The 111,022-nt window shown below is 69.4% G+C and carries 115 protein-coding genes (2 of these 115 only partly in view); 68 read left to right on the forward strand and 47 right to left on the reverse strand.

Going from position 1 to position 111,022, the window contains the following annotated elements:
- The 3 genes from ACLJPX_RS04570 to ACLJPX_RS04580 form a co-directional block, all read right to left on the reverse strand.
- Positions 1–129: the beginning of a nuclear transport factor 2 family protein gene (locus tag ACLJPX_RS04570; protein ID WP_410598863.1), read on the reverse strand. 276 nt of this gene lie to the left of the window's left edge; 129 of the gene's 405 nt are visible here — the first part of the coding sequence; the start codon lies at positions 127–129; its stop codon lies beyond the left edge, outside the window.
- A gap of 9 nt (positions 130–138) precedes the next feature.
- On the reverse strand, positions 139–1,335 hold the full coding sequence (locus tag ACLJPX_RS04575) for a Cmx/CmrA family chloramphenicol efflux MFS transporter (protein WP_410598864.1): 1,197 nt from the start codon (positions 1,333–1,335) through the stop codon (positions 139–141).
- Positions 1,336–1,406: 71 nt separating this feature from the next.
- A complete protein-coding gene (locus ACLJPX_RS04580; protein ID WP_410598865.1) occupies positions 1,407–1,991 on the reverse strand; it encodes a TetR/AcrR family transcriptional regulator in 585 nt (194 codons plus the stop codon).
- Positions 1,992–2,076: 85 nt separating this feature from the next.
- On the opposite strand from ACLJPX_RS04580, the gene ACLJPX_RS04585 reads away from it, so the two are divergent.
- Positions 2,077–3,123, forward strand: coding sequence for a ferrochelatase (locus ACLJPX_RS04585; protein ID WP_410598866.1), 1,047 nt, complete (start codon positions 2,077–2,079; stop codon positions 3,121–3,123).
- 60 nt (positions 3,124–3,183) lie between these two features.
- Here the strand turns inward: ACLJPX_RS04585 and ACLJPX_RS04590 are convergent, their stop codons facing one another.
- Together ACLJPX_RS04590 and ACLJPX_RS04595 are read right to left on the reverse strand one after the other, a co-directional pair.
- Complete coding sequence (locus ACLJPX_RS04590) at positions 3,184–3,795, reverse strand: hypothetical protein (protein WP_410598867.1); 612 nt, start codon at positions 3,793–3,795, stop codon at positions 3,184–3,186.
- Positions 3,792–4,379, reverse strand: coding sequence for a TetR/AcrR family transcriptional regulator (locus ACLJPX_RS04595; RefSeq protein WP_410598868.1), 588 nt, complete (start codon positions 4,377–4,379; stop codon positions 3,792–3,794). The genes ACLJPX_RS04590 and ACLJPX_RS04595 overlap by 4 nt, the downstream gene beginning before the upstream one ends.
- Positions 4,380–4,465: 86 nt before the next feature.
- Between ACLJPX_RS04595 and ACLJPX_RS04600 the strand changes: the two genes are divergently transcribed.
- Positions 4,466–5,362 (forward strand): alpha/beta fold hydrolase, encoded by an 897-nt coding sequence (locus ACLJPX_RS04600; protein WP_410598869.1) that lies wholly within the window; start codon positions 4,466–4,468, stop codon positions 5,360–5,362.
- Positions 5,359–6,009, forward strand: coding sequence for a VC0807 family protein (locus ACLJPX_RS04605; protein ID WP_410598870.1), 651 nt, complete (start codon positions 5,359–5,361; stop codon positions 6,007–6,009). Before ACLJPX_RS04600 ends, ACLJPX_RS04605 begins: the two co-directional genes overlap by 4 nt.
- Here the strand turns inward: ACLJPX_RS04605 and ACLJPX_RS04610 are convergent.
- The 3 genes from ACLJPX_RS04610 to ACLJPX_RS04620 form a co-directional block, all read right to left on the reverse strand.
- On the reverse strand, positions 5,960–6,757 hold the full coding sequence (locus ACLJPX_RS04610; protein ID WP_101607648.1) for a hypothetical protein: 798 nt from the start codon (positions 6,755–6,757) through the stop codon (positions 5,960–5,962). The genes ACLJPX_RS04605 and ACLJPX_RS04610 overlap by 50 nt on opposite strands.
- A gap of 292 nt (positions 6,758–7,049) precedes the next feature.
- On the reverse strand, positions 7,050–7,694 hold the full coding sequence (locus ACLJPX_RS04615; protein WP_410598871.1) for a response regulator: 645 nt from the start codon (positions 7,692–7,694) through the stop codon (positions 7,050–7,052).
- Positions 7,687–8,901: a sensor histidine kinase gene (locus ACLJPX_RS04620; protein WP_410598872.1), complete on the reverse strand. Its 1,215-nt coding sequence runs from the start codon at positions 8,899–8,901 to the stop codon at positions 7,687–7,689. The genes ACLJPX_RS04615 and ACLJPX_RS04620 overlap by 8 nt, the downstream gene beginning before the upstream one ends.
- 176 nt (positions 8,902–9,077) lie before the next feature.
- Between ACLJPX_RS04620 and ACLJPX_RS04625 the strand changes: the two genes are divergently transcribed.
- Both ACLJPX_RS04625 and ACLJPX_RS04630 read left to right on the forward strand, forming a co-directional pair.
- Positions 9,078–10,475, forward strand: a complete 1,398-nt coding sequence (locus tag ACLJPX_RS04625) for a sigma 54-interacting transcriptional regulator (protein WP_410598873.1) — start codon at positions 9,078–9,080, stop codon at positions 10,473–10,475.
- Entirely contained in the window at positions 10,472–12,430 is a 1,959-nt protein-coding gene (locus tag ACLJPX_RS04630; RefSeq protein WP_410598874.1) for a vWA domain-containing protein, read from the forward strand. Before ACLJPX_RS04625 ends, ACLJPX_RS04630 begins: the two co-directional genes overlap by 4 nt.
- A gap of 1 nt (position 12,431) precedes the next feature.
- Here ACLJPX_RS04630 and ACLJPX_RS04635 read toward each other — a convergent pair whose 3' ends face one another.
- A complete protein-coding gene (locus ACLJPX_RS04635) occupies positions 12,432–13,745 on the reverse strand; it encodes a cytochrome P450 (protein WP_410598875.1) in 1,314 nt (437 codons plus the stop codon).
- A gap of 49 nt (positions 13,746–13,794) precedes the next feature.
- Here ACLJPX_RS04635 and ACLJPX_RS04640 point away from each other — a divergent pair, with 49 nt between their 5' ends.
- Both ACLJPX_RS04640 and mshC read left to right on the forward strand, forming a co-directional pair.
- Positions 13,795–14,553, forward strand: a complete 759-nt coding sequence (locus ACLJPX_RS04640) for a MerR family transcriptional regulator (RefSeq protein ID WP_410598876.1) — start codon at positions 13,795–13,797, stop codon at positions 14,551–14,553.
- Between the two features lie 80 nt (positions 14,554–14,633).
- Positions 14,634–15,872, forward strand: coding sequence for a cysteine--1-D-myo-inosityl 2-amino-2-deoxy-alpha-D-glucopyranoside ligase (gene mshC, locus ACLJPX_RS04645; protein ID WP_101607655.1), 1,239 nt, complete (start codon positions 14,634–14,636; stop codon positions 15,870–15,872).
- A 72-nt stretch (positions 15,873–15,944) separates the two neighbouring features.
- Here mshC and ACLJPX_RS04650 read toward each other — a convergent pair whose 3' ends face one another.
- Together ACLJPX_RS04650 and ACLJPX_RS04655 are read right to left on the reverse strand one after the other, a co-directional pair.
- Complete coding sequence (locus ACLJPX_RS04650) at positions 15,945–17,552, reverse strand: ABC-F family ATP-binding cassette domain-containing protein (RefSeq protein ID WP_410598877.1); 1,608 nt, start codon at positions 17,550–17,552, stop codon at positions 15,945–15,947.
- A gap of 153 nt (positions 17,553–17,705) precedes the next feature.
- A complete protein-coding gene (locus tag ACLJPX_RS04655; RefSeq protein WP_410598878.1) occupies positions 17,706–18,182 on the reverse strand; it encodes a MarR family winged helix-turn-helix transcriptional regulator in 477 nt (158 codons plus the stop codon).
- Positions 18,183–18,335: 153 nt separating this feature from the next.
- On the opposite strand from ACLJPX_RS04655, the gene ACLJPX_RS04660 reads away from it, so the two are divergent.
- Genes ACLJPX_RS04660 through ACLJPX_RS04670 form a run of 3 tightly spaced genes read left to right on the forward strand, consistent with a single transcriptional unit; the run spans position 18,336 to position 20,989 of the window.
- The gene (locus ACLJPX_RS04660) at positions 18,336–18,914 is read left to right on the forward strand and encodes an ArsR/SmtB family transcription factor (RefSeq protein ID WP_410598879.1); all 579 of its coding nucleotides are present in this window, start codon (positions 18,336–18,338) and stop codon (positions 18,912–18,914) included.
- A complete protein-coding gene (locus ACLJPX_RS04665; protein ID WP_410598880.1) occupies positions 18,911–20,149 on the forward strand; it encodes an MFS transporter in 1,239 nt (412 codons plus the stop codon). The genes ACLJPX_RS04660 and ACLJPX_RS04665 overlap by 4 nt, the downstream gene beginning before the upstream one ends.
- A gap of 15 nt (positions 20,150–20,164) precedes the next feature.
- The gene (locus ACLJPX_RS04670) at positions 20,165–20,989 is read left to right on the forward strand and encodes a metallophosphoesterase family protein (protein WP_410598881.1); all 825 of its coding nucleotides are present in this window, start codon (positions 20,165–20,167) and stop codon (positions 20,987–20,989) included.
- A 102-nt stretch (positions 20,990–21,091) separates the two neighbouring features.
- On the opposite strand, the gene ACLJPX_RS04675 is transcribed toward ACLJPX_RS04670, so the two are convergent.
- Positions 21,092–21,991, reverse strand: coding sequence for a PAC2 family protein (locus tag ACLJPX_RS04675; RefSeq protein WP_101607661.1), 900 nt, complete (start codon positions 21,989–21,991; stop codon positions 21,092–21,094).
- 191 nt (positions 21,992–22,182) lie between these two features.
- Here ACLJPX_RS04675 and ACLJPX_RS04680 point away from each other — a divergent pair, with 191 nt between their 5' ends.
- The 5 genes from ACLJPX_RS04680 (at position 22,183) to hisG (ending at position 26,098) form a co-directional block, all read left to right on the forward strand.
- Positions 22,183–22,863: an HAD family hydrolase gene (locus ACLJPX_RS04680; RefSeq protein WP_101607662.1), complete on the forward strand. Its 681-nt coding sequence runs from the start codon at positions 22,183–22,185 to the stop codon at positions 22,861–22,863.
- 55 nt (positions 22,864–22,918) lie between these two features.
- Positions 22,919–24,382: a DNA-3-methyladenine glycosylase 2 family protein gene (locus tag ACLJPX_RS04685; protein ID WP_410598882.1), complete on the forward strand. Its 1,464-nt coding sequence runs from the start codon at positions 22,919–22,921 to the stop codon at positions 24,380–24,382.
- A gap of 10 nt (positions 24,383–24,392) precedes the next feature.
- Positions 24,393–24,884: a methylated-DNA--[protein]-cysteine S-methyltransferase gene (locus tag ACLJPX_RS04690; RefSeq protein WP_410598883.1), complete on the forward strand. Its 492-nt coding sequence runs from the start codon at positions 24,393–24,395 to the stop codon at positions 24,882–24,884.
- Positions 24,885–24,956: 72 nt separating this feature from the next.
- A complete protein-coding gene (locus ACLJPX_RS04695) occupies positions 24,957–25,220 on the forward strand; it encodes a phosphoribosyl-ATP diphosphatase (RefSeq protein WP_101607665.1) in 264 nt (87 codons plus the stop codon).
- A 32-nt stretch (positions 25,221–25,252) separates the two neighbouring features.
- Positions 25,253–26,098, forward strand: a complete 846-nt coding sequence (gene hisG / locus ACLJPX_RS04700; protein WP_101607666.1) for an ATP phosphoribosyltransferase — start codon at positions 25,253–25,255, stop codon at positions 26,096–26,098.
- A gap of 74 nt (positions 26,099–26,172) precedes the next feature.
- On the opposite strand, the gene ACLJPX_RS04705 is transcribed toward hisG, so the two are convergent.
- The 3 genes from ACLJPX_RS04705 to ACLJPX_RS04715 all read right to left on the reverse strand — a co-directional run bounded on the left by ACLJPX_RS04705 (position 26,173) and on the right by ACLJPX_RS04715 (position 28,865).
- Positions 26,173–27,108, reverse strand: a complete 936-nt coding sequence (locus tag ACLJPX_RS04705) for a ParA family protein (protein WP_410598884.1) — start codon at positions 27,106–27,108, stop codon at positions 26,173–26,175.
- A 67-nt stretch (positions 27,109–27,175) separates the two neighbouring features.
- Positions 27,176–27,961, reverse strand: coding sequence for a thioesterase family protein (locus ACLJPX_RS04710; protein WP_410598885.1), 786 nt, complete (start codon positions 27,959–27,961; stop codon positions 27,176–27,178).
- A 10-nt stretch (positions 27,962–27,971) separates the two neighbouring features.
- Positions 27,972–28,865: a RecB family exonuclease gene (locus ACLJPX_RS04715; RefSeq protein WP_101607668.1), complete on the reverse strand. Its 894-nt coding sequence runs from the start codon at positions 28,863–28,865 to the stop codon at positions 27,972–27,974.
- A 128-nt stretch (positions 28,866–28,993) separates the two neighbouring features.
- Between ACLJPX_RS04715 and ACLJPX_RS04720 the strand changes: the two genes are divergently transcribed.
- Both ACLJPX_RS04720 and ACLJPX_RS04725 read left to right on the forward strand, forming a co-directional pair.
- Positions 28,994–30,145: a M50 family metallopeptidase gene (locus ACLJPX_RS04720; protein WP_101607669.1), complete on the forward strand. Its 1,152-nt coding sequence runs from the start codon at positions 28,994–28,996 to the stop codon at positions 30,143–30,145.
- 58 nt (positions 30,146–30,203) lie between these two features.
- Entirely contained in the window at positions 30,204–31,028 is an 825-nt protein-coding gene (locus ACLJPX_RS04725; RefSeq protein WP_101607670.1) for a tRNA (adenine-N1)-methyltransferase, read from the forward strand.
- A gap of 202 nt (positions 31,029–31,230) precedes the next feature.
- On the opposite strand, the gene ACLJPX_RS04730 is transcribed toward ACLJPX_RS04725, so the two are convergent.
- Positions 31,231–31,680, reverse strand: a complete 450-nt coding sequence (locus tag ACLJPX_RS04730; RefSeq protein WP_410598886.1) for a hypothetical protein — start codon at positions 31,678–31,680, stop codon at positions 31,231–31,233.
- Positions 31,681–31,690: 10 nt separating this feature from the next.
- Entirely contained in the window at positions 31,691–32,575 is an 885-nt protein-coding gene (locus ACLJPX_RS04735) for a hypothetical protein (protein WP_410598887.1), read from the reverse strand.
- Positions 32,576–32,938: 363 nt separating this feature from the next.
- Between ACLJPX_RS04735 and arc the strand changes: the two genes are divergently transcribed.
- Positions 32,939–34,741, forward strand: coding sequence for a proteasome ATPase (gene arc / locus ACLJPX_RS04740; protein WP_101607673.1), 1,803 nt, complete (start codon positions 32,939–32,941; stop codon positions 34,739–34,741).
- Between the two features lie 60 nt (positions 34,742–34,801).
- Here arc and ACLJPX_RS04745 read toward each other — a convergent pair whose 3' ends face one another.
- Positions 34,802–35,713: a DMT family transporter gene (locus ACLJPX_RS04745; RefSeq protein WP_410598888.1), complete on the reverse strand. Its 912-nt coding sequence runs from the start codon at positions 35,711–35,713 to the stop codon at positions 34,802–34,804.
- A gap of 107 nt (positions 35,714–35,820) precedes the next feature.
- Here ACLJPX_RS04745 and ACLJPX_RS04750 point away from each other — a divergent pair, with 107 nt between their 5' ends.
- Genes ACLJPX_RS04750 through ACLJPX_RS04765 form a run of 4 tightly spaced genes read left to right on the forward strand, consistent with a single transcriptional unit; the run spans position 35,821 to position 38,576 of the window.
- Positions 35,821–36,624 (forward strand): hypothetical protein, encoded by an 804-nt coding sequence (locus ACLJPX_RS04750; protein ID WP_410598889.1) that lies wholly within the window; start codon positions 35,821–35,823, stop codon positions 36,622–36,624.
- The gene (locus tag ACLJPX_RS04755) at positions 36,621–36,965 is read left to right on the forward strand and encodes a hypothetical protein (protein WP_410598890.1); all 345 of its coding nucleotides are present in this window, start codon (positions 36,621–36,623) and stop codon (positions 36,963–36,965) included. Before ACLJPX_RS04750 ends, ACLJPX_RS04755 begins: the two co-directional genes overlap by 4 nt.
- Positions 36,962–37,915, forward strand: coding sequence for an aldo/keto reductase (locus tag ACLJPX_RS04760; RefSeq protein ID WP_410598891.1), 954 nt, complete (start codon positions 36,962–36,964; stop codon positions 37,913–37,915). The genes ACLJPX_RS04755 and ACLJPX_RS04760 overlap by 4 nt, the downstream gene beginning before the upstream one ends.
- 55 nt (positions 37,916–37,970) lie before the next feature.
- The gene (locus ACLJPX_RS04765) at positions 37,971–38,576 is read left to right on the forward strand and encodes a hypothetical protein (protein ID WP_410598892.1); all 606 of its coding nucleotides are present in this window, start codon (positions 37,971–37,973) and stop codon (positions 38,574–38,576) included.
- On the opposite strand, the gene ACLJPX_RS04770 is transcribed toward ACLJPX_RS04765, so the two are convergent.
- Positions 38,573–39,091 (reverse strand): NUDIX hydrolase, encoded by a 519-nt coding sequence (locus tag ACLJPX_RS04770; RefSeq protein WP_410598893.1) that lies wholly within the window; start codon positions 39,089–39,091, stop codon positions 38,573–38,575. The genes ACLJPX_RS04765 and ACLJPX_RS04770 overlap by 4 nt on opposite strands.
- Positions 39,092–39,134: 43 nt before the next feature.
- Between ACLJPX_RS04770 and dop the strand changes: the two genes are divergently transcribed.
- The 4 genes from dop to prcA all read left to right on the forward strand — a co-directional run bounded on the left by dop (position 39,135) and on the right by prcA (position 42,644).
- Positions 39,135–40,637 (forward strand): depupylase/deamidase Dop, encoded by a 1,503-nt coding sequence (gene dop, locus ACLJPX_RS04775; RefSeq protein WP_410598894.1) that lies wholly within the window; start codon positions 39,135–39,137, stop codon positions 40,635–40,637.
- Between the two features lie 97 nt (positions 40,638–40,734).
- Positions 40,735–40,929 (forward strand): ubiquitin-like protein Pup, encoded by a 195-nt coding sequence (locus tag ACLJPX_RS04780; RefSeq protein WP_005150863.1) that lies wholly within the window; start codon positions 40,735–40,737, stop codon positions 40,927–40,929.
- A 73-nt stretch (positions 40,930–41,002) separates the two neighbouring features.
- A complete protein-coding gene (gene prcB, locus ACLJPX_RS04785; RefSeq protein WP_410598895.1) occupies positions 41,003–41,839 on the forward strand; it encodes a proteasome subunit beta in 837 nt (278 codons plus the stop codon).
- A gap of 52 nt (positions 41,840–41,891) precedes the next feature.
- Entirely contained in the window at positions 41,892–42,644 is a 753-nt protein-coding gene (prcA, locus tag ACLJPX_RS04790; RefSeq protein WP_101607682.1) for a proteasome subunit alpha, read from the forward strand.
- 426 nt (positions 42,645–43,070) lie between these two features.
- Here the strand turns inward: prcA and ACLJPX_RS04795 are convergent, their stop codons facing one another.
- The gene (locus tag ACLJPX_RS04795) at positions 43,071–43,709 is read right to left on the reverse strand and encodes an RICIN domain-containing protein (RefSeq protein WP_410598896.1); all 639 of its coding nucleotides are present in this window, start codon (positions 43,707–43,709) and stop codon (positions 43,071–43,073) included.
- 282 nt (positions 43,710–43,991) lie between these two features.
- Here ACLJPX_RS04795 and ACLJPX_RS04800 point away from each other — a divergent pair, with 282 nt between their 5' ends.
- Positions 43,992–44,966, forward strand: a complete 975-nt coding sequence (locus ACLJPX_RS04800; protein WP_410598897.1) for an ArsR/SmtB family transcription factor — start codon at positions 43,992–43,994, stop codon at positions 44,964–44,966.
- On the opposite strand, the gene ACLJPX_RS04805 is transcribed toward ACLJPX_RS04800, so the two are convergent.
- Positions 44,963–46,384 (reverse strand): bifunctional phosphatase PAP2/diacylglycerol kinase family protein, encoded by a 1,422-nt coding sequence (locus ACLJPX_RS04805; RefSeq protein ID WP_410598898.1) that lies wholly within the window; start codon positions 46,382–46,384, stop codon positions 44,963–44,965. The two genes, ACLJPX_RS04800 and ACLJPX_RS04805, sit on opposite strands and share 4 nt — an antisense overlap.
- A 204-nt stretch (positions 46,385–46,588) precedes the next feature.
- On the opposite strand from ACLJPX_RS04805, the gene pafA reads away from it, so the two are divergent.
- The 6 genes from pafA to ACLJPX_RS04835 all read left to right on the forward strand — a co-directional run bounded on the left by pafA (position 46,589) and on the right by ACLJPX_RS04835 (position 51,385).
- Positions 46,589–47,947: a Pup--protein ligase gene (gene pafA / locus ACLJPX_RS04810; protein WP_101607686.1), complete on the forward strand. Its 1,359-nt coding sequence runs from the start codon at positions 46,589–46,591 to the stop codon at positions 47,945–47,947.
- Positions 47,948–48,036: 89 nt separating this feature from the next.
- A complete protein-coding gene (locus tag ACLJPX_RS04815) occupies positions 48,037–48,342 on the forward strand; it encodes a YbaB/EbfC family nucleoid-associated protein (RefSeq protein WP_410598899.1) in 306 nt (101 codons plus the stop codon).
- Positions 48,343–48,469: 127 nt separating this feature from the next.
- Entirely contained in the window at positions 48,470–48,976 is a 507-nt protein-coding gene (locus ACLJPX_RS04820; RefSeq protein WP_410598900.1) for a hypothetical protein, read from the forward strand.
- Positions 48,977–49,052: 76 nt separating this feature from the next.
- Entirely contained in the window at positions 49,053–50,096 is a 1,044-nt protein-coding gene (locus ACLJPX_RS04825; protein ID WP_410598901.1) for a WD40/YVTN/BNR-like repeat-containing protein, read from the forward strand.
- Positions 50,097–50,108: 12 nt separating this feature from the next.
- Positions 50,109–50,450, forward strand: a complete 342-nt coding sequence (locus ACLJPX_RS04830; protein WP_410598902.1) for an ArsR/SmtB family transcription factor — start codon at positions 50,109–50,111, stop codon at positions 50,448–50,450.
- Positions 50,451–50,521: 71 nt separating this feature from the next.
- Complete coding sequence (locus ACLJPX_RS04835) at positions 50,522–51,385, forward strand: TIGR03620 family F420-dependent LLM class oxidoreductase (protein ID WP_410598903.1); 864 nt, start codon at positions 50,522–50,524, stop codon at positions 51,383–51,385.
- On the opposite strand, the gene ACLJPX_RS04840 is transcribed toward ACLJPX_RS04835, so the two are convergent.
- Genes ACLJPX_RS04840 through ACLJPX_RS04850 form a run of 3 tightly spaced genes read right to left on the reverse strand, consistent with a single transcriptional unit; the run spans position 51,382 to position 53,505 of the window.
- Positions 51,382–52,080: an SDR family oxidoreductase gene (locus ACLJPX_RS04840; RefSeq protein WP_101607690.1), complete on the reverse strand. Its 699-nt coding sequence runs from the start codon at positions 52,078–52,080 to the stop codon at positions 51,382–51,384. The two genes, ACLJPX_RS04835 and ACLJPX_RS04840, sit on opposite strands and share 4 nt — an antisense overlap.
- Complete coding sequence (locus tag ACLJPX_RS04845) at positions 52,077–52,529, reverse strand: SRPBCC family protein (RefSeq protein WP_410598904.1); 453 nt, start codon at positions 52,527–52,529, stop codon at positions 52,077–52,079. Before ACLJPX_RS04845 ends, ACLJPX_RS04840 begins: the two co-directional genes overlap by 4 nt.
- 37 nt (positions 52,530–52,566) lie before the next feature.
- Positions 52,567–53,505: an NADP-dependent oxidoreductase gene (locus tag ACLJPX_RS04850; RefSeq protein WP_410598905.1), complete on the reverse strand. Its 939-nt coding sequence runs from the start codon at positions 53,503–53,505 to the stop codon at positions 52,567–52,569.
- Between the two features lie 103 nt (positions 53,506–53,608).
- On the opposite strand from ACLJPX_RS04850, the gene ACLJPX_RS04855 reads away from it, so the two are divergent.
- The 7 genes from ACLJPX_RS04855 (at position 53,609) to ACLJPX_RS04885 (ending at position 58,559) form a co-directional block, all read left to right on the forward strand.
- The gene (locus ACLJPX_RS04855; protein ID WP_410599091.1) at positions 53,609–54,040 is read left to right on the forward strand and encodes a winged helix-turn-helix transcriptional regulator; all 432 of its coding nucleotides are present in this window, start codon (positions 53,609–53,611) and stop codon (positions 54,038–54,040) included.
- 9 nt (positions 54,041–54,049) lie between these two features.
- Positions 54,050–55,030, forward strand: coding sequence for a helix-turn-helix transcriptional regulator (locus ACLJPX_RS04860; protein WP_410598906.1), 981 nt, complete (start codon positions 54,050–54,052; stop codon positions 55,028–55,030).
- Positions 55,027–56,004, forward strand: coding sequence for a helix-turn-helix transcriptional regulator (locus ACLJPX_RS04865; RefSeq protein WP_184904702.1), 978 nt, complete (start codon positions 55,027–55,029; stop codon positions 56,002–56,004). Before ACLJPX_RS04860 ends, ACLJPX_RS04865 begins: the two co-directional genes overlap by 4 nt.
- Before the next feature lie 9 nt (positions 56,005–56,013).
- Positions 56,014–56,223, forward strand: a complete 210-nt coding sequence (locus tag ACLJPX_RS04870) for a bacteriophage holin (RefSeq protein ID WP_101607696.1) — start codon at positions 56,014–56,016, stop codon at positions 56,221–56,223.
- A 37-nt stretch (positions 56,224–56,260) separates the two neighbouring features.
- Positions 56,261–56,596 (forward strand): Sec-independent protein translocase subunit TatA, encoded by a 336-nt coding sequence (gene tatA, locus ACLJPX_RS04875; RefSeq protein ID WP_410598907.1) that lies wholly within the window; start codon positions 56,261–56,263, stop codon positions 56,594–56,596.
- A gap of 108 nt (positions 56,597–56,704) precedes the next feature.
- Entirely contained in the window at positions 56,705–57,676 is a 972-nt protein-coding gene (gene tatC, locus ACLJPX_RS04880) for a twin-arginine translocase subunit TatC (RefSeq protein ID WP_410598908.1), read from the forward strand.
- A gap of 7 nt (positions 57,677–57,683) precedes the next feature.
- Entirely contained in the window at positions 57,684–58,559 is an 876-nt protein-coding gene (locus ACLJPX_RS04885) for a diacylglycerol/lipid kinase family protein (protein ID WP_101607699.1), read from the forward strand.
- Here the strand turns inward: ACLJPX_RS04885 and ACLJPX_RS04890 are convergent.
- Positions 58,543–59,130, reverse strand: coding sequence for a hypothetical protein (locus tag ACLJPX_RS04890; RefSeq protein WP_410598909.1), 588 nt, complete (start codon positions 59,128–59,130; stop codon positions 58,543–58,545). The two genes, ACLJPX_RS04885 and ACLJPX_RS04890, sit on opposite strands and share 17 nt — an antisense overlap.
- 112 nt (positions 59,131–59,242) lie before the next feature.
- Here ACLJPX_RS04890 and ACLJPX_RS04895 point away from each other — a divergent pair, with 112 nt between their 5' ends.
- The 5 genes from ACLJPX_RS04895 to ACLJPX_RS04915 all read left to right on the forward strand — a co-directional run bounded on the left by ACLJPX_RS04895 (position 59,243) and on the right by ACLJPX_RS04915 (position 66,084).
- Positions 59,243–62,020 (forward strand): DEAD/DEAH box helicase, encoded by a 2,778-nt coding sequence (locus ACLJPX_RS04895; protein ID WP_410598910.1) that lies wholly within the window; start codon positions 59,243–59,245, stop codon positions 62,018–62,020.
- A gap of 292 nt (positions 62,021–62,312) precedes the next feature.
- Positions 62,313–63,140 carry a DUF4333 domain-containing protein gene (locus ACLJPX_RS04900; protein ID WP_410598911.1) on the forward strand — a complete coding sequence of 276 codons (828 nt, stop codon included), beginning with the start codon at positions 62,313–62,315 and terminating at the stop codon, positions 63,138–63,140.
- Between the two features lie 41 nt (positions 63,141–63,181).
- Positions 63,182–64,381, forward strand: a complete 1,200-nt coding sequence (locus ACLJPX_RS04905) for a GNAT family N-acetyltransferase (protein WP_410598912.1) — start codon at positions 63,182–63,184, stop codon at positions 64,379–64,381.
- 33 nt (positions 64,382–64,414) lie between these two features.
- Positions 64,415–64,819: a DUF4333 domain-containing protein gene (locus ACLJPX_RS04910; protein WP_410598913.1), complete on the forward strand. Its 405-nt coding sequence runs from the start codon at positions 64,415–64,417 to the stop codon at positions 64,817–64,819.
- A 44-nt stretch (positions 64,820–64,863) separates the two neighbouring features.
- Positions 64,864–66,084 (forward strand): GNAT family N-acetyltransferase, encoded by a 1,221-nt coding sequence (locus ACLJPX_RS04915; protein WP_410598914.1) that lies wholly within the window; start codon positions 64,864–64,866, stop codon positions 66,082–66,084.
- Here ACLJPX_RS04915 and ACLJPX_RS04920 read toward each other — a convergent pair.
- The 3 genes from ACLJPX_RS04920 to ACLJPX_RS04930 all read right to left on the reverse strand — a co-directional run bounded on the left by ACLJPX_RS04920 (position 66,081) and on the right by ACLJPX_RS04930 (position 68,621).
- Positions 66,081–67,067 carry a pirin family protein gene (locus ACLJPX_RS04920; RefSeq protein ID WP_410598915.1) on the reverse strand — a complete coding sequence of 329 codons (987 nt, stop codon included), beginning with the start codon at positions 67,065–67,067 and terminating at the stop codon, positions 66,081–66,083. The two genes, ACLJPX_RS04915 and ACLJPX_RS04920, sit on opposite strands and share 4 nt — an antisense overlap.
- Entirely contained in the window at positions 67,064–68,008 is a 945-nt protein-coding gene (locus ACLJPX_RS04925) for a 5'-3' exonuclease H3TH domain-containing protein (protein WP_410598916.1), read from the reverse strand. The genes ACLJPX_RS04920 and ACLJPX_RS04925 overlap by 4 nt, the downstream gene beginning before the upstream one ends.
- A gap of 76 nt (positions 68,009–68,084) precedes the next feature.
- Entirely contained in the window at positions 68,085–68,621 is a 537-nt protein-coding gene (locus ACLJPX_RS04930; RefSeq protein ID WP_410598917.1) for an NADPH-dependent FMN reductase, read from the reverse strand.
- A gap of 118 nt (positions 68,622–68,739) precedes the next feature.
- Between ACLJPX_RS04930 and ACLJPX_RS04935 the strand changes: the two genes are divergently transcribed.
- Genes ACLJPX_RS04935 through ACLJPX_RS04960 form a run of 6 tightly spaced genes read left to right on the forward strand, consistent with a single transcriptional unit; the run spans position 68,740 to position 72,736 of the window.
- Complete coding sequence (locus ACLJPX_RS04935; RefSeq protein ID WP_410598918.1) at positions 68,740–69,318, forward strand: ArsR/SmtB family transcription factor; 579 nt, start codon at positions 68,740–68,742, stop codon at positions 69,316–69,318.
- Positions 69,315–70,565, forward strand: coding sequence for an MFS transporter (locus tag ACLJPX_RS04940; RefSeq protein WP_410598919.1), 1,251 nt, complete (start codon positions 69,315–69,317; stop codon positions 70,563–70,565). The genes ACLJPX_RS04935 and ACLJPX_RS04940 overlap by 4 nt, the downstream gene beginning before the upstream one ends.
- Positions 70,566–70,575: 10 nt before the next feature.
- Positions 70,576–71,718: a M24 family metallopeptidase gene (locus ACLJPX_RS04945; RefSeq protein WP_101607710.1), complete on the forward strand. Its 1,143-nt coding sequence runs from the start codon at positions 70,576–70,578 to the stop codon at positions 71,716–71,718.
- On the forward strand, positions 71,715–72,185 hold the full coding sequence (locus ACLJPX_RS04950; protein WP_101607711.1) for an Lrp/AsnC family transcriptional regulator: 471 nt from the start codon (positions 71,715–71,717) through the stop codon (positions 72,183–72,185). Before ACLJPX_RS04945 ends, ACLJPX_RS04950 begins: the two co-directional genes overlap by 4 nt.
- A 37-nt stretch (positions 72,186–72,222) precedes the next feature.
- A complete protein-coding gene (locus ACLJPX_RS04955; RefSeq protein WP_076166772.1) occupies positions 72,223–72,450 on the forward strand; it encodes a hypothetical protein in 228 nt (75 codons plus the stop codon).
- Positions 72,437–72,736: a hypothetical protein gene (locus ACLJPX_RS04960; RefSeq protein ID WP_005150941.1), complete on the forward strand. Its 300-nt coding sequence runs from the start codon at positions 72,437–72,439 to the stop codon at positions 72,734–72,736. The genes ACLJPX_RS04955 and ACLJPX_RS04960 overlap by 14 nt, the downstream gene beginning before the upstream one ends.
- A 7-nt stretch (positions 72,737–72,743) precedes the next feature.
- Here ACLJPX_RS04960 and ACLJPX_RS04965 read toward each other — a convergent pair whose 3' ends face one another.
- Positions 72,744–73,574 (reverse strand): helix-turn-helix transcriptional regulator, encoded by an 831-nt coding sequence (locus tag ACLJPX_RS04965; RefSeq protein ID WP_410599092.1) that lies wholly within the window; start codon positions 73,572–73,574, stop codon positions 72,744–72,746.
- 116 nt (positions 73,575–73,690) lie between these two features.
- Here ACLJPX_RS04965 and ACLJPX_RS04970 point away from each other — a divergent pair, with 116 nt between their 5' ends.
- Positions 73,691–74,752 (forward strand): aldo/keto reductase, encoded by a 1,062-nt coding sequence (locus ACLJPX_RS04970; RefSeq protein WP_410598920.1) that lies wholly within the window; start codon positions 73,691–73,693, stop codon positions 74,750–74,752.
- Between the two features lie 30 nt (positions 74,753–74,782).
- Here ACLJPX_RS04970 and ACLJPX_RS04975 read toward each other — a convergent pair whose 3' ends face one another.
- The gene (locus tag ACLJPX_RS04975; RefSeq protein WP_410598921.1) at positions 74,783–75,856 is read right to left on the reverse strand and encodes a GDSL-type esterase/lipase family protein; all 1,074 of its coding nucleotides are present in this window, start codon (positions 75,854–75,856) and stop codon (positions 74,783–74,785) included.
- 119 nt (positions 75,857–75,975) lie between these two features.
- On the reverse strand, positions 75,976–77,544 hold the full coding sequence (locus ACLJPX_RS04980) for an FAD-dependent oxidoreductase (RefSeq protein ID WP_410598922.1): 1,569 nt from the start codon (positions 77,542–77,544) through the stop codon (positions 75,976–75,978).
- A 68-nt stretch (positions 77,545–77,612) separates the two neighbouring features.
- Between ACLJPX_RS04980 and ACLJPX_RS04985 the strand changes: the two genes are divergently transcribed.
- Positions 77,613–78,221 carry a TetR family transcriptional regulator gene (locus ACLJPX_RS04985; protein WP_101607715.1) on the forward strand — a complete coding sequence of 203 codons (609 nt, stop codon included), beginning with the start codon at positions 77,613–77,615 and terminating at the stop codon, positions 78,219–78,221.
- A 73-nt stretch (positions 78,222–78,294) separates the two neighbouring features.
- Here the strand turns inward: ACLJPX_RS04985 and ovoA are convergent, their stop codons facing one another.
- Positions 78,295–80,565, reverse strand: a complete 2,271-nt coding sequence (gene ovoA, locus ACLJPX_RS04990) for a 5-histidylcysteine sulfoxide synthase (protein ID WP_410598923.1) — start codon at positions 80,563–80,565, stop codon at positions 78,295–78,297.
- 200 nt (positions 80,566–80,765) lie between these two features.
- On the opposite strand from ovoA, the gene ACLJPX_RS04995 reads away from it, so the two are divergent.
- Together ACLJPX_RS04995 and ACLJPX_RS05000 are read left to right on the forward strand one after the other, a co-directional pair.
- Positions 80,766–82,043 carry an ATP-grasp domain-containing protein gene (locus ACLJPX_RS04995; RefSeq protein ID WP_410598924.1) on the forward strand — a complete coding sequence of 426 codons (1,278 nt, stop codon included), beginning with the start codon at positions 80,766–80,768 and terminating at the stop codon, positions 82,041–82,043.
- Complete coding sequence (locus ACLJPX_RS05000) at positions 82,040–83,248, forward strand: MDR family MFS transporter (protein ID WP_410598925.1); 1,209 nt, start codon at positions 82,040–82,042, stop codon at positions 83,246–83,248. The genes ACLJPX_RS04995 and ACLJPX_RS05000 overlap by 4 nt, the downstream gene beginning before the upstream one ends.
- 48 nt (positions 83,249–83,296) lie before the next feature.
- Here the strand turns inward: ACLJPX_RS05000 and ACLJPX_RS05005 are convergent, their stop codons facing one another.
- The 4 genes from ACLJPX_RS05005 to ACLJPX_RS05020 all read right to left on the reverse strand — a co-directional run bounded on the left by ACLJPX_RS05005 (position 83,297) and on the right by ACLJPX_RS05020 (position 87,229).
- Positions 83,297–83,821: a hypothetical protein gene (locus ACLJPX_RS05005; protein ID WP_410598926.1), complete on the reverse strand. Its 525-nt coding sequence runs from the start codon at positions 83,819–83,821 to the stop codon at positions 83,297–83,299.
- Positions 83,822–84,306: 485 nt separating this feature from the next.
- Positions 84,307–85,770 (reverse strand): M20/M25/M40 family metallo-hydrolase, encoded by a 1,464-nt coding sequence (locus ACLJPX_RS05010; protein WP_410598927.1) that lies wholly within the window; start codon positions 85,768–85,770, stop codon positions 84,307–84,309.
- Positions 85,763–86,590 (reverse strand): M55 family metallopeptidase, encoded by an 828-nt coding sequence (locus tag ACLJPX_RS05015; RefSeq protein ID WP_410598928.1) that lies wholly within the window; start codon positions 86,588–86,590, stop codon positions 85,763–85,765. Before ACLJPX_RS05015 ends, ACLJPX_RS05010 begins: the two co-directional genes overlap by 8 nt.
- 42 nt (positions 86,591–86,632) lie before the next feature.
- Positions 86,633–87,229: a hypothetical protein gene (locus ACLJPX_RS05020; protein WP_410598929.1), complete on the reverse strand. Its 597-nt coding sequence runs from the start codon at positions 87,227–87,229 to the stop codon at positions 86,633–86,635.
- Between the two features lie 282 nt (positions 87,230–87,511).
- Here ACLJPX_RS05020 and abc-f point away from each other — a divergent pair, with 282 nt between their 5' ends.
- Entirely contained in the window at positions 87,512–89,140 is a 1,629-nt protein-coding gene (abc-f, locus tag ACLJPX_RS05025; RefSeq protein ID WP_410598930.1) for a ribosomal protection-like ABC-F family protein, read from the forward strand.
- A gap of 9 nt (positions 89,141–89,149) precedes the next feature.
- Here abc-f and ACLJPX_RS05030 read toward each other — a convergent pair whose 3' ends face one another.
- The gene (locus tag ACLJPX_RS05030) at positions 89,150–90,415 is read right to left on the reverse strand and encodes a family 1 glycosylhydrolase (RefSeq protein ID WP_410598931.1); all 1,266 of its coding nucleotides are present in this window, start codon (positions 90,413–90,415) and stop codon (positions 89,150–89,152) included.
- 181 nt (positions 90,416–90,596) lie between these two features.
- Here ACLJPX_RS05030 and ACLJPX_RS05035 point away from each other — a divergent pair, with 181 nt between their 5' ends.
- Together ACLJPX_RS05035 and ACLJPX_RS05040 are read left to right on the forward strand one after the other, a co-directional pair.
- Positions 90,597–91,442, forward strand: coding sequence for an LLM class flavin-dependent oxidoreductase (locus ACLJPX_RS05035; protein ID WP_101607720.1), 846 nt, complete (start codon positions 90,597–90,599; stop codon positions 91,440–91,442).
- Positions 91,443–91,636: 194 nt separating this feature from the next.
- On the forward strand, positions 91,637–92,239 hold the full coding sequence (locus ACLJPX_RS05040; protein WP_410598932.1) for a CGNR zinc finger domain-containing protein: 603 nt from the start codon (positions 91,637–91,639) through the stop codon (positions 92,237–92,239).
- Here ACLJPX_RS05040 and ACLJPX_RS05045 read toward each other — a convergent pair.
- The gene (locus tag ACLJPX_RS05045) at positions 92,182–92,433 is read right to left on the reverse strand and encodes a hypothetical protein (protein WP_410598933.1); all 252 of its coding nucleotides are present in this window, start codon (positions 92,431–92,433) and stop codon (positions 92,182–92,184) included. The two genes, ACLJPX_RS05040 and ACLJPX_RS05045, sit on opposite strands and share 58 nt — an antisense overlap.
- A gap of 273 nt (positions 92,434–92,706) precedes the next feature.
- On the opposite strand from ACLJPX_RS05045, the gene ACLJPX_RS05050 reads away from it, so the two are divergent.
- Positions 92,707–93,786, forward strand: coding sequence for a glycoside hydrolase family 5 protein (locus ACLJPX_RS05050; RefSeq protein WP_101607723.1), 1,080 nt, complete (start codon positions 92,707–92,709; stop codon positions 93,784–93,786).
- Positions 93,787–93,856: 70 nt separating this feature from the next.
- Here ACLJPX_RS05050 and ACLJPX_RS05055 read toward each other — a convergent pair whose 3' ends face one another.
- The 4 genes from ACLJPX_RS05055 to ACLJPX_RS05070 all read right to left on the reverse strand — a co-directional run bounded on the left by ACLJPX_RS05055 (position 93,857) and on the right by ACLJPX_RS05070 (position 98,466).
- Positions 93,857–94,744 (reverse strand): sigma-70 family RNA polymerase sigma factor, encoded by an 888-nt coding sequence (locus ACLJPX_RS05055; protein ID WP_410598934.1) that lies wholly within the window; start codon positions 94,742–94,744, stop codon positions 93,857–93,859.
- Between the two features lie 69 nt (positions 94,745–94,813).
- Positions 94,814–96,160: an FtsX-like permease family protein gene (locus ACLJPX_RS05060; RefSeq protein ID WP_410598935.1), complete on the reverse strand. Its 1,347-nt coding sequence runs from the start codon at positions 96,158–96,160 to the stop codon at positions 94,814–94,816.
- Between the two features lie 93 nt (positions 96,161–96,253).
- Complete coding sequence (locus ACLJPX_RS05065) at positions 96,254–97,288, reverse strand: 4Fe-4S binding protein (RefSeq protein ID WP_410598936.1); 1,035 nt, start codon at positions 97,286–97,288, stop codon at positions 96,254–96,256.
- Positions 97,285–98,466: a thiolase family protein gene (locus ACLJPX_RS05070; protein WP_410598937.1), complete on the reverse strand. Its 1,182-nt coding sequence runs from the start codon at positions 98,464–98,466 to the stop codon at positions 97,285–97,287. The genes ACLJPX_RS05065 and ACLJPX_RS05070 overlap by 4 nt, the downstream gene beginning before the upstream one ends.
- 89 nt (positions 98,467–98,555) lie before the next feature.
- Between ACLJPX_RS05070 and ACLJPX_RS05075 the strand changes: the two genes are divergently transcribed.
- Positions 98,556–99,002: a winged helix-turn-helix transcriptional regulator gene (locus ACLJPX_RS05075; protein WP_410598938.1), complete on the forward strand. Its 447-nt coding sequence runs from the start codon at positions 98,556–98,558 to the stop codon at positions 99,000–99,002.
- 43 nt (positions 99,003–99,045) lie between these two features.
- Here ACLJPX_RS05075 and ACLJPX_RS05080 read toward each other — a convergent pair whose 3' ends face one another.
- Both ACLJPX_RS05080 and ACLJPX_RS05085 read right to left on the reverse strand, forming a co-directional pair.
- Positions 99,046–99,621, reverse strand: a complete 576-nt coding sequence (locus ACLJPX_RS05080; RefSeq protein ID WP_410598939.1) for a DUF2867 domain-containing protein — start codon at positions 99,619–99,621, stop codon at positions 99,046–99,048.
- Positions 99,618–99,902 carry an antibiotic biosynthesis monooxygenase family protein gene (locus tag ACLJPX_RS05085; RefSeq protein WP_410598940.1) on the reverse strand — a complete coding sequence of 95 codons (285 nt, stop codon included), beginning with the start codon at positions 99,900–99,902 and terminating at the stop codon, positions 99,618–99,620. Before ACLJPX_RS05085 ends, ACLJPX_RS05080 begins: the two co-directional genes overlap by 4 nt.
- A 92-nt stretch (positions 99,903–99,994) precedes the next feature.
- Here ACLJPX_RS05085 and ACLJPX_RS05090 point away from each other — a divergent pair, with 92 nt between their 5' ends.
- Both ACLJPX_RS05090 and ACLJPX_RS05095 read left to right on the forward strand, forming a co-directional pair.
- On the forward strand, positions 99,995–100,558 hold the full coding sequence (locus tag ACLJPX_RS05090; protein WP_410598941.1) for a TetR/AcrR family transcriptional regulator: 564 nt from the start codon (positions 99,995–99,997) through the stop codon (positions 100,556–100,558).
- 43 nt (positions 100,559–100,601) lie between these two features.
- On the forward strand, positions 100,602–100,997 hold the full coding sequence (locus ACLJPX_RS05095; protein ID WP_410598942.1) for a hypothetical protein: 396 nt from the start codon (positions 100,602–100,604) through the stop codon (positions 100,995–100,997).
- A 4-nt stretch (positions 100,998–101,001) separates the two neighbouring features.
- On the opposite strand, the gene ACLJPX_RS05100 is transcribed toward ACLJPX_RS05095, so the two are convergent.
- The 3 genes from ACLJPX_RS05100 to ACLJPX_RS05110 are packed head-to-tail and all read right to left on the reverse strand — an operon-like array spanning position 101,002 to position 102,730.
- On the reverse strand, positions 101,002–101,148 hold the full coding sequence (locus ACLJPX_RS05100; protein WP_168214319.1) for a hypothetical protein: 147 nt from the start codon (positions 101,146–101,148) through the stop codon (positions 101,002–101,004).
- A complete protein-coding gene (locus ACLJPX_RS05105) occupies positions 101,145–102,368 on the reverse strand; it encodes a hypothetical protein (RefSeq protein ID WP_410598943.1) in 1,224 nt (407 codons plus the stop codon). Before ACLJPX_RS05105 ends, ACLJPX_RS05100 begins: the two co-directional genes overlap by 4 nt.
- Entirely contained in the window at positions 102,365–102,730 is a 366-nt protein-coding gene (locus ACLJPX_RS05110; RefSeq protein ID WP_410598944.1) for a hypothetical protein, read from the reverse strand. The genes ACLJPX_RS05105 and ACLJPX_RS05110 overlap by 4 nt, the downstream gene beginning before the upstream one ends.
- Before the next feature lie 106 nt (positions 102,731–102,836).
- Here ACLJPX_RS05110 and ACLJPX_RS05115 point away from each other — a divergent pair, with 106 nt between their 5' ends.
- From ACLJPX_RS05115 to mptB, 6 genes are all read left to right on the forward strand, one after another.
- Complete coding sequence (locus ACLJPX_RS05115; protein WP_410598945.1) at positions 102,837–104,633, forward strand: hypothetical protein; 1,797 nt, start codon at positions 102,837–102,839, stop codon at positions 104,631–104,633.
- A 309-nt stretch (positions 104,634–104,942) separates the two neighbouring features.
- Positions 104,943–106,781 (forward strand): ABC transporter substrate-binding protein, encoded by a 1,839-nt coding sequence (locus tag ACLJPX_RS05120; protein WP_410598946.1) that lies wholly within the window; start codon positions 104,943–104,945, stop codon positions 106,779–106,781.
- A gap of 9 nt (positions 106,782–106,790) precedes the next feature.
- The gene (locus ACLJPX_RS05125) at positions 106,791–107,822 is read left to right on the forward strand and encodes an ABC transporter permease (RefSeq protein ID WP_410598947.1); all 1,032 of its coding nucleotides are present in this window, start codon (positions 106,791–106,793) and stop codon (positions 107,820–107,822) included.
- Entirely contained in the window at positions 107,819–108,724 is a 906-nt protein-coding gene (locus ACLJPX_RS05130) for an ABC transporter permease (protein ID WP_410598948.1), read from the forward strand. The genes ACLJPX_RS05125 and ACLJPX_RS05130 overlap by 4 nt, the downstream gene beginning before the upstream one ends.
- The gene (nikE, locus tag ACLJPX_RS05135) at positions 108,721–110,370 is read left to right on the forward strand and encodes a nickel ABC transporter ATP-binding protein NikE (protein WP_410598949.1); all 1,650 of its coding nucleotides are present in this window, start codon (positions 108,721–108,723) and stop codon (positions 110,368–110,370) included. Before ACLJPX_RS05130 ends, nikE begins: the two co-directional genes overlap by 4 nt.
- Positions 110,371–110,453: 83 nt before the next feature.
- Positions 110,454–111,022, forward strand: partial view of a polyprenol phosphomannose-dependent alpha 1,6 mannosyltransferase MptB gene (mptB, locus tag ACLJPX_RS05140; RefSeq protein ID WP_410598950.1) — the start only. It continues 991 nt past the right edge of the window; only the first 569 of its 1,560 coding nucleotides appear in the window; it begins with the start codon at positions 110,454–110,456; its stop codon lies off the right edge, out of view.

The raw sequence follows: 111,022 nt of genomic DNA on the forward strand, positions 1-111,022 counted from the left end.
GACCAGCTCGGTCGCGCCGGGGATGTCCCACTCGACGGTGTCGGCGAAGAGGTCCGCCGCGCCATCGGTGTCCCCTGTGGACATCCGGCGGAAGAATTCGTCCAAAGTGGATCGTGTTCGGTCGGTCATGATTTCTCCTTACTGGGTAACGGGTTCGCGGAGCAGTCGGGTGTCGTCGGTACGCTGGACACCGGCGGCGAAGGTGAGCGTGAGCACTGTGGCGACCCCGAGCCCGACGCTCACCCACGCGACGCTGGGATAGCCGAGTCCGGCGTCGATCGACTCGCCGCCGAGCCACGGGCCGACGGTGTTGCCGACGTTGAACGCGGCTGTCGTGCTCGCGCCGACGAGGGTGGGCGCGTTGCCCGCCACGGCGAAGGCGCGGACGTTCAAAGCGGGGTTGACCCCGAAGCCCGCGACGCCGAACAGGAAGACGGCGAAGATCGCGACCGGGGTCGCCGGGCCGGAGAGCGCGAGCAGGACCAGGGCGAGCAGGGCGAGGGCGAGCAGGGCGAGGGCGAGGCCTCCGTAGAGGGTGGCGAAAGGCCTCGCGTCGGCGAGCCGCCCGCCGACGGTGATGCCGATCAGCGCGCCGAGCCCGAACAGGGAGAGCACTCCCGGCACCCAGCTCTCCGGCAGTCCGGCGACTTCGGTCAGCAGGGGAGCGAGGTAGCTGAAGGTCGCGAAGATCATCGCCTGGGCGAAGGCGATCACGCCGAGTGCCAGCCAGAACCGGCCGCCGCGGTACAGGCGGAGCTCGGTCGCGACGTCGGTTTTGTCGTCGCCGTTCTGGGTTTCCGGGACGAGGGCGAAGACGCCGATCAACGCGACGACGGTCAGCGCCGTGACCGCCCAGAACGCCGCCCGCCAGCCCGCGTGCTGGCCGAGGAAGGTCCCGGCGGGCACGCCGGCGATGTTCGCGATGGTGAGCCCGCCGACCAGGATGGCCAGCGCGCGGCCACGGCGTTCCACCGGGACCAGCGCGACCGCGGTGGCCGCCGCGACCGCCCAGAAACCGGCGCAGGCGACGGCGCTGACGACGCGGGTCGCGAAGAGCAGCGCGTATCCCGTGCCCAGCGCGCCGACGACGTGCGAGAGCCCGAAGACGACGAGCAGGGTCATCAGGGTGGCGCGCCTCGGCACCCTCAACGTCGCGATCGCCAGCAGGGGAGCACCGACGACCATGCCGATCGCGAAGGCGGAGATGAGCAGCCCGGCCTCCGGGATGCCGACGTTCAGATCGGCCGCCATCCCCGGCAGCAGACCGGTGATCATGAACTCGGACGTGCCGAGCGCGAACACGCTCAGTCCGAGTACGCAGACTGCCAAAGGCACGGGTCTTCCCTCCAGTTTTGTATTGATCAGTCCAAAATTTGGGCAGCGTTGCGCACAGGGGCTTGTTTCGGTTACTTCGCGGCGATCGCGTCCAGTGCGATGCCCGCGACCGCTTCCATCGCAGTCCGGTCGGCGCCGCGCCGGGACATCAGGCGGAGTCCGGCCACGGTGCTGTGCGCGAACTCGGCGAGGTCTTCCGGCTTGCGGGAGCCGTCGACGGTCCCGTCGATCTGTCCTTCTCTGGCGCAGGCCGAGAGAAGGACGAGGTGTCGTTTGGTGTCGGCGTCGATCCGCGCTTTGATCTTGGGATCACGGTCACCGAACTCGGCCACGGTGTTGACGACGAGGCAGCCCCGGCCTTGGTGGGCGACTTCCTCGTCGATCGTGTACGAGAACAGCGACCGGAACCGCTCGACGCCGGTCACGGCGTCCTCCAGCAGTGCCGTCCTGGCCGCGATCCCGCGCTCCGCGTAGTGATCGAGCGCGCGCATGAACAGTTCGTGCTTGCTGCTGAAGGTGTTGTAGATGCTGCTGCGGCCCAGGCCGGTGGCTTCGCAGAGGGCCTGGGTCGACGTGCCCTCGTAGCCGCGAACCCAGAACGCGTCCATGGCGCGCCCGACCGCGGCGCGCTCGTCGAATTCCTTCGGCCTGGCCATGGGAACGACCGTACCAGGTTTTGGATCGCTCAGTTCAAAACGGGCCGGGTCAGCGTGCGGGGCGCCACAGCGGCAAGATGGCAGGGTGGGTTATGACGCGCTGCTTTGGCTTTCGTTCGGTGGTCCCGAGGGGCCCGACGAAGTGATGCCGTTCCTGGAGAACGTCACGCGGGGCCGGGGGGTCCCGAGGGAACGGCTGCTCGAGGTCTCCGAGCACTATCAGCACTTCGGCGGGGTTTCGCCGATCAACCGCCTGAACCGGGACGCGATCTCCGCGGTGGAGAAGCAACTCGCCGCGGCGGGGATCGACCTGCCCGTCCACTTCGGCAACCGCAACTGGCGGCCGATGGTCGAGGAGACGCTGGCGGAGATCACCAAAGCGGGCGCTCAGCGTGTCCTGGTGTTCCCCACGAGCGCGTACGGCGGCTACTCCGCCTGCCGTCAGTACGACGAGGACATCGAGCGCGCCCGCGCGTCGGTCGGCGACGGTGCGCCGGAACTGGTGAAGCTGCGGCAGTTCTTCGACCACCCGCTGTTCATCGCCGCCTTCGCCGACGCCGTTCGCGCCGCGCACGCGAAACTGGGGAACCTGCCCGGAACCAGGACGGTCTTCTGCGCCCACTCGGTGCCGGACTCGGCCGACGCCGCGTCCGGGCCGCCCTCCGAAGGCGGCCACCGCTACTCGCGCCAGATCGCCGAGGCCGCCCGTCTCGTCGCGGCCGAGGCGGGCATCGAGACCTACGACGTCGTCTGGCAGTCGCGCTCCGGCCCGCCGCAGGTGCCGTGGCTGGAGCCGGACATCGTCGACCACATCGACGCGTTGCACGCGGACGGCGTCACTTCGGTGGTGGTCTGCCCGGTGGGCTTCGTGTCCGACCACCTCGAAGTGATTTGGGACCTCGACAACGAGGCCGCCGAGCGGGCCGCCGAACACGGCATGGGGTTCGCGCGGGCAGCGACTCCGGACACCGATCCGCGCTTCGCGGAGCTGGTCGTCGAGCTGATCCGTGAGCACACGGAGGGGGTTCCGGCGCGGAAGTTGTCGCCGTTCCCGGCCGCCGGGTGCACGGTGAACGGCGCGCCCTGCGCTGTGGGCTGCTGCGAGCCTGCGAAGCGCCCCGCGCGTCCGTAGTCGGTCGCCCCTCGTGAGTGGTACGGACGGTTAGAACCGTCCGTACCACTCACGAGGCGATCAGTGGTAGAAGCCTATGCTCCGCGAGCTGACCTTCAGCTGCTTCGTCGTGGTCAGCGTCCCGCCGTAGTGGTAACAGCGGATCCCTGTGTCGACCAGTTCGTCGTCGACGCCCAGCCGCACCGTCGTGACCTCCGGGATCTTGTCGCAGCGGAGCACGTCGTCGGCGTCGAGCGGGTCGCCGTTCTGGAAGGCCATGATCGATTCGTGGAACTCCCGGTGCACTTCTTCCCGGACGAGGAAGCGCGCCTTCGCGGTGATGTCCTGCTTGTAGGTGTCCATGGCTTTGCCGGGGTAATAGTCGTAGATCCGGGCGTCGATCTGGACTGTCTGGTCCTTGAACCGCGCCGAGCAGCTCAGGGAACTGCCGGAGAACTCGCCGCACTGGAGGGTGAGGCCGGGATTCGGCCCGCCGATCATGTCCTCCGCCCGTCCCTTGATCTCGTACTGGACTTTGCCCGCGAGTTCGCGCGGAGATTCCCCGCGGTCGGCCGCCGAGGTGGGGGCCGGGCTCGGTACGGGTTCCGTGCTGGCCTCGTCGTATCGCGGCCCGCATGCGCTGAGCAGGACGATCGATGCGGCGGCGAGGGCCGGCGCGGCGCGGCGGTTCATCGGGCTTTCCTTCGCGTGGCGGTGATCCGTGACAGGTGCAGGTCGATCAGGGCGATGGCCTCCTCGCCGGTCTGATAGCCCAGCAACACCGCGTCTCCCAGGCCGGACACCAGGGCCAGGAGTGAGACGGCCTCGGCGGGCGGGTCCACAGTGGACACGAGAGCGCCGTTGTCCCGTGCGGCCGCTAGCATGGCCGCCACCGCGTCGCGGAGCTGGCCGTGGCCGGTCCGGAAGTGGCCGGCGATCTCCGGGTCCTTGAGCGCGCGCACCAGGAAGGCGTTGGCCACCAGCGCGTCGTTCCGGGCGGCGTCGTCGAGGGGGAGCAGTGCGACGAGCAGATCCCGGACGCCGGGTTCGCCGGCCGTGGCGATGCGCTCCTCGACTCCGCCTCGCAAGGTCGTCGCCGCGTAGCGCAGCATGTCGTCCCTCGACGCGAAGTAGTGCTGGACGAACCCCTTCGAGATGCCGGCTTCGGCCGCGACCTCGTTCAGGCTGACCGCTTCGAGTCCCCGGTCGGCCGCGATGCGGCGGACGGCTGCGGCGATCTGCCGCCGCCGTTCCTCGTGATCGACTCGTTTGGGCAACCCCGCCTCCTTTGCGGTCCGATCGGATTGCAAACTTGTCACCAACTGCTTTACAATCCGATCGTACCGTAAAAGGAGGGGTGCGAATGAAGGTGGGCGGTTTCTCCTCGCCGGAGGCGCGAGCCGAATACGAGGTCGTCTACGAACGAGGTCTGGCGGCTTTGCCCGCGCCGGCCGGGATCCATGACATCCCGACGGCGTTCGGGGTGGCGCGGGTGTACCGGTTCGGGCGGCCGGGCGGCACGCCGATCGTGCTGCTGCCCGGGCGCGCGGGTACCGCGGTGATGTGGGCACCCAACATCGAGGCGCTGCTCCGGCACGGCGAGGTCTTCGCCGTGGACCTCATCGGCGAGCCCGGGCGCAGCGAACAGACGGCCCCCATTCGCGATGGCGCGGATCAAGCCGCGTGGCTCGGGACGGTGCTCGCGGAACTCGATCTGACGGCCGTGCACCTGATGGGGTACTCGTTCGGTGGCTGGCTCGCGGCCAACTTCGCCGCGCGAGCGCCGGAACGGCTGAAGTCGGTCACGCTCATCGATCCCGTGCTGACGTTCGGCGGACTGACCGCGGGATTGGTCGTCCGCGCCACGCTCTCCGTGATCCCCGTCGTCGACCGATGGGCCCGGCCCTCCTTCCTCCGCTGGATTTCCGGAGGTGCGGAGGTCGATGCCACCGATCCGGTCGCGCGGGTGATCGACGAAGGAATGCGGACCTACCGCATCGCCCTGCCGTCACCCCGGTTGATCACCGACGACCAGTTGCGTTCGCTGCGGATGCCCGTGCTGGCCCTGGTGGCCGGGCGCAGCGTCATTCATCGTCCGGCGCGTGCGGCCGCGCGCGCCCGGGACCTGCTGCCGCGGGGACAGGTCGAACTGTGGCCGTCGGCGACCCATGCCATCGCGGGGGAAGCGGCGGCGGAGGTCAACGCGCGTGTGCTGACTTTCCTGGCCGACTGCGAAGCCATCGGGAAAGCGCCGTCGTGACCGCGCGAGGCAGCCGGAACCCGGCGCTCACGCTCCTGCTCTGGGACGTCGCGCTGCCCTTGGCCGCCTACTACGGGCTCCGGCTCGCCGGACAGAGCGAGCAGGTCTCGCTGCTGGCGGGAGCCGCGATAGCCGCTTTCCGGATCGCCTGGGCCGCCGTCCGGGACCGCTCGTTCGACGGCTTCGCCGCGTTGCTGGCCGGCGTCCTCGGCGTCGGGCTCGTCCTTTCGCTGTTCACCGGTGACGCGAGATTCTTGTTGCTGAAAGAGTCCTTCGGTACCGCGACCGCGGGGATCGTGCTGCTGGTGAGCTGTTTCAGCCGCACTCCGATGATGCTCATCGCCGTGCGTGCCGGGTCGAGCGTGGCCAAACGCGCCGAGATCGACCGGCTCGCCGGCGAGGTGCCCGGCTTCCGTCGCGCGTTCACCCGGATGTCCGCGGTGTGGGGAGTGGCCCTGCTCCTGGAGGCCGTGGTGCGGGTGCCGCTGGTCTACACCTTGTCGGCCGACGTGATGAACGGCCTCAGCGTGGTCCTGCTCATCGCCGTCATCGGCGGGCTTTCGCTGTGGTCGGTCCGATATGCCGGGAAAGTGCTGGCTACGGGTGGCGGTCAGCCTGGTCCGCGAACACCCGCACCGCTTCGTTGATCGCCGCGTATCGGGCACCCCGGACGGCGTCGGCCAGCGGCCGCAACGCCTCGGCCCGTCGCAGCGCCGCCGACGCCGACAGCGCGCCGCCCGGGTCGTCGGACTCGGCGATCGCGAGGATCGCCGCGATCTCCTCCGCCCGTTGCAGCACGCGCAGCGACCGGCTGGGCATCCCGGCGGGCCAGGGCGCGTCGGTGGCCGACCGCAGCCGCGCCGAGAGTTCAGCCCGCACTCCCGGCCGGTCGCGGGCGACGTCGAGTGACTGCAGCGCGCCGGCGCTCGCGCGGATCGCGTCGGTCAGGCCGTGTTCCGACTCGCCGAGCGGCCGGTACTCGAGGACACCCGGCGTCGGCACCGAATAGACGGTCCACCGCATCAACCCCTCGGCGATCGCCTCCGGGACGAGCCCGTAGCCGAGATCCGGCAGGACGACGGCCTCGCCGGTCCGCAGCGCGGCCTCGGTGAACGGGCCGCCACCGCCGAGGCCGCGGACGTCACCGGGCACCGGGAGGAGCAGGTGGAGGCTCTTCGCGCCCTGTGAGCGCAGGGCGAGGAGCAACTGGACCGGAGTCGCCGCGCGGTTGAACGCCAGCGGCAGGTCGAACGCCTCGGCGGCCGCGGCATCCGCGGCGACGACGTCGTGGGCTTCGCCCCAGACCTGAAGGGCGTCAAGGACGTCGTCGGAGGCGGCGGCTCCGTTCAGCCACGCCGAAGACCAGACCGCGAGGGTCGCACTAGGACGGCACACCGCGTTGATTTTAGTCGTGCTTTCTACGAAACCGGGAAATGGGCACGTTATTGAGGGATGAAGCAGAGGTGTCGTGCACGGGCGCGAGCTTGGTGGTCTGTCATCGCGCCGGTCCGCCCGAGGGGTTCGCGAGTGGCGGTTCGGGTTCTGGTGGACCTGTATCTGCTTCCCCGCTCGGCTGCCGTCCGCGGGGTTGTGGGGTGGCATCAAGCTCCGAGACCGGAGCGACCCCCTCGACTCCCGCACCGCACCTTCGCCCTGGTCACGCGTAAGTAGGCAAGTACCGGTCCGCTCACTGACCCTTGGGTTTCAGCAGCCTCAGGTGGAAGGCCTCCGCCACCGCGGCGGCCCGGTCACCGACGCCCAGCTTTCCGTAGATGTTCAGCAAATGGGACTTCACGGTCGCTTCGGTGATGAACAGCCCCGCGGCGGCCTCCCGGTTGGTGTTCCCGGCCGCCACCAGCCGCAGCACCTCCAGTTCCCGCTCGCTGAGCGGTCCCGGCGCGGGCGTGCGCATCCGGTCCATCAGCGTGGCCGCGACCGACGGCGCGAGCACGGCCTCGCCCCGGGCGGCCGCGCGGACGGCTCGGAGCAGTTCGTCACGGGGCGCGTCCTTGAGCAGGTAGCCCGTCGCACCGGCTTCGATGGCGGGCAGCACATGCGTGTCGGCGTCGTAGGTGGTCAGGACGAGTACTCGCGCCGGGTTTCCCCTCTCGGCCAGCTCGCCGATCGCGGTGACGCCGTCCGTTCCCGGCATCCGCAGATCCATCAGGATGACGTCCGGGCGCAGGTTCTCGGCGAGCCGGACCGCTTCGGCGCCGTCGGTGGCTTCGCCGACGACATCGAAGCCCGGATCGCGGGCGAACATGCTGCTCAGACCATCGCGGACGACGGGGTGATCGTCGGCGATGAGCAGCCGGATCGGTGACTCAGGCATGGGCTCCTCCCAGCGGGACGCACGCGGAGATCCCGGTGCCCCCGCCCGGTTCCGACTCGATCCGCAGCGTTCCCGCGAGACTTTCGATCCGTTGCCGCATCGAGGTGAGGCCGAAGCCGGTCCCTGTGGTGTCGCCCCGGGGGCTCAGCGGATCGAACCCCCTGCCGTCGTCCCGGACGTCCACGGCCACCTCACCTTCCAAGTACGACAGCGTCACGCCGGCGCGGGTCGCGCGGGCGTGGTTGGCGACGTTCGCCAGTGCCTCCTGCGCGGTCCGCAGCAACGCGACCTCGGTCTCGGGGGACAGCGGCACCGCGGTCCCGGTCGTGGTGACCCGCACCGCGACGCCGTGCAGCGCCGACCATCGTTCCGCGACACCGTCCAGCGCCTCGCCCAGCCGCGACGTCCGCAGGGGTTCGGGCCGGAGCGCGTGCACCGAACGCCGGGCTTCGGTCAGGCTTTCCCTCGCCAGCGCCGTCGCCGCCGTGGTGCGCCGCCGCCAGGAGTCCGGATCGTGCTCGGCCGCCTGCAACTGCGTGATGATCCCGGTGAGACCCTGCGCCAGCGTGTCGTGGATTTCCCTGGCCATCCGTTCGCGCTCGCCGTGCACGGCGGTTTCGCGCGCACGGGCGAGCAGTTGCTCGTGTAGGGCGGCGTTCTCGGCCAGGCTCGCCTCCAGCCTCAAGTTGGCTTCGGCCAGCTCACGCAAGGCCTCCTCCCGTTGCCGGTTCCGTTCGTCGCCGCGCCAGGCGAACCAGGCGAAGGCGCACATCGGCCCGATGTTGGCGGCGAGGACGGCGAGGTAGCTCAGCACCCCGGCGACCGTGGTCTTGTCCACGCCGTAGGCCTGCGCGGTCCCGGCGACCACCGCCGCCGCGGCGACGCCGGGCACCAGCCAGGGCCACGGCAGGAGCCGGAACGCGTACACATACAGCACGGGCGTGAAGCAACCGAACCAGGGGGCTTCGACCACGAGGATCAGCGTGATCGCGGTCAGCACGCCGAGGAAGACGGCCGTCACCGGCAGGCTCGAACGCCACGACCGGGGTGCCACGAGCATGCCGAGCATCCAGCCGGCGGCGACCCCGCACAGGACGAGCTCCTTCACCAGGGGGCCGTCGGCCACGAACGTGAAAGCAATGAGGATCGCCAAGAGTACGAACGACAGCACCGTCACCACCGGGCTTGCCTCCGGCTCGACGCTCATCCACCACCTCCCTCATCAGCGTGCGGCCCACCGCCGGGGCACGGGTCCAGTCTGCTGCGCGGCCGCCCGCTCCCACATCAACCGACCTCTTGAGGTTCCCTCAACCGTTCGGTTGATCCAGAGCTGGAGTTGCTTCACGTCGACAGGGGCCATGATCGCGACGTAGCGTCGAACGGGTGAACGATGTTCCCGCAAATCTGCCCCGGACCGCCGGGGACCTTCGCGCGGCCGGCCACCTGCCGCGTTCGATCAAACAAGAACTGCACGACAACCTTCTCGCCAAGCTCCGCGCCGGGGAAGACCCGTGGCCCGGGATCGTCGGGTTCTCGCGCACTGTGCTGCCCCAGCTGGAGCGCGCGCTGCTGGCCGGGCACGACGTCGTCCTCCTCGGTGAACGCGGCCAGGGCAAGACCCGGCTGCTGCGCACCCTCGCGGGACTCCTCGACGAGTGGACGCCCGTCATCGAGGGCGCCGAACTGGCCGAACACCCGCTCGACCCGATCACCCCGGCATCGCGCCGCCGTGCCGCCGAACTCGGCGACGCCCTGCCGGTGACCTGGCGCCACCGCGACGAGCGCTACACGGAAAAGCTGGCCACCCCGGACACCTCGGTCGGTGACCTGATCGGCGACGTCGACCCGGTGAAGGTCGCCGAAGGCCGCAGCCTCGGCGACCCCGAGACCATCCACTTCGGACTCGTCCCGCGCGCCCACCGCGGCATCGTGGCGATCAACGAGCTGCCCGACCTCGCCGAGCGCATCCAGGTCGCGCTGCTGAACGTGATGGAGGAACGCGACATCCAGGTCCGCGGGTACACCCTGCGCCTGCCGCTGGACGTGCTGCTGGTTTCGACGGCCAACCCGGAGGACTACACCAACCGGGGCCGCATCATCACCCCGCTCAAGGACCGGTTCGGCGCGGAGATCCGGACGCACTACCCGCTCGACGTCGAGTCCGAGATCGCGGTCGTGCGGCAGGAGGCGCATCTGGTCGCCGAGGTCGGCGAGCCGCTGCTGGAGGTGCTCGCCCGGTTCGTGCGGAACCTGCGCGAATCGCCCGCCATCGACCAGCGGTCCGGTGTCTCGGCCCGGTTCGCCGTCGCGGCGGCGGAAACCGTGGGCGCGGCGGCGCTGCGCCGGTCCGCGCTCACCGGTGAGGAGCCCGCCGTGGCGCGTCCGGTCGACCTCGACGCGGTGCCCGCCGTGCTGCGCGGCAAGCTCGAGTTCGAGCCGGGGGAGGAGGGACGCGAGACCGAGCACCTCGTGCACCTGCTGCGCCGGGCGGTCGCGGAGACGGCCCGCGCGCGGTTCGCCGGACTGGATCTCGTGCCGCTGGCCGACGCCGTCGAGAACGGGCATCTGGTGGCCACCGGGGAACGCGTGCCCGGCAAGGACGTCCTAGCCGCCTTGCCCGAACTTCCGGTGCTCCACGACGTCGCCGCGCGGGCGGGCGTCGGCCCGGACGAACCGGCGGGCCGGATCGCGGCCGCGGTCGAACTGGCGCTGGAATCCCTGTTCCTGTCGAGGAAACTCGCCAAGGATTCGGACGACACGACGACCGTCTACGGCCGATGAGCACCGTCCCGGAGGGGTATTCGTACGGGCCGTGGCACGACGGCCCGGATCCGCTGGCGCCGCCCGCCGACCTGCGGGACGCGCTCGACGAGATCGGCCGGGACGTCATGGCGGGCGCCTCGCCCCGGTCCGCGCTGGAAGAACTGTTGCGGCGCGGCACCCCGCGCACCGCCGGTTTGGACGAGCTGACCAGGCGGCTCTGGCAGCGGCGGTCGGAGATCCAGCGGCGGCACCGGCTGGACGGCACGCTCCAGGAGGTCCAGCGGCTGCTGGACGAGGCGCTGGAGGCCGAGCGGCGCGAGCTGTTCCCCGACCCGGACGACGACGCCCGCTTCCGCGAGGCGCAGCTGGACGCGCTTCCGCCGGGAACGGCGGCGGCCGTCCGCGAACTCGGCCAGTACGACTGGCGCTCTCGGCAGGGCCGGGAGAACTACGGGAAGATCCGCGACCTGCTCGGGCGTGAGCTGCTGGATTCCCGCTTCGAGGGGATGAAGGAAGCACTCCAGAACGCCGGGCCGGAGGACGTCGAGCGCGCCAACCGGATGCTCGCCGACCTCAACGGCCTGCTGGCCGCGCACGCGCAGGGTCGTGAGGACGTCCCCGAGCGGTTCGCGGAGTTCATGCGCGAGCACGGTGAGTTCTTCCCGGAGAACCCGAAGAGCGTCGAGGAACTGATCGACGTCCTCGCCGCTCGCGCCGCGGCCGCGCAGCGGATGCTCAACTCGATGACGCCGGAGCAGCGCGCCGAACTGGCCGAGTTGTCACAGCAGGCGTTCGGCGATCCCCGGCTCGCGCAGCAGCTGTCCACTTTGGATTCCCAGCTGAAGGCACTGCGGCCCGGCGAGGACTGGACGTCGTCGGAACGCTTCCGGGGCAACGATCCACTCGGTCTCGGCGAGGGCGCCCGGGCGATGTCCGACCTCGCCGAACTGGACGCGCTGGCCGAACAGCTCGGCCAGTCCTACCCCGGCGCGAGGCTCGAGGACATCGACGTCGACGCCCTCGAACGCCAGCTCGGACCGGACGCCGGAGTCGACGCGCGGCGGCTGTCCGAGCTGGAACGCGAACTGCGGCGGCAAGGTCTCTTCGAACGCGCGCCCGACGGCACGCTCCGGCTGTCTCCCAAGGCTTTGCGACGGCTGGGGGAGACGGCGCTCGCCGACGTCGTGGCCGCGTTGCGCGGCAAGGCGGGTCAGCGGGAGACCGAATCGGCGGGCGCGGCGGGCGAGCCGACCGGCGCGACCAGGCCGTGGCGGTTCGGGGACATGCAGCCGTGGGACGTCTCCAGGACGGTCCGCAACGCGGTACTGCGCTCGGTCTCGGTGGGCGAACGGTCCGTCCGGATGGACGTCTCCGACGTCGAGGTGATCGAGACCGAGCACCGGTCGCGCGCGGCGGTCGCGCTGCTCGTGGACACCTCGTGGTCGATGGTGCAGGAGGGCCGCTGGCTGCCGATGAAGCGGACGGCGCTCGCGTTGCACCAGCTGATCAGCACCCGGTTCCGCAACGACGCGCTCCAGCTGATCACCTTCGGCCGCTACGCCACGTCGGTCGAACTGGCCGAGCTGGTCGGCCTGGAGGGCGCCTGGGAGCAGGGCACCAACGCCCATCACGCCCTGCTGCTCGCCGGACGGCATCTGCGGCGGCATCCCGACGCGCAGCCGGTGGTCCTGATGGTCACCGACGGCGAGCCGACGGCGCACCTGGAACCCGACGGAACGGCGGAATTCGACTACCCGCCCCAGCCGAGGACACTGCTCAAGACACTGTCCGAAGTGGACCGGATGGCGAAACTGGGCGCGTCGGTCACCGTGTTCCGGCTGGGGGACGATCCGCGGCTGACGGAGTTCGTCGACCTCATCGCGCGCCGCTCCGGCGGCCGGGTCGTCGCTCCCGACCTCGACGGGCTCGGCGCCGCGGTGGTCGGCGACTACCTGCGGACCAGGAAGCGGTAGCTCAGCGGCCGGTCACCTTGATCCTGGCGCCCCGCGCCGGTTCCAGGGTGATCGGCCGCGACCGGGTCCGTTCCGGGCGTGCGTGTTCCGGGGCGACGGTGAACCGGCCGAACAGCTCCCGCAGCACGATCGTGGCCTCCATCAGGGAGAACCCCGCGCCGAGACACCGTCGCGCGCCGCCGCCGAACGGCAGCCAGCTACCGGTGGGCGGCGAACCCTCGAGGAATCGCTGCGGCCGGAAGACCTTCGCGTCGGGATGGTGCTCGTCCTCGCCGTGGACGACGATGATCGACGGCATGACGTCGAACCCCGCCGGGATCCGGTAGCCGCCGATCTCGACGTCCTCGGTCAGCCGCCTGACGACCTCGCCGACCACCGGGCGCAGCCGCATCGCCTCCTTGATCACCGCTTCGAGTGCCTTCTCGTCGCCGTCGTCCGCCGCGCGCGTGGTGAACGCGGCCTGCGCGGGGTCACGGGAAAGCTCGTGCAGTGCCCAGGCGAGCGCGGTCGCGGTGGTCTCGTGGCCCGCGAGCAGCAGGGTGACCAGCTGGTCACGGAGTTCCACATCGGTCAGTTCGTCCCCGTCGCCGGGCACGGTGATGAGGCGGGACAGAACGTCCGTGCGCTGGTCGAGGTCGGTGGCCCGGCGTCGCTCGGAGATCTCGGCGTAGAGCAGCTCGTCGACCCGCGCCTGGCGTTCGGCGTAGGTGCGCCAGGGGCGGTAGCGCTGCAGGCGAGGGGTCTGCCAGCCGATCAGGTGGATCAGCCCGAGTTCGACCAGATGCTTGATCAGCCGTCGCAGTTCGTCGAGCCGTGGTCCTTCGGCGACGCCGAACACCACCCGCAGGATGATCTCCAGGGTCAGCGCGCGCATCCGGTCGTGCGCGCCGAACGCCCGGTTCTCCGGCCAGCGGTCGAGTTCGGCCCTGGTCAGCTCGGTGATCATGTCGCGGTAGCCGCGCAGGGCCGCGCCGTTGAACGCGGGCATCAGCAGCTTCCGCGCGCGCAGGTGCAGGTCCTCGTCGGTGACCAGGACGGAGTGCTCGCCCATCAGCGGCTTCAGGACGATGTTGCCCTCGCCCCCGTGGAAGGTGGCGACCGGTCCGGAGAACACGGTCTTGATGTCCTCGAGATCCGTGAGCATGACGATGTCGCGATGAGGCATGAACCTCATCCGGACGACGGGTCCGTAGCGGCGCTTGAGCAGCGGGAGCACCTGATGCCGGAGATTGCCGACGACGAGCGTCTGGACTAGGCCGGGCAGCCGGGGCCCGGGCGGAAGTGCGGCCGGCACGGTGGTTCCAGCTGTCCCCATCCTTCGTTTCTACGCGCGGTCCGGGATGGCGTCCACCTACGCTGGGCCGATGGGGTATCCGGTGGGGAAGGTCGCGGCGCTGTCGGGGATCACCGTGCGCACGCTGCACCACTACGACGAGATCGGCCTGCTGTCACCGAGCGGGCGGACGGCCGCGGGCTACCGCAGCTACAGCGAAGACGACCTCGACCGCTTGCAGCGCGTCCTGTTCTACCGCGAACTCGGGTTCGGGCTGGAAACGATCGCGAAGGTCATCGAGGACCCGGACGTGGACGCGCTGGAGCACCTGCGGCGTCAGCGCGTGCTGCTCGTGGAGCGGATCGGTGAGCTGACCCGGATGGTCGACTCCGTCGACCGGGTGATCGAGGCCAAGCAGGTCGGCGCCGCGCTGACGCCGGAGGAGCGGTTCGAGGTCTTCGGCGAGTACCGCGAACCGGAGGGGTACGCGGAGGAGGCCGTCCGCCGGTGGGGCGAGACCCCGCAGTGGCGGGCGGCGGCCAGGCCACTGTCCAAGGAGGAGTGGATCGAGGCGGAGAAGGTCCGGCGGGACTGGGTCCGCCGTCTGCTCGACGTCGTCGACTCCGGCGCGCCCGCGGACAGCGCCGCGGCGATGGATCTCGCCGAGGAGCACCGCCTGTTGCTGGCCGCGTTCATGGGCGAGTGCGGTCACGCGCTGCACCGCGAGATCGCCGGGATGTACGCGACCGACCCGGTCCAGCTCGGCTTCCTGGTGCGTGAGCCGGACCAGCGGCCGGGCCTGGGGGAGTACATCCGGGACGCGGTCGACGCCAACGCGGGCCGGTCCTGAACGGGCGAGTTCGGTTACTCCGGCCGTGTCCGGCTCCCACCGGACGGGAACGGCGCGGCGGCTCCGCTTACAGTCGGGGTATGCAGACTTGGTCATCGGTCGACGTGCCCCGTATCCCCGGCACCCCCCGTCCGCTGCGGCTCCACGACACCGCGACGGGGCAGATCCGCCCCACGGCGCCCGGGTCCACCGCCCGGATGTACGTCTGCGGCATCACGCCGTACGACGCCACCCATCTGGGGCACGCCGCCACGTATCTGACATTCGACCTGGTGAACCGCCTGTGGCGCGACGCCGGGCACGACGTCCACTACGTGCAGAACGTCACGGACATCGACGAGCCCCTGCTGGAGCGGGCCGAGCGCGACAAGGACGACTGGGTCGTCCTCGGCATGCGCGAGACGGCGTTGTTCCGCGAGGACATGACCGCGCTGCGGGTGCTGCCGCCGCGGCAGTTCGTCGGCGCCGTGGAGAGCATCCCGGAGATCGTCGAGGTCATCGCCAAGCTGCTGGCGAACGGCAGCGCGTACCGCGCCGACGACGCGGACTACCCGGACATCTACTTCGACCACAACGCGACCGGGCATTTCGGGTCCGAGTCGAACTACGACGCCGAGACCATGGCGAAGTTCTTCGCCGAACGCGGCGGCGACCCGGACCGGCCGGGCAAGCAGCACCCGCTCGACGCGCTGCTGTGGCGGATGGCGCGGCCCGGCGAGCCGTCGTGGGAGTCCGAACTGGGCGCGGGGCGGCCGGGCTGGCACATCGAGTGCAGCGCGATCGCGGTCAACCGGCTCGGTCTCGGCTTCGACGTCCAGGGCGGCGGCTCGGACCTGATCTTCCCGCACCACGAGTACAGCGCCGCGCACGCGGAGGCCGTCGCGGGGGACCGGCCGTTCGCGCGGCACTACGTGCACGCCGGGATGATCGGCCTCGACGGCGAGAAGATGTCGAAGTCGCGCGGGAACCTCGTGTTCGTCTCCCGGCTGCGTGCCGACAAGGTCGACCCGGGCATCATCCGGCTCGCGCTGTTCGCCGGCCACTACCGCGAGGACCGGCCGTGGACCGCGCAGTTGCACGCGGACGCCGCGGACCGCCTCGGGCGCTGGCGCGACGCCGTCTCGCTCGGCACCGGCCCGGCCGCCGAGGACACCGTCGCGCGCCTGCGCGACCACCTCACCGACGACCTCGACACGCCCAAGGCGCTCGCGGCCGTCGATGCCTGGGTGGAGCAGGCGCTGAACCGCTCGGGTACCGACCCGGCGGCGCCCGGGCTGATCCGGAACGCCGTCGACGCGCTGCTCGGCATCGAGCTCTGAGAAACGTCATGAAAGGGGCTTTCAGGACGAATTTCGTCCTGAAAGCCCCTTTCATGACACCCGTATAACGCCCTACACGGCGACGTGACCGGCTTCCAGCCGGAGGTGGTCGCCCACCCAGTCCCGTCGCAGCCACCGATCATGGGAAGCGATGACGACGGCGCCGGGCGCCGAGTCGAGCGCGGCGAACAACTCCTCGGCCAAGGTGAGCGAGATGTGGTTCGTCGGCTCGTCCAGCAGGAGGACCTCCGGCGGATCGGCGATCAGCAACGCCAGCGCGAGCCGCCGCCGTTGCCCGACCGACAGCGCGCCGACCCGGGTCCCGAGATCACGCGGAGCCAGCAGGCCGAGGCCGCGCAACGGTGGAGCGCCCTCGCCGAGAGCTTCGGCGTAGGTCCGCTGGGCGGTCTTCTCCGGTTCGGCGAACGCGACATCCTGTGCCAGCAGGCCGATCCGCACCCCGCGTCCGGAAAGGACGGTCCCGGAGTCCGGCGTCAGCGAGCCGGCGAGGACGGACAGCAGCGTCGACTTCCCGGCACCGTTCCCGCCGGTGATCAGGAGCCTCGACGTCGTCGTGATGTCGAGGGTCGCCAGGCACAGCCGCCCGGCGATCTCGAGGTCCCGTACCGAAATCGCCGTCTTGTCCTCACCGGGTTCGCCGGTCAGCCCGCCCTGGAACCGCAGGGGCGCGGGTGGTTTCCGCACTTGGTCGCGTTCCAGTTCGTCCAGCCGCAGTTGCGCGTTGCGGACCCGGCGTGAGATCTGCTTCTGCACCCTCCCGGTCTTGAAGTCGTAGAGCATCTTGGCGTTGTCGCGCTGCGGCCGGTTGTGCGCGACGTTGCGCGCGGTGACGGCCACCGATTCGCGCAGTTCCTTGAGTTCGTCCTGCTCCTCGGCGTAGCGCTGTTCCCAGCGCGCCCGTTCGGCCCGTTTCTGGTCCAGGTAGTCGGAATACGTGCCGCCGTACCGGGTCGGGCCGCCCAGCGCCGGGTCGAGGTCGACGATGTCGGTGCACACCGCGTCGAGGAACACGCGATCGTGTGACGACAGCACGAGGACACCGGTCAGTGAAGCGAGATGGTGCTCCAGGAACTCCATCGCGGCGTCGTCGAGATGGTTCGTCGGCTCGTCCAGGATCAGCGTGCCCGGCCGCCGGATCAGCAACGCGGCGAGGCCGAGTCGCGACCGCTGCCCGCCCGAAAGCGTGCCCAGCTCCCGCGCCGGGTCGATCCCGGCGAGCCCCAGGCCCGCGCACACCACCTCGGCCCGCCGGTCGGCGTCCCAGAGATCGTGCGCCTGGGCCCATTCGAGCGCGGTGCCGTACTCGTCGAGCACCGCCGGGTCGTCCGGGCGCTCGGTGAGCGCTTCGGTCAGTTCGTCGAGCCTTGCCGACGCGTGCCGGATCTCGGCGAGCGCGTCGTCGATGACGTCGGAGAACCGCGCTGTCAGCGGGAAAGGCAGTTCCTGCAAGAGGAATCCGAGGTCGTCGCCGCGCTGTACCTCGCCGGCGTCGGGCTCTTCGACCCCCGCCAGCAGCCGCAGGAGCGTGGACTTGCCGACGCCGTTCTCGCCGACCAGTCCGAGCCGCTGCCCGGCCGAAGCGATCAGGTTCACGCCGTCGAGCACGACACGGGCGCCGTAAGAGTGGACGAGGTCCTTGGCGATCAGGGAAAGAGACATACGACATCACCGCGTTTCTTCGGACATGGGGAATCCCCGCCGGGCCTCGTCGCTTACGGGAGCTGCGCTCGACCGAAGCCGCCTCGGAACGGGGAAGGTGCGATGTCAGTTGTCCATGATGCGAAGAGTCTAACGCAACGGGTGTAGCGTTAGTCAACCCCCAATTTCGGGGGACCCGGATCGCAGCCGGGTGGCTTCTTGTTCGGCGAAGGCGCGCCCCTCGGTCATGACGCCGAGCAGTGCGGCGAGCTGGCGCCGGTCCAGGCGGCCGAGGCGGTCGCCGAAGAACCGGGCCATGGGGGAGTACAGGTCGGAGACCTCGCCGAGCCGGTCCGGCAGCGGGCGGATCAGGAGACGGCGGCGGTCGGCCGGATCCGGGACCCGCTCGACCAGATCCCGCGCCTCCATGCGATCGAGCATCCGGGTCACCGCGCCGGTGGTCATGCCGAGCGCCCGCGCCAGCCGGGTCGGGGAGGTCGCGGTGCCGCTGATGACCAGCTGGAGTCCGTGCAGTTCGGTGGCGCTGATCCCGAGCCGGTCCGCCATGGCCGTGTGGAACAGGACGGTCGCGCTGACGAACCGGGGGATCTCCAAGGCCGCGGCGGTGGCGAGTTCTCGCTGGTCAGGCATGCGTGTTCCCGGTGCAGTAGTTGACTTGTGCAGTTACTGATATGTGCAGCAGCTGTCGTGGCAAGGGTATCGAGAGCCGATTGACATCTTCGACGCCACCTGCAACTCTGAAAGAGAACTTTCGAAAGAATTCTTTCAGATTGGATCGGGACGATGGCCGGGTTGCCGCCGCGCAAGCGGATCGAAGACGTCGAGCTGATGCGGGCGCTGGCGCATCCGCTGCGTTCCGCGCTGGTGGACCATCTGATGGCGGTCGGTCCGAGGACCGCGAGCGAGTGCGCGGCGGCGGTGGGCTCGACCGCGTCGAACTGCAGCTGGCACCTGCGTCAGCTGGCCCTGCATGGTCTCGTGGAGCGGGTCGAGGGGGAGGACGGGCGAGAGCGGCCGTGGCGTGCTTGCCAGGTCGGCATCGAGTTCGGCGACGATCCGGAACTGCGCGGGGCACAGCTGGCGGTCGTGGGAACCGCGCTGGCGCGGGAGAAGGAGCTGATCGAGCGCTATTTCGACGCCGCCGACCAGCTCGACAAGGAATGGCAGGACGCGTCCGGGATCAACACGTACTCGCTGCGGGTGACCGCGGCCGAGCTGGACGAGCTGGTCCGGGGGATCGACGCGCTCGTGCGGCCTTACGTCAGCACGATCCGCGAAGACGCTCCTGGGGAAGCCCTGCCCGTCCACTTGGGACTGCGGGCGTTCCTGCGGATCGACGCAGAGGGGAAGCCGAGCGCATGAAACCGTTGAGAGAACCCGCCTTCGCGCGGTTGTGGACCGCGGCCTTCTTCTCCGAGACCGCCGAGTGGATGCTGCAGATCGCGCTGCCGGTGTTCGTCTTCCAGGCGACCGGTTCCGCGGCCACTACGGCGTTGAGCATCGTGCTCGGCCTGCTGCCCGCGGTCCTCCTCAGCCCGGTCGCCGGGGTGATCGCGGACCGCTGGAACCGGCGGCTGGTGCTGTGCGTGGTGTGCGCGGGGCAGGCGTTCGTCGCGTTGCCACTGCTGTTCGTCGCGTCCGGCGGGCCGGTGTTCGTGATCTACGGGGTCATGGCCGCGCAGGCGGGCCTGGCTTCGCTGTTCGAGCCCGCCCGCAACGCGCTCGTGCCGGAGCTGGTCGCGCCGGACGAGCTGATCGGCGCCAACGGCCTCATGAGCATCAACGGCAGCGTCGCGCGTCTCGCCGGAGGCTGGGCGGGCGGCCTCCTGCTCGGTTTCGGTGGCCTGGGCTGGGTCGTGGTGGCCTATCTCGGCGTGCTGGTGGTCGGCTCGGCCCTCCTGGCGCGCCCGTTCCGGCGGGTCGCCGCGCCCAAGGAGGCGGGACCGCACGAGCCGGTGCTGAGAGCCTGGCTCGACGGGCTTCGCGAGATCGGCCGCGAAGGGCGGCTCCGCCTCGCCGGGGTCGTCGTGGTGCTGACGTCCCTGGCGCAGGGGATGTTCCTGGTGCTGTTCGTGGTCTTCGTGCTCGACATCCTCAACGGCACCGAAGGCGACGTCGGCCTGCTTCGCGGGGTGCAAGCGCTCGGTGGGCTGGCCGCGGGATTCGCCGTCGCCACCGTCGCCCGCAAGGTCGCGCCCGCCGCTTTGCTCGGCTGGGGAGGACTCGCGCTCGGTCTTCTCTCGGCGGTCATCTGGAACCTGCCGGCGCTGACCGCGTCGCTGGGGGTCTTCATCGGACTCTTCGGGCTTGTCGGCGCTCCCGGGGTGCTGGCCGGATCCGGTCTGCTCTCGCTGGTCCAGACGACCGCGTCCCCTGAGCGGTCCGGCCGCGTGCTGAGCACCATGTTCGCCGCGACGGCCGGGTTCACCGCGCTGGGCGCGCTGCTGGCGGGCGGGCTGGTGAGCGTGCTGGGCACCGGCGTGCTGCTGAACGTCCAGGCGGGCCTGCACGTCGCTTCGGCGGTGACCGTCCTGTGGGTCGCGGCGTCGGGCCGGTTACGCCGTGATGCGGTTTCGGCGGTTCCCCGGTCCGAGTGAAGCTACGGTGGTGGAGTGCCGCATCTCTTCGCCACCAGCGATCTCCACGTCACCCATGAAGGCAACGCCCCGCTCGTCGACGAGGTCGTGCCCCGGACCCCCGACGACTGGCTGCTCGTGGTCGGTGACGTCGCCGAACGCGCCGAATCCGTGATCGGGGTGCTCAAGACCTTGCGGGAACGCTTCGCGAAGGTCGTCTGGGTGCCCGGCAACCACGAACTGTGGACCACCCAGAAGGACGAATGTCAGCTGCGGGGCCAGGCGCGCTACGAGCACCTGGTCGACCGCTGCCGGGAGATCGACGTGCTCACCCCGGAGGACCCGTACCCGGTGTGGGAGCACCAGGAAAAGCCGCTGACGATCGCCCCGCTGTTCGTGCTGTACGACTACAGCTGGCGCACCCCCTCGGCCGACGGGCTGCCGTTGCTGGCGGCCGTCGAGCAGGCGCGCGAGGCCGGCGTGCTGTGCACGGACGAGTTCTTCCTGCACCCCGACCCGTATCCCAGCAGGCAGGCCTGGTGCGCCGACCGGGTGAAGATCAGCACGGAGCGGCTGGAGGCGATCCCGGAGGACCACGGGACGATCCTGATGTCGCACTGGCCGCTGCACCGCCACCCGACCGCGCCGCTGTACTACCCGGAGTTCGCGCTGTGGTGCGGGACGACCGAGACCGAGGACTGGCACCTGCGTTTCCGGGCCGAGGTCGCCGTCTACGGGCATCTGCACATCCCGCGTTCGACCGAGGCGGACGGGGTGCGGTTCGAGGAGGTTTCGCTCGGCTATCCGCGTGAGTGGCGGAAGCGTGCCCGGGGACCCATTCCGCTGCGGCGCATCTTCTAGCGGCCTCGTGGGTGGCCGCGGAGTGCTATGAAAGGCCCGTTACTTGCAAAATTTGCAAGTAACGGGCCTTTCATAGCGCGCGACGCGACCGAAAGAGAGCCGTCAGCCCCGTCCCGGGCCGTCCTGACCGGGACGACGACGCCGCAGGTACCGCTCGAACTCGGCCGCGATCTTGTCGCCGCTCACGTCGTCCAGCGTGAACTCGGTCTCCGCGTCACCGCGCTCCTCGAGTCCCCGGACGTACTCGGTGATCTCTTCGTCCTCTTCGGCCATCTCGGTGACCGTCCGCTGCCACTCCTCGGCCTGCTCGGGAAGGGCACCGAGCGGGATCTCGACGTCGAGGACGTCCTCGAGCTTGTGCAACAGCGCGAGCGTGGCCTTGGGCGACGGCGGATGCGAGACGTAGTGCGGCACGGCCGCCCAGATCGACACCGCCGGGACGCCGGCCTGCACGCAGTAGTCCTGCAGAACCCCGACGATGCCGGTCGGGCCCTGGTAGTTGTTCAGCTCCAGGCCGAACTGGGAAGCGGTGTCCTTGTCGTACGCCGTCCCGGTGACCGGGACGGGCCGGGTGTGCGCGGTGTCGGCCAGGAGCGCGCCGAGGGTGACCACGGTCGCGACGTCCATCTGCTGGATGTGCTCCAGGAGTTCGGCGCAGAAGGCGCGCCAGCGCATGTTCGGTTCGGGCCCCTGGACCAGCACGATGTCCCGGCTGATGCCTTCCGGGCGGCAGACCGAGAGCCGGGTGGTCGGCCAGTCGACCCTTCGGGTGACGCCGTCCACCATGCGCACGGTCGGTCTGCTCACCTGGAAGTCGTAGTACTCGTCCGGACTCAGCTCGCTCAGTGGGGTCGCATCCCAGTTGAGCTGGAGGTGCTCGACCGCCCGGCTGGCCGCGTCACCTGCGTCGTTCCATCCTTCGAAGGCGACGATCATGATCGGCTTGGTGTCATCCGGGTGGTCGCGGCCGGGCCGCTGGGTCTCGTCGACGGGCTCACTCACCGGACCAGCCTACGACCAGACGGCTGTCCGCCGTTGAGCATGTCCGATCGCCCGGCGTTCGGACGAACCGCGTCAATCCGTCGTAAGCCGACATTTCGGTCAAGATCCTCGGCGTCGGCGTGGATCCGTCTCGGCTACCGTGGGATCCGGAACGCCGGGTTAGTTCGCCATCTGATCGTGAAGGGGGAGCCGTGACCGAACCGTCCACACGGGACGGACTCGCCGCCGTGCTGTGGGATATGGACGGCACGCTGGTCGACTCGGAGAAGCTGTGGGACGTCGCCCTCTACGAGGCCGTCGAGACCCTCGGCGGCACGCTGACCGAGGAGCAGCGCCTGAGTCTCGTCGGGTCCAATATGGACGAAACGGCCGCTTTCCTGCTCGAAGTGTGCGCCAAGCCCGTCACCCCCGAGTCGATCGCGGAGATGGGGGAGTGGATCCGCAAACGGACGGCCAACCTCTTCGACGGTCCCCTCCCGTGGCGCCCCGGCGCGCAGGAGCTGCTCGACCTGTTGCGCGCCAACGGCGTGCCGATGGCGCTGGTCACCTCCACCGAACGGTCGCTGACCGAACTCGCCCTCAACACCATCGGCCGCGAGTACTTCGCCGTCACCGTCTGCGGTGACGAAGTCGATGGTCTGAACAAGCCGGACGCCAGGCCGTATCGGCTGGCGGCGGAGTTGCTGGGGGTACCGGCTTCCCGCTGCGTCGCGATCGAGGACTCACCGCCGGGCGCGGCTTCCGCGGCCGCGGCGGGCTGCACGGTGGTGGTGATCCCGAACGACGTCGACGTCGAGCCGGGAGAACGGCGTGTGTTCCGCTCGTCGCTCGTCGGTCTCGACGTGCGCGCGCTGACCGCCCTCCTGCCCTGACCGCCATGTCGCGTTTTCGCTAGACCCCGGCCACGCGGTCGGTGATGCTGGCTGGGTGCATGAGGATTTCGAGCGTTGCGTCCGGGCGGTCCAGGCGAACGACGACCGGTTCGACGGCTGGTTCTTCACCGCCGTCCGGACCACGAAGATCTATTGCCGGGCGAGCTGCCCGGTCGTCCCGCCCAAACCGGAGAACATGAAGTTCTACCCGAGCGCGGCGGCCGCGCAGGAGGCCGGGTTCCGCGCCTGCAAACGGTGCCGCCCGGACGCGAGTCCCGGTTCGCCGCAGTGGAACGAGCGCGCGGACCTGGTGGCCAGGGCGATGCGGTTGATCGCCGACGGAGTCGTCGACACCGACGGCGTGACCGGTTTGGCCGCCCGGCTCGGCTACAGCGTCCGGCAGGTCGAGAGGCACGTGCGCGCCGAACTCGGCGCGGGCCCGCTCAGTCTCGCCAGGGCCCAGCGCGCGCAGACGGCGCGGCTGCTGATCGAGACGACCGGCCTGTCGATGATCGACGTCTCCCTCGCCGCCGGGTTCGGCAGCGTCCGGACCTTCAACGACACCGTCCGCGAGGTCTTCGCGCTGTCCCCGACCGAGTTGCGGGCCCGGGTCCGCACCGCGCCGGCGACCGCGCCCGGGACGTTGAACCTGCGCCTGCCGTACCGGAAGCCGCTGTTCCCGGACAACCTCTTCGGACATCTGGTCGCGACCGGGATCCCCGGTGTCGAGGAATGGCGCGACGGCGCGTACCGCCGGACGCTGCGGTTGCCGCACGGTCCCGCCCTCGTCGCGCTCAAACCCGAAGACGGCCACATCGGCTGCCGTCTCACCCTGTCGGACCTGCGGGACCTCTCGACCGCGATCAGCCGCTGCCGCCGCCTGCTCGACCTCGACGCGGACCCCGTCGCGGTCGACGAGGCCCTGGCCGCGGACAGCCTGCTCGGCCCGCTCGTGGCGGCCGCGCCAGGCAGGCGGGTACCGAGGACCGTCGATGGCGACGAGTTCGCCGTCCGCGCCGTGCTGGGCCAGCAGGTGTCCACCGCCGCCGCCCGGACGCACGCCGCCAGGCTCGTCCTCGCACACGGCGATCCGGTCGACGATCCGGAAGGCGGCCTCACCCACGTCTTCCCGGACCCCATCGCGCTCGCCGAGATCGACCCGGAAAGCCTCGCGATGCCGCAGAGCCGCAAGCGGACGCTGCTCGGCCTCGTCGCCGAACTGAACGGCGGCGAGCTCGACCTCGGAGCGGGCAGCGACTGGCAGCGGGCACGGGAACGCCTGCACGCGCTGCCCGGGTTCGGACCGTGGACCGTGGAGAGCATCGCGATGCGCTCGCTCGGCGACCCGGACGCCTTCCTGCCGACCGACCTCGGCGTCAAAGTCGCCGCGAAGGGCCTCGGTCTCGGCCCGGCGGCGTTCGTCGAGCGTGCCGAGCATTGGCGCCCGTGGCGCGCCTACGCCGTCCAGCACCTCTGGGCGACCGGAGACCACCCGATCAACCGGCTGCCCGCCGCCTAGCAGGAGCATCATGCGCACGCACACCGTCATCGACAGCCCGTACGACCGGCTGACCCTGGTCGCGGACGGCGAAAGCCTCTGCGGCCTCTATATGGTCCAGCAGCGTCATCGCCCGGCCGAGGAGACTTTCGGCCATCCGGATCCGGGCGCGCCGATCTTCGCGGAGACCGAGAAACAGCTCAAGGAGTACTTCGCCGGACAGCGGACGGACTTCGATCTCCCGATGAGCTTCGGCGGCACCGAATTCCAGCGGATGGTCTGGGAGGGTCTGCTCGGAATCCCATATGGCGAGACGGTCTCCTACGGCGAACTAGCCGACCGGCTCGGCAGGCCCACCGCGTCCCGCGCGGTCGGTCTCGCGAACGGGAAGAACCCGATCGGCATCATCGTGCCGTGCCATCGCGTGATCGGCTCCACTGGCGATCTCACCGGCTACGGCGGTGGTGTCGAACGGAAGCGGCTCCTGCTCGACTTCGAGCGGGGCGGCTCCACGCTGTTCTGAGGTGTGACGCCGGTGGCATCACACCGGCCCGGGGCAGCGCGACGCGGGCGCGGATGGAAGGATCTCCAGACTGTGAAGACCTTCGATGAGCTGTTCGCCGAGCTTGCCGACCGCGCCCGCACGCGCCCCGACGGTTCCGGCACCGTCGCCGCCCTCGACGCGGGTGTACACGCGCAGGGCAAGAAGGTGCTCGAAGAGGCGGGCGAGGTGTGGATCGCCGCCGAGCACGAATCCGACGAGAGGCTCGCGGAGGAGATTTCACAGCTGCTGTACCGGTTGCAGGTACTCATGCTCGGCCGTGGACTGTCGACAGAGGACGTGTACCGGTACCTGTGACGCGTTCGCGTCCGGAGAACCAAGGAGAAGCAATGTTGCGTGTCGCCGTGCCTAACAAGGGAGCCCTCGCCGCCGCCGCGTCGGAGATGCTCGGAGAGGCCGGTTACCGCAAGCGACATGAGGCCCGCGATCTGACCGTGCTGGACACGGTCAACGAGGTCGAGTTCTTCTTCCTGCGTCCCAAGGACATCGCGATCTACGTCGGATCCGGCGAGCTGGATCTCGGCATCACCGGTCGCGACCTCGCGCTCGACTCCGGCGCTCCGGTGGAGGAGATCCTCGGCCTCGGCTTCGGCGGTTCCACATTCCGGTACGCCGCGCCGGCGGGCCGGGACTGGCGGGCCGAAGACCTGCACGGCAAACGGCTCGCGACGTCGTACCCGCGGCTCGTGCGCGAGAACCTGAAGCAGCACGGGGTGGAGGCGGAGGTCATCCGCCTCGACGGCGCCGTCGAGATCTCGATCCAGCTCGGCGTGGCCGACGCCATCGCCGACGTCGTCGAGTCCGGCCGTTCGCTGCGCCAGCATGGCCTCGTGGCCTTCGGGGACCCGATCTGCGTCTCGGAAGCGGTGCTGCTGCAGCGGGAGGGTACCGAGCACACCCGGCCCAAGGACCAGCTGAAGGCACGGCTGCAGGGTGTCGTCTTCGCCCAGCACTACATGATGCTGGACTACGACTGCCCGCGCTCGCTGCTCGAGGCGGCCATCGCGATCACGCCGGGCCTCGAGTCGCCGACCGTCGCGCCGCTGGCGGACGAAGACTGGGTGGCCGTGCGGGCGATGGTGCCGCGCAAGGAGGTCAACCGGATCATGGACGAACTCGCCGAGACCGGTGCCAAGGCCGTCTTGGCTTCGGACATCCGGGCCTGCCGTCTCTAGGTCTCAGACGCTATGAAAGGCCCGTTACTTGCAAATTTTGCAAGTAACGGGCCTTTCATAGCAAGCGCTAAGTGCTACCGAGGCCGGTTCGGCTTCTTGGGCATGAGGTCGTAGAGCCGCTTCCGGGCGCCGTTGTCGTTGGCGCTGCGCGCCACCGAGACCTCGGTGATGAAGTCCTCGAAGACGAACTCCTCGTCCGCGGGCACGATCGCCGGGGCCGGATGGTTCTGCAGGTACCCGTCCAGCGTTTCCGCGATCTCCCGGAACGACAGTGCCTGCAGGGTTTCCGGCGCGTAGGTCGTCACGGGCACGCCGTGCGCGGCGGCCTCGTTCATCACCACGCCGAGCGGGACGTGCGAAAGCATCGGGATCCCGAACGTGTACAACTCCTGCAACGCGGCCGCCGCGTAGTGCGAGATCGGGCGGCGGTACAGCCCGGGAACGAGGCCGTAGTAGGCGATCGGCGGACGGCCGACGGTCTGTTCGACGTAGCGGACCTGGTCCGAAAGCAGGCGCAGCGCCCGGATGCTCGTCCGGTCCGGCTGCACCGGCACGAGGATCCCGTGCGAGGCGGCCAGCGCGTTGTTGGTCAGCACGTCGAGCGCGGGCGGGCAGTCGATGATGACGTGGTCGTAGTTCGCGAACTGGATGACCCTGGCCAGCTGCCAGCCCGGGACCCGGAACTGGTCCAGCCGCCGGATCAGGTCGAACATGCCCGGCGAGGTCGGGATGACGTCGAACGCGCCGCCCCGGCCGAGGTTGCTGCGCGGATGCCGCACGGCGAGTTCCTCGATCGGCCCCTTCCACACCTTGGTCAGGGCTTTCGCCAGGCTGGGCATGTCCGGCGCCACCTCGTCCAGGCCGAGGAGTTCGGTGGTCGCGTGGCCCTGTGGGTCGAGGTCGATCAGCAGCACCCGGCGGCCGCGTTCGGCCAGTGCCGCCGACGCGCCCACACTGAGTGAGGTCTTGCCGACCCCGCCTTTTTGGTTGACCACCGAGGTGATCTGCATGCCGAAGCGCTCCCTGCGTCTGTTGTTCCGGGAAGGCTATTGGAAACGGGCTCAGAATGCGCGTCTATCAGCCCGCCTGTCGCGGGCGCACCAGCAACGCCTGCGCCCCGGACGCGATCGATCCGGACGTGTCGTGCAGCGTGGTCGTCGCCGTGCCGATGCCGTTCGGGCCGACCAGGGTGGTCGCGTCGACGCCGATCCAGTCGCCCAGCGGTGGGCGGCGGAGGTGCACTGTCAGCTCTGAGTTGATGAACCACCACTCGCGCGGGTCGAGGAAGTTCGAAATCCCGTTGCCTGAGTCGGCCAAGACGAACAGCCGCTGGAGAGCACTCGGTTTCTCCCCGTCCACGAGGACGACACGCTGACGCCCCCAGACCGTCGCGGGACCGGGTTCGTCCAGCGCGCCGCTGACACGCCGCCATTCGACGGCGTCGAGGTAACCGCCGTGCCAGCCTTCCGGCCAATTCGACGTCGGCAGGCCCTCCGGCGACGGCAGGGCGGGACCTTCCGCCGTGGCCACCGAGGTCGTGTCCGAGGTCGCGATGCGCCAAGCCGAGGCGCGGGCGACGACTCGCTCCCCATGGGAGAGCTCGGCCTCCAGCCACTCGACCGACCGGCCCGGGCGTTCCACCCAGGCCCGCACCGACAGCTCCTTCAACGGCGCGGGCCCGAGGATCTCGATCGTCACCCGCGCCAGCTGGCTCGCGTGCGGCGCCTCGACCTCTTCGAGCGCGCGGACCAGCAACGCCGAGGGCGGACCGAAGTGCTGCGCGTCCGGGGTCCACGGCCCGGCGGTGTGCGGGGTCGGGACGAAGAGACCGTCGCCCGACGGCACGTAGAAGGCTTCTGTCACACCGGGCACCCTAATCCGCACGGTCCAATACGGACTCCTCGCCGGGATCCGGCTCGGGCCAGCCGGGGTACGGCGGGGGAGTGCCGCCGTACTGCGGGCAGAGCGCCTGGTGATCGCACCACGCGCAGAGTTTGCTCGGATTGGGCCGGAAATCGCCGGTCTTGCCCGCTTTGAGGATCGCCTGCCAGATCGCCTCGAGCGTGCGCTCGAACCGGACCAGCTCGCCCTCGTCGGGCGTGTAGGCGAGGGACTGCCCGTCGGTGAGGTACATCAGTTTCAGCTGACGCGGCACGACACCGCGAAGCCGCCAGAGGACCACGGCGTAGAACTTCATCTGGAACATCGCCTTGGCCTCACCGATCTCCCGCGGCGCGGCACCGGTCTTGTAGTCGACGACGCGGATCTCGCCGGTCGGCGCCACGTCCAGCCTGTCGACGTAGCCCCGCAGCAGCACCCCGGAGCCCAGCTCGATCTCGACGTGCAGCTCGCACGCTTCGGGCTCCAGCCGGCTCGGATCCTCGAGGCCGAAGTAGGTGTCGACGAGCTGCTCCGCCGACGACAACCAGGACGTGACGGCCTCGGGGTCGTCCTGATCGAACAGCTCGATCCACTCCGGACGTTCCGCGGACAGGTCCTCCCACGCCGGTGCGAGCAGGTCCTTGGCCTGCGGCGGGGTGCGATCGGCCTGCGGAAGGGAGAACAGGCGCTCCAGCACGGAATGCACCAGCGTGCCGCGAAGCTGGGCCTTCGTCGGGATCTCGGGCAGTCTGTCGACCGCGCGGAAGCGGTAGAGCAGCGGGCACTGCTTGAAGTCGCTGGCACGCGACGGGGACAGGGCCGGCCGACGGCGCGGGACTTCGGCGCCGGGCGGCGGATCGGCGGTGACCGTGTCGGTGTCGGGCATGCAGGGAGGGTAGCGCCGGGTACCGACAGTTCCGGGACTGCGACGCACCGGAGTGGCCTGACCGACACCACCCGGACGGGAAGGGCGGGTTACCCGCACCCCACACCTGGGCATCTACGCTCTGACACATGGCGGTGACGGGTGAGCAGGGCCCGCCTCGACGAGGCGTGGCACCGGACGGTGGGCTCCTGCTGTTCCGCGTCTCCGGGATCCCCGTACTGCTCGCTCCTTCGTGGTGGATCGGCTCGCTGGTCATCGTGGTGCTCTACACGCCACTGGTCGGCCGGTTCCTGCCCGGCGCGACGACGCTGACCTCGTGGCTGCTGGCGGCCGCGTTCGCGGTCCTGCTCGGGCTTTCGGTGCTGGCACACGAACTCGGGCACTGCCTGGTGGCGCTGCGCCTCGGCATCCCGGTCCGGCGCTTGCGCCTCTTCCTCCTCGGCGGCCTCTCCGAGGTGGCGAGGACTCCCCGTCAACCGCGGCAGGAAGGGCTCGTCGCGGCCGCGGGACCGGCGGTTTCGTTGCTGCTCGGCGCTTTCTGTGGGCTGCTCATGTTCGCCGTCCCGCCGGAGAGCGCGGCGTGGCTGCTCATCGCCGAATGCGCCGTCGCGAACTTCGCCGTCGGGATCTTCAACCTCCTGCCCGGGCTCCCGCTCGATGGCGGGCGCCTGGTCCGCGCCGGGGTCTGGGCGGCCACGGGCCGCCGGGACAAGGGCACCCGGGCCGCCGTCGTCGGTGGCGGTGTCGTCGCGGCCGGACTGATCGTCTGGGCGCTGTGGGGGCTGGCGGCGGGCAGTGAAGACCGCTGGCTCCGGCTCGGTGTCTGTGTCGTGACAGCGTGGTTCGTGATCCTCGGCGCGCGAAGCGAACTCGCCGCCGAAACCCGTCGAGGCTGGCCCGAAGGTGTGCGGCTGAGCGAGCTCGTCCGGCCCGTGCTCCAGCTTCCCGCGGAAAGCCCCGTTTCGGACGCGCTGGCCGCTTCGGCGGGCCGTGGAGTGGTCTTGGTGCGTGCCGACGGTGTGGCGGCGGGGTTGCTCGACGAGCAGGCCGCCGCGCAGCTGGCGGGAACGTCGCCGCACGCGCCGGCGGAGATGGCCGCCGAGCCGATTCGCGCCGACACCGTGCTGCTTTCCTCGGAGTCGGGGGAGGAGATCGCCGAGCGTGTCCGGGAAACCGCCGCGTGGCAGTTCCTCGTCGTGGACGACGAAGGCAGGCCCGCGGGCGTGCTCCGGCGCGAGGACCTGCGCGCCGCGATGACCAGGAGCCGACCCCCGGCGTAGCCCGGGACGGCCACCTGCGAGGATCGGTCGTCGATCAGTTCGCGCGTATGGAGGTTCAGTGTCGGTCCGTGGGCCGTTTCGTATTGGTGACCGGGTTCAGCTGACCGACTCCAAGGGGCGGCACTACACCATGGTGCTCGCCGAGGGGCAGCAATATCACACCCATCGCGGCGCGTTGGCGCACGACGACGTGATCGGCGCGCAGGAGGGTTCGGTCGTCACTTCGGCAGGCGGCAGCAACTATCTGGCGCTGCGCCCGCTGCTGCCGGACTACGTGCTGTCGATGCCGCGCGGCGCGCAGGTGATCTACCCGAAGGACGCCGCGCAGATCGTGATGTGGGGCGACATCTTCCCGGGCGCGCGGGTGCTCGAGGCCGGCGCCGGTTCCGGCGCGCTGACCTGTTCGCTGCTGCGGGCGGTCGGGCCGGAGGGCACCGTCCAGTCCTACGAGATCCGGGACGACCACGCCGAGCACGCCGAGCGGAACGTGGAAAAGTTCTTCGGCCACAAACCGGACAACTGGTCGCTGACGGTCGCGGATCTGTCGACGCACACCGGCGAGGTCGATCGGGTGGTGCTCGACATGCTGGCTCCGTGGGACCAGCTGGAGACGGTCGCCGCGCATCTGGTGCCCGGCGGGGTGCTCACGGTCTATGTGGCGACGGTCACACAGCTTTCGCGGATCACGGAGGCCTTGCGAGAGCAGCAGTGCTGGACCGAGCCGGAATCCTTCGAGACGCTCATGCGGCCCTGGCACGTCGTGAGCCTCGCGGTGCGGCCGGACCACCGGATGGTCGCGCACACCGCGTTCCTGCTGACGGCTCGCCGTCTGGCCGACGGCACGGTCTCGCCGCGGGTCCACCGCCGCTCCGGCAAGGGCTGACCGCAGCCCCCGAAGTACGTGAAGGCCCCCTTCCTTGCGTCTAGCGCAAGGAAGGGGGCCTTCACGTACTTGGGAAAGGTGCGAAGGTCGAGTTCCCTCGGCTGAGCCGCCCCCGACTCATCACCGACGTGGGGCCGGTATCCGCGAACGGTCTCCCCAAGGGCGCCCAGCGCCCGACGGAGACTTCAGCGCTCGACAGACATCACGGCACGCACCACTTGCCCTCGCGCTTCTTCAGCGGGAAAGGCGTGTCCTTCTGACCGCCTGCTCCCTCGACATGGACGGTCACCGTGGCCGAGTCGCCGCTGACCGTCGGCGGGTCGGGGACGGTCGCGGACACCTTGCCCGCCGCCTCCCACTTCCGCTTGAGCTCGGCCAGATCGGCCGACGACTGCTGGACGCAGGTGAGCTTGCCGAACGCCGTCGCGTCGTGGTTGACGATCGCCGCGGCGATCGCCTTGCCCACCACCTCGACCGCGGCCACGTCCGGATCCACCGGGACCGGACGGGACTGACTCGGCCACGACGGGGGCGCGGCGGTGCTCGACGCGGCCGGGTCGGAGCCGGACGGGGCCACCAGCAGCAGCCCCACCACTACACCCACCACGACCGCGCCGCATCCGGCGAGAACGGCGATCAGCCTGCTGGACACCGGTTCCGGGTCAGCGTTTCGCGCCGACGAAGCACCAGAGGTCCGACTCCTTCTTGAAGTTGAGGACCCCTGACTCGGTCTTGCCGTTCGTGGTGGCCGTGATCGGGAGCTTGGCCGACTCTCCGGTGGTCGCCAGGTCCCCGGACTTCGTGATCTTGAGGTCCTTGGCGATCGAGATGTCGTCCTTGGTGTTCACACTGCGGCAGGCCGACTGCGCGACCGTCTTGCCATCGCCCGAGTTGTAGGCGTTGAACACGGCGTCCGCGACCTCTTCGGGTGTCGCCTTGCCCAGCGGGGCGGGCCCGGAGCCCTTGGTCGCCGAGGTGCTGGGCGAGCTGGACTTGCTCCGGGTCGACGAAGTGGACGGCTTCGAGGACGAGGAAGCGGAACCCGTCGGGGCCGCACTGCTCGAACTGGCAGGCGGGGCCGCTGTCGGGTTGTCGTCGCCGGAGTTCAGGGCGATGACGAGGGCGGTGACACCGCCGCCGACCAGCACGACCGCGCCGATCGCGATACCGACGATCAGTCCGGTCTTCTTTTTCTTGGGCGGCTCACCGTAGCCGCCGCCTTCCTGCGGGTAGGCGTTGTAACCGCCCTGCTGCTGACCGTACGGATCCTGTCCGTACTGACCAGGCTGCTGCTGACCGTACGGATCCGGCTGGCCGAACTGCTGCGTGGCACCGGGGTATCCCTGCTGGGGCTGGGGGCCGCTCTGCGGGTAGCCACCTTGCTGCTGGCCGTACGGGTCCTGTCCGTACTGACCAGGCTGCTGCTGACCGTACTGGCCGCCACCGGGGTATCCCTGCTGCGGCTGGGCGCCGCTCTGCGGGTACCCGCCCTGCTGGCCGTACGGATCCTGTCCGTAGCCGCCGGGCTGCTGCGGCGGGTAAGTCATGGCTGATGCCCCCTAGCTGTTCTGCGAAAATGCTCAACACGACAGGCCGGTTCGCCTCCCCGGCGAACGTCGGCCCGATGCTAGCCATCGAGCCGGATCGCCGCTCGATTAGGGCCGAACTGATACCGGAAACCCGTTTGCACCCGGACGGAGCCGGGTATTCCGCCGCAGGTCAGGGCAGGTGGACGGAATGTGACCATGGGAGTGCCAGACCCGGCACCGGGATGGCCCCTTGCGCGGTGTGAACGTACGTGCTGTCAGGTCGTCCGGAACGCGACGCGCCGATCTTGTGATGCGGAAAGGCCTTTTATTGTCGGTGATCGCCGGTACCGTGGAATGAAAAGCACTCCGAGGAGGTGCCCAATGCATCATGACCTTCCCGGAGGTCGGCGCGAGGAGGCCGACCCTTCAGAAACGACCGGAGCTGGAACCACGTCCGACGAGCAGGCACGTCAGATTCGCTTCCTCGAGGAGGAAGTGGCCCTGCTGCGCCGGAAGCTCACCGATTCGCCACGTCAGAACCGAGTCCTGGAGCAGCGACTCGCCGAGGCGTCGGAACGAGTGAGCCAACTCACTGAACGCAACACGAAACTGGTCGAGACGCTCCGCGAGGCGCGTGGCCAGTTGCTCGCGTTGCGAGAGGAGGTCGACAGGCTGGCCCAGCCTCCGAGCGGTTACGGCGTGTTCGTGACCGCGTACGAGGACAACACGGTGGACGTGTTCACCGCGGGCCGCAAGATGCGGGTCTCGGTCTCACCCGCGGTCGAGGTCTCGTCGCTGCAGCGCGGACAAGCGTTGCGGCTCAACGAGGCACTGACCGTCGTAGAAGGCGGCGACTTCGAGAAGATCGGCGAGGTCTGCGCGTTGCGCGAGGTGCTGGCCCCGGACGTCGAGGGCGGCAGCCCCCGTGCGCTCGTGGTCGGGCACGCGGACGAGGAGCGGGTCGTCCTGCTCTCCGATCCGCTGGCCGAGCAGCCCCTCAAGCCGGGCGATTCCCTGCTGGTGGACTCGAAAGCCGGCTACGCCTACGAGCGCGTGCCGAAGGCGGAGGTCGAGGATCTCGTGCTGGAGGAGGTGCCCGACGTCCAATACGAGGACATCGGTGGCCTCACCCGGCAGATCGAGCAGATCCGCGACGCCGTCGAGCTGCCGTTCCTGCACGCGGATCTCTACCAGGAGTACCAGCTGCGCCCACCGAAGGGCGTGCTGCTCTACGGGCCTCCTGGCTGCGGTAAGACCCTCATCGCCAAGGCGGTGGCCAACTCGCTCGCCAAGAAGGTCGCGGAAGCACGCGGCGACGCGGCGGACGGGAAGTCCTACTTCCTGAACATCAAGGGTCCGGAGCTGTTGAACAAGTTCGTCGGGGAGACCGAGCGGCACATCCGCCTGATCTTCCAGCGGGCTCGGGAAAAGGCCTCCGAAGGCACCCCGGTGATCGTGTTCTTCGACGAGATGGACTCGATCTTCCGCACCCGCGGTTCGGGCGTGTCCTCCGACGTGGAGACCACGATCGTCCCGCAGCTGCTTTCGGAGATCGACGGTGTCGAGGGCCTGGAGAACGTCATCGTCATCGGCGCCTCCAACCGTGAAGACATGATCGACCCGGCGATCCTGCGGCCGGGCCGGCTCGACGTCAAGATCAAGATCGAGCGTCCGGACGCCGAAGGCGCGAAGGACATCTTCTCCAAGTACCTGTCCGACGGTCTGCCGATCCACGCGGACGACCTGGCAGAGTTCGGCGGTGACCGCAGGGCGACGTTCGACGCGATGATCCAGCACACCGTCGAGCGGATGTACGAGGAGACGGACGAGAACCGGTTCCTCGAGGTCACCTACGCCAACGGTGACAAGGAGGTCCTGTACTTCCGTGACTTCAACTCGGGCGCGATGATCCAGAACATCGTGGACCGGGCGAAGAAGTCGGCCATCAAGTCGGTGCTGGAGACCCAGCAGCCCGGCTTGCGCGTGCAGCACCTGCTGGACGCGATCGTCGACGAGTTCGCGGAGAACGAGGACCTGCCCAACACCACCAACCCGGACGACTGGGCCCGGATCTCCGGCAAGAAGGGTGAGCGGATCGTCTACATCCGCACGCTCGTCACCGGCAAGAACCAGGATTCGGGGCGGGCGATAGACACCGCCACGAACACCGGTCAGTACCTGTAAGGCGAGAACCGAAGGGGCCCTTCACCGCGGAACACGCGGTGAAGGGCCCCTTCGGTTCGTTCACACGGCCACAGGTTCCTTGACTTTCTTGCGCAGGCTCAGTCGCCCGTGCGCGGCGAGGATGCCCAGGACGACGAGCAGCGCGCCGGCGGGCTGGTTCCACGCCAGGGGTTCGTCGAGCACCAGGACGCCGAGCAGCACGCCCACAACGGGTGTGAGGTAGGTCACCGCCGACGCGTTCGACGCGCCCCACGCCGCGATGATCGACGCGTTCCAGGCGTAGGCGAGTCCGGTGCCCAACGCCCCGAGCGCGATCATGCTGAGGACGATCGTCGTGTCGAGGTGCACCGGCGTCGTCGCGATGAACGGCGCGAGCACAAGCATGACGACGGCCCCACAGCAGACCTGCCCGAGCGCGATGGTCGGGGCGTCGAGGTTCCGCCAGGAGATGAACCGTCGCACGTAGACGAACGAGATCCCGTAGCAGGTCGTCGCGCCGAGGCAGGCCAGCTGCGCCGTCAGCTCGTGGGAGACATCGATCCCTTGCCAGACCCCGACGATGGTGAGCACACCGAGGAAACCGAGGACCAGGCCGGTCGTCCGGGCCTTCGTGAAGCGCTCGGAGGGCAGCGCGGCCGCCGCGATGAGCATGGTGATCAGCGGGGTCGTCGCGTTGAAGATGCTGGCGAGCCCGGAGGAGATGTACTGCTCGGCCCAGGAGAACAGCAGGAACGGGATGACGCACAGCAGCACGGAAACGACCGCGAGGTGGCCCCATACGGCCGGATCGCGGGGGAGTGGCTTGCGGCGCCAGGCGGCGATGGCGATCAGCGCCAGCGCGCCGAGGCAGACGCGGGAGAGTGCCACCTGAGCGGGCGACAGGCCGGTGAGCCCGACTTTGATGAACAGAAAACTAGCGCCCCATACGATCGCGAGTGCCGCGAATCGGATCGCGATACCGAAACGTCCCAATTGTCCTTCTCCTGAGCCCTCGACTGCGAACTCAGTGAATCGGGAATCCACTGTGCACTCCAGCGGTTTTCGGACGATGTGTCCGACGCCTCCAGTACGTTCCGGGAATGGGGAAGAAATTTTCCGGGATGTGGCGCCATGCGGCGGGCGATCTCGTGGCCGCTGCGAGCGCCCTCGGCGAGACCGGCGGGATCCCGTGGGAGGTCGAACTCGATCAAGACGGACGGCTGACCGTCACCGGGGCGACGGCGGACTGGATCAACGAACTCGCCGCGACGGTGGATCCGGTGGGGTGGCTGGCCGAGCAGGACGGGTTGATCGGCCTGACCGAAGGGGGCGGGCTCCTCCCCGCCCGAGGTCCCGAGATTCCGGACGGACCGGTCCCTCCCGTGCTCCCCGCCCGGATGAAACCCGCGCCCGGCCGCGAGTTGCGCGTGTCAGGTCATGAGCGCGCCAGCGAGCATTGGGCGCTGCGCGTCCTGCCGGACGGGACTTTCGCGAACGGATCGGGGCGTTTCGGTCCCCTGGATCCGAAGACCGTCTTCGAGGACGCGGACGATCCCGCGGTGGCCTGGCGCGAGTGCTTCCATCCCGAAGACCCCGACATGTGGACCGAGGCCGTCGAGATCGTTCGCGCGGTCGTTCCCGCACTGAGGCACCCACTCGTGGCGTCCTACGGATGGCTCGGCGCGCTGGAGATCTCGACCGGGGGAGAGGTGGCCGTCGCGGGCCGCCAGAGCAGGGCATTGCTGGAACTCCTGGTGGACACGGGGCTGGCGGCCGACCCCTTCGGCACGGTGCGACGCTCGGCCCGGCTTCTGGCGGACCGGATCCCGGACGTCAGGGAACACACTCCCGGCGTGGTGGTCACGCTCGGCGCGCGTATAACGCCCTATACTTCCGGGCTGTGAGCGAATCCTCCGGGCGCCCGCGCGCGCCGATCACCGAGGCCGATGTCCTGGCGTGGCTGGAAACGACGGCGGCCGCCGTCCAGGCCGGGGAGGTGAGCGCTCCCGAACTGATCGAGATCCTGGGGGAGCTGCGGCGCGCCTCCGCGGCCTGCGCCGACGCGTCCGACTGGGCGCTTCTCGCCGCCAGGGAAGAGGGTGCCAGCCTCCGTCAGATCGCGCCCGTCTTCGGCAAGGGTTACGTTCGGGCTCCGGCGGCCCGCCTCGAAAAGCTCCACCGGCAGGCGCAGAACTCGAGTCAATGGCTCGCCATCCTCCGCCACAAGAACGAAGGAGCCCGGTGACAGCCTCGGAAATCCCGGTCGGCGAACGGATCGCCGTCGGACTGGCGGCGCTCGGCAGGCCCGCGTACATCAACCTCGGCCGGGTCGACGCGCTGCCGCCCGGACGCGGGTTCGAGGCGATGCGCGCGGCGACCTACGACGTGCTGGACGACGCGTACCGCGCGGGCGTCCGCTGGATCGACGTCGCCCGTTCGTATGGTTCTTCGGAGGAGTTCCTCGCCGGGTGGCTCGCCGAGCGCGCCCACTCGGACGTGACGGTGTCGAGCAAATGGGGCTACCGCTACGTGGGAGAGTGGAAGCTCGACGCGGAAGTGCACGAGGTCAAGGAGCACACCGCGGCACGGTTCGCCGAGCAATGGGCGGAAACTGTTGACCTGCTGGGGAAAGCGGTCACGCTCTACCAGGTCCACTCGCTCACTGTGGACAGTCCGCTGTTCACCGACGAGCGGCTCGTCGGCGCGCTGGCCGAACTCGCGGCAGACGGTGTTCCAGTGGGGTTCTCGACGTCCGGGCCCGCGCAGGCCGACGCGATCCGCCGGGCGTTCGAACTGGAAGTGTCCGGGACGCCGGTGTTCAGCGCCGTGCAGTCGACGTGGAATCTGCTCGAACCCTCCGCCGGCCCGGCGCTCGCGGAAGCGCAGGCGGCCGGGAAACGGGTGCTGGTCAAGGAAACCGTCGCGAACGGACGGCTGGTGGTCGAGCCGCCGCCCGCACTCGCGCGGATCGCGCGCGAACACGACGCAGGCCCGGACGCGGTGGCGATCGCGGCGGTCCTCGCGCAGGACTGGCGGCCGGTCGCGGTCATCGGCCCGTCGAGTACGGCTCAGCTCGCGGAGAATCTCGTTGCCACCAAGGTGAAGCCGACCGCGGACGAACTCGCGGAGCTGGCCGCGCTCGCCGAGGAACCCGTCGCCTACTGGCGGCACAGGTCCTGCCTCGGCTGGCATTGAGGGGCTGGACTAGTCTCGCGGCAAACGTCTGGCGGGTCACCGGGGAGGCTTGAGGGTGCGTCATCGGCAGGTTCTCGCGGTGGCGACGGTCGCGCTGTTCGGTTTGTCCGGCTGCGCGGACCGGCCCAACGACCTCGACACCTATTACGACGACCCGACGCCCACGCCGACGGTCGAACCGGTGCAGCCTTCGGTCAAGCCGCAGGCCGCCCCGGTTCCGCCCTCGTCGACCCGGGCTCCGGTCCCCGCGGCCGTTTCCGCCGCGTTGCTGACCGACGAAGACGTCGCCGAGGAAGAAGTCGTCCCGGGCGAGAGCAAGGTGTCCGGCTGTCTGACCGGTCTCACCCGCGGCACGAGCCGCTCGACGGCCTGGTCGTACCCGAGCGGCTCGACGCTGGAACATCAGGTGACCGAGTACACCGACCGTGACGCTTCGGACGTCGTCACCCAGGCGGTCTGCGAAGGCAAGAAGCTCACGTTGACGAAGCAGTCCGGTATCGAAGTGCAGCGGGCTTGGTGCGAAGGCACGACGTGCACCGTGTTGCTCGCCAAGGGGAAGCTCGTCTCCGCGCTCAGCGTGACCGCCGGGACCGAGGCGCGCGCGACCGACGCGGCCAGGCGCCTGCTGTCGATCGTCGCGCAGCGCCTCCGTTCGGCCTAGCGGGCGGCTTCCCGCCGGAACCACTCCAGCGCGCCGAGACGTCCGTCCGGGATGAACCGGCTTTCCGGATCGTCGAGCCACGAACGCAACTCGTCCAGCGTCAGCCACCGTCCTTCGACCACTTCGGACGGCTGATGGACGAAGGGACCGTCCCAGCGCGTTTCGAAGGCGAAGTTGTGGCAGCGGATCGTGTCGTCGTCGGTGATATGGACGAAAAGCGGCCGCAGTTCCACTCCGTGAACACCCAGTTCTTCAGCCAGTTCCCGTCGGGCGCACTCCTCGGGCGTCTCACCCGCCGCGACGATGCCACCCGCCCAGCAGTCCCAAGTGGAGGGATAGACGTCCTTCGTGGGGGTGCGCAGGTGCACGTAGACGGAGCCTCCGTCACTCGAACGGACCAACACCACGCCCGCCGCGTGCCAGAGTCCTTCGGCACGGACCCGGGACCGGGTGGCCGCTCCCACGGCGGTTCCGCCGAGGTCATAGAGCGCAACGAGTTCGTCACTGCCTGACATGGGGGGCATCGTCGCACGCCTCCGACCCCGTAGGGTGGTGGGTATGCGGCGGATCATGGGAACCGAAGTCGAGTACGGCATCGCGGTGCCGGGCGACGCGACGGCGAACCCGGTACTTACCTCGACCCAGGTCGTGTTGGCCTACGCGGCCGCGGCGGACATCCCGCGGGCACGGCGTGCTCGCTGGGACTACGAGGTGGAATCGCCACTGCGCGACGCCCGTGGTTTCGACCTGACCGGCCCGAGCGGCCCTGGCCACGATCCGGACGTCGAGGATCTCGGCGCGGCGAACGTGATCCTGACCAACGGCGCGCGGCTGTACGTCGACCACGCTCACCCGGAGTATTCGGCGCCCGAGGTGACGAACGCGCGTGACGCGGTCATCTGGGACAAGGCGGGCGAGCGGGTCATGGAGGAGGCGGCGCGCAAGGCCGCCACCGTTCCCGGCCAGCCGCCGTTGCAGCTGTACAAGAACAACGTCGACGGCAAGGGCGCGAGCTACGGCACGCACGAGAACTACCTGATGCAGCGGTCGACCCCGTTCACCGCGGTGATCGCGGGACTGACGCCGTTCTTCGCGTCCCGTCAGGTGATGACGGGTTCGGGACGCGTCGGGGTCGGGCAGCAGAGCGAGGAAGCGGGCTTCCAGCTTTCGCAGCGTTCCGACTACATCGAGGTCGAGGTCGGCCTGGAGACGACGCTCAAGCGCGGGATCATCAACACCCGCGACGAACCGCACGCCGACGCGGACAAGTACCGCCGTCTGCACGTCATCATCGGTGACGCGAACCTGGCCGAGTACTCGACGTACCTCAAGGTCGGGACGACGGCGCTGGTGCTGGACCTGATCGAGGCGGGCATCCGGTTCGACGACCTGAAACTGGACGAGCCGGTGCGCGCGGTGCACCAGATCAGCCACGACCCGACGCTCAAGGCGAAGGTGTCGCTGGCCAACGGCCGGAAGTACACCGGGCTGGACCTGCAGTTCGCCTACCACGAGATCGCGTCGGCGAACCTGGAGCGCACCGGTGCGGACGAAGCCTCCAAGGAGGTCCTGCGGGTCTGGGGCGAGATCCTGGACGCGCTGGCGCGGGACCCCCAGGAATGCGCGGACAGGCTGGACTGGCCGGCGAAGCTGCGGTTGCTCGAGGGCTACCGCGCGCGGGACCAGCTGGCCTGGGGCGCGCCGCGGTTGCGGCTGGTCGACCTGCAGTACTCGGATGTCCGGCTGGACAAGGGCCTGTACAACAGGCTCGTCACCAGGGGTTCGATGAAGCGCCTGGTGACCGAGGAGGAGGTGCAGGAGGCGATCACGAACCCGCCTTCGGACACCAGGGCCTACTTCCGGGGCCGCACGCTGGAGAAGTACGCCAGCTCCATCGCCGCGGCGTCCTGGGATTCGGTCATCTTCGACGTCGGCAGGGAATCGCTGGTGCGGATCCCGACGTTGGAGCCACTGCGGGGCACGAAGGCCCACGTGGGGAAGTTGCTGGACGACTCCGCGACCGCCGAGGAGCTGGTGGAGGCGCTCACCGGTTCGGACTAGCGGGATTTCCTTTCATCGGGGTTAAGCGATCACGGATCCCACGGAATGTCGGGACCGCTGGGTAGGCTAGGAAACATCGGCCACACCGGGAGGCGAGATGGCTCAGGAAAAGATCGAAAAGCACGGCGGAGGCGACTCGGACGAAGAGTTCGAGGGCGGCGGTCCGGCGGGCCAGGAGCGGCGCGAGAAGCTGGGTGAGGACGTCGACACGATCCTCGACGAGATCGACGACGTGCTCGAAGAGAACGCCGAGGACTTCGTCCGCGCGTACGTGCAAAAGGGCGGCGAGTAACTCGTTCCGGGCGGCCGGGTGCGGCCGCCTGTGCGGAGCCGGCGGATCACACAGATTGGAACTTTGAGCACGTATGGAACACACCTCGGGTAAGTCGGCGCTGCCCGCCGCGTACTTCTCGTCGGCGACCTCGTCGTTCTCGGACTTCCTTCGGGCGCAGGCGCCCGAACTGCTCCCGGAACGGCGTGTCGCGGCCGGCGCGGGCGGGCTGGACGCGCCGCACGGTACGACGATCGTCGCGGTCAAGTTCGCGGGCGGGGTGCTGATCGCCGGTGACCGGCGGGCGACGTCGGGCAACCTGATCGCTTCGCGCGACATGGAGAAGGTGCACGTCACCGACGAGTATTCGGCGGTGGGAATCGCGGGCTCGGCCGGGCTGGCGATCGAGATGGTGCGGTTGTACGCGGTCGAACTGGCGCACTACGAGAAGATCGAGGGTGTTTCGCTCTCGCTCGACGGCAAGACGAACAAACTCGCCGGGCTGGTGAAGTCCAACCTCGAGATGGCGATGGCGGGCCTGGCCGTGCTGCCGCTGTTCGTCGGATACGACCTCGACGCGGAAGACGCGAAGCACGCGGGCCGGATCGTCTCGTACGACGCGACGGGCGGCCGGTACGAGGAGAGCGCCGGGTACCACGCCATCGGTTCGGGTTCGCTGTTCGCGAAGGGCTCGCTGAAGAAGCTGTACGACCCGGACGCGGACGCCGAAGGCGCGATCCGGGTGGCAGTGGAAGCGTTGTACGACGCGGCGGACGATGACACCGCGACCGGCGGGCCGGATCTGGTGCGCCGGATCTTCCCGACGATCGTGACGGTCACCGCGGAACAGGGTGCGGTGGCGTTGCCGCTCGAGCAGACCACCGCGGTGGCCGAGGCGATCGTGGCCGCGCGATCCGAGCGCGGGCGCTAGCCGTCCTCCCTGTCCCTTTTCCGATGAGAGCCAGAAAGAGCGGAGCACCACAGTGACGATGCCGTTGTACGCCTCTCCCGAGCAGTTGATGCGGGAGCGCTCGGAGCTCGCGCGCAAGGGAATCGCGCGCGGCCGGAGCGTGGTCGCGCTGAAGTACCGCGGTGGCGTGCTGTTCGTGGCCGAGAACCCCTCGGCCACGTTGCACAAGGTGTCGGAGATCTACGACCGGATCGGTTTCGCGGCCGTGGGCCGCTACAGCGAGTTCGAGAACCTGCGGGTCGCCGGTATCCGGCACGCGGACCTGAAGGGCTACCAGTACGACCGGCGGGACGTCAGCGCGCGTGCGCTGGCGAACGCGTACGCCGCGACACTGGGCAGCATCTTCACCGAACAGCTGAAGCCGTTCGAGGTGGAGGTCTGCGTCGCCGAGGTCGGCGCGACCGCGGCCGAGGACCAGCTGTACCGGTTGACCTACGACGGTTCGATCTTCGACGAGCCGAAGTTCGTCGTGATGGGCGGTCAGGCCGACACACTCACCACGAAGCTGAAAGAGAGCTACGAGCCGGACCTGGAGCTGGAGGTGGCACTCGGGGTCGCCGTGAAGGCGTTGCGCGACAACACCCCGACGCCCACGAACGGCGACTCGGACCCGGTGAAGCTCGAGGTCGCCGTGCTCGAGCGGGAGCGCCGCGGCCGCAAGTTCCGCCGGGTCGCCGGGGCGGCGCTGGACGCGCTGCTGCCCGCCGAGCCGGAGAAGGACGAGTCCGAGGGTGACAAGCCCGAAGGCGAGTCCAAGAAGGACTGAGTCTCAAGTACGTGAAGGCCCCCTTCCCCGCGTCTGGAGTGGGGGAGGGGGCCTTCACGTTTGGGGGTCCGGTGTGGACGGTGGGCGTGGAGCGTCGTGAGTGGCGGCTGCGGTAGTCCACGGGTCCGGGTCGTGAAGGGCCCCTTGCCTACCTTGACAGTAGTGATGGAGGCCTTCACTACTGTCGTGATCGCCATGGCCGCTACTTTCGCCCCACCCGCACCGGTGGTCACAGCGGCCGCGCGTGAAGGGCCTCTTCCCTCGGCTCAGCCGAGGAAACTCGACCTTCACACCTTGCCGAAGTACGTGATGGCCCCCTTCCTTGCGTCTAGCGCAAGGAAGGGGGCCATCACGTACTTCAAGCGACCGAGGCGCCGGTACCGAGTGGGTCAGGTTGGTCAGGAGCGAACCGGACCGTTCACGGCCTCAGGCGGGGCCGGTGCCCCACCACTGGCTGCGGCCACCGGCGAGGAAGCTCCACAGCTGGAGCCGCGTGCCGTTGGAGGCCGAGTTGCCCTCCGCGGTCAGGTAGCGGCCGCTGCTCGGGTTCTGGAACCGGACGTAACCCTCGGGGTTGACGGCTCCGCCCCACCACTGGTTCTTGGCACCGGGGATGTAGTCCCACAGCTGGACGATGGTCCCGTTCTGGTTGATGGTGTTGAGGTCCGCGTCCAGGTAGCGGCCGCTGGCCACGTTCTGGAAGCGGGTGTAGCCCTCGGGGTTGTCGGTGATGTAGAACGCCTGCTGGTCCGCGTCGAAGTTGCAGTCCCAGACCTGCATCTTGGTGCCGTTGCGGTTGATGGTGCCCAGGTCGGCGTCCCAGCACTTGTTCGCGTCCAGCCCGGACGGGATGAGGAACATGTCCGCGTCGGCGACGCCGGCCGCCTGCGTGCGCGCGCCCGTCGAGGTGCGCTTGACCGGAATGAGCTTGATGCCGTGCACGGTGACCGTCTTGAACCCGTCGCCGGTGGGCTGCGGGGCCGCGGTGGCGGCGGGTGCGGTGGCCAGGGTCAGGACACCCGCTGCGGCGGCGATGAGGCCGGCCAGACGCTTCGTTTTCGTCATTTTTCCCCTTTGTGGAAAGCGTTTTCTCCCAGTGAAGCGAGGGGGACGGCAGGAGTCGCCAGGCCGCGTCGAAACGCGGCCCCTTGGGCCTGTCGGTGATTCCCCCTCGTGGAAGGCTCCGCGTAAACCCCCGAGAAGCGGGCCCTCTGTGAACATCATTCAGGTCTGGACCACGGCCGTCGAGGAGATTTCCGGCAGCGGCAAAGCGGCAGTTCAGTGATGTAACGGAACGGCGTGGCTCGCGATCACACGGCGACGACTTCGATCTAGGCGAGGGCACCCGTGCGTATCGAGCTGACGTTGCAGGACCTGACGCGCGTCCGGCTCGCGCCCGAGGCCGATCCCCTGACCGAGCTCGTATCCAGTTTGCAAATCCTGCAGCGGCGCGATGCCGGCTCGGCGTTGTTCAACCGGTGGCGGCACCGGGTCCGGCACGGACTGGCGGAGTCGGCTTCGGTGCTGCTGTGGCTTTGCCGCCCGTACGCGCCGATCCCGCCGTTCCTCGTTCCGGACGCCGGCGAAAGCGGTTTGGAGGCGGGGCTCGCGGCGGTCGCCCGGACGGGCTCGGTGTGCTTGAAGTCGGCCTTGCGGGACGCCCCGGTGAACCGGGAGCTGCCCGCCTGGGCGGCGGCATTGCCGGACGGTGACACCGCGGGGCTGCCGAAGCTCGTCCAGGCGATGCAGGACTACTTCGACCTGTCGTTGGCTCCGGGGTGGGAATCGGCACGGGCTCAGGTCGACGCGGATCGCGGGATGCGGGCGCAGCTACTGCTGCACGACGGGGTGGACGCGGTGCTGACGAGTCTGCGTCCGCTGGTGCGGTGGTCGTCTCCCGTCCTGGAGGTCGGCGACGGGATCGTCGGCTCCTGCGGCGGGGGTGGCGCCGGGCTGGTGATCTCGCCGACCTACTTCGCGGTCTGCCCGGTTATCGTCCCGGCGGAGGGGGAGTCGCCGGTCCGGCTGCTGTATCCGTCGGTACGGCAGGCGGCCCCGTCGACCGGTTACGGCCGTGATGTGCGGAGGTCGCCTGACACCGCCCTGGCCGACCTTCTCGGGCCGACCAGGGCCGCGGCGCTGGCTGTCCTGGTTGTCGGGTGCAGTACGTCCGAACTGGCCGCCAGGCTGGGAGTGACGCCGTCGGCGGTGAGCAAGCACGCCACGGTGCTGCGGCGCGCGGGGCTGATCACCACCGAACGCGACCGCAACGCCGTGCTGCACTCGCTGACGCCGCTGGGCAGCGCCCTGCTCGAAGCCTAGTTCCGGTAGATGGTCAGCGCGCTGGGCCGCGACCGGAAGCGGAAGTCGTTGCCGAGCGGGCCGACCTCGCCGTCGGTGGCCACCCGGCGGTTGCCGTTGAGCAGCCGGACGTGCAGTTCCGGGACGTCGAGTTCCTGGTACACGTGACTGGCGTTGAGGCTGTTCGTGATCGTGGCGAGGATGAACCGGGCCCGCGAATACGGCAGGTCGGCCCGCAGGTAGCGCACGTCGAGAAGGCCGGTGTCGAGTGCCGGGCGGTGCGAGGGCGCGAGCCCCTTCGGCGCGTAGGTGCCGTTGCCGACGAACAGCAGCCAGATGCTGGTGCTCTTGCCGTTGAGCGTCACTTCCAGCGGCTTCGCGCGCCGGAGGGTGCGGGCGAGCGCGATGGCCGCGGACGGCCACTTGGGATGCCGCTTCTGCAGCTTCTCCCTGACTCGCACCATTTCCGGGTAGCCGCCGAGGCTGGCGGTGTTGACGAAGTACCGGTGATCGTCGTCGTCGTTGATCTCCACCTCGCCGAGGTCGACGCCGACGGCGTTGCCCGCTTCGGTGGCGGCGTCCGCGTCGGGCATCGAGCGCATGCCGACGTCACGCGCGAAGTGATTGAGGGTGCCCGCCGGGATGAGCGCGAGCGGCAGGTCGTGGTCGGCCGCGACGGCGGCCACCGCGGCGACCGTCCCGTCCCCACCGGCCACACCGAGCGCGCGCACGGTGTTCTCACGGGCGGCGATCTCGTCGCAGAGCTGATCGCGGAGGTCCCGCTTCGAGTCCGGGTACAGGATGGTGGCCTTGGGCCAGGCGAAGCGGGCTTCCTCGGTCGGGTCCTGACCGTCGACCCCGGAGTGCGGGTTGACCAGGACGAGCATGTCCTCACCGTCGCGCATCTCGGGCGCTTCGGCGGTATGCGCTGTGCGGGCCGGGACGTCGGGGTTCAACGGCCACCAGTGGCGCGTGAGCAGCCCGGCGCCGACGCCGATACCGATACCCACGCCGACGTCACTGGGCCAGTGGACGCCGGTGTGGACCCGGGAATAGGCCACGGCGGCGGCCAGCGGGACGAGGGCCGCGCCCGCCTTGGGCGATTCCATCGCGACGGCCGTGACGAAGGCCGCCGCGGACGCCGAATGCCCGGAGGGGAACGACGACGAGGTCGGACGCCGGACGAGGCGCCGGTGCATCGGCACCTCCTCGGCCGCGGGACGGCGGCGGGGGAACAGCGGCTTGCCGATCAGGTTCGCCGCGGCACTCGCCCCGGCGATGGCGGCCACGCCGCGGAGCGCGCCCCGGCGTGTCGGGCCCTTCTTCGCCGCGAGCAGGACGGCGACACACCACCAGAGCTTGGATTTGTCCGCACTTTTGGAGAGCGAGGTGATCACCTCGTCGGCCCTGGTCCTCGGCAGCGCCGCGCTCTGCGCCATCAACCTTCGGTCGGTCCGCCCGACCTTGCGGAAAGGGCGTTTGAGCTGCTTTAACACGAGTTCCCCACTTCCGGGCCGGGATGTCATGTGCGTGATACCCGATCGGGACATCCCGCACACCTTTCACCGAATGCAACGTACCTACCGCGTGTCGCAGCCCGAACGGCGCATCATCAGTGGGGTCTCACCGCCTACTCTGGTGGGATGCAGCGGCGGATCTTTGGCATCGAGACCGAGTTCGGGGTCACGTGCACCTTTCACGGGCAACGCAGGCTCTCCCCGGACGAAGTGGCGCGTTACCTGTTTCGGCGTGTCGTGTCCTGGGGACGTTCGTCGAACGTCTTCCTGTCGAACGGCTCGCGGCTCTACCTCGACGTGGGCTCCCATCCGGAATACGCCACGGCCGAATGCGACGACCTCGTGCAGCTGGTCACGCATGACAAGGCGGGCGAGCGGATCCTCGAGGATCTCCTGGTCGACGCCGAGCGGCGACTGGCGGACGAGGGCATCGGCGGCGACATCTTCCTGTTCAAGAACAACACCGACTCGGCGGGCAACTCCTACGGCTGTCACGAGAACTACCTCGTGACCCGTGCGGGGGAGTTCTCCCGGATCGCCGACGTACTCCTGCCGTTCCTCGTGACCCGGCAGCTGATCTGCGGCGCGGGCAAGGTGCTGCAGACGCCCCGCGGGGCGGTGTACTGCCTGTCCCAGCGAGCGGAACACATCTGGGAAGGCGTCTCCAGTGCGACGACACGTTCGCGTCCGATCATCAACACCCGCGACGAACCGCACGCCGACGCCGAGCGGTACCGGCGCCTGCACGTGATCGTCGGCGACTCGAACATGGCCGAACCGACCACCCTGCTCAAGGTCGGATCGGCGAACCTGGTGCTGGAGATGATCGAGGCGGGCGTCCAGTTCCGCGACTTCACGCTGGACAACCCGATAAGGGCGATCCGCGAGATCAGCCACGACCTCACCGGCCGCCGCCAGGTGCGGCTCGCCGGCGGTCGCGAGGCGTCCGCGCTGGACATCCAGCGGGAGTACCACGCCCGTGCCGTCCAGCACGTCAAGGAGACCGGCTCCTCGCCGCAGTCCGAGCGTGTCGTCGAGCTGTGGGGCCGGGCGCTGGAGGCGGTGGAGCAGCAGGACTTCAGCAAGATCGACACCGAGATCGACTGGGCGATCAAGCACCGGCTGGTCGAGCGCTACCGCGCCAAGCACGACCTCGACCTGTCGAGCCCGCGCATCGCGCAGCTCGACCTGGCCTACCACGACATCCGGCGTGGCCGCGGCATCTTCGACCTGCTGCAGCGCAAGGGCCTCGTGCGCCGGGTCACCGACGACGGCGAGATCGAACTGGCCAAGGACACCCCGCCGCAGACCACGCGGGCGAAGCTGCGTGGCGACTTCATCGCCGCCGCGCAGGCCGCCGGACGTGACTTCACCGTGGACTGGGTGCACCTGAAGCTGAACGACCAGGCTCAGCGGACAGTGCTGTGCAAGGACCCGTTCCGTTCGGTGGACGAACGGGTCGAGAGGCTCATCTCCTCGCTTTGATCGACACCCGGCTCAGAACCGGCTGACACGCGACCATCACTCCGAGTACCGTGTTGATCGCTGTTGGTTCTGAGCCGGGGAGGGCGAGGATGGACGACGAGCGATGGGCCTTCGAGGACGAGCTGGAACAGGACGACGATCCACCGCGGTCGTCGTCCACTGAGCCGGTTCCCGAGGAGGACCGGATCAGCGGGCAGGACCAGGACGGTGTCGTCACCGTGGTCGTGTCACCGGATGCCGACGTCCTCTCCGTGGTCCTCACGCGGGAGTGGAAACAGTCGGTCGACCCGCGCGGCCTTCATAGCGCCGTGACCGCGGCGGCGAATGCCGCCACCATCGCCGCCGTGGCTCGGCAAGCGGACGACGTCGCCCGCAATCCGCCCGCCATGCCGTGAAGTCCCTCGGTGATACGTGGCCCAGGACCAACACGGAGTCGATATCGCACTCGACGGACTGGAAGCGGCAGTCGTGACGTATCCGACCGTGTGGCCGACGGAGCCCTATCGTCGGCTCCCACCCGGGATGATCAGCGCCATCCGTGAAGTCGTGACCAGTCTCGGGGCTGGAACGGGCGTCGTCGGTCTGGTTCTCGTGGTCGTTATCCAGATCGAGGGGCGAATTCTTCCGACATCGAGTGATGGCGCCAATGTCGTCACCATGGGAATGGCGACTTTCGCCGCCGCCGCGCTGCTGTTGTCGGGTGTCGCGATGATGATGGCACGGTCACTCGTGAGAACCGGCTCGGTGCAGACGAAAGGCGCCGTCGTCCTGCGGGGAGTCGAAGCGGGGTTGTGTGGTGGAGCGATGTTCTCGGTGGCGATTTTCTTGATTTTTTATGTCTCGGGGGTTGCCGGTTCCGGTCGATACGATGCGAAAGATCGAATAGAATTCACGCCCGGCATCGTGATGTACACACTCTTGCCGGTTCTCGCCACGATCCTGACCGTCGTCAACCTCGTCGTCGCCCACCGCTTGCTCTTCCCGACCATCGAGAAGGTCCAGAAGCATCTTGCCCGGGAGTCCGGCTGACGCGGGTCTCGCCAGGCCGCCGTCGGCCAGGCTAGGGTGACCCGCGCGATTCTTCGACCGAGGGAGAGGTGCGCCGATGCGCCGTGCGTTGCTGGTCCTGCTGGGAGCGGTCGTCCCGCTGGCGTTCACCGGTGTCGCGCACGCCGCGCCGGAATGCCCCGACCCCGCGTGGACGGAGACCCCGACGGGCACGGACGCGCAGTTGCGCGGGCTCTCCGCGGTGGACTCCCGTACGGCCTGGGTCAGCGGCAGCAAGGGCACCGTCCTGCGCACCACCGACCGCGGCCGCACCTGGAAGCCCGTGGCCCCGCCCGGCACCGAAGCCCTCGACTTCCGTGACATCGAGGCCTTCGACGCCGATCACGCGGTCGCTCTGTCCATCGGGCCCGGTGACGCGTCCCGGATCTACCGCACCGACAACGGCGGCAAGAGCTGGCGACTGTCCTTCCAGAACAGTGATCCCGTCGCCTTCTACGACTGCATCGCGTTCTTCGACCACCGTCGCGGCCTCGCGATGAGTGACCCGGTGGACGGGAAGTTCCGGTTGCAGTCCACTTCGGACGGCGGCCGCAGCTGGAAGCCCGTGCCCGCCGAGGGCATGGTTCCCGCGCTGGAAGGCGAGTTCGGGTTCGCCGCCAGCGGTCAGTGCGTCACCACGTCGGGCCCGCGCGATGCCTGGATCGCGACCGGCGGCGGGGCACGCGCGCGAGTTCTGCATTCCGGCGACGGCGGGAGGACCTGGGAAGCCGCCGACACCCCGTTGCCCAGCGGTGCTTCTGCCGGGGTCTTCTCGGTGACGTTCCGGGATCCGCGGCACGGCGTGGCCATCGGCGGCGACTACGCGGCGCCGAACGCACCCGGTCCCGCGGTCGCGCTCAGCGCGGACAAGGGACGCACCTGGCGGACACCGCCGGAGGCCCCGGTCGGTTACCGCTCCGGCCTGGCCTGGCTGGGGAACACGGTCATCGCCGTCGGCCCCGGCGGGAGCGATCTGAGCCCGGACGGCGGACGGCACTGGAAGTCGTTCGACACCGGATCGCTGGACTCGGTCGATTGCGCCCGCGGCGCGTGCTGGGCGAGCGGGGCGAAGGGCCGGGCCGCCCGGCTGGCCGCGGGTTAAGCTCGAAGGACCATGACCGCACACGCCGAACCCGCCCAAGACACCACCGAGCACCTGGTCGAGGTGCTGAAGGCGCTCGCCAACCCGGTCCGGCTCCAGGTGCTCGGCTGGCTGCGCGAGCCGGACCGGCATTTTTCGCCGGATAAGGCGATCGCCGACCAGAACGAGGTCGGCGTCTGCGTCAGCCACCTCCAGGAGAAGCTCGGGCTCGCGCAGTCGACGGTGTCGGCGTACATGGCGTTGCTGCAGCGCGCCGGGCTCGTCCGGTCCACCAGGGTGGGGAAGTGGACGCACTACCGGCGTGACGAACAGCGGATCGCCCAGCTCGTCGACCTGCTCGGACGCTCCATCTGAGCTTCCTCGGGAATAACATATCGAGAATCTGCGATACTGCGATATGTTGTACTCGACCTGAGGAGAGACTGATGGAACTGGGGCGTTTCGGGATCTGGACGTTCGACTTCGAGGATCAGCCCGCGAGTCTGCTGCGGGATTCGGTACGGGAACTGGAAGAACTCGGCTGGCCCGCGATCTGGATCCCCGAACGGGACGGCCGTGAAGCGCTGACCCACGCCGGATTCCTGCTGGCGTCCACCGAGCGGATCTCCGTCGTCAACGGGATCGCGCGCATCGATTCCCGCGGAGCGCGCTGGACCCACGGCGCGGCACTCCTGCTCGCCGACGCCTTCCTGGACCGGCATGTCCTGGGGCTCGGCTTCGGCGGTGCGCGTCCCGGCGTCAAGCCGCTGGAGGCGATGAGCGGGTACCTCGACGAACTCGACACAGTCACCAGCGCGAACCCGCTTCCCGCGGCCCCGATCAGGCGGCTGCTGGCCGCGTACGGGCCGAAGATGCTCGGGCTCGCCCGCGACCGGTCCGAGGGCGCGCACACTTATCACGTGACGGTGCCGCATACCGCTCAGGCGAGGGAAGTACTGGGGGACAAGGCATTCCTCGGTGTCGAGCACGCGGTCCTGTTCGAAACCGACCCGGGCAAGGCGCGCGAGATCGCCCGTGCGCACCTGCACCCGTACCTCACGTCGCAGTACAACGTCGCCAAGTATCTCCGGCTCGGCTACACCGAGGCCGACATCGACGGCGGCCGCGGTAGCGACCGGCTCGTCGACGATCTCGTGTTCTGGGGCGACCTCGACACCGTCGTCGCGAAGCTTCGCGGTCACCTCGACGCCGGCGCGGACCACGTCGGGATCCAGGTCATCGGCGTCGCACCCGGCGAGTCGGCGATGCCGTACTGGCGGCGGCTGGCGGAAGCGCTGCTGCCGCGCTAGCGGAGCTGTCCGGTCGGGCGGACCACGATCTCGTTGACGTCGACCGAGGGCGGTTGCTCCAGCGCGTAGAGCACCGCCCTCGCGATGTCGTCGGGTTCCAGTTTCGGCTTGGACTTCGAGTCCTCGGGGATCATCGAGGTGTCGACCAGCCCCGGCTGGACCACGGTGACCCGGACGCCGGTGCCGATGGCCTCCTCGCGAATGGACCCGGCGAGCCCGGTCACCGCCCATTTCGTCGCCGAATAGAGGTTTCCCGGCCGGTGGTAGCGCCCGGCGACCGAACCGGTGAGCACGAGGTGCCCCTTCGATTCCGCCAGCGACGGCAGGGTCGCCCGCGCGGTGAGGGCGGTGCCGTAGACGTTGGTCAGCACCATGTCCCGCCACTGTTCGGGGTCCGCGCCGCCGTCGCCGAAGAACGAGACCACGACGCTCTGCCCCGCGTTGGCGAACACCGCGTCCAGGCGGCCGAAGGTCTCCTTCACCGTCTCCACGGCGGAGGACAGCGACTCCCAGTCGGTGACGTCCACCGCGAGCGCGAGGGTGCGATCCTCGCCGAACTCGGCGACGAGGGGGAGCAGCGCCTCGCGGTCGCGGGAGAGCAGCGCCAGCCGGAAACCGGCCGCCGCGGCCCGGCGTGCGGTGGCTTCGCCGAGGCCGCGGGAGGCACCGGTGATCAGCAGTACTCGATCGTTCATGCGTCCAAACTAGGCGGCGTGTAGGTGTCCCACTCGGGCACGGGTTCGCCGACGAGGGAGGCGCCGAGCCGGTCGAGGTAGAAGTGCCAGCCCTTGAGGATGTCCGAGGTGTCCCAATCGGTCTTGGGCAGGTGGTGCACGAAGTCGAGCACCGTGCCGTCGCCCCGCGGAGTCAGGGTCAGTTCCACCCGCCACGCGGGCTGGTCGGTCACGCCGAGGTCGACCACCAGCCGTCGGGGCGGATCGCATTCGCGGATGACGGCGGGGCCCGGTTCGGAACCCTCCTCCGCGGTCATCAGCAGCATGATCGTGTTGCCGACCCCGGCCTCGCCGGTCCACGTGCCGATCCAGCGGGACATCCGCTCGGATTCGGTAAGCGCCGACCACACGTCTTCGATCGGGTCCGGGTACTCGCGCCGGAGTTCGAGCCGGGTCTCTTCGCCGTCCATGGGGTGAAGATAACCTTGGGCTTAATTAAGCGTCAACTTATTCTTGGGTCAGAACCAGTCGTCCGCGGAGGCCACCCGCCGCGAGGCGCTCGTGTGCCTTCGCCGCCTCGTGCAAGGGCAAGGTCTCCGCGACACGCAGGGCTAGCACTCCGTCGTCCACCAGGGTCGCGAGTCCGGCCAGCGCGGCGCCGTCCGCGCGGATCCAGACGTGCTCGACCTTGATGCCGCGCAAGGGGATGGGCGCCGCTCCTGCCGCGAACACCACGAACCGCCCGCGGTTCGTCACGGCGTCCAGGGCTTCGAGTCCGAGCAGCGCGGTGTCGAGCGCCGCGTCGACGCCACCGGGGATCTCGGCCCGCACGCGGTCGGCGAGGAAGTCGCCGCGAGGCACGAAAACCTCGGCGCCGAAGCCGCGAACGAGTGCTTCGTCGGCGGAACCGGCGACAGCCACCACCCGGTAGCCGCGGGCCTTGGCCAACGCGACCGCGTAGCCGCCGACGGCGCCCGCCGCGCCGGTCACCAGGACCGTCGCTCCCGGCGGCAGATCGAGCAGATCGAATGCCTGCGTCGCGGTGAGACCGTTCAGCGGCAGTGTCGCGGCCTCCACAGTGGACACCGTCCGCGGGGCGGCGGCGATCGCGGTCGCGTCGAGGACGACGAACTCGGCGTGCGTGCCGAGCGCGGCCGACGGCCGGTCCCGCAGGCCGATCACGGCGTCCCCCTCGGTGAACCCGGTGACACCGTCGCCCACCGCGTCGACAGTCCCCGCCACGTCCCAGCCGATGCCGATCACCTCGCGCGGCGGGATGATCCCCGCCTCGGTCAGGAAACCCGACCGGGTCGCGGCGTCGACCGGGTTCACCGCGGCCGCGGCCACCCTCACCCGCACCTGACCGAATCCCGGTACCGGCACCGGGATCTCGGTGAATTCCAGGACTTCCGGACCGCCGAACCGGCGGACCACCACAGCGCGCATCGTTCTCCTCCAAGGGGTCGTTCACCGCGAACGTAGGGGGAGTTACTCTCCATCGGGAAGTACGCACCTCGAGGTGCCCAACCCACGCGGAGGTACGGCGACCGTGGTCACGCGCACGGCACAGGAGCGGCGGGACGAGGAGAAACGGGCCTACGACGCCTACCTCGCGGCCTGCCCGGCCCGGAAGCTGCTCGACGAGGTCTCGGGCAAATGGGTCAGTCTCGTCCTCGTCGCCCTCGGCGACGGCCCCCAGCGCTACAGCGACCTCTCCCGGCGGATCGCCGGCGTCAGCCAGAAGATGCTCACGCAGACGCTGCGGACCCTGGAACGGGACGGTCTGCTGACCCGCACCGTCACGCCGTGTGTGCCGGTTCGCGTGGACTACGAACTGTCCGAACTCGGCCGGAGTCTCCTGCGGCTGGTGGCCGGGATCAAGGACTGGGCCGAGACGAGGTTCGACGAAGTGGAGAGCGCCAGGGATCGTTATGACGCGCGATCGGCGGCTCTCACCATCGGGTCGAACGGCGCGGGCTAGGGTAACCGGGTGTCCACCGCACGCGCCGAACGATTGGTCAACCTGGTTCTGGCCCTCCTGTCCACCCGGCAGTACCTCACCGCCGAGCGGATCCGGGGCATCGTGCCCGGGTATGCCGACGCGGCCAGCGACGAGGCCTACTTCCGCATGTTCGAGCGCGACAAGACCGAACTGCGCGAACTCGGCATCCCGCTGGAGACCGGGCGCAACTCCGCGTTCGACGCGATCGACGGCTACCGCATCGCGCGCCGCGACTACGAACTCGGCGAAATCGACCTCGCCCCGGACGAGGCGACCGCGGTCGGCCTCGCCGTCCGGCTCTGGGATTCGCCGGAACTGACCGGAGAAGCACAGGGCGCGCTGGTGAAGCTCCGCGCCGCAGGGGTCGAAGTCGACGACCACGCCCCGACCGTCGTCGAGCCCCGTGTCCGCGCCGAACCGGCTTTCGGCCCGCTGCTCGCCGCCGTCCAGGCCGGGCAGGCGGTGCGCTTCGAGTACCGGCGCAGCGGTTCGGCCGAACGCAAGATCCGCACCCTCGAACCGTGGGGCGTGGTGTCCTGGCGAGGCCGCTGGTACGTCGTCGGGCACGACAGGGACCGTGGCGCGTCCCGGTGTTTCCGCCTCTCGCGGGTGACCGGGAAGGTCGCGGCCTTCGGCGAATGCGGCGTCGTCGAGCGCCCGGAAGGGGTCAACCTGCTGCGGATGGTTTCGGCCAGCAGCAGTGAGGACCCGTCCGCGCCGACCACGGCGAGCGTCTGGGTCGCCGACGGCCGGGCCGCCGGGGTCCGCCGCCGCGGCCGGGTGGTCGGCCGCAGTGACGCAGGGGGAGAAGAAGGCGATCTCGTGGAGATCGAGCTGTACTACCCCGAATCCGCCGCCGACTGGCTCACCGCCCACGGCCCGGACGTCCTGGTCCTCGAACCCGAGGTCCTCGCGAAGTCGGTCTTCAGCCGTCTCGAGGCCATCGCGCACGCGGGCGGTGCCCGATGAGCGCCACCGGACGGATGCCGCGCCTGCTCGCGCTCGTTCCGTACCTGCTCGCCCGGCCGGGGATCAAGATCACCGACGCCGCCCACGACTTCGACGTCACGCCCAAGCAGCTGCGCAAGGATCTCGAACTGCTGTGGATGTGCGGGCTGCCGGGCTACGGCCCCGGCGACCTGATCGACCTTTCCTTCGAAGGCGACACGATCGTCGTCACGCACGACGCGGGCATGAACCGCCCGCTGCGGCTCACCGGCGGCGAGGCGACGGCGATGCTCGTCGCGCTGCGGGCGCTGGCCGAGACGCCCGGCGTGCTCGACGCCGACGCCGTCCGCCGTGCCATCGCGAAGATCGAGGCCGCCGCGGGGCAGGCCCAGCCGTCCGGGATCGTCGTCGGCGGGGGAGTCCGCGAGGGAAAGAAGACCGCCGGCACCCGCGAAGCCGTCCGGGCCGCTCTCACCGCGAAGCGCGCGTTGCGGATCCGCTACTACACCGCGTCGAAGGACGAGATCACCGAACGCACCGTCGACCCGATGCGGCTGCTCATCGTCCAGGCCGTCGGGTACCTCGAAGCGTGGTGCCGCCGCGCCGAGGATGTCCGTCTGTTCCGGCTCGACCGCATCGACGAGCTCACCGTGCTTGATGAACCGGCCGTCCCGCCTGCGCACGCCCGGCCGACCGATATTTCCGACGGTGTCTTCCGGCCGCGTCCCGATCAGCAGGAAGCCGTTCTCGTGCTCGACCCGGACACACGCTGGGTAGCCGAGTACTACCCCTGCGAGGAACTCGCCGAGCTCGACGGCGGGCGCCTGCGGATCCGGATGCGGTACGCGGACGAATCCTGGATGGTCCGGCTGATCCTCGGTCTCGGTGGGGACGCGCAGGTCGAAAGCCCGGCCGTGCTCGCGGAGGCGGTTCGTCGACGGGCGGCCGACGCGCTGGCGCGGGCTCGTCACCTAACGTCAACCTACGAGCAGTAGGGTGACGCCGTGTCGTACCTGCCGAGCATCGTGCTCGCCATCGCCGGGCTGGTCCTGCTCTTCGTTCTGCTAATCAAATTACGCAGAGTCTTGCGCGTGCTCACCCATACGATGAGCATGGTGGCTACGAACACCCGAAAACGGACAGGGCTTCTCCGCGCCCGGTCGGCCGCGCTCCGCGTGGCGATCGCGCAACGACGTGGGCTCGAAGACCGGTAACATCTCACACAGAGACTCGAGAAGGAGGCCGCAAACGATGAACGCGCTGCAGCCGTGGCACATCATCATCCTGGTGCTCGTCGTTGTTCTGCTGTTCGGCGCCAAGAGGCTTCCGGACGCCGCGCGGTCCATCGGCAAGTCCATGAAGATCTTCAAGGCCGAGACCAAGGACATGGCCGGAGACAAGGACAAGGCCGCCGAGACCGAAGAGGTCGAGACCAAGCAGCTGCCGCAGGCCACCACGCCCGCGCCCGCCGCCTCGACGGCGCAGGACAAGCAGGTCGCCGATCTCCAGCGTCAGCTCGACGAGCTCAAGAAGCAGCAGGCCCCCGCGCCCGCACCGGCGGAGCAGGCGCAGAAGAACGCCAGCTGATCGGCTGGCGAGCAGCGGTCTCAGCAAGCCCAGCGGAGCCTGTTCGCGGATGAGCGCGCCGAAGTCACGGCGCGCTCATGGTGGACCCTGACGAGAACGGACTGTTCAGTGGCGGATTCCGCCTCCGGTGAGGAACGCCGCGGGTCGAAGCGGCGCAAGCGCAGCCGTCGGGGCAACCCCGACGGCACGATGACGCTCATCGAGCACATCTACGAGTTCCGGCGCCGTCTGGGCTTCGCGCTGCTCGCCATCCTGGCCGGCGGGATCATCGGTTTCCTCTGGTTCCAGACCAAGGTGGGCCCGATCCCGTCGCTCGGCGAGATCATGACCGGCCCGTATTGCGGCATTCCTCACCAGCGCAGGCTTGGCGGACAACCCAACGGCCCTTGCCAGCTGCTGCAGACGGTCCCGTTCGAAGCCTTCATGATCCAGCTGAAGGTCGGTCTCGCCGCGGGCGCGGTGCTGTTCGCGCCGCTGTGGCTCTACCAGATCTGGGCGTTCATCGCGCCCGGCCTCTACTCGAAGGAGCGCAAGTACGCGCTCACCTTCGTCTTCTTCGCGTCGATCCTCTTCGCCACCGGCGCCGTGCTCGCGTACCTGCTCATCCCGCACGCTCTCGAGCTGCTGATGAACTTCGGTGGCGACCAGTTCATCACCGCCCTCACCGGTGACAAGTACATCTCGTTCATCCTGTCGCTGCTGCTGATCTTCGGCGTCAGTTTCGAACTCCCGCTGTTCGTGGTGATGCTGAACCGTGTCGGCGTCCTGAAGTACCAGATGCTGAAGAAGTGGCGCCGCGGCCTGATCATGGTGGTGTTCGTCTTCGCCGCGTTCGCGACGCCCGGTTCGGACCCGTTCTCGATGATCGCCTTGGCGGGCGCGCTGGTGGTGCTCCTGGAGCTGTCCATCCAGATCGCGCGCTTCCACGACCGCAAGCTCGACAAGGAACGCGGCACCGAGGGCTGGGACAAGCTCGACGACGACGAGGCCGCGCCGTTCGACTACACGCCGAGCAAGATCGACGACGAGCCTTCCGCCGCGACCGGCGGCAAGCGGACCAGCACCGACGACGTCACCTGATCCGGGGATGCACGCGGCACTGGCCGTCCACCCCGCTTCCGGTAACGGAGCCGCGGGACGATTGACGGAGTCGGTCGCGGCGCGGCTGCGGCCCGCCGTGGACCGGCTCGACGTCCTCGTAGCCAACACGGTCGAGGAATCCCGAGCGCTGATGACCGACTCGCGCGCGGCCGGGCTGGACGTCCTCGTCGTTCTGGGCGGCGACGGCGCGGCGCACCAAGGCGTCCAGTTCTGCGCGGAATCCGGCGTCGCTCTCGGTCTCGTCCCCGCGGGCACCGGAAACGACTTCGCCAGGGCGCTCGGCATCCCGGAGAACCCGCACGCGGCCGTCGATCTCGCCGCCAGGCAAATCGCGGAGGGGAAGCGACGCAGGATCGACCTCGGCCGGGCCGGTGACGCCTGGTTCGCCACCGTTCTCTGCTCCGGCTTCGACGCCCTGGTCACCGAACGCGCGAACAGGCTGTCCTGGCCTCGCGGACCGCGCCGCTACGACGTCGCGATCCTGGCCGAACTCGCCGCGTTCCGGCCCCGGCCGGTCCTGCTCCGCACCGACGTCGAGACACTCGAACTCGACGCCACCATGATCGCCGTCGGCAACACCCCGTTCTACGGCGGCGGCATGCGGATCTGCCCGGGAGCGGACCCGGAGGACGGCCGGTTCGACGTCACCGTGGTGGGCAACGCGACCAGGCGGGATCTCCTCCGCATGCTGCCCGGCGTCCGTTCCGGCGAGCACATCGCGCATCCGGCGGTCCGGACTCTCAAGGCGAGCCGGATCCACCTCGCCGGCAGTGATCTGCCCGTCTACGCCGACGGTGAGCCACTGGGCAGGCTGCCGATCGACATCTCCTGCGTTCCCGGCGCGCTCACCGTCCTGGCTTGAGCCCGGCGTAGCCACCCGCGCGCCACACCCGGCCCCGGAACTCCGCGGCAGGCATCAGGTCACCGCGCGGGAAGAACACGCCACCGCACCGATGGCAGAACCACGCCTGCCGCCAGTACTCCAGCGCGTCCGGGATGCCTCGCCGGATCCGCGCGTTGCGCCGCAGCCGGAGCACGAACAGCACGGCGAACAGCGCCACCAGCGCGAACGCCCCGAACGGGAAGATCCACGCCCCTATCGCCGCCCCGACGCGGCCGCCCGCGGTCGGCGCGGGGTTCTCGGCGAGCACGTCGTTGGCGAACGAGACGAACACGAACGCGGGGACCAGCAAGAGCAGCGCCAGCGTCAGGAAGCACCCGCCGCCGCGGACCACGGGATACGGGTTGAGCGCCGCCGCGGTCGCGGTCACCGACACGCCGCGATGCGCCGTCGCGGTGTAGACCACGCCGTCACCGGCGGGGATGGCCGTCATCGACCCCTGCACCCGGTAGGTGGTCTGCCCGGCCTGGAACACCGCCGGCACGCTCTGCACCTGGTCGACCTGCGCGCACCGCGGACAAGCGAGCTCCATGGCGTCCCCTCTCGATCCCGAATCCGGCCCTTGGATGCGACAGGGGTGGCCGCCGTTCCCGGGATCGTCACACCGAGTGCGAACTGTCGGTGGGGTATGGAACCCTGACGAAGTGGTCAACAGCCCTTCTCAGACCCCGGCCGAGGCGTACGCAGCCTCCCAGCGCCGCGCTCAGTATCCCCAGCTGACCCGGTTCGCCGCGGAATCGTCGTTCGAGTTCGACGACTTCCAGATCCGCGGCTGCGAGGCGCTCGAAGACGGCCACGGTGTGCTCGTCTGCGCGCCCACCGGCGCCGGGAAGACCGTGGTCGGCGAGTTCGCGGTGCACCTCGCCCTCGCCGAAGGGCGTAAGTGCTTCTACACGACGCCCATCAAGGCGTTGTCGAACCAGAAGTTCGCCGATCTCGTCGGGCGTTACGGCGCCGACGCCGTCGGCCTGCTGACCGGTGACACCTCGATCAACGGCAACGCGCAGGTCGTGGTGATGACCACCGAGGTCCTGCGCAACATGCTCTACGCCAAGTCGTCGACCATCGGCGAGCTCGCCTACGTGGTGATGGACGAGGTCCACTACCTCGCCGACCGGTTCCGTGGCGCGGTCTGGGAAGAGGTCATCCTCCATCTGCCGGAGCACGTCCGGGTCGTCGGCCTGTCGGCCACGGTGAGCAACGCGGAGGAGTTCGGCGAGTGGCTCGTCGAGGTCCGCGGCGACACCTCGGTCGTCGTCGACGAGCACCGTCCGGTGCCGCTGTGGCAGCACATGCTGGTCGGGAACCGGTTGATGGACCTGTTCGCGGGCCAGGAGGAACACGCGCCGGGCGCCGAACTGCGGATCAACCCCAGCCTGCTGCGCCGCACCGAAGAGGTCGGCCGCGGTTTCGCCCCGGCCGGGATGCGCGGGCCGAGGGGGCGGCGCGGGGCGCCGTCACGGATGCCGCGGTTCCGGCCGCCGTCCCGCACGGACACGGTCGAGCGACTCGACAGCGCCGGTCTGCTCCCCGCCATCGTGTTCATCTTCTCCCGCGCCGGCTGCGACGCCGCCGTCGGCCAGTGCGTCCGGTCCGGTTTGCGGCTCAACGGTCCCGAAGAGGTCGAGAAGGTCCGCCGGATCGTCGCCGAACGCACCAAGGACCTGCCCGAAGGCGACCTCGGCGTCCTCGGCTTCTGGGAGTGGCGTGAGGCGCTCGAGCGCGGCATCGCCGGGCATCACGCCGGGCTGCTCCCGGCGTTCAAGGAAACCGTCGAGGAACTGTTCGTCCAAGGCCTCGTGAAGGTCGTCTTCGCCACCGAGACGCTCGCGCTCGGCATCAACATGCCCGCGCGCACCGTGGTCCTGGAACGACTGGTGAAGTACAACGGCGAGGCGCACGTCGACCTGACACCGGGGGAGTACACGCAGCTCACCGGGCGTGCCGGGCGGCGCGGGATCGACGTCGAAGGGCACGCCGTCGTCGCGTGGCAGCCGGGGATCGACCCGAAGCAGGTCGGCGGGCTCGCGTCGACGCGGACGTACCCGCTGCGCTCGTCGTTCCGGCCCGGCTACAACATGGCGGTGAACCTGGTCGCCCAGGTCGGCGCCGAGGCGGCCCGTGACCTGCTGGAGCAGTCGTTCGCGCAGTTCCAGGCCGACCGGTCGGTGGTCGGGACGGCGCGGCGGATCGAGCGGAACAAGGAGGCCCTGCGGGGCTACACGTCCGCCATCACGGGCGATTTCGACGCGATGTTCGAGTACGTCGAGCTGCGCGCGAAGATCTCGGCCCGGGAGAAGGCGCTCTCGCGGCAGAACACCTCCGCACGCCGCGCGGGCACGGCCGAGTCGCTGGAAAAGCTCCGCAAGGGCGACGTCATCGCCGTCCCCGCGGGCAGGCGGGCGGGGCTCGCGGTCGTCGTCGACCCTGGGCTCGACCCGATCCGCGAACCGCGGCCCATCGTGGTCACCGAGGACCGCTGGTCCGGTCCGCTCTCGGTCGCCGACTTCCCGTCACCCGTCGAGGCGCTGGGGAACATCAAGCTGCCGAAGCACATCGAACTGCGGTCACCCAAGACCCGCCGGGACATCGCCGCGACTCTCCGGAACGCGGGAATCTCGTTGCCGGGCAGGCAAAAGCGCCGCGCCGGGGCCAATGAGGACGGTGAGCTGGCCGCGCTGCGCCGCGCGCTGCGCGCCCACCCGTGCCACGGTCTGGCCGAACGCGAGGCGAACCTGCGCTGGATCGAGCGGTACCAGCGTCTCTCGGCGGAGACCGAGCAACTGGAACGCAAGGTCGCCGCGACCACGCACTCGCTCGCGCGTGCCTTCGACCGCATCCTGCGGCTGCTCGGCGAGCGCGGTTACCTCGGCCCCGAATCCGAGGGAAACGGCGAGGACCGCGTCACCGAACACGGCAAACAGCTCACCCGTCTCTACAGCGAGTCCGACCTGCTCGCCGCCGAATGCATCCGGAACGGCGTCTGGAAGGGCCTGGCGCCCGCCGAACTCGCGGCCGTCGTCTCGACGCTGGTCTTCGAGGCCCGCCGCGACACCGCGGGGGAGCCGCGCCTGCCCGCGGGCAAGGTGCTCGACGCCTGGCAGGCGACCACGCGCCTGTGGATGGAGCTCACCGAAGACGAGCGGCGGCACAAGCTGGACCGCACCCGCGAGCCCGACGCCGGCTTCGCCTGGCCCATCTACCGCTGGGCGCGTGGCGAATCGCTGGAAAAGGTCCTCACCGCCGCCGAAGCGAACGGGCAGGAGCTGTCCGCCGGCGACTTCGTGCGGTGGTCGCGGCAGGTCATCGACCTGCTGGACCAGATCCGCGACGTCCTCGGGCGGGCCGATCCGGTGGGTGCGGCGGCTTCGGATGCGGTGAAGGCCTTGCGGCGGGGTGTCGTGGCGGCGGGCGGGGCCTGATCCCCGGGTTCGGTTCGGTCACCCAAGCGCTATGAAAGGCCCGTTACTTGCAAAATTTGCAAGTAACGGGCCTTTCATAGCGCGCGCTGGGGCACACCACGGTGCGCCCGGGTGCCGGGTGGTGTTGGGCTGACCGGCGGATTCGATGCCGCCACCGGTGTGAGCACGGTCGCGGCGACTTGGCCCGACACCACCCGGGAACAGTGGGCAGGGGCGCCCACCTGTGGTTGGATCGCCCACGACGGCCATGTAGCACGGCCGGTGACGATGGCGGAACAGGCGGAGGCGAACGATGAGCACGCCGTATGGCGGCAACGACCCGCAGCAGCAGCCCCAATGGGGGCAGCAGCCGGGCTACGGGGAACAGCCGGGCGGCACTCAACCGCCGAGCGGTCCGCAGCAGCAACCGCAGTGGGGTCAGCAGCCGCAGTACGACCCGTCGCAGACGCAGCAGCAACAGCCCCAGTGGGGTCAGCAGCCCGCTCCCTACGACCCGTCGCAGCAGCAGCCGGGGTATCCCCAGCAGCAGCCCGGTTACGACCCCTCCCAGACGCAGCAGCAACAGCCGCAGTGGGGTCAGCAGCCCCCGCAGTACGGCCAGCAGCCGGGCTACCCGCAGAGCGGACCCCAGCAACAGCCTGGTTATCCGCAGAGCGGCCCTCAGCAGCAGCCCGGCTACCCGCAGAGCGGCCCGCAACAGCAGCCGCAGTACGGGCAGCCGCAGCAGCAGGGCCAGTACGAGTACGGCCAGGGCCAGTTCGCGGGCACCCAGGGCGAGGCGCAGGACAAGCCGAAGTCCAAGAAGGGCCTGTTCATCGGGATCGGCGCGCTCGTGGTGATCATCGCCGCGGTGGGCGTTCTCGGGTTCGTCACGCCGGGCTGGTTCAACACGCAGGTCTTCAACAACACGCAGATGCAGACCGACGTGCAGAAGCTGCTCACCGAGACCTACGGGATCAAGGAGATCAGCGCGGTCACCTGCCCCTCCGGCCAGGAGGTCAAGGACGGGGTGAAGTTCACCTGCACCGCAACGATCGAGGGCAAGCCGCAGGAGGTGCCGATCACCGTGAAGGGTGACACCGGCAACTACGAGGTCTCACCACCCGCCGTCACCAAGTAAACGGCGGGCGCCGGGGACGGTCGATCCTGCATGATCGTCCCATGAGCGACTTTTCAGTGCGGCTGTTGCGGTCCGACGAGGATCGGGCCGCGACGGACGTGTTCAGGCGCGCCTTGCACGCCAGGGAGATGACCGACGAGGAATGGGCGGCCATCTCCCCGTCGATGCAACCGGACCGCGGGTTCGGCGCGTTCGACCCGGAGCTGATCGGCACCGTCCGGTCCTTCGATTCGGAAGTGACACTGCCCGGCGGCGGCACCACGCCGCTCGCCGCGGTCAGCCTCGTCGGTGTCCGCGCCGACCGGATCCGGCGTGGCGTGCTGACCGGTCTGATGCGCGCTCAGTTCGAGGATTTCGCCGCCCGCGGCGTTCCCGCGGCGATGCTGCACGCGTCCGAAGGAACCATCTACGGCAGGTTCGGTTACGGCGTCGCCGCGCGGGGCAAGTCGATCGAGGTCGACAGGCATCGCGCGCGGTTCCGTCCCGAGGTTCCGACCGGCGGGCAGATCTCCTTGCTGGGGCTGGAAAGCACCATCGAGCAGTGGCCGTCGCTCTTCGACGCCCTCCCGCGCACCCGGCCCGGCATGATCGCGCGGAGCCCGCATCTGTGGCCGGGCTACGAGCGGGAAGTGCGCCGGGCGACCTCTCCCGTCACGACCGCCGTGCACCGAGGTGCGGACGGGGTCGACGGCTACGTCACGTACACCGTCGAGAGGGCCAGATTCGACGCCCCGTCGCTGCTGAAGATCCAGTCCTTCCACCACGCGGGCCCGGACGCGTTCGCCGGGCTGTGGCGCTACCTGCTGTCCGTGGACCTGGTCGACCGCATCACCGCGGAGAAACGGCCACTCGACGAACCCGTCGAGTTGTTGTTCGCGGACCCGCGGCACGTGACCGTGCAGAAGACCCAGGACGAGGGCTGGCTCCGGCTGGTCGACGTCGCCACGATGCTCGGCGCCCGGACGTACCGGGGCGAACCCGTCGTCATCGAGGTCACCGATCGCTTCCTGGACCACAACTCCGGCCGGTACCGCCTCTCCGAGGACGGCGCCGCCCGCACCACCGACCCGGCGGATCTCGCCATGGACGCCGACACCTTGTCGATGCTGTACCTCGGCGGCTGGCGCGCGTCGGATCTCGCCTTCGCCGGACGGGTCCGCGCCACCGGCGAGCTCGCCTTGGAACGGGCGGACCTGCTGTTCGGCACGCGAGTGAACCCCTGGTGCGGTACCTTCTTCTGACGTTGGAAGATCACATTCCGGGGGTGGAGAAGCTTGAGCAGGCGAGCCGTCGCGACGGTCGGTCTGTGCTGTGCCGCTTTCGCGGTGCTGGCGGGGTGTTCGGACACTCCGGTACCCGCGCCGGCGACGAAGACCGTCACGGTCCCGCCGTCGACGAGCGTGTCGTCGAGCGCGCCCGCCACCGGCGGTACGTCGGTCGGCCCCTCCAGCGCCCCGGGCAGGGTCTTCGACCCGAGGACCATGCAGGCGGACGTGAAGAAGGTCCTCACCGAGACGTACCAGCTCCAGGGCGTCGGGGACGTGATCTGCCCGTCGAACCAGAAGGTCACGGACGGCAGTACGTTCAGCTGCACCGTCCAGGTCGGCGGGGAGGGCAAGACCGTCACGATCACCGTCACCGGTGAGGACGGCCGCTACGAGGTCGGCGCGCCCGCCTGAAAACCGGTTGGGTTCGCCGCGGCCGGACGGCAGGATCTCCGGTCATGAGCGAATTCCATGTGCGTGCCGTGGCCGAGGGCGAACAGCGGGCCTGCCTCCAAGTTCTCGAAGAGGCCTTGCACGCCAAGCCGATCTCGGACGAAGCCTGGGCCAAGATGGCCCCGAGCTGGCCCGCCGCGGGGAAGTTCGCCGCGTTCGACGACGACGGCACCCCGGTGGGGATCACCAGTTCCTTCGAGATCGAACTCACCGTCCCAGGTGGACAGAAGCTCACCACCGCGGCTGTCGACGGTGTCGGCGTCCGCGCCGACTGGACGCGCCGCGGGATCCTCACCACGATGATGGCCGTACAGCTGGAAGACCTCGCCGCGCGCGGCGTCCCGCTGGCCGCGTTGCACGCCTCGGAAGGCGTGATCTACGGCCGTTTCGGTTACGGCGCCGCCACCTTCTGCAAAGGCGTGTACGTCGAACGTCCCCGCGCCCAGGTCCGCGACGGCGTCGGGCGGGAGGGCCTGGTCAGGTTCGTCACCCCGGCCGAAGCCGTCGAGCGGGTTCCCGTGCTGTACAACCGGTTCCAGGGAACGGATCCCGGGTTCGCCTCCCGGCCGGCGCAGTGGTGGCCGGGCTTCTTCGACCGGCTCGTCACCGGGAACGACGGCTACCGCGTCGCCATCCACAGTGGACCGGACGGGGACGACGGTTTCGTCGCCTACCAGACCATCGACGCGCGAGACCGGCAGGCGCCGGAACGCGGGGCGATCATCGAGGTTCGCGCACTCCAAGCCGCGACACCGCGGGCCTGGGCCGGGCTGTGGCGCTTCCTGCTGTCGATCGACCTGGTCTCGGCCGTCGCCGGACGAGGCCGCCCGATGGACGAGCCCATCGCCGAACTCCTCACCGACCCGCGTGCGGTGAACACCACCGAGGTCATCGACGACCTGTGGGTGCGGCTGGTCGACGTGCTCGCGGCGCTGCGGGCGCGCACCTACGGCACCGCCGAACCCGTGGTCCTGGAAGTGTTCGACAAGCAGCTTCCGGACAACAACGGCCGCTACGTCGTCGGCCCGGACGGTGTGGAACGCACCACCGCGGAGGCGGAGCTGCGGCTGGACGTCAGCACCCTGTCGTCGCTGTACCTCGGCCACGGCCTCTTCACCGACCTGGCACTGTCCGGCCGCGTCGAGGTGCTGGACGAGGCGGCGGCCGTCCGTGCCGACGCGCTGTTCCACACCGCCCGTGCCCCTTGGTGCGGGACCTTCTTCTAAGCCGGATTGCGACGCGGTTTGATCCGCACCTGCGGCAACGCGGGTGCGGGCAACCACGCCGTGGCGCCCTGATAGCCCTCGACGCGGCCGTAGCGATCCGCCTGCGCCTGCCAGGCCTCCCGGTACTCGGCGATCTCCTCGTGGCTGCGGCCCACGAAGTTCCACCACATGACGAGTTCCTCGGTGAACGGGGTCCCGCCGAGGAGGAGCACCCTGGCCGGTACGTCGCCGTGGTTCGCCAGCTCCAGCCGTTCCGTGCCCGGTGCGAGGTAGGCGAGTTCCCCGGTGTCCAGCGCGGTTCCGGCGACGGTGACCGAGCCGACGTCCTGCAGGACACCGTGTTCGAAGGCGGGATCGACGTCGAGGGACAGGGTCGCGCCGGGCTCGATGGTGAGTTCCGCACCCAGCAGGGGAGTGAACGCCGGAACCGGTGACGTGGTTCCGGCGAGGCTGCCGAGGAAGACCCGCGCGGTGGCACCGGGCAGCCCGAGCAGCGGTGGCGCGTAGTGCCGGAAGTCCCGCGCGGTGTCGCGGTGTTCGTCCGGCAGTGCGATCCACAGCTGCACTCCGTGCAGCGTCGCGGTGTCCGATGTGGACACTGTGGACACTGTGGATACCTCGGAATGCGCGATGCCGTGCCCGGCGGTCATCAGGTTGAGTTCGCCCGGCCGGACCGTGGCCCGCGTGCCGATGCTGTCGCGGTGCTCGATCTCGCCGCTGAACAACCAGCTCGCGGTCTGCAACCCGGTGTGCGGATGCGGCGCGACGTCCATCCCGCCGGACTCCGACACGTCCTGCGGCCCGTAGTGGTCGGCGAAACACCACGCGCCGATCAGGGACCGCTGCCGCTGCGGCAAGGTCCGGCGGACCCGGATCGCACGCGGCCCGCCGAGCGGCACCTCACGCGGGGTCAGCACGGTGACACCCTCGCCCGGCCGGTCCCGGCACAGCAGCTCGGCGGGGTCGGTCTCGGTGTTGCTCACGGCTTGGGGAGCGCGGCCAGCAGACGCTCCACCGAACGGCCGAGGTTCCAGCGCTCCGCCAGTTCCGCGACCTTGTCCGGGTCGGCGGGCTCGGTCGGGACGGTGTCCGGGCGGGACTGCTCGACCGGCGCGTCGGCCGCGACCCGGACGACGGTCGGCGCGACCGCGAGGTAGTCGGCGGCGTCGGTCAGGCGCAGCCGCGTCTTGAGCGGCACGCGCGAATCGCCCGCGTTGGACGCCTCGATCAGCTCCTGCAGGGAACCGAACTGGGTGATCAGCTTCGCCGCGGTCTTCTCGCCGATCCCGGCCACGCCGGGCAGCCCGTCCGACGGGTCTCCCCGCAGCGCGGCCATGTCGGCGTAACCGGGGCCGGCGTTCGCGGCCGGGATGCCGTACTTCTCGGCGAGTTCGTCCGGGCCGAGGATCTCGGCCTTGTTCCAGCCCTTGCCGACGTAGATGACCACCGTGGGCGTCGGCTCGTGGCGCACCAGCTGGAACAGGTCGCGGTCGCCGGTGATGACCTCGACCGGCGACTTCTTTTCGCGGATCGCGAGCGCGCCGATGACGTCGTCGGCCTCGTACCCGGCCGCTTCGGCCGTCGCGAGCCCGAAGGCCTCCAGCAGTTCCAGGATGATCGGAACCTGCGGCGTGAGCGTGTCCGGGACTTCTTCGACGTCGCCGCCTTCCGGGACCTCTTCGGCCACGCGGTGCGCCTTGTAGCTCGGCAGTAGATCGGTGCGGAACTTCGGCCGCCAGTCCGCGTCCAGGCAGGCCACGAGCCGGGAGGGCCGCCGGTCGACGAGGATCCGCGCGACGGTATCGGTGAACCCGCGCACGGCGTTGACCGGCGTCCCGTCAGGGGCGGTCATCGACTCGGGCAGTGCGTAGAACGAGCGGAAGTAGAGGCTCGCGGAATCAAGGAGGGCGAGAGGTCCGGTCACGCGGACAGCCTGCCATGTTCCGGCCCGAATGTCCGTGAAGGACCCGACCCCCAGCCGGGTCCTCCACGGACGCCGGTCAGGCGGCGTAGGGCCGGGCCTGGCGCGCGGTCCGCAGCGCGGTGGCCCACCAGTTCAGCTGGTTCAGCAGCGTGGTCGCCGCGAGGTCGGCTCCGTCGGCGTCCAGGTGCCCGCCGTCGGGCCCGAAGTTGTTCCAGGCGTAGGGGAAGCTCACGGTTTCCCGGATCGTCATGGCGTGGAGTTCGGCGAAGACCGGGCGCAGGTGCTCGACCGCGCGCAGGCCGCCGGAGATCCCGCCGTAGGAGACGAAGCCGACCGGCTTTCCATGCCATTCGGGGCCGGTGGCGTCGAGCGCGCTCTTGAACGGGCCGGGATAGCTGTGGTTGTACTCGGGGACGATCACGACGACGGCGTCCGCGGTGGCGACACAAGAGGAGAGGTCGTGGGGGTTTTCGGCGAGGTCGATGACGGTCAGGGCCAGGTCGTCGCGCTGTTTGGCGCGATCGAGGAACCAGTTCGCGACCACGGGAGCGAAGCGGCCTTCGCGGACGCTGCTGATTACGACGGCGAGCTGATAGGGCGAGTTCGTTGTCATGCCAAGACCGTAAAACCTGAACTTAGGTTGAGGTCAAACTCCAGAATCGGCTTGTGGTGGAGAGCCAACCGCAGAGAACTCTTTGCAAAGAGTTCTCTGCGGTTATAGGCTGCGAGCCATGGGGAAGAGCGAGAGGTATCTCGCGCGGATCGACGGCCGTCTTCTGCGGGCGTTGTCGCATCCGCTGCGCGTCAGGATTCTGGAACTGTTGCGAGAGGACGGCCCGGCCACGGCGTCGGGACTGGCGAAGCGGGTGGGGGAGAGTTCCGGGACCACGAGCTGGCATCTGCGGCAACTGGCCGAATGCGGCTTGATCACGGACGACGCCGAACGCGGCAGCAGGCGTGACCGGTGGTGGAAGGCCGTGCACGAAGGCGATCAGATGCAGGCCGCGGACTTCATCGACGATCCGGACCTCGCCGGCCCCTTCAACGCGTACGCCCACACGATGATCGAGCGGCGCTACGCCGCCGAAGCGCAGTTCGTCGCCGAGGTGCGGGACTGGGCCGACGAATGGATCGACAAGGTCAACTTCCACGACTCGCCGCTGTCGCTGACGCCCGACGAAACTGCTGCCCTGAGCGACGAGATCATCGAGGTGATCGGCCGCTATCGCCGTCCGGAGAAGGACGGCGACACCCAGGTCCGCGTGCACTGGGCGGCCTTCCCCAGACGATCGCGGCCGGAACACCCATGAGCAGGCTGCCACTGGGAGCCCTGGTCGTGGCTTCGGGGATCTCCTCGGCCGGGGTGATGATGACCCTGCTCGCGATTCCCTGGTTCGTTCTGCAGAGCACGGGCAGCGGCACCAAGACCGGTCTCGTCACCGCGGCCGAGGTGCTGGGCCTGATGGTGGCCGCGTTGCTGGGCGGGCCGATCGTCGACCGGGTCGGCACGCGCCGGGCCAGTGTCGGCGCCGACCTGCTGACCACCGTCACGGTGCTGCTGATCCCGCTCGCCATGAACACCACGGGACTCGGCCTGCCGGGTCTGATCGCGCTGTCGTTCGTGATGGGTGTGTCCCGCGGTCCTGCCGACACTGCGAAACAGGTGCTGCTCGCAGGAGTCGCCGAAGCGGGCGGTATCCGCACGAGCCGCGCCGCGAGCGCCGTCGAAGCGGCGATGCGCACCGGCCGGATGGTCGGCGGGCCCGCCGCCGGTGGGTTGATCGCGCTGATCGGGCCCATCCCGGTGCTGTTCGTCGACGCCGGTGCGCTCCTGCTGTCCGCCGCGCTGGTGTTTGCCCTGATCCCCGCCGCGGCCGGTCCGCCGAGACCGCCGTCGGGCGGCTACCTCAAGGAACTGCGCGAAGGGCTCGGGTACGCCAAACGCGATGCCGTCCTGCGCGCGATCGTCGGCATGCTGATGCTCACCAACAGCCTCGACTTCGGCCTGCTCGGCGTCCTGTACCCGGCGTACGGCGACCAAGTCCTGCACAGCACCGCGCTCATCGGCGCGATGATCACCGCCGTCGCGGCGGGCGCACTGGTCGGTTCGGCGCTCTACGGCTGGATCGGGCACCGGTTCTCGCGCCGCTCGGCGATTCTGGTCGCCGTCGCCATCGAAGGCGCGCCGAGGTTCGCCCTGCTCGTGCTGGAACCGGCGCCGGTCGTGCTGCTCGCGGGGCTGGCGATCGCCGGAATCGGGGCGGGCGCGCTCAACCCGATTCTGCTCCCGGTGGTCTACGAACGAGTTCCGGAGGGCGTCCGGGGCCGCGTGCTCAGCCTTCTCGTCGGCGGAGTGCTCGCCGCGATGCCGCTCGGCTCGATGGCGGCCGGGCTGCTGCTGGACGGCGTGGGGCTCGTCGGCGCGCTCGCCGTGTTCGGCGGCCTGTACCTGATCGCCGGAACCTTCCCGGCGATCTTCCGGGTTTGGCGCGGGCTCGACGATCCCGCCCCGATCGGGGGTGACCGGCTGGTGAACCAAGGGGTGCGGACCGACTAGGCTCGGCGTCATGTCGCGCCGTTCCCTTCACAACCCCGCCCCCGACACCGCCAGCCTCCGCGCCCGCCTCGACAGGGCCCGTGCCGCCGCGGCCGCCGCGGACACCGACGCCCTGCTGATCGCGCCCGGCTCGGACCTGCGCTACCTGATCGGCCAGGCCGGGGGCTCCTTCGAACGGCTGACCACGCTGGTGATCCCGGCCGACGGCGTCCCGGCGCTGGTGCTGCCGAAGCTGGAAGCTCCCGGCTACGCCGACGTCCCCGCGGACGAACTCGGCATCGAGGTCGTCACCTGGGTCGACGGGGACAACGCCTACGAACTGGTCGCCGACAGGCTGGGCAAGCCCGGCCGGGTCGCGGTCAGCGACTTCACCCCGGCACTGCACGTGCTCGCCTTCCGCGGCGCACTCGGCGACGCCGACCAGACGCTGGCCGGGCCGATCGTGCGCGAGCTGCGGATGCGCAAGGACGCGGCCGAGATCCAGGCGCTGCGCGACGCGGGCGCCGCCATCGACCGCGTCCACGCGCGGGTCCACGAGTGGCTGCGGCCGGGCCGTACCGAGGCCGAGGTCGGCGCGGACATCACCGCCGCGATCGTCGAAGAGGGCCACACCCACGCCGACTTCGTGATCGTCGGCTCGGGCCCGAACGGCGCCAGCCCGCACCACGACGTCTCCGAGCGGGTCATCGAGCGCGGCGACGTCGTCGTGGTCGACATCGGCGGCCCGATCGCCGAGGGCTACAACTCCGACTCCACGCGTACGTACGCGGTCGGCGAGCCGCGTGACGCGGACGTCGCCGAGACGTACGCCGTCCTGCAGCGGGCCCAGCGCGCCGCGGTCGAGGCCGTCCGCCCCGGCGTGACCGCCGAGCAGATCGACGCCGCCGCGCGCGACATCATCGACGGCGCGGGCTACGGCGAGTTCTTCATCCACCGCACCGGTCACGGTATCGGCCTCGACGTGCACGAGGAGCCCTACATCATCAAGGGCAACGCGCTGCCGCTCGAGCCGGGCATGGCCTTCAGCGTCGAGCCCGGCATCTACCAGCCGGGCCGCTGGGGCGCCCGCATCGAGGACATCGTCGTGGTCACCGAGGACGGTGTCGAGTCGGTCAACCAGCGGCCGCACGACCTGATCGTGCTCGACGCATGACCGGTTCCCTGGAGCCGCTGGACCAGGCCATCGTCGGCGAACTGGCCGCGGACGGGCGGCGCAGTTTCACCGACCTCGCCGAGCGGGTCGGACTCTCGGTGTCGGCGGTGCACCAGCGGGTGCGGCGGCTGGAGCAGCGCGGCGTGATCCTCGGGTACACCGCGCGGCTCGACGGCGAGCAGATCGGCCTCCCGCTCACCGCGCTGATCTCGCTGACGCCGAACGATCCGGCCGCGCCGGACGACTATCCGCAGCGTCTCGAGCACATCAAGGAGATCGAGTCGTGCTACTCGGTCGCCGGGGACGAGTCGTACATCCTCCTGGTCCGGGTGGCTTCGCCGCTCGGCCTGGAGGACCTGCTCCGCCGCATCCGCGAGTCCGCCAAGGTCTCGACCCGGACCACGGTGGTGCTGTCGACTCCGTTCGAGGGACGCTCGCCGACGCTCTCATCAGGTCTTTCTCACTGACCGGGTGGGCTTGCGCGGCGCTGGTACGATAAAAGGTATGGCAACACGTAAGGTCACACTCTCACTCGACAGTGGTGCGCTCGAGTTCGCCGAGCGGGCGGCCAAAGCGCACGGGATCTCGGTCTCGTCGTGGTTGTCCAAGGCAGCCCGCAGGGAAGCCGTCCGCACCGGATACACCCCGCAGCGAGCTCCGGTCGCACCGTCCGCCGAATCGGACGAGGCCGAGCTGACAGCCGCGGAGAAGGATCTGCGTGCACAGGGGTGAAGTCTGGACGTACCACCCCCCGACCGAACCGGCACGGCAGCGCACCGTCGTGCTGCTGTCCTCGGACGGGGTGAACGAATCCGAGCGGCCGTGGCTGCTCGGCACCGAACTGCTCGACCGCGACCCGCAGGACATCCTCGGGGTCGCCGTCGACGCGCGCTACTGGGTCTCCACGCTGAACCTCACGCGCCTGTACAGGCCGTGGTTCGACGAGAAGATCGCGGAGATCGACCAGGAGGTCCAGGAGCGCATCGACATCGCTTTGCGCGCGGCACTGGATCTCTAGTGCCGGATCACCGTGGGCTCAACCGGTCCAGCGCCGACTGGCTCTCCTCGTCCGCGGCGCGGTAGATCACCAGCAGCTGGTCCGTGTCCTGAAGTGGCGTGAGCGTTTCGAAATCCACCGCGATCGTGCCGACGTCAGGATGCCGCAGCACCTTGCGTCCGCGGCCCTTGACCTTGACGTCCCGCTCGGCCCAGCAGTGCGCGAATTCCTCGTCGCCCGTGGTGAATTCGGCGATGAGGTCGGTCAGCGCCCGATCCTCCGGATGCGCGGCCCACGCGGCGCGCAGGTGGGCGACGGCCTCCCGCACGACCCGTTCGCGGTCGGCGTAGAACTCACGCGTTCCCGGATGCATCAGGCACAGCCACATCGAATTGCGCTGTGGCGGTGGCAGGGTGTCGAAATCCAGGAGCAGCCGCGCGATCTCACCGTTCCAGGCCAGGATGTCGTAGCGGTGGTTCAGCAGCATGGCGGGCAGCGGCGACAGGTCGGCGACCAGCCGTGCCAGGGGCGCCGCCGCGGTGGTGGCGAGCTTGTCGGCGGTGCGGGGGCGCTGCTGGGCCAGGTCGAAAAGGTAGGCGCGTTCGTCAGGGGCCAGGCGCAAGGCGCCCGCCAGCGCCTCCACTACGTCCGCCGAGGGCCGCAGCCCGCGAGCCTGTTCCAGCCGGACGATGTAGTCGATGCTGACGCCGGCCAGTTCCGCGACCTCCTCCCGGCGTAACCCCGGGGTCCGCCTGGACCGGCGTCGCGGCAGGCCGAAAGCGTCCGGGTCCAGGCGCTCGCGCCGGGTCCGCAGGAACGCGGCGAGTTCCTGTGTCGTGTCCACGGTGCGGGTCATGATCTTCGAATCTACAGCAGGGTAGGACCGGCGTTCCCAGGAAGTTCTTTCCCTTATCCCCGGCTCGCGGTGGTCGCAGACTCGCTTTCGACAACCGATCACGAGCACAGGAGGACACGATGTCGCTCACCCTCGACACGTACCGGCTGCTGGGCCGGTCCGGGCTGCGGGTATCCCCGCTGGCGCTGGGCGCGGCGACCTTCGGCACCGAGTGGGGCTGGGGCGCCGGGCAGGACGACGCGCGCAAGCTGTTCGACCTCTACGTCGAGCGCGGCGGCAACTTCATCGACACCGCGAACACCTACACCAACGGCAGTTCGGAGCGACTGCTGGGCGAATTCACCCGTGAGAACCGCGAGAGCCTGGTGCTGGCAACGAAATACTCGACGCTGAGCCGACCGGGCGATCCGAATTCCGGGGGCAGTCACCGCAAGACCTTGTTCGCGTCGGTGGAAACCAGTCTGCGACGGCTGAACACGGACTACCTCGATCTGCTCTACCTGCACGTGTGGGATTTCACGACGTCGGTCGAAGAGGTCCTGCGCGGCCTGGACGACCTGGTCCGCCAGGGCAAGGTCCTGTACGTGGCGATGTCCAACGTCCCGGCCTGGCAGGTGTCGCGTATGCAGGCGATCGCCGACCTGCGCGGCTGGTCGCCGCTGGTCGCGCTGCAGGTCGAATACAACCTGATCCAGCGCACCGCGGAACGGGACCTGATCCCCATGGCACGCGAGCTGGGGCTGGGAGTGATCCCGTATTCACCGCTGGCAGGCGGGGTGCTCGCCGGCAAGTACGGCCGTGACGACCTGAACGCGGCGAAGGTCGACGCCGACGGCACCCGCAAGGGCTTCAACATCGCCAACGGCGACGTCACCGAACGCAACCTCGCGATCGCGGACATCCTGAAGGAGGTCGCCACGGAGATGGGCCGCCCACCCGGCCAGGTCGGACTGGCCTGGACCCTGCAGAACCCGGGCGTGACGGCACCGATCGTCGGCGCGCGCACCCCCGCGCAGCTGGAGGACAACCTCGGGGCGCTGGAGGTCGACTTCACCGCCGCCCAGCTGGCCCGCCTCGACCAGGCCAGCACGATCGAACTCGGCTACCCACACGACCTGCTCGCCAGCGACAGGGGCCGCGCGTTCAACAGCGGCGACCTGTCGATCGAGACCCGCCGCTGATACCCGACCGAGCGCCGAGGAGCAGTGCAGCTAGCGGGCGATGACCTCGGGGGCCGCGTGCAGCTTGCCGTCGGCCCCCGAGAGACACGACGCGTTCCCGCCGCGGGCGGCGAGGAACTCGTTGAGGCAGTTCGCGAGCTGTGCGTGCCCGTTCGCGTTGGGGTGGAACGACTCCTGCAAGGCATGGCTCGCGCGGTCGACCTGGCCGAGGTCGCGCAGCTGCAGTGTCAGCCTGCTGAACCACTCGTTCGCCGGGTCGCTGCTGCACGCCTCGCGCCCGGCGCCGGCCCGGGAAAGGTCGAGGAATCGTGAACTGGTCGCCCTCGACGCCTGCTTGAGCCCGTCGGAGAGGACGGAAACGCCGTCGCGGCGCATCCACTCCAGATCCTCGGTGCGGAACGGGCAACCGTTGAGGCTGCGCAGTGCCTCCGGGATCTGCGGGCCGACGGGCGAGGCGTACGACATCAGCACGAGCTGGTAGTCCGCCGGGACGTAACCTGCCTGCGCCAGTACCTTCTTGACGTCCGCGACGGCGTTGGTCACCTTCGGCACCATGGCGTCCACTTTGGACTTCCAGGTGGCGCGAAGCGCCTCGCTGCACGGCGGGCTCTGCGGAGAGAACCACGCCTTGAAGCATTCGCTGACCTGAGCGGAGAACTTCGGCTCGTCGTTCGCGCCGACCGCGATCACCACCGCGGCGACCCGGTGGTCCTTGATCAGCTGCGCGAGCTGCTGAGCCTGTGACGGCTCGGTCCACTGCTTGGCCTCGCCGAGGGCGATCTGCTCGGAAGGCGCCCCCGAACACGCGAGGTTCACCCGCGCGGTGACGTCGGGGATCTTGATCTGCTCGACGAAGGCGTTGGGGGAGCGGTGGCACCAGTTGCCGCCCTGCCCGTTGGTCGTCGGCGTGTAGTTGCCCGCGCCTTCACCGGAAACGGTGCTGTCGCCGATGGAGACGACCGTCAGCGGCCCCGTTCCCGGCGGGCCTTGGCGCGGGGACGGCTGCCCCGGGCGGCTTTCCGACCCGGTAAAGGCAATGAACCCGACGAGAACCACCACGAACGTGAGCGCGAGAGCACCCCACCACCACCGGAAACGTCGCATCGTCACCGGATTCTACGGACACCCTGCCCGACAGGGTGATCATGGCGGTGTGACGTTGCTGATCCGGCCGGACGAGGGCGATGGAGCGAGGCTCCGCCGCCCTCGGGAACCACGGGTGGTCAGACGCCGGCCCAGCGCTCGATCGCGGTGTCGAGCAGCTTCCTCGCGTTGTCGTCGGAGACGTTGTCCGCCCACGCGATGATCCCGTCCGGACGCACGAACAGGCTCGGCTGCCAAGCATCGGGATCCGCCACGTAGGCGACCAGGTGTTCCAGGCCGCGGACCGCTTCGGCGTACCGGCTCTCGGCGGACCGGTCGACGAGAACGAACCGGCCGTCGTGGGCGTGGTCGGCGAGACGGCCTCCGGTGCTCAGCTCGGCGTCCCCGGTGATGGAGCCGACCGGGTGCTCGCCGTCCTCTGCGACGTCGTACCGCTGCAGGATCCCGGAGGACAGCGCGATCATGTGGTTCGTCGCGCCCGGAACGGTGAACAGGTCGTCGTCGATCACCTTCCGCAGCCGTGCGGTGCGTTCGTCGCCACGCATGAGGGCGACCTGCGCCCTCGTCCAGTCCAGCACCCACGCGCCGATCGGATGCCGCTCGGAGTGGTAGGTGTCGAGTAGCCCCGCCGGAGCCGTGCCCAGAATGGTCGCGGCGAGTTTCCAGCCGAGGTTCACCGCGTCGCCGAGGCCGAGGTTGAGACCCTGCGCGCTGAACGGGGAATGCACGTGGGCGGCGTCGCCCGCGAGGAACACCCGGCCGCGACGGTAGGTCTGTGCCTGACGAGCGTTGTCCGACCATCGGGTCGCCCGGCCGTGCAAACCGGTGATCGTCACGGGGACCCCGCTGACCTCCCGCACCGCGCTCTGCAGTTCCTCGACGGTCACGGGCGCGTCGCGATCCTCCGGCTGCGGCGCGAACCGCGCGACGAGGATGCGTCCGGGCACCGGGCCGTAGGTGTAGATGCCGCGAGGGGTCCAATTCCAGCCGCGGCGCAACTCGCCCGGGTCGTCGAAATCGGCGATCGCCTGATACCCGACGAGTTCCGGATCGGTGCCCACGAAATCGACGCCGAGCGTCCTGCGGATGACGCTCCGGCCGCCGTCGGCCGCCACGACCCATCCGGCCGTGAAGTCACCGGCACTGGTCTCGACGACGACGTCGGCATCGTCGTCCAGGTCCGTGCCCGTGCCACGCAGCCCCCGCACCTCGACGCCGCGGCGGATTTCGACGCCGAGCCGGGCGCAATGTGCCCCGAGAAGCAGTTCGAGATCGTGCTGCGGCACCCAGATGCCGTTGGCCACGGCGGTGTGCGCGGCCAGCACCGGATCGTCCTGGTCGACGAGGTCGTGCCGGAACATGAGCCCCGCGAAATGGCCGATGACCGCGAACCGGCGGGATTTCTCGTTGGCCGCGTCCTCGAGCGCGCGCACGGTCCGGTTCATCCGTCCGGTGGTGAAGGCGCCGGAGGCGGCGAGGCGACCGCGCTGCACCTCTTCCGCGGCGGGAAGCAGCCCGCGCCGGTCGAGGATTTCCGCACTGGCGACGTTGATCGAACCGGACTTGATCGTCTGATCGGGCTCTTCGAGCCGCTCCAGCACGGTCACCCGCACTCCCCGCAAGGTCAGCTCGCTCGCGAGGAAGAGACCGGTGGGCCCCGCTCCGACGACGATCACATCGTTCCGCATGACAGCTCTCCAAGGCTTACTCGATAAGTTTACTTGGTAAGCTTAACGAGTAAAGGTACGGTTGTCACATGGCGAAGCGAGGAGACAGGGGCGGGGCGAAGACGCGGGCGCATATCGCCGCCGTCGCGACAGAGCTGTTCCTGGAGCGCGACTTCGACGACGTCACCGTCGCCGAGGTCGCCGCCGCGGCCGGTGTCTCGAAGGTGACGGTGTTCGCGCACTTCGATCGCAAAGAGGATCTCGCGCTCGACAGGCTGCCCGACGCCGTCGGCATCGCCAGGGCCGCGATCCGCGAGCGGCCGGACGGCGTGGGTGTCGTCGAAGCCTTCCGCCGGACGGCTCTCGCCCTCGCGGAGGAACAACATCCGCTCTCAGGACTGGCCGAGGGGGGCGATCCGCTCGCGCGCACCGTCGCCGGTTCGCGGGCGCTCATCGCACGGCTGCGCGAGTTCGAGCACGAGATCGAGGCGGAGCTGGCCGACGAGCTCGAGAACGACGCCCGGTTCTCGGGCGACAGCGAGCTGGTCGCCGCGCTGATCGTCGCGGCGTACCGCACCGTCGCCGTGGCGACGGTGCGGCGCCGTCTCGCCGGAGACGACCTCGCCGCCGTGGTCACCGCGCACTGTGAGCGGCTGAATGCCGCTTTCGGCGCGCTGTCCACCGCTTTGCAAGGCTGAGCTCATGCCGGCTTGGCGGCGAGGGTCGGGCCGCACCAGATGCGGGAGCACCTGATGCGGCCCTGTGGCGGGGTCAGCGCTTACGCCAGATCGAGACCTCCAGATCGGTGATCTCGTACCGGCGGCCGTCGACCCTGGTCAGGCTCGGCTCCGTGTCCTCCGACAGCAGCTCGAACGCCTCGCCGAGGACGTTCGCGAGCTCGGCGGCCGACGCCCGCGGGAGCGCCACGAGCAGCAGCCCTCCGGCACGCAGCAGGTTCGCCGAACCGACGAGCGGTCGCAGGTAGCCCGCCGCGCCGCCGAGCCGGTCGAAGGCGTCCGCCACGACCGCGCCGTCGAAAGTGCCGAGAGCGGCGGGCGGACGAGCGGTCTCGGCGAGGACGAACGAGACACTGCCGCCCGCCGAGAGCGACGGCCGCCGCGCGTGCAGCTCCCCGCGTCCCGGGACCCGGTAGCCGACATCCGTGCCTTCGGCGAGCCGGTCGGCCGCGGTGATGAACGACGGCCGGTCGTCCAGGCCGACCACCTCGACCGGATGCCGGGCCAGCGAGAACGCCAGCCCGCCCGCCGCGGTGGCGAGATCCGCGACCCGGCGTAGCTCGACGCCGGCCGCGGCAGCGGCTTCGGTGAACCTCGCGGTCAGCCGGTCGGGATAGGCCGCGGTCGCGGCCAGGGGGTGCCCGGCCCGGCCGAAGGCCTGTTCGGCGGTGCCGTACTGGCCGAGCAGCACCCGGTCGAGCTCCGCGCGCGCCTCACTGTCCACAGTGGATTCCGGTGCCACGACCAGCCGGATCCCCGCCTGCTGCAGGAAATGCGGGCGGTAGAAATGCCGCGCCCAGATGCTGCCGAGTTCGCCGGTGCTGATGTAGGCCCCGCCGAGGATCAGCTGATGCTGCCCTCCGTAACTGGGTACCGAGAAGTCCTCGTAGTAAGGATGCGGGGTGAAGCCTTCGAGTGGGTTGAAGGTGTCTTCGCTCCACGTCCACAGGTTGCCGCCGGCGTCGTGCAAGCCCTGCGAGGTCGTCGGTGAGTGGTCGACAGGACCTTCCGAACCCCAAGCCAGGCCGAGGTTGACGCCTGCCTCACGCAACTGCGCGCCGTCGAGCCGCATGACCACGTCGTCCGCGACGCCGGGACGTTCCGGCAGGTCGCGCAACAGGAAGTACTCCGCTTCGGTCGGCAGCCGGTAGTCCCGGCCCTCCTTTTCGGACCGCCAGGCGGCGAATGCCTTGGCCTCGTGGTAATTCACCACCACCGGCCAGTCCCACGGCATGTCGATCTCGTCGAACAGCGTGCGCAACCGGAACGCGTGCAGCCCGGTCGGGCCGGTCGGTATCCAGAACCGCGGCCACTTGGTGTTGCGGAAGCGGCGCCAAGCCTCGCCCTCCGCCGACCACAACTCCGGCCGCCGGTAACCGCCGTCGGCGACGAATCCGTGGAACTCGCCGTTGCTCACGAGACAGCGGGCCGCTTCGAAGTCCGGCAGCTCCTGGCGGCGTGAGCCGTACGCGCTGTCCCAGCCGTAAGACGGGAAGGACAGCGGCTTGCCGAGCTGGGCCGTGCGCCCGGGCACGGTGACGGTGCCGTTGGCAGGAACGGAACCCGGCTCGGGTTTGCCGGTCTCGGTGGTGCGGCGCAGCGGTGACGGCGACGGCCACGCGGCGGGCCGTTCGACCAGGCGCGACCGCATCTCGCGGACCAGCACCGAACTGGTCTCGAGGTGGATGCGATCGTGCTCGATGGACAGCAGCAGGGCCCACGCCTGGTCGTTCATCGTCACCGGCCGCCCGAGGTCAGGGGCGAACGGCGTGGTCTCGATGATGCCGACGACCGTCCGGTACACCTCGGCCCGGTAGTCCTTCACCTCCGAAACCGACGGCCACACCATCTCGTTCTTCGACATGTCGTCCCACGAGTTCTCGTCGACACCCATTTCCAGGATGTGCTCGAGATAGGCGTCGATCGGCGCGTCCAGCAGCCCGGAAACCCGCAGCTTGTTGACGTACAGCGAAGTCGTGTGGCCGTAGTAGAAGATCATCGGGTGCCGCAGGTTGTGGTCCGGCGGACGGTAGAAGGCCTCCGCGCCCTTCAGTCCGGCGAACATCACCTCATGCAGTGTCCAGGCGTTGTCGAAGTAGTCCAGCACCTCTTCGCGGCTGCAGACGGACAGGTCGGGCAACGGCAGCGCCCTGATCTCGCCGGATTCGGCCACACCGGGGCAGCGGCCGGGTTCCGGGCGGATCCCGGTGTACCACCACTGTGGATCCCGGGTTCCGTTCAACCGCTCGTCGGCGTGCTTTACAGCATTTCTCTCCCACGGTTCCGTGTTGACTGTCGACGTCATCTGACCTCACTTCACTTCTCGGTGCGCGGCGGGACAGGTTGCGGAAACCGTCGCATCTTCCAAAAGGCGATTTCCTCTCCTGCCGTGCCGTGGACCGCTCTATGGAAGACGGCGGGCACGGGAGCGCAAGCGGGAAGATGCCGTTTGATCACGGTGGATGGGACCGTCGGTGTCCGTTCCCACCTGTTGAGAGGTGAACCTTGCCGTCGAAGCCCTGTGTCGTACTCGTGGACACCTACGAAACGGCCGATCACGGGCTGCCGCAGACCGCCCGGCACATCGCGCCGACGTTTCTGGCCTTGGGCGCGGAATGTGTGCGGGTGCAGAGCGCGCCCGACGCGCCCGGGCAGTACCGGACGTCCTCGCCGACCATGAGCAACTACCGCGAGAACATCGTCCACGACGGCGATCTCACGAAGACGCTGGACGCGCTGTCCGTGCACGAGCCGGTCGCGGTCGTGGCCGGCGGCGAATACGCGGTCGCGTTCACCGATGTGCTCAGCGAGGCACTGGGGGTGCCGTCGAACGGCACCGCCCTGTCCTTGGCCCGGCGGGACAAGTTCGCGATGGGGGAGGCCGTCGACGCGGCGGGCCTCAATGGCGCGAGACAACTCCTGACCGCCGATGAGGCGGAACTCGCCGCCTGGCACCGGGAAATCGGCGGCCGGATCGTGGTCAAGCCGAACCGCAGCGCCGGTGGCGACGGGGTGGCCTTCTGCGACACCCCGGAGCGGTCGGTCGAGGCCTTGCGCGCGATCACCAGCCGCCAGAACGTGTTCTCCGAGGACAACGACTTCGTCGTGGCGCAGGAGTATCTCGCCGGCAGCGAGTACATGGTCAACACGGTGAGCATGGACGGACTGCACCAGGTGTGCGACATCTGGAAGAGTTCGCGGTTCGCCGTCAACGGGGTGTCCGATCTGCTCGGCGCCTGCCAGATCGTGCCGCGTCGCGCGCCGGGCCACGACGAACTGGTGGAGTACGCGTTCGCCGTGCTCGACGCGGTGGGCATCCGGCACGGGGCCGCGCACGTCGAGATCAAGCTGACCCCACAGGGACCGCGGCTGATCGAGGTGGGTTCCCGGCTTTCGGGCGGCGACCTGCCGCATCTGGCACGGCTCGCGATCGGCGAGTCCCAGCTGGACTGGATGGCCGACGCGGTGCTCCGGCCGGAGAGGTTCCGCGAGCGCTGGGGTGAGGACTACCGGATCCAGCGGCACTACGCCTGGTCCGCGCTGCTCTCGCCGGTCGAAGGCACGCTCCGCCGGTACACGGTGCTCGAGGAGATCGAGCGGCTGGAGAGCTTCCACGAGATGTTCGTGCTGACCCGGCCGGGGAAGCCGTTGCGCCGCACAGTCGACGACACGACGTTCCCGGTGGTCGTCACGTTCATGCACGAGATCGAGGAATACGTCCTGCGCGACCTCGGCACGCTGCGGTACCTCGACGGTGTGGGCTGTTACGAGCTGGAATCATGACGGCACAAGGGTTCCTGCGGACTCGGCTCGGCGGGCTGCCCAAAACGTTCTGGGTGCTGTGGACGGGCACGCTCGTCAACCGGCTCGGCACGATGGTGCTGCCGTTCCTGGCGCTGTACCTGACCAGCGACCGCGGCCTTTCGGTGGCGACGGCGGGTACCGTGCTGGCACTGCTCGGGATCGGGCAGGTGTTCTCGCAGCTGATCGGCGGCGTGCTGGCCGACCGCATCGGACGGCGGGCGACGCTGACCGGCGGCATGCTCGCGACCGGCGCGATCATGCTCGTGCTGGGGTACGTCGAGCGCCTCGAACTGATCGCGGTCGCCGCGCTGCTGCTCGGGCTGGCGCTCGACGTGTTCCGCCCGGCGACCCAGTCGATCGTGGCGGATCTGGTGCCGGGCGCCGACCGCACGCGGGCTTTCGGGCTGCTGCTGTGGGCGATCAACCTCGGCTTCTCGATCGCGATGGTTCTGGGCGGCACGATGGCCCGCGCCGGCTTCACGACGTTGTTCTGGGTGGACGCGGCGACGTGCGTGCTGTTCGCCCTGTTGGTGTGGAAGGCGGTACCGGAGACGCGAGGTGGCGGCCCGACCCGGGAGCGGGGTGGCTTCACCGTCGTCCTGCGCGACCGGGTCATGGTCGGGTTGATGCTGGTCTCGCTGGCGGTCGCGTTCGTGTTCCTGCAGAGCTTGGCCACCCTCCCGCTGGCGATGAGAGAGGACGGCCTTTCGCCGGCGGGGTACGGCCTGGTGATGGCCGTCAACGGGGTCGTCATCGTGGTCGTGCAGCCGCTGGTGGGTCACCGGCTGGGCCGTTGGGATCCCTCGCGGGTGCTCGCGTGCGGGATCCTGTTGACGGGCTTGGGTTTCGGTGCCACGGCCTTCGCGTCGACGACACTGGTGTACGCGGCGTGCGCGGTGTTCTGGACGCTCGGAGAGATCGTGATCCAGTCGGTGGGCGTCGCGATCGTGGCCGAACTGGCCCCACCTCATCTGCGTGGCCGCTACAACGGCGCTTACGGCACGGCGGCGGGCCTCGCCGCGTTCGTCGCCCCGCTCGGCGGAACCCAGCTGCTGGTGCTGGGCGCGCCGGTGCTGTGGACGGTCTGCCTGGCCTTGTGCCTGGCCGCGGCCGTCGGCCAGCTGTTGCTCGGCAACGCCGTCCGCCGCCGGATGACCGCCACGGTCGTTCCCGTGGCGGTCTGATCCGGCTTCATCCCGCGGTGGGACGACCGTCCATCCTGGACGCGAGGATCACCGGTAGTCGAGCCAGCCGCACACGTAGTAGTTCGTGTCCTCGTTCCGCTCGACGTTCCAGGAGTAGACCACGTCCCCCGCGAGTCTGCCAGTGCGCGCGTTCCGCTGGGTGACAGTGGCCTGGACCGTCACGAACTCCTGTCCCGGCGGGACGGAGTACGGCAGCATCTGCCAGCGCTCGACGTAGTGCCCGTGGAGTTCGAACCCGAGCAGCGTCTCGCGCAGGCGCGGGCACGTGCCGCTGCGCAACGCGGTCATGTCGTGGTTGGCCAGGCCGTTCATGTAGACCTGGAACACCCGGTCGATCGCGGCGGGTTCGAGGCTTGGCGCGGAAGACGAAGTCGGCGCCGGGGGCGTCACGGTCAGGGTCCGGGTCTCGACCGAGGGAGCCGAGTACGACGTGGACGTCTCGGGCGCGGAATCGGAACGCGGTACCGAGAGCCCGCCTCGGCACGCCGAAAGGACCGTGCCGAGGCCGATCAGGAGCACGCCCGCCCGAGCGCGCGAAGTCAGAGGTGTCACCCCGCCGACGCTAAGCGGCCTTCATGAAATTCGGATGAAGCGAGTCGGGTGCCGGCGTCGGGCCACTTGAGTGGCAATGCGGGTTCTCGGGCGGGCCATGCTGGACCGAAGGCTCCCTTCGCCGCGTCCGATGCAGCGAAGGAAGCCTTCGGCGTCGGGGATCTGGACCGGCCGCGCCCCGACTGTCCACATGGGATACTTTCAGGCGGACAATTGTCCTTTTGGCGCCCATATGCACGCTTTGTAACAGGGGTCGTGAGTGGCAAAGAGGGTTCTAACCCTCTTTGCCACTCACGACCTCCTCGCAAACTGCACATCTAGCCATCAATCGGACATTAAGCTGCCGGGAAGTGTCCCTTGTGGACACTCGGGAACGGCTGGGCCCCTAGGCCAGTCCAGAACCACGCCGCGAAGGCACCTTTCGACCTTGAAGCCAGCGAAGGGGTCCTTCACCCCTCAATAACCCGACACCACTCACGAGGCGGTCAGCAGTTCTCCAGGAAATGCCGCAGGACCCGCGTGCCGAACCGCAGCCCCTCGACGGGGACGCGTTCGTCGACACCGTGCGCCATCGCGCGATAGGGGAAGCCTTCCGGCAGCCACAGCGGCGCGAACCCGTAGCAGTCGATCCCGAGCGGGCTGAACGCCTTCGCGTCCGTCCCACCGCCCATGCAGTAGGGGACCACCACGGCTTCGGGATCCTCCGAACGCAGCGCGTCCGCCATCGCGTCGAACCACGGCGAATCCACCGGAGCCTGGACCGGCGGCTGGTGCGCGACGAACTCGCGGGTGACGCCTTCGCCCAGCATCGCGTCGATCTCGGCGAACAGCTCCGTCTCGGCACCGGGGAGGACACGGACGTCCACCTGGGCCTCGGCCGAACTCGGGATCACGTTCACCTTGTAGCCCGCGTCGAGCATGGTCGGTGTCGTGCTGTTGCGGACCGTCGGCACCACCAGCGCTCCGGCGGGCCCGAGCCGCGCGATCGTCCCGTCCACATCGGACAGATCGACCGGGACGCCGAGCGCTTCGCCGGTGCGCTCCAGGAACGCCTGGACCGTCGGGGTCAGCTGGATCGGCCAGCGGTGCGCGGCGATCTTGCCGAGCGCGGTGACCAGCCGGGTGACGGCGTTTTCGTCGTTGGGGCGCGATCCGTGCCCCGCGCGGCCCTTGGCGGTCAGCCGCAGATGCGCGGTGCCGCGTTCGGCCGTCGCCACCGGATAGAGCCGCACGGCCCGGCCGTCGGCCGCGGGGACGTGGTAGCTGTAGGCCCCCGACTCGCTGATCGCGGCCGCGCAGCCGTCGAACAGGTGCCGGTGCTCCGCGGCGAGCCAGTGCGCGCCGTACTCGCCCTTGTCCTCCTCGTCGGCCACGAACGCCAGCACGATGTCCCGTCGCGGCCGGAAACCGGTGGCGAGGGCGGCGAGGACCATCGCGATGAAGTCCTTCATGTCGACCGCGCCGCGCCCCCAGAGGAACCCGTCGCGGACCTCGCCGGAGAACGGGTCCACCGACCAGTCGGCGGCGTCGGCGGGGACGACGTCGAGATGTCCCTGCACCAGCAGCGCGGGCAGGCCCGGGTCGGTGCCCGGGACACGCGCTATCACATTCGCGCGCCGGTGCGCGGACTCGATGATCTTCGCGCCGATCCCGAGCCCGGACAGCAGCGACGCGACGTACTCGGCCGCCTCGCGCTCGCCCTCGGAATCCCCGTTACCCCGGTTCGTGGTGTCGAACCGGATCAACCGCGAACAAACTTCGACGACATCCATCTCAGTGTTGTTTCGGGAACCCTCATCCGCGATCACGTCGCCAGGGCGCACCTTTTCGCCGCCTGCCGCGTCTTCGCCGAGGGCGCCCTGCCGCCGCGATAGCGGGGCCTGCGGCCGGGCGGGTTCCGTGTCGGCAACTTGGCCGGGAAGCTCGCCCTGCGTTTCCATCTCAGCCATAGATACCCTGCACCGCCCCGGCCGCGATCGCTGTGACGATCTTGAACGCCTTCATCGCTTCGGTCATGTCCGGCGCGTCGAAACCGACTCGCCGCACGCCGATCTGTTCCACCGTCGGGATCACCGCCGTCGCCTGCGCGAGGTGGCTCGCGTCGAACTCCACCTCGATCCGGTGGGGAGTGGTGAACCGTTCGACCCGGCCCGCCCGGTTCATCGCGTCCGCCGCGGCCGAGGACAGCAGCTCGGCGGTCCTCGCGGGAGGGAGGCAGATCGCGGCGTAGCGGCTGATGCACTCCTTCACCGTGACCAGCTCGGCCTCGGGCGCGTAGTCCTGGGCGTCGTCGCAGGCCTTGTCGTCGCCGGAGACGACCAGCACCGGGACGCCGTACTCGGCGGCCATCGCCGCGTTGAGCCTGCCCTCGCTGGCGGGGACGTCGTCGAGCCATACGCCGGTGATCTGATTCTCCAGGTACGTATGGGACAGGACGCCGTCGAAACCGGCACCGGCGTGGTAGCCGAGGAAGACGACGCCGTCCACGCCGGTGTCGATCCCCTGCATCATCGAGAGCGGCTTGTGCCTGCCGGTGAGCATCCGCGCCCGGCCGTCGAGGTCTTCGAGCAGGAGGTTCCGCTGGGACGAGTGCGCCTCGTTGACCAGCACGTCGGTGGCACCGGCGTCGAACAGGCCGGCGATGGTGGCGTTGACGTCGCCGGTGAACAGGCGCCGGAATCGCTGCCATTGTTCCGTTCCGGGGATGACGTCCTCGGTCCAGGTGACGCCGGTGGCGCCCTCCATGTCCGCCGAGATCATGATGCGCATGGAGGGCACCCTAACCGAGGCTCTTTGCCCTCGCCGCCGGAATCAGGGCCAGGAACCCGAACGCGGGTAGACCGCCCAAGCGCGTTCCCAGGCCGCCGCGCGGTGCCGGTCCAGCACCAGCCGGACGACCCGGTGGAGCAGGACGAGCGCGGCGACCACCGCGAACCAGAGCCAGAGGCCGACGAGCACCGAATCGAACACGGCCGTGGACGCGCTTCTCGGGGCGGCGGTGAGGTCGCCGCGGGCGTCGGTCCAGATCGGCACGGGCGATCCGGCGGGGCTGCCCGGCGTCGCGAGGACCCCGCCGGTGTGGCGACCACCGCGCGAGTCGGTCCAGGTCGCCTCGGTGGTGGAATCTTCGGTCCCGACGCTTTCGCTGTCGACGATGCGGACCGGCGCGGCCTTCAGCAGATACGCGGTGGTGGCCTGACGTCCGGCCGCTTCGGCGGCGGCCGCGGTCACCTGCCTGCCGTGGTTGGCGGAGCCGACGGCGGCCGCGACGGGGATGGCGAGGAGCGCGGCGAGGATGACGAGTTTGAGGATGAGGGCTTCGAAGCGGTCGGAGCCGCGGGCGAGCGAGTTGTGACCGGGGAAGAGCCGTCGCCGGAACCGGGCGATCGGACCACTGGACCCGTGCACGAGGAACCCCATTCCCTCAGACCGCGAAAACCTCCGGTGTCGATTCTCGGTCACCGGGGCGTCCTTGTCGCGGTATGGGGACACAGACCACTCTGTGAACCCGTACACAACTTTTAATTCGTTTTGCCCGTCCGCATTCCCCGGCTACCGTCTACCCCATGGGGTTCTTCTTCTACCTGTGATTCTCGTCTTCGACGCGGCCCTGGCGTAGAGCCTTCGCTCCGCCGGGCCGCGTCCTTCCGCGTGCTCTTCTTACTTCCGAGAATCCAGGAGGACGCCCCTATGCGTACCCCGCATCGAAATTCCGGAACACAACTCGTGCTCTCCGGTGTCACCAAACGTTTCGACGACCATGTCGTGCTCGACCAGGTCGGCTTCACCGTCAAACCGGGCGAAAAGGCCGGGGTCATCGGGGACAACGGTTCGGGCAAATCCACCTTGCTCAAGCTGATCGCCGGCCACGACCGGGCGGACAACGGCACGGTGACCGTCACCGCGCCCGGAGGCGTCGGCTACCTCCCGCAGACGTTGGAGCTGCCCGGCACCGCCACGGTCGGGGAGGCGATCGATCTCGCGCTGGCCGATATCCGGGAGCTGGAATCCCGCTTGCGGGCGGCCGAGAAGTCGCTCGAGACCGCCGAAGACCTGGAAGTCTACGGCGACCTGACCGCGGCGTACGAAGCCCGTGGCGGCTACGAGGCCGATGCCAGGGTGGAGGTCGCCTTGCACGGGCTCGGGCAGCCTGGTCTCGACCGCGGTCGAGCGCTGGGCAGCCTGTCCGGCGGGCAGCGGTCCCGGCTGGCGCTCGCCGCGACGTTGGCCGCGTCTCCCGAACTGCTGTTGCTGGACGAGCCGACCAACGATCTCGACGACGAAGCCGTCGCCTGGCTGGAGAACCACCTCCGCGGGCATCGAGGCAGGCTCGTCGCGATCACCCACGACCGCATGTTCCTCAGCCGGGTCACCACCACGATCCTCGAGGTCGACGCCGATCGCCGGACCGTGCACCGGCACGGCGACGGCTACCCGGGTTACCTCGCGGCGAAAGCGGCCGCGCGGGCCCGGTGGGTCCGGGAGTACGAGGTCTGGAAGCTGGAGATGGCCCGTCAAGAACGGCTGGCGGACGTCAACATCGACCGGTTCTCGGCGATCCCGCGCAAGGCGCCGGCCGCCTTCAGCGGGGCCGGTGCGTTCCGGGCCCGTTCCCGGGCGCACGGCGCGATGAGCCGCATCCGGTCGGCCCGGGAGCGGATCCAGCGGCTCGAGGCCGACCCGGTTCCGCCGCCGCCGCGGCCGCTCCGGTTCACCGGGCGGATCGACGCGGGGGAGGTGGAGGCCGATCGGTACGTGGTCAAGGCGGACGGTGTGTCGGTGGACGGTCGTCTGCCGCGGACGTCGCTCTGCGTGCTGCCGGGGGAGCGGGTGCTCGTGACCGGTCCCAACGGGGCGGGCAAGACCACCCTCATGCGGGTGCTCGCCGGTGAACTGGCGCCGTCGGCGGGGTCGGCGGAGCGGGCGGGCCGGATCGGGTTCCTGCACCAGAACGGCGGGCTCGGTGGTGACGCCCGGACCGCCCTCGCGGTCTTCGCCGGCGACGGTGACGAGGAGGAGGCGGCCGAGAGGTTGCTGTCACTGGGCCTGTTCCGGGCGCCGGATCTGCGCAAACCGGTCCGGGAGCTGTCCGTCGGGCAGCGCCGCAGGCTGGAACTGGCCAAGCTGGTGACGGCCAGGACCGACCTCCTCCTGCTCGACGAGCCGACCAACCATCTCGCCCCCGATCTGGTGGAGGAGATGGAACAGGCGCTCGCGGACTACTCCGGCGCGCTCGTGGTCGTCACCCACGACCGGCGGCTGCGGCGGACGTTCGTGGGCAGGCGCCTCGAACTCGCGTCCGAACCGGTGGCCGTCTGATGTGGACGGTCACTTCAAGGGCGCAAGTGGCCCGTCCACCTTCGCCGGGTTGAGGCAACTGCTCAGCCCGTCCACGAGAGAACAAGTCCCGGGTCCGCGTTCGAGCCGGTAGCCCTGCGGAACGCCACCCGCCGTCACCAGAGCCTGGTACGCGGGAACGGCGTCCGTGGGTCGCCGGGTCAGCGCGGGATCGGTGAGCGCGTCCACTGTGTACAGTCCGAACCGGGCACGGTAGCTGCCCCATTCGTAGTTGTCGGTGAGGCTCCAGTAGTTGTAGCCGATGAGGTTCATCCCGTCGGCCTTCGCCCGCTGGAGCCAGTACACGGTGTCGCGCACGTGGTCGCCGCGGGTGTAGTCCGCGTCGCGAAGCCGGCCGTTGTCGGTCGCCATGCCGTTCTCGACGATGTAGAGCGGCAGGCGCGGGAACCGGTTGTGATAGCTGCGCAGCGCGTAGTAGATGCCTTCCGGCTGGAGCTTCACGTCCCAGAACTTGTCGCTCGCGGCGGCGAACACCGTCCAGTTGTCGATGCTGAGGCCGTAGTAGTAGTCGATGCCGATGAAGTCGAGCTTGTCCTTGACCTGGTCGAGGAAGAACCAGTCGGCCATCCCGTTGACCCCGGTGATGTAGGCCTGGTTGCTGGTGACCTTCGAGGCCGGATCGATCTCGTGGATGAGGTCGTAGGCCCGCCGGTGCGCCTGGACGACGTTGGACTGCGCCGCGAAGTACCGCGTCGGGCTCAGCGCGCCGACCTTCTGCTCGTTCTTGAGGAAGATCAGCGGTTCGTTGAATGTCACCCAGAGGACGTCCTGCCCGGCGTAGCGCTGGACGATCTTCCGGCTGAACTGCAGCCACGCGTCCGCTGTCCGGGTCTCGGCCCAGCCGCCCTGGTCCAGCGCCCAGCCCGGGTAGACCCAATGGTTGAGCGTGATCATCGGCGTCATGCCCGCGGCGCGGACCTGCCGGAGCACGTCGTCGTAGAAGGCCAGCTCGCCCTCGTCCCACCGGCCGGGCGAGGGCTCGACGCGAGCCCACTCGATGCCGAAGCGATAGGTGTTGACGCCGAGCCCGGCGGCCAGGCGGATGTCGTCGGCGTAGCGGTGCCGGAAATCCACGGAGTCCCGGTACTCGTCAACGCCATCCTTGCCCGCGGAGCGGTCCACGAACCGCTTCCAATTGCTGTCCGGGGCACTGCCTTCGGACTGGTAACCCGACGACGCGACACCCCAGTAGAAGTCACGGGACCAGTCGTCATCCTGCGATGCGGACGCGTTCACAGCCGAAAGTGTCGCGCATAGTGAGACGGCGACCGCCAAGGCCACCGCCCGGCGTAACCTTCCCCGATGCTCCGGCCACTTCGTCGAACGTTCACCGGTGTCCGCCATCATCCGGACGTTAACGTGAGTGAACGGCGTAAACAAGCGGCCGTCCGGGGACTTCGACGATGACGTTGGGGAGATGATCGACTTGACCGGCAGCACGGTCCGCCATGCCGTCTATCTGCCGCCTTTCGGCCCGTTCGGTGAGCCGGCGGTGCTCGTCGACCTCGCCGTACGCGCGGAGGCGGCGGGCTGGGACGGCTTCTTCCTGTGGGATCACGTGGTCGCGGACACCATGCCCATCGCGGATCCGTGGACCACGCTCGGCGCGATCGCGCACGCGACCAGCGGACTGCTGTTCGGGCCGATGATCACGCCGCCCGCCCGGCGCCGCCCCTGGGTGGTCGCGCGGCACGCGTCGACGGTCAGCAGGCTCTCCGGCGGGCGGCTCATCCTCGGCACCGGGCTCGGTTCGGACGAATCCGGTGACTTCAGCCGATTCGGTGAGCAGACCGACCTGCTGACCCGATCGGCGATGTTCGACGAAGGCCTCGACGTCATCCGCGCGATCTGGTCCGGCAGACGGTTCGACCACGACGGCGCGCACTATCAGGTCGCGCTGGCCGAATCCCCGCCCGAGCCGTTCCCGATCCCGATCTGGGTGGCGAGCTCGACCGACAATCCGCGCGTCGTCCGGCGAGCGGCGTTGTGCGACGGGATCTTCCCGAACCCGGAGGACCACACGCCGACAGCCGAGGAGATCGCCGAGACCCACCGCGCGCTCAATCTGGCCGGGCTGGAACCGGGCCGCCCCTTCGACGTCGCCGTCGCGGGGAACGCGAGCCCCGCGTGGGAGGAGCCGATCAAGGTCGACCTGCCCGCGCTGGGACAGGCCGGGATGACGTGGTGGATGGAATCGCTGATGCATCACGATCCGCTGGAGCTTTCGCAGAAGATCGTGGACGCGGGGCCGCCGCGGTGGTGATCCGGTCGCCTTGGTCGTGAGTGGCGATGGGGGTTAGAACCCGAAACGCCACTCATGTCCACAATGGACTCGCGCTCCACCCCTCGCAGGATTCCGTTGCTCCGAAAGACTTCAACGCCCTTGGGGTGACGCTCACCTTTGGTAGCGTCACCGAAGGCATCCTGCGAACCAGTGATGCCCGGGGGAGGGGCACGATGGCTGACGAGCCGGACGGGACGAGGCTGGACGGGCACCACGCGATGCACCTGGAAACCGGGGTCGCGCTGATCAACGCCTTGACCGGGGGACACGTACACGGCAGACCGAAGCCCGCACTCGGCGGCCACGACCTCGTTCGCGCCGCCACCGAGGCGCTCGGCGACACCCGATCCGGGAACGGCCGGGTCGACCTTCTCGCGGCGGAACGGCTGCGAAATCTCGCGTCGCGGCTGCGGGAGATCATCGAGTCGCTCTCCAGCGGTGAGCCTGACCAAGCGGCCGGGCTGCTCAACCGGATGCTCACCGACAGCAAGGCCCGCCCGTATCTGCACCGCCACGGCGAACAGTCGTGGCATCTGCATTTCCACAGCCCCGAGGCCGACCTCGTCCAGCAGTGGGCGGCCGGGCTGGCGGTGTCGGTGGCCGCCGCGTTCGGCGAGCACATCCCGCATCGGGTCGGGCTGTGCGCGGCGCCGAGGTGCGATCAGGTCTACATCGACGCGAGCCAGGCGCAGATCAAGCGGTTCTGTGGTCTGGCCTGTCAGAACCGGGTGAAGGCCGCGGCGTATCGAGCCCGCGTGCGCCGGTCAGGGGCGTGAGCAGGGCGGCGATCGCCCTCGTCGGTGCTCGCGCGGGCGAAGCGGACCCAGCCCGGCGCGTCCAGGTAGAGGATCGCGCCGTGGCCGCTGCCGGCGTAGCCGAGATGCTCGACCCGCGCGACGACGAGAACCTTCGCGCTCGCGTCGAGTTCGGCCGGCGCGTCGACGCCCGTCATCCCGATGGTGGCGACCACCAGGACGACGCGGTGCCCGTCGTGCGGGCGAGGGTGCCGCCGGTGAGGAGCGCTTCGTCGTCGGGGTGCGCGTGGAAGGCCACGATGGTCGTCACGCTCCGAGCATGCCCGGAGGTCGGTGAAACAGTCGGTGGTCAAGTCTTGACCGTCCGTCGAGCCCGTGGGTAATCTCTCCTTTACTTTCCAATAGTAAGGAAAGTTTCCTATTTAATCCCGCCGCCCTGACCGTCGGCGCACCAACGCCGGTGCCGCCGACGCGAGAGGAGAAGCCGAATGCGTTGGGACAAGATCCGTCTCCGGGTGACGGCCGCACTGGCCGCCGGACTGCTGGCCCCGATCGCCACCGCGAGCACGTCGATGGCGAACGAGACCGCGACAGAACCCGCAACGCAGGCAGCCGCCGCGCTGCCGCCGGGAAGTCCGGCGGCGATCAACGGACAGCTGAAGGTCTGCGGCCTCCAGCTGTGCAACTCCGCGGGCAAGCCGATCCAGCTCCGTGGCATGAGCACGCACGGGATCCAGTGGTACAGCCAATGCGTGAAGACCGCTTCGCTCGACGCGCTGGCGAACGACTGGAAGGCCGACGTCCTCCGGATCTCGATGTACATCCAGGAAGGCGGTTACGAGACCAACCCGCGGAAGTTCACCGACATGGTGCACGGGTACATCGAAGAAGCCACCAAACGGGGTCTGTACGCCCTGGTCGACTGGCACCAGCTCACCCCCGGCGACCCGAACGCGAACCTCAGCCGCGCGAAGACGTTCTTCACCGAGATCGCCCAGCGGCACAAGGACAAGACCAACATCATCTACGACATCGCCAACGAGCCCAACAACGTCAGCTGGGACCGTGTCCGCAGCTACGCGGAGCAGATGATCCCGGTCATCCGCGCCCAGGACTCCGACGGCGTCGTGCTCGTGGGCACCCACGGGTGGGGCTCGCTCGGCATCTCCGACGGTCGCAACGAGACCGACATCATCAACAACCCGGTGCGCGCCAGCAACTTCATGTACACGTTCCACTTCTACGCGGCGTCGCACAAAACCGAGTACTTCAACGCGCTGAGCCGGGCCGCGAGCAAGATCCCGCTGTTCGTGACCGAGTTCGGCACCCAGACCGCCAGCGGTGACGGCGGGAACGACTTCACCAACTCCCAGAAGTACCTGGACTTCCTGGCGTCGAAGAAGATCAGCTGGACCAACTGGAACTTCTCCGACGACAGCCGTTCGGGCGCGGTGTTCAAGCCGGGCACCTGCTCGGGCAGTTCGTTCACCGGCACGGCTCCGTTGAAGCCCGCCGGTGTCTGGATCCGGGACCGCATCCGCACCGCGGACAACTTCCCGACCTCCTGATCCCGGGGAGCGCACGTCAGGAAAGGGGCTTTCAGGACGGAAACGTCTTGAAAGCCCCTTTCCCGACACCTCAGCCGAGGGGTTCGAAGTCGAGCGTGGCGAGGCGGTCCGGGCCGGAGAGGATGTCGATCTCCGCGATCTTCCCGTCCACGACGGTGAAGGCGAAGAGCGTTTGCGGCACGCCGTCCTTGGTGACGACCATCCCGGCCGCACCGTTGACCAGCACGGGCCGCGGCACCCCGCCCGCGCCGAACTTCCGGAACATGAGCGCCTGTCCCGCGACCTGGGCCGCCCCTCGCACGGAGCGTGAGGTCCCCGCCGGTACCGCGCCGCCCTCGGCGCGGAGCACCACGTCCGGGTCGAGCACCGACACCAGCGCGTCGAAGTCGCCGCCCCGGGCGGCGGCGAAGAAGGCGTCGACGACTTCCCGCTGACGGTTCAGATCCGCGTCCGGGACCGTCGGAGAGCCCTGCAGACGGCGGCGGGCCCGGCTGGCGAGTTGCCGGGTCGCGCCCGGCGTCCGGCCCACGATCGGCGCGATCTCGTCGAAGGGCAGGGCGAACATGTCGTGCAGGACGAACGCGAGCCGCTCGGCGGGGTCCAGCGTGTCGAGCACGACCAGGAGCGCCAGCCCGACCGAATCCGCCAGCAGGACCTGGTGTTCCGGATCGATCCCGCCCGCGCGGCCGATGATCGGGTCGGGAAGCTGTGCGCCGACCGGGTCCTCGTGCCGCGACTTGCGCGAGCGCAGCATGTCGAGGCAGATCCGGCCGACGACGGTGGTCAGCCAGCCGCCGAGGTTGTCCACGTCCTCGCCGCCTGCCCGGCTGAGCCGCAGCCATGCCTCCTGCACCGCGTCGTCCGCCTCGCTCAGCGAACCGAGCATCCGGTACGCCACCGCCCTCAGGTGCGTCCGGTGTCCCTCGAAACGCCGTGCCAGCCAGTCGTGTTCGCCCACGGTCCCCATCCTTCTCCGCTATCAGTCGTAACCCTGACGGATGACGGAGCGCGGATGTGACAGCGGGGTTCAGCCTCGCTGTCCGGCTTGGATCGCCGGGGTGCGCATCGCCTTCGCCGCCGCGCCCAGGTGCGAACCGAGGGTCAGCACCACCGCGATTCCGGCGATGGCGAGGTAGAACCCGATCGTCCGGTCCGGCACGAGCCCGCCGGTCCTGGCGACGCTGTAGGGGATCACGGTCACGGCCGACGCGAGCGAGCCGAGCAGGACGCCGATCGCCACCAGGACGGTCCCTTCGGTGCCGACCAGCCGCAGGACCTGCGACGGCGTCGAACCGATGAGCCGCTGCTGGCCGAATTCCCGCCGCCGCCCGACGACCGCGGCCACGACCGTGTTCACCAGCATCACCGCGGCGAACAGCGCGATCATCCCGACGACGACGTAGTTCAGCGTCTCGATACTCCCCGCGATCTCCGACGGCGCGGTGCCCGCGACGTTCTCGATGGCCTGCATGGACAGCGTCCCGGCCGCGATCCCGGTGAACAGGATGATCGGCACCAGTACCCCGGCCAGCTGACGGCTGCGCACGCGAAGATGCGCCGCGGTGAGATGACCGCAGACACCCGTCCGGCGCAGCGGTGCGGCCAGCACGGCGGCGATCGGGCCGAGTAACGCGGGGGAGAGGAGCGCGAAACCGATCGCGGAGAGGATCCCGCCCTGACCGCCGACCGCCATCAGCGCGGGCTCGGTCCCGGTGAACGCGATCATCGTCGCCAGACCGCAGCCGAGGCCCGCCGCCAGCACGACCACCGCGCCGATCACACGGATCCGGCTGGTCGGCCCGGTGTCGACGCTCGCCTCGCGAATCGCCTCGACCGCTCCGCGCCGGGTCACCTGACGAGCGGTGACGGCCGAGGCGGCCAGCGCCGCGAGAAGGGTGATGCCGGTGCCCATCGAGACCGCGATCGGGCCGAACCGCGCGTCCAGCCCCGCCGGTATCCGGCCCGTGTCGCCCAGCAGCGTGACCAGCCATCGGCCGGCGAAGATCGACGGCAGGACGGACACGGCCGAGGCGAGAACCGCGACGGCCGCCGCTTCGACGGTGATCATCCGGCCGATCTGTACCGGCGTCGCACCGGCACTCTTGAGCAAGGCCAGTTCCGGGGCGCGTTGCCTGATCAGCAACGACAGCGTCGAGAGCGTCGCGAACAGGACGATCACCAGACCCCAGCCTCCGACGACGCTCGCCATGATCAGCAGCGTCTCGCCGGCTTCCGGGCCCGCGGCCGTCCGGGTGTCCAAAAGGGACGAGAAGGTCATCAGGATCGTGGCGCCGAAGAACATCGCGGCGAAGCTCGCGAGGAATCCGGCCGGACGACGGCGGAGCGACGACAACGCCAGCTTGGTCGCGATCATGTGAAGGTCCTCCCCAGTGCCTTGCCGCCAGACTAGGGAGGCATCGAGGCACCGGACATGGGACAAACCCCCGTACGCGAGGTGGGGCCGGCCTTACCGTGCCGGGTAGCCGCCGTCGACCTCCTTCACCGGCTTGTGCGGAAACCGCCGTTCGGCGTAGGCCTTGGCCGCGGAACCCTGCCGTACGTACAGCGTTTCCACCTTGTCCTGCAACGGTTTCACCACGGTCCCGAGGAAGCCGCGGCGATCGTCGAGATAGGGCCCGAGCACGTCTTCGCCCGCCGGGCAGACGGCCATGCAGTACGCGGCCTTGTAGTTCGGCTTGAACGCGAGGCTCTGCCACATCGACACGTTCTCGGAATCGGTCACCCTCGACCGGAAGTCGGCGGCGTCCTCGCTGTCGGCCACGGTCTGCGCCCAGTCGGTGAAGCCGCTCATGAACTCGCGGTAGTTGTGCGTCGAGCAAGCGAGGAAGTCGAACTCGCCGGTCTTCGAGATCGCTCCGATCGGGCAAGCCGCGACGCACAACTTGCACTCCAGGCAAGGGTTGTAGTCGAGGGATTCGCCGTAGGTGGACACCTCGGCGTCGACCAGCAACGTCGCCAACAGCACGAAGTTCCCGAACTTCGGGTGGATCACGTTGCGGTGCAGTCCCATCGCGCCGAGCCCGGCGGCGACGGCGACCGTCTTGTGCGCGACCACCCAGATCCGGCCGGGATAGTTCTCCATCTCCATCGGGAAGGTCGCCGACGGGTTGATCGCGCGGTACCCGGCGTCCTGCAGCGTCCGGACGATCGCGTGCCCGGCTTCGTTGATGATCTCGCCGCTGCGGTGGAACTCCTGATTGGCCACGCTGCGGGCGGGGGAGCGGACGTCGTCACGGTTCATCCGCACGACGAGCGAGACCAGGGTCTTGGTGCCGGGCAGTGCCCGCAGGACGTGCTCGCGTTCGCCTGTCAGGTCGGGGTGATCGAGCGAGACGGCCGCGGCGTCGTCGGCGCCCGCGGCGAGGCAGATCTCCCTGAGCCAGGCGGCGTCGATCACCGGCGACGGCTTCTCGCGAGGTTTGGCGAGCACCGCCTTCACCGACGGATGGTCCGCCAGTTTCTTGGGGAGCCGGCCGGTCACAACGCCTCCAGGATGGTCGCGTTGGCCTGGCCGCCGCCTTCGCACATCGCCTGCAGGCCGTACCGGGCGCCGTGGTGGTGCAGCGCGTTGACCAGCGTGCCCATCAGCCGGGTCCCGCTCGCGCCGAGCGGGTGGCCCAGCGCGATCGCGCCGCCGTGGACGTTGACCTTGGCCGGATCGGCGCCGGTTTCCTGCTGCCACGCGAGCACGACACTCGCGAACGCCTCGTTGATCTCGAACAGGTCGATGTCTTCGAGTCGCAGACCCGCGCGCCGCAGCACCTTCTCCGTCGCCGGGATGACACCGGTGAGCATGAGCAGCGGGTCGGACCCGGTGACGGCGAAACTGTGCAGGCGGGCACGGGGCCGCAGGCCCAGCCGGGCAGCGGTCTCGCTGGAGGTGATGAGCACGGCGGAGGCGCCGTCGTTGATCGGGCTGCTGTTGCCCGCGGTCACCGACCAGTCGATCTGCGGGAACCGCTCGGCCACGCCCGGATCCTGGAACGCCGGGCGCAGTTTGGCGAGCGTTTCGAGATCGGTGCCGGGCCGGACGGACTCGTCGGTGGACGCCAGGCCCGACGGCGTCTCGATCGGCACGATCTGGCTCGCGAACCGCCCGAGGTCGTGCGCCCTCGCCGCCTTCCGGTGCGACGACACCGCGAACTCGTCCATCGCCTCGCGGGTGAGCGACCACTTCGCGGCGATGAGTTCGGCGCTGATCCCCTGCGGTACCAAGCCTTCCGGATAGCGCTCGGCGACGCCGGGGCCGAGGGGATCGGTACCCGGCAGTACGTTCGACCACATCGGGACCCGGCTCATGGACTCGACACCACAGGCGATGACGACGTCGTACGCGCCAGCCATCACGCCTTGCGCGGCGAAGTGCACGGCCTGCTGACTGCTGCCGCACTGCCGGTCGACGGTGGTCGCGGGCACGCTTTCCGGCAGTCCGGCCGCGAGCGCGGCCCACCGCGTGACGTTCTGGGCCTGCTCGCCGACCTGGTCGACCGCGCCGCCGATGACGTCGTCGATCAGGACCGGGTCGAGCCCGTTGCGCTCGACGAGCTTGCGCAAGGTGTGGGCGAGCAACTGGACCGGATGGACCTCGTGCAGGGCGCCGCCGGGCTTGCCCTTGCCGATCGGGGTACGGACGGCGTCGACGATGACCGCGTCGTGCACGGCTGCCTCCAGAAGTGAGTTGGTTTCTCCAACTCACTGTGGCACCGAGTGGGTTGGAAATCAAGACTCACTGGGTTTACGCTGGTCGTATGACCGAAGCACCGAGGGACTGCTCGATCGCCAACGCGATGGAGGTGATCGGGGAGCGCTGGAGCCTGCTCGCGCTGCGCGAGGTGTTCTTCGGGGCGCGGCGGTTCGATCAGATCGTCCGCAACACCGGCGCGAGCCGGGACATCCTGACCGCGCGGCTGCGCAAGCTCGTCGAGGCGGGAATCCTCGAGAAACGGCTGTACGAAGAGCATCCGCCGCGGTACGAGTACGTGCTCACCAAGGCCGGGCACGCCCTCAACCACGTGCTGCTCAACCTCATGGCGTGGGGCGACGAGTACGTCACGGAAGGGCCGCCGCCGACGGTGTGGCGCCATTCGTGCGGCGAGGACCTCGCGCCGGAGACGGTGTGCGCGCACTGCCGCGAACCGGTGCGGGAGAAGGACATGACCCTGGTGCGGAGCAGCCGGCGCGTTCGTGGCTCGTGAGTGGCAAGGGCGGTTCTAACCGTCCTTACCACTCACGAGGGGGTTAGCGGGACTTCCACTCCCGCTCGACCATCCGCAGGAGCGCGGGGTAGACGAACAGGTACCGGAACGGCTTGATGAACCCCATGTACGCCCGGCCGAACCGGCCGTTGGGTTTGACCAGCACCGCCATCTGACCGCGATACCGCCCCGGCTCGTCCTCGATCCACGCGAGATGCAGGACGCCGTGCATGGTCCGGTTCGCCATCTCGGCGGCGAACTCGTCGTCGAGCAGGTACAGCGGCGTGAACGGCAGCCAGTCCTCGTCCGGTCCCGTGGGGGTGTCCCGCAGGCCTTCGGGCAGCCTGTCGCGCAGCGACCCGACCCGGGAATCGAGGCCGGAGTCGCGGCCGTCCAGCCGGAGCAGCGCGCCGAGTTTCCAGCGCAGCGACCACAGGGCGCGCACGATGAGCGGTGCACCGTCCGGGAAATCGCCCGACGAGAACTGCTTCACCAGCTCGGCGAAGTCGTCAGGTCCGCCGGGTGTTTCCAGCGCCCAGACGTCTTCGAGGTCGAAGTCCCCGGCGACCTCGTGGATCCGCCAAGCCCGCGTCGTGTGGGCCGTGTTCGCGAGCTTCATGCCGACACCAGTTGGACGATCTCGCGCGGGCGGACTTCGCGGTCGTCGAAGGCGACGTCCACGTCCGCGGATCCCAGTGCTCGCATCGAAGCCGCCTGTGCCGCCTCGGATTCCCAGCGCACGATCGACACCACGGCGTCGCCGGCGGGGGTGACCCAGCATTCGGCGGCGAGGCAGCCAGGAGTGGAGCGCAAGACGTCGGCCACTCGCTGGACGCGCGAGACGAAAGCGTCGTGATGGTCGGTGTGCGGGTAGTGCGTGGCCACGAATCCGACAGTCATGTCGTTGGTTCCTCCCAGTGAACTCCGCCATCTATACGGTAGCGTATATATCGTCGTCGTGGTGCGGGAGTGACGGGGGATACGGTGATCACATGGCCGCCGAAACCCGGACCCCGCCGAGCGCCTGGATCGATGCGGGGTTGCTCGCCCTAGCCGCCGGAGGACCCGACGCGGTCCGCGTCGAGGCGCTCGCCAAAGCGCTGGGTGTCACCAAAGGCGGGTTTTACGGCCATTTCGCCGATCGCGGCGCGCTGATCGAGGAAATGCTCGCCACCTGGGAGCGGATGAGCACCGGCCTGCTGTTCGAGAGCGTCGAGCGCGAAGGCGGCGACGCCAGGGCGAAGATCCGGCGCGCGGGCTTGCTCGCCAGTGATCGCCTGCTGCCGATCGACCTCGCGATCCGCGACTGGGCCCGGCGTGACCCGGAGGTGGCCGAACGGCTCCGGCGGGTCGACAACCAGCGGATGGACTACCTGCGGTCCCTCATGCGCGAGATCTTCGCCGACGAGGACGAGGTCGAAGCCCGCTGCCTGCTCGCGTTCTCGCTGTTGATCGGCAAGCACTTCATGGCCGCGGACCACGGCGCTCGCAGCCGCGACGAGGTCACGGAACTGGCGGGGAAGCTGATTCTCGGCGGGCCCGGTCATGACGGCTGAGGCGGGCCACCGGCTCTTGACCTTCTTGAGTGAGGTTCAGGCGATGAAGGTCGCCGAGGCGAGGTGGCGACTCAGCGGCTCGATTTGGCACGCCACTGTGGACGTCGAGCCGCGACGCTGGCTCGGACTGGCGTTCGAGGTGCTGGACCCCGTGACCGGCAAGCGCGCCACCTATGACATCGACACCGACCTGTACGACCTGACGCGGGAAGACCAGCGTGAGTTCGCGGAGGAGATCGAGCGCGACATCATCGAGTTCCTCGGCAACTTGAGGAAGGGCGAAGTCCTGCGCGGAAACGACGGGACGAAGTTCGTGCTCGTCTTTCCGCTGGACGGTTCCTATGTCCGCGTCGTCCAGGGTCGCTTCATGTCGAGCGCGTCCGCGCACGCCGATCTCACCGCAGCCTGTGCCGGCGGTGACTTCGCCCCGGTCGCATGACGAGCTAGTCGTCGTCCTCTTCGGGTGTCGTGGGGACCTGCTTGCGCGCGACGTAGATGAGCAGCCCGATGATCACCACGGGGCCGACGAAGATGAGGATCTCGTCCCAGCCGCCCTGGTGCATCATCATCACCCGCGCCGCGAGGGTCATGAGCCGGAGACCAGCGCGATCCCGAGCGCGGTGTAGCCGATCATCAGCGCCAGCATGGGGTACTGGCCCACCTTGACGTAGTTCGCGCGCAGCACGCCGACGGAACGATCATGTGCCGAGGTTACGGCCAGCACGTGCCCGGCGACGATTCCGGCGATCTGCACCAGCGCGATCACGCCGGTCGAGACGACCGTGTAGTCGATCGCGCGGCCGAAGCCCTGCTGGCCGGAGAACACGGCGAACGAGAAGTAATGCGCGACGGTGTAACCGACCATGATCGGGATCAACGACGGCGCGAACGCCGGATACGGGTCGAACCCGCGTCGCAGATATGGCCTGGTCAGGCTGATGGCACCCGCGTAGGCGCCGTAGGTGAGCGCGATACAGGCCGCGAGCCCCGCGGTGCCGCCGAGGACACCGGCGTCCAGCGACGTCCAGAAGGGGAGCCGGGTCAGGCCGTCGAACGCCGTCGAGCCGAGGACCACCAATACCAGCGCGGTCAGCCACGGCGCGGGGGAGATGGTGAGCAGCCCGTCCAGCGGATTCCTGACCACGAGACGCCCGTCGCCGCGCCTGCCGAACGGGGAGAGGGTCGCGATCAGGCGCGCGTAGACCTCGAACGCGTCGCCGCGGTCGAACCAGCGCGGACCGAAGACCACCCCGAGCGCGATGTGTATAACGGCATACACGGCGCAGAAAAGAGCGATCGCACGGGGCGAGTCCGAGTGCGGGAAGACCAGTTCCAGCCAAAGAAACGCGAGGAGGCCGACGATCGCGGGCAGGTAGCCCAGCCGGTCCGGGAGTTCGCGATGCCGTGCGGGGATCAGCGACGCGACCGTCCTCAGTGGATTCAGCCGTCGCCAGACCGGGCCGAACAGGAGCGAAAGCGGGACCAGGCCGACCCAGAACCAGACGTAGAACCACGCCGGAGCCGGGTTGTCGGCCGAAGTCCCGGGACCGGCCCAGGCCATCGCCAGGAACCCCGCGAACAGCAGGACACCGACCGCGCGCAGCGCGACCCGGGTGAACCCGCTGTCGGCGAACCGTTGCACGGCGAGGGGGAGCGCGCGACCGGCGTCCGCGCCGCGGAGCTTGGGTTCCTTCCAGAGCACGGTGAGCGCGAAGAACGAGATCACGACGGCGGCCGCCCCCGCGTAGAGCGCGAGCCACAGCGGGACCGGCAGGTCGGACCGGCCGCCGAGACCGTGCGCCAGGATCATCCGCTCACCCGGAGCTTGGTCACCGCCGCGCCGCTCTTGTGCAGTTCCACCTCGAAGATCCCGTCGATGTTCGCGGCGAAGGCGACGGTCCCCGGTACCCCGGGAGCCAGCTGGGCGGCCTTGTCGTAGCCGTGGACGTGCAGTTCGTCCGCCTGGTCGGAGGTGACCTCCAGTGCGAGGTTCTCGCCGGTGCGCACCGCGACCTCTTCCGGGCCCGCCGTGCGCTTGCCCTCGGTGATCGAGAACTTCACGGTCCGGGTGCCGGTGCCCGGCGCCGGTTCGGAACCGGCCGATCCCGAACAGCCCGTCACAGCCAGCAGCGCGGCCACGGTGATCCCGCAGATCCCGCCGATCCTCCGCATCGAGGTTCCTCCAAGTCGTACGCCCCGGCTTGCCTGGCCGGGACCTTGCCCCTATCGTGTTACCCCAAGGTAACAGTTACTCAGGTTAGCAGGAAGGCGAACAACGGTGTTCTTGGCTCAGGAGAGCCCGCCTGCGGGCGGTGCGCAATTCGGGCAGATCGTCATCGCGGGCCTGATGTTCACCGCGGTCTTCCTGCCTCTGGCTGTTTTCGTCCTCCGTGAGCGCGCGGGAAAGAAGACCGTCATCGGTCGCGTCGCCGACTGGATGGGCGACCTCAGCGGTCTGCCGCGCTGGGCCGCGCTGCCGATGTTCGTCGCCTTTCTCTCCGGGATGTCGGCGCTGATCGGCGTCTACTGGGACGTGCCGATCCACATGGAACTCGGCCGCGACGAAGGCCCGCTCGCGAACCCGTCGCACTACCCGATCTACTTCGGACTGATGGGCATCTTCGCCAGCGGCGTGCTCAGCGCGACCCTGGCGACGAAGAACCTGCCCAAGCGCACGTTCAAGATCGGCCCGCACTGGCGGGCGCCGATGGGCTCCATCCAGATGATGGCGACCGGTCTGGTCGGCATCGCCGGGTTCCCGCTCGACGACGTCTGGCACCGGCTCTTCGGCCAGGACGTCACCGAATGGGGACCGACGCACGTCCTGATGATCGGCGGCGGCGTCGGCGTCGTGCTGGGCCTGCAGTTGCTGCTTGGCGAGGCCCGTCAGGCCGGTGCGACCGGGCCGATCGTGCGGCTGCTCGGCCCGGTGCTCGCCGGCGCCTGGATGATGGGCGCTTCGGCCTTCCTCATGGAGTTCGACCTCGGCGTCCCGCAGTTCCCGATGCTGTCCCAGGTGGTGCTCGTCGGCCTGATCGGCGCCTGGACGCTGACCTACGGACGGCTGTCCTGGGGCCCCGGCGGCGCGCTGATCGTCGTCGCGGTCTTCCTCGCCTCCCGCGCTTCCTTCACCGTCATCCCGCTGTTCGCCGACCTGCACGTGGCCTCGCTGCTGCCGTACATCGCCGAAGCGGTGATCATCGAGGTCGTCGCGCTGGCGATGCGGAACAGGCAGGGTTACTCCTTCGCCGCTGTCGCAGGTCTGCTCGTGGGGACGGCCGGGATGCTCGCCGAGGCGGCGTTCACCCACTGGCTGATGCCGAACCCGTGGCCGGTCGCCCATCTGCCGTTGTTCGTCCTGTTCGGGACCGGCGCGGCGCTCGCGGGCGCGTTCATCGGCGTCTGGCAGTACCAGCGGGTGGAGGAGACGGCGACCCAGGTGCCCGCGGCTGGCCCCCGGCACGCGATCGGGCTGGTCGGCGCGCTGGGCGCGGTCGTCCTGATGTCGTCGGTCGCCGTCCCGCAGGATCCGGAACCGGGATTCACCGCCGACGTCCGGCTGACCGAAGCCGCGGCCGGACAGCCGATCTCGAACCCGCACGGTGGCGGCACACCCCGATGGGTCGACGCGACCGTCACCCTCTCCCGGCCCGATCTGGCGGACGACTCGGTCTGGCTGAACGGCTTCGCCTGGCAGGGTGGCGACTTCTTCACCGCGCCGCTGGAAAAGATCGGCGACGGCGTCTACCGCACGGCGCAGCCGCTGCCGGTGTTCGGACAATGGAAGACCGGGATCCGCGTGCACGTCCCGAACCGGATGATGGGGCTCGCCCCGATCTACGCGCCCGCCGACCCGGCCGCGAACGCGCCGGCGATCGACGTGGCGTCCGGGCCGCGGGTGTTCATGTCCGAGATCGAGTTCCTGCAGCGGGAGCGGAAGTCGGAAACGCCCGCCGTGCTGTGGACGGTCGCGTACGCGGTCGTCGGGCTCATCTTCGCCGGCATGTGGGCGCTGTTCGCGTGGCTCTACGCGGCCGCCGCCACCGCGCGGCGGCGTGAGGTCCCGGTCGGCTGAGGCGAGTACGGTCCGGTCCGGTCACGCGGCGTCACTTTGCTCGCGCTTCGCCGGTACGTATCGATTGAGCATCATCGCGCGCAAGCCTTTTGCAAGCACGCTTCCCTTGAATACCCAGGACACTGCACGTGGTCCCGCTTCACGCGCGGAATTGGTGACTCAACGCTACGTTCACTGAACGTAAAGTAGCTGTTGACCACGCGATGACGTCCGCCGTGCACGATCGGTATTGGCGAGTCATTGCGCGGTTACCGCGACATGTGGTTACTTTTCCGCTTCGGGGGTTGGGTCACAGCGAGTTTCGATGGGGTGGTCTTCGTGCGCACAGAGCGTTTTCCCAGGCGACGGCGCGGTCTTCGCGTAGTCGCGGTCCTCGCCGCTTCGGCGGTCGCGACGGTGCCTTTCGTGCCGGTCGCGGCGGCGCAGCAGCAGGGCAAGGTGTTACGGGTGGCGCTCACGACCGGGATCGACCACCTGAACCCCTTCACCGCCACGCTGTCGGCGGCGACGCAGGTCGGCCGGTTCAACTACGAGTTCCTCACGCTGCCTTCGGCGGAGGACACCCAGCCCACCGGCGGGGTCGCGGAGTCGTGGAAGACCTCCGACGACAAGCTCACCTGGACCTTCACCATCCGCCAGGGCATGAAGTGGTCGGACGGCAAGCCGGTGACCGCGCAGGACCCGGCGTACACCTTCCAGCGGATGCTCGACGACGAGAACGCCCGCACCGCGAACGGCAGCTACGTCACCAACTTCGCGTCGGTGTCGGCTCCGGACGACAAGACGCTCGTCATCAAGACCAAGGCGCCGCAGTCGAGCATGACCTCGCTCGACGTCCCGATCGTGCCCAAGCACATCTGGGAGCCGATCAAGGACCTCAACGCCCCCTCGACCGACGAGATGGCTGTGGTCGGCGTCGGCAGCGGCCCGTACCTGCTGACCGAGTACAAGAAGAACGAGTTCGTGAAGTTCAAGGCGAACAAGGACTACTGGCGTGGCGCGCCGAAGGTCGACGAGCTGCAGCTGCTGCAGTTCAAGGACGCCGAGGCGGCGGTGAACGCGCTCAAGCAGGGCGAGGTCGACGTCATCAACCGGCTCACGCCGACGCAGTTCGACGCGCTCAAGGGCGAGAAGAACATCACCACGAACAAGGCGCCGGGGCGCCGGTACAACGAGATCATCCTCAACTTCGGCGTGAAGAACGTCGCCGACCAGCCGATCGGTGACGGCAATCCGCTGCTGAAGGACATCCGCGTCCGCAAGGCGATCGCGCAGGCCATCGACACCCAGGCGATCGTCGACCGGGTGATGAGCGGTTACGGCCAGCCCGGAACCGGCGTCGTGCCCGCGATCTACAAGGCCTACACCTGGTCCCCGGGCGATGCCGAGAAGACCAAGTTCGACATCGGCGCCGCGAACGCCACGCTCGACCAGGCAGGGTTCGCCAAGGGACCCGACGGCATCCGCGTCGGCCCCGGCGGGGCGAAGCTGGAGTTCCGGCTCACCGGCCACGCGAACCGCCCGTTCGACCAGCGGACCGCGCAGTTCGTCTCCGGCTGGCTCAAGGACGCCGGCATCGGCGTCAAGCAGGAACTCGTTTCCGACGACGAGCTGAACGACCGCACCACCGCGGGCAACTACGACCTCGCGATCTCCGGTTACGGCACTTCGCCGGACCCGGATTACGCGCTGTCGCTCAACACCTGCGCCGCCCGCCCGAACGCCGAAGGCAACGGCGGCAGCAGCGCGACCTTCTTCTGCGACCCGCAGTTCGAAGACCTGTACAAGAAGCAGCTGACCGAGTTCGACCCGGCCAAGCGCGCCGAGATCGTCAAGCAGGCCCAGGCCGTGCTGGCGAACCAGTACGTCGACGTCGTCCTGGACTACGACAACGTGCTCGAGGCCTACCGCTCGGACAAGTTCGCCTCGTTCGCCAAGCAGCCGCAGCCCGACGGCGCGATCCTCGAGCAGACCGGCTACTGGGGCGTCTACGGCGCGACCCCGGCCGACGCGGCCGCGGCCAGTTCCGAGGACGGTGGCAGCAACACCGGACTGTGGATCGGCATCGGCGCGGTCGTGCTCGTGGTGCTCGTCGGCGGCGGAGTGCTGCTCGGACGGCGCGGCAAGTCCGCCGACGACCGGGAGTAAAGGACAGCGTTGACCGAGGCACTCAGTTCTCTCGACCAGACCTCGGCGCTCGTCGATCCCGACGAGCGCCGAGGGGGGACCGGCACCACCCGGTTCGTTCTCTCCAAGATCGGCGGCGCGCTGGCGAGCCTCGCGCTCGTCGTCGTGCTCGGCTTCTTCCTGTTCCGGACACTGCCCGGCGATCCCGTCCGGTTCATGGTCCGCGACCGGCCGACCGACGCGAAGATGATCGCGGAGCTGCGGGAGCGGATGGGCGTGGACAAGCCGCTGCTCCAGCAGTTCTGGGACTACGTCGTCGCTCTGCTCCAGGGCGACATGGGCGGCTCGTACCTTCAGCAGCGCCCGGTCGCCGACATGATCGGCGAGCGGTTGTGGCCGACGATCCTGCTCGTCGGCAGCGCGACCGTGCTGGCGATCGCCCTCGGCCTGTGGCTCGGCATCCGTGCGGGCTGGCGCCGGGGGAGCAGGTTCGACAAGGTCCAAACGGGACTCGCGCTGACCCTGTGGTCGGTCCCGCAGTTCTGGCTCGGGCTCATCCTGCTGGTCTCCACCAACGGCCTGTTCCCGAGCCGGGGCATGCATTCCCCGGACGTGGAGCCGGGTTTCTTCAGTGAAGGGCTCGACGTCCTCCACCATCTCGTGCTGCCGTGCGTGACCTTGCTGGTGGTGTTCTACGCCCAGTACATGCTGGTCATGCGGTCGTCGCTGATCGGCGAGATGAATTCGGACTACCTCACCACCGCGCGCGCCAAGGGCCTGCGCGACGACCTGGTCCGCAAGCGGCACGCCGTGCCCAACGCCCTGCTGCCGACGGTGACGCTGGTCTTCATGCAGTTCGGCATGGTGGTCTCTGGCGCTGTCTCGGTCGAGGCCGTGTTCAGCTGGCCGGGCCTCGGGCAATTGCTCTACGAAGCGCTGCGCGGCCCTGATCTGCCTGTGCTGCAGGGCGTCTTCGTCGTCCTCGCGGGCTCGGTGGTGCTGATGAATCTGCTCGCGGAGTTGCTCTACCGCGTGCTCGACCCCAGGGTGCGGACGGCATGACCACAGCGGAAAAACCCGGCTCGATCGTCTGGCGCCGCCGTCGCGCGGCCGTGGCGAAGCACTGGCACGAATTCACCACGAACAAGGCGGGCGTCTTCGGCCTGGCCTTCCTCGGCGTCATCACGGTGCTGGCCATCCTCGCCCCGGTGATCTCGGACGAGTCCGGGCTCGACGTCACCAAGGCCACCGGCGGTTCCCTGAACCCGCCCAGCGGGGAGTACTGGCTGGGCACCGAGATCGACGGCCGCTCGGTCCTGCTGATGACGTTCTGGGGCGCGCGGATCTCGCTGCTCGTCGGCTTCTCGGCGGCGTTCCTTTCGGTACTGATCGGCACGGTCATCGGCATCGCGGCCGCGCATTTCGGCGGCTGGCTGTCCGGCCTGCTGCTGCGGTTCACGGACTTCTTCCTCGTGCTCCCGTCGCTCGTGCTCGCCGTGGCGCTGGCCTCGGTGCTGGAGCAGGGCACGCTGACGGTGATCGTCGCCATCGGTGTCACCGCCTGGCCGAGCACCGCGCGCCTGGTCCGGGCGCAGACCCTGACGATCGAGGGCCGTCCGTACATCGAGCGCGCGAAGGCGCTCGGCGGCGGCCACCTGCACATCGTCGGCAAGCACGTGCTGCCCGGCGTCATGCCGCTCGTACTGGCCAACACCACCCTCGTCGTCGGCAACGCGGTCATCGCGGACGCGACACTGGCCTTCCTCGGCGTCGGCAACCCGAACACCGTCTCCTGGGGCGCCATGCTGCAGTCCGCGCTGAACAACGGCGCGATCAGCAAGGGCGCCTGGTGGAACCTGCTGCCACCGGGTATCGCGATCGTCGTGGTCGTCCTCGCCTTCACCCTCGTCGGACGTGCGCTGGAAACCGTGCTGAACCCGCGCCTGAAGGGACAGCACTCATGAGCCCCTTGCTGGAACTGAAGAACCTCGGCGTCACCTACGCCACCGGTGGCGGCGAGGTCGCCGCCGTCCGGGGTGTCGACCTGGTCCTCGAACCCGGCGACACCCTCGGGGTGGCGGGGGAGTCGGGCTCGGGCAAGTCGACGGTCGCGATGAGCGTGCTGCGGCTGCTCCCGCGTTCGGCGAAGGTCAGCGGCGAAATCCTGCTGGACGGCGAAGACGTCACGGCGATGAAGTGGGGACGGCTGCGCGCGGTGCGCTGGGCCGAGGCGTCGGTCGTGTTCCAGGGCGCGATGCACGCGCTCAACCCGGTCCGCAAGATCGGCGAGCAGATCGCCGAGCCGATCCGCCTGCACCCGCCCGGCGGCAAGGCGCTGTCGGACGCCGCGGTCCAGGCCAGGGTCACGGAACTGCTCGAACAGGTCGACCTGCCGCCCGGCCGGGCCGGGGCGTACCCACACGAGCTGTCCGGCGGGCAGAAGCAGCGCGTCATGATCGCGATGGCGTTGGCCTGTTCGCCGCGGCTGATCATCGCGGACGAGCCGACGACCGCGCTCGACGTCGTCGTGCAGGCGCAGGTGCTCGACCTGCTGGGCAGGCTGGTCGCGGAGCAGGGGATCGGGCTGATCATGATCAGCCACGACCTGTCGGTGCTCGCCGCGACCTGCCGTCGGATCGCGGTGATGTACGACGGCGAGATCGTCGAGGAACGGCCGAGCGCGGAGCTGATGAGCGCGCCGCGTCACGAGCACAGCAAGGCGCTCGCGGCCGCGTTCCCGACCGTCGGCGACCCGGTGTCCCGGTTCGCGCCCGCCACCAGCACCCCGTTGCCGCCGGAACCCGACCGCTCCGGTGAGCAGCCCGCGCTGCTGGAGGCCGAAGACCTGCGCGTCAGCTTCCGCGACCGCACGGGCAAGCGGATCAACGCCGTCGCCGGGGTCACCCTCCAGGTGCGGAAGGACGAGATCGTCGCGCTCGTCGGCCAGTCCGGCTCGGGTAAGACGACCCTCGCCAGGACGCTGCTCGGGCTGCAGAAACCCGACTCCGGCGCGGTGCGGTACGACGGCAAGCCGGTCCCGCTCGGTGGTGCCGGGCTCAAGGCGTACCGGCGGCAGGTCCAGCTGGTCCTGCAGGATCCGACCAGCGCGCTGAACCCGAACCACACGGTGTACGAGGCCGTCGCGGAAGGCCCCCGCATCCACGGCATGGGTGCGAACGAGCACGAGATCGTCACCAAGGCGCTCGAAGCGGCGGAACTGCGGCCCGCGGAGAAGTTCCTCGACCGGCTCCCGCACGAACTGTCCGGTGGGCAGCGGCAGCGCGTGGTCATCGCCGGTGCGCTCGCGCTGGACCCTGGCGTGATCGTGGCGGACGAGCCGGTGGCGTCGCTCGACGCGTCGGTGCGGGGGGAGATCCTCGCGCTGCTGCTGCGCCTGCGACGTGAGCTGGGTCTCGCCGGGCTCGTGATCACCCACGACCTCGGGCTGGCCTGGAACATCGCCGACCGCGTCGCGGTGATGTACCGCGGTGAGCTGGTGGAGGTCGGTACCGTGGAAGAGGTCCTGCTGGACCCCGAACACGACTACACGAAGTCGCTGCTCGCCGCGCTTCCCGGTGGCACCGCCCAGCGAGCGGCGGTCGACCGCTGAGCGACGGAATTCCCGTGCCCGACGCGGAAGATACCCATTGCCGCGCACTCGCACAGGCGCGGTGTGTAACCTCCAATCTCGAAATGGCGACCACGACAGACACCCCGCAGACGCCCTCGGCCGGTTCGCTCGGCGAGCGGCTCCGGGTGCCATCCCGGTTCCCGTACCGCACGATCGCGATGGGGACCATCGGCAGCACGCTGCTGATGCTGGCCGCGCTCGGCGCCGGGGGCATCCTCATCCGTGACCCGGTCCTGGGCCACGGACCGTTGTCGTGGATCCGCTACGGCCACGGCCGCATGCTGGCCAACGCGATGCTCTACACGGGCTTCGCGCTGATCATCTGGGCCTGGGTCCGGCTGGGCCGCTACGCGCTCGCCGGCCGGATCGGCAGCCGTCCGATCGTGATCGCCGCCGCCTGCTGGATGGCGCCGCTCCTGGTCTCGCCGCCGCTGTTCACCCGCGACGTCTTCTCCTACCTCGCGCAGGGCGCGCAGCTGCTCAACGGGCTCGACCCGTACGCCAACGGCCCGGCCGAACTGACCGTGCTGCCGGACGTCGTGCAGAACGTCCACCCGCTGTGGCAGACCACCCCCGCGCCGTACGGTCCGCTGTTCCTGCTGTTCGCCAAGTGGATCGTCGCGGTCACCGG

It is taken from the genome of Amycolatopsis sp. lyj-90, from assembly GCF_046549035.1.
Classification (GTDB): Bacteria; Actinomycetota; Actinomycetes; order Mycobacteriales; family Pseudonocardiaceae; genus Amycolatopsis.

Bases quoted from the DNA above. Each gene is read 5' to 3' on its own strand.
- ACLJPX_RS04635 (WP_410598875.1), bottom strand. From the start codon at position 13,745: ATGGGGACAGCTGGAACCACCGTGCCGGCCGCACTTCCGCCCGGGCCC.
- arc (WP_101607673.1), top strand. From the start codon at position 32,939: ATGCATCATGACCTTCCCGGAGGTCGGCGCGAGGAGGCCGACCCTTCA.
- ACLJPX_RS04820 (WP_410598900.1), top strand. From the start codon at position 48,470: ATGATCAGCGCCATCCGTGAAGTCGTGACCAGTCTCGGGGCTGGAACG.
- ACLJPX_RS04720 (WP_101607669.1), top strand. From the start codon at position 28,994: ATGGCGGTGACGGGTGAGCAGGGCCCGCCTCGACGAGGCGTGGCACCG.
- ACLJPX_RS05085 (WP_410598940.1), bottom strand. From the start codon at position 99,902: ATGACTGTCGGATTCGTGGCCACGCACTACCCGCACACCGACCATCAC.
- ACLJPX_RS04890 (WP_410598909.1), bottom strand. From the start codon at position 59,130: ATGGAGCTCGCTTGTCCGCGGTGCGCGCAGGTCGACCAGGTGCAGAGC.
- dop (WP_410598894.1), top strand. From the start codon at position 39,135: ATGCGGCGGATCATGGGAACCGAAGTCGAGTACGGCATCGCGGTGCCG.
- ACLJPX_RS04850 (WP_410598905.1), bottom strand. From the start codon at position 53,505: ATGCGCGCTGTGGTGGTCCGCCGGTTCGGCGGTCCGGAAGTCCTGGAA.
- ACLJPX_RS04950 (WP_101607711.1), top strand. From the start codon at position 71,715: ATGACCGGTTCCCTGGAGCCGCTGGACCAGGCCATCGTCGGCGAACTG.
- ACLJPX_RS04715 (WP_101607668.1), bottom strand. From the start codon at position 28,865: ATGCCCGACACCGACACGGTCACCGCCGATCCGCCGCCCGGCGCCGAA.
- ACLJPX_RS04970 (WP_410598920.1), top strand. From the start codon at position 73,691: ATGTCGCTCACCCTCGACACGTACCGGCTGCTGGGCCGGTCCGGGCTG.
- tatA (WP_410598907.1), top strand. From the start codon at position 56,261: ATGAACGCGCTGCAGCCGTGGCACATCATCATCCTGGTGCTCGTCGTT.
- ACLJPX_RS04580 (WP_410598865.1), bottom strand. From the start codon at position 1,991: ATGGCCAGGCCGAAGGAATTCGACGAGCGCGCCGCGGTCGGGCGCGCC.
- ACLJPX_RS04665 (WP_410598880.1), top strand. From the start codon at position 18,911: ATGAAACCGTTGAGAGAACCCGCCTTCGCGCGGTTGTGGACCGCGGCC.
- ACLJPX_RS05130 (WP_410598948.1), top strand. From the start codon at position 107,819: ATGACCACAGCGGAAAAACCCGGCTCGATCGTCTGGCGCCGCCGTCGC.
- ACLJPX_RS05075 (WP_410598938.1), top strand. From the start codon at position 98,556: ATGACCGAAGCACCGAGGGACTGCTCGATCGCCAACGCGATGGAGGTG.
- hisG (WP_101607666.1), top strand. From the start codon at position 25,253: ATGTTGCGTGTCGCCGTGCCTAACAAGGGAGCCCTCGCCGCCGCCGCG.
- ACLJPX_RS04930 (WP_410598917.1), bottom strand. From the start codon at position 68,621: ATGACAACGAACTCGCCCTATCAGCTCGCCGTCGTAATCAGCAGCGTC.
- ACLJPX_RS05035 (WP_101607720.1), top strand. From the start codon at position 90,597: ATGATCGACTTGACCGGCAGCACGGTCCGCCATGCCGTCTATCTGCCG.
- ACLJPX_RS04640 (WP_410598876.1), top strand. From the start codon at position 13,795: ATGGGGTATCCGGTGGGGAAGGTCGCGGCGCTGTCGGGGATCACCGTG.
- ACLJPX_RS04655 (WP_410598878.1), bottom strand. From the start codon at position 18,182: ATGCCTGACCAGCGAGAACTCGCCACCGCCGCGGCCTTGGAGATCCCC.
- ACLJPX_RS04940 (WP_410598919.1), top strand. From the start codon at position 69,315: ATGAGCAGGCTGCCACTGGGAGCCCTGGTCGTGGCTTCGGGGATCTCC.
- ACLJPX_RS04900 (WP_410598911.1), top strand. From the start codon at position 62,313: ATGAGCACGCCGTATGGCGGCAACGACCCGCAGCAGCAGCCCCAATGG.
- ACLJPX_RS05000 (WP_410598925.1), top strand. From the start codon at position 82,040: ATGACGGCACAAGGGTTCCTGCGGACTCGGCTCGGCGGGCTGCCCAAA.
- ACLJPX_RS04770 (WP_410598893.1), bottom strand. From the start codon at position 39,091: ATGTCAGGCAGTGACGAACTCGTTGCGCTCTATGACCTCGGCGGAACC.
- ACLJPX_RS04805 (WP_410598898.1), bottom strand. From the start codon at position 46,384: ATGGCGCAGAGCGCGGCGCTGCCGAGGACCAGGGCCGACGAGGTGATC.
- ACLJPX_RS04620 (WP_410598872.1), bottom strand. From the start codon at position 8,901: ATGAGCGTCGAGCCGGAGGCAAGCCCGGTGGTGACGGTGCTGTCGTTC.
- ACLJPX_RS05050 (WP_101607723.1), top strand. From the start codon at position 92,707: ATGCGTTGGGACAAGATCCGTCTCCGGGTGACGGCCGCACTGGCCGCC.
- ACLJPX_RS04735 (WP_410598887.1), bottom strand. From the start codon at position 32,575: ATGACTTACCCGCCGCAGCAGCCCGGCGGCTACGGACAGGATCCGTAC.
- ACLJPX_RS05105 (WP_410598943.1), bottom strand. From the start codon at position 102,368: ATGATCCTGGCGCACGGTCTCGGCGGCCGGTCCGACCTGCCGGTCCCG.
- ACLJPX_RS04750 (WP_410598889.1), top strand. From the start codon at position 35,821: ATGGGGAAGAAATTTTCCGGGATGTGGCGCCATGCGGCGGGCGATCTC.
- prcB (WP_410598895.1), top strand. From the start codon at position 41,003: ATGGAACACACCTCGGGTAAGTCGGCGCTGCCCGCCGCGTACTTCTCG.
- ACLJPX_RS05110 (WP_410598944.1), bottom strand. From the start codon at position 102,730: ATGCGGAGGATCGGCGGGATCTGCGGGATCACCGTGGCCGCGCTGCTG.
- ACLJPX_RS04845 (WP_410598904.1), bottom strand. From the start codon at position 52,529: ATGGACGGCGAAGAGACCCGGCTCGAACTCCGGCGCGAGTACCCGGAC.
- ACLJPX_RS04815 (WP_410598899.1), top strand. From the start codon at position 48,037: ATGGACGACGAGCGATGGGCCTTCGAGGACGAGCTGGAACAGGACGAC.
- ACLJPX_RS04660 (WP_410598879.1), top strand. From the start codon at position 18,336: ATGGCCGGGTTGCCGCCGCGCAAGCGGATCGAAGACGTCGAGCTGATG.
- ACLJPX_RS04690 (WP_410598883.1), top strand. From the start codon at position 24,393: ATGCGCACGCACACCGTCATCGACAGCCCGTACGACCGGCTGACCCTG.
- ACLJPX_RS04935 (WP_410598918.1), top strand. From the start codon at position 68,740: ATGGGGAAGAGCGAGAGGTATCTCGCGCGGATCGACGGCCGTCTTCTG.
- ovoA (WP_410598923.1), bottom strand. From the start codon at position 80,565: ATGACGTCGACAGTCAACACGGAACCGTGGGAGAGAAATGCTGTAAAG.
- ACLJPX_RS05010 (WP_410598927.1), bottom strand. From the start codon at position 85,770: ATGGCTGAGATGGAAACGCAGGGCGAGCTTCCCGGCCAAGTTGCCGAC.
- ACLJPX_RS05015 (WP_410598928.1), bottom strand. From the start codon at position 86,590: ATGCGCATCATGATCTCGGCGGACATGGAGGGCGCCACCGGCGTCACC.
- ACLJPX_RS04905 (WP_410598912.1), top strand. From the start codon at position 63,182: ATGAGCGACTTTTCAGTGCGGCTGTTGCGGTCCGACGAGGATCGGGCC.
- abc-f (WP_410598930.1), top strand. From the start codon at position 87,512: ATGCGTACCCCGCATCGAAATTCCGGAACACAACTCGTGCTCTCCGGT.
- ACLJPX_RS04985 (WP_101607715.1), top strand. From the start codon at position 77,613: ATGGCGAAGCGAGGAGACAGGGGCGGGGCGAAGACGCGGGCGCATATC.
- ACLJPX_RS04865 (WP_184904702.1), top strand. From the start codon at position 55,027: ATGAGCGCCACCGGACGGATGCCGCGCCTGCTCGCGCTCGTTCCGTAC.
- ACLJPX_RS05100 (WP_168214319.1), bottom strand. From the start codon at position 101,148: ATGACCCTCGCGGCGCGGGTGATGATGATGCACCAGGGCGGCTGGGAC.
- ACLJPX_RS04835 (WP_410598903.1), top strand. From the start codon at position 50,522: ATGGAACTGGGGCGTTTCGGGATCTGGACGTTCGACTTCGAGGATCAG.
- ACLJPX_RS05040 (WP_410598932.1), top strand. From the start codon at position 91,637: ATGGCTGACGAGCCGGACGGGACGAGGCTGGACGGGCACCACGCGATG.
- ACLJPX_RS04780 (WP_005150863.1), top strand. From the start codon at position 40,735: ATGGCTCAGGAAAAGATCGAAAAGCACGGCGGAGGCGACTCGGACGAA.
- ACLJPX_RS04615 (WP_410598871.1), bottom strand. From the start codon at position 7,694: ATGCCTGAGTCACCGATCCGGCTGCTCATCGCCGACGATCACCCCGTC.
- ACLJPX_RS04630 (WP_410598874.1), top strand. From the start codon at position 10,472: ATGAGCACCGTCCCGGAGGGGTATTCGTACGGGCCGTGGCACGACGGC.
- ACLJPX_RS04980 (WP_410598922.1), bottom strand. From the start codon at position 77,544: ATGCGGAACGATGTGATCGTCGTCGGAGCGGGGCCCACCGGTCTCTTC.
- ACLJPX_RS04885 (WP_101607699.1), top strand. From the start codon at position 57,684: ATGCACGCGGCACTGGCCGTCCACCCCGCTTCCGGTAACGGAGCCGCG.
- mshC (WP_101607655.1), top strand. From the start codon at position 14,634: ATGCAGACTTGGTCATCGGTCGACGTGCCCCGTATCCCCGGCACCCCC.
- ACLJPX_RS05095 (WP_410598942.1), top strand. From the start codon at position 100,602: ATGAAGGTCGCCGAGGCGAGGTGGCGACTCAGCGGCTCGATTTGGCAC.
- ACLJPX_RS04830 (WP_410598902.1), top strand. From the start codon at position 50,109: ATGACCGCACACGCCGAACCCGCCCAAGACACCACCGAGCACCTGGTC.
- ACLJPX_RS04600 (WP_410598869.1), top strand. From the start codon at position 4,466: ATGAAGGTGGGCGGTTTCTCCTCGCCGGAGGCGCGAGCCGAATACGAG.
- ACLJPX_RS04945 (WP_101607710.1), top strand. From the start codon at position 70,576: ATGTCGCGCCGTTCCCTTCACAACCCCGCCCCCGACACCGCCAGCCTC.
- ACLJPX_RS04650 (WP_410598877.1), bottom strand. From the start codon at position 17,552: ATGTCTCTTTCCCTGATCGCCAAGGACCTCGTCCACTCTTACGGCGCC.
- ACLJPX_RS04840 (WP_101607690.1), bottom strand. From the start codon at position 52,080: ATGAACGATCGAGTACTGCTGATCACCGGTGCCTCCCGCGGCCTCGGC.
- ACLJPX_RS05080 (WP_410598939.1), bottom strand. From the start codon at position 99,621: ATGAAGCTCGCGAACACGGCCCACACGACGCGGGCTTGGCGGATCCAC.
- ACLJPX_RS04955 (WP_076166772.1), top strand. From the start codon at position 72,223: ATGGCAACACGTAAGGTCACACTCTCACTCGACAGTGGTGCGCTCGAG.
- ACLJPX_RS05090 (WP_410598941.1), top strand. From the start codon at position 99,995: ATGGCCGCCGAAACCCGGACCCCGCCGAGCGCCTGGATCGATGCGGGG.
- ACLJPX_RS04705 (WP_410598884.1), bottom strand. From the start codon at position 27,108: ATGCAGATCACCTCGGTGGTCAACCAAAAAGGCGGGGTCGGCAAGACC.
- ACLJPX_RS04975 (WP_410598921.1), bottom strand. From the start codon at position 75,856: ATGCGACGTTTCCGGTGGTGGTGGGGTGCTCTCGCGCTCACGTTCGTG.
- ACLJPX_RS04915 (WP_410598914.1), top strand. From the start codon at position 64,864: ATGAGCGAATTCCATGTGCGTGCCGTGGCCGAGGGCGAACAGCGGGCC.
- nikE (WP_410598949.1), top strand. From the start codon at position 108,721: ATGAGCCCCTTGCTGGAACTGAAGAACCTCGGCGTCACCTACGCCACC.
- ACLJPX_RS05060 (WP_410598935.1), bottom strand. From the start codon at position 96,160: ATGATCGCGACCAAGCTGGCGTTGTCGTCGCTCCGCCGTCGTCCGGCC.
- ACLJPX_RS04825 (WP_410598901.1), top strand. From the start codon at position 49,053: ATGCGCCGTGCGTTGCTGGTCCTGCTGGGAGCGGTCGTCCCGCTGGCG.
- pafA (WP_101607686.1), top strand. From the start codon at position 46,589: ATGCAGCGGCGGATCTTTGGCATCGAGACCGAGTTCGGGGTCACGTGC.
- ACLJPX_RS04795 (WP_410598896.1), bottom strand. From the start codon at position 43,709: ATGACGAAAACGAAGCGTCTGGCCGGCCTCATCGCCGCCGCAGCGGGT.
- ACLJPX_RS04590 (WP_410598867.1), bottom strand. From the start codon at position 3,795: ATGAACCGCCGCGCCGCGCCGGCCCTCGCCGCCGCATCGATCGTCCTG.